This is a genomic window from Klebsiella sp. M041, assembly GCF_059759695.1.
Genome location: NZ_JCAXWU010000003.1, coordinates 56,040 through 169,006 on the forward strand (window position 1 = coordinate 56,040; position 112,967 = coordinate 169,006).

Here is a 112,967-nt window from a genome sequence, read left to right on the forward strand (position 1 = left end):
GATTTGTGCGGAATGAGCGGTGCTGAATGGTATTTCATAACACTTTCCTTTCAGGGTTTATAATCGGTGAGTTGCTGGGTATCATTTATAAATATTTGATAATAATGATTTTAATTAATAATTGTTGTTTATTTTGAATAAAAGTATCACAAAATGATGTGGTTTTTGCGTAGTTTTCCACTGTTTTTTGCACTTGTAAATGGTTAACTTGTCGGTATGTCGAAAGGGAGTAATTGCTATGAAAGTTGACTGGCTTTTCAAAAACGTCACGGTGATCGACGGGAGCGGTGGGCCGCAATACCGTGCCGATGTGGCGGTGAAGGGCGACCGAATAATGGCTATCGCTCCGGCGCTTGACGTCGCGGCGGAGCAGGAGATAGATGGTCAAGGGCGGGTACTGGCGCCTGGCTTTATCGATGTTCACACCCATGACGATATCAACGTCATCCGCATGCCGGAGTACCTGCCTAAGCTCAGCCAGGGGGTGACAACCGTGATCGTCGGCAACTGTGGGATCAGCGCGGCAACCGCCACCATGCGCGGCGAGGTGCCGGACCCGATGAATCTTCTCGGCGAACGACAGCACTTTATCTATCCCACCGTCGAAGCCTATGCCCATGCGGTAGAGGCCGCGCGACCCTCGCTTAACGTCGGGACGCTGATTGGGCACACCGCGCTGCGTAATAACCATATGGATGACCTGTTCCGCCCGGCGAGCGAGACGGAAATCGCCGGCATGCGCATACAGTTGCGCGATGCGCTGCGGCAGGGCGCTTTAGGACTGAGCACGGGACTTGCCTACGCCAGCGCCTTCCAGTCGACCACCGAAGAAGTGATGGCGCTCGCTGAGGAGTTGACGGCAGAGGGGGGAATTTACACCACCCACCTGCGTTCGGAGTTCGAGCCGATTCTGGAGGCGCTCGACGAGGCGTTCCGCATTGGTCGCCACGGCAACGTGCCGGTGGTGGTCTCGCACCATAAGTGCGCCGGCGCGAAAAACTGGGGTCGCACGAAGGAGACGCTGGCTTTCTTCGATGAGATGCGCCAGCGCCAGGAGATCGCCTGCGACTGTTACCCCTATTCCGCCAGCTCGTCGACGCTGGATATGAAGCAGGTCACCGATGAGTTCGATATCGTCATCACCTGGTCGGAAGCACAGCCCGAGCAGGCCGGAAAAACGCTGCAGCAGATCGCCGATGAATGGCAGGTGAGCCTGCACGACGCCGCGGCGCGGCTGATGCCGGCAGGCGCTATTTATTACAACATGGACGAGCAGGACGTACGGCGGGTGCTGGGTTATCCGGTGACCATGATTGGCTCCGACGGGCTGCCGAACGACCCGATGCCGCATCCGCGGCTGTGGGGGGCGTTTCCGCGGGTCCTGGGCCACTACTGCCGCGATGAACGCCTGTTTCCGCTGACTACCGCGATCCACAAAATGACCGGGCTGTCGTCGGCGCGCTTCCAGCTGGCGGATCGTGGGCTGGTAAAAGTGGGCTACTACGCCGACCTGGTGCTGTTTGACCCGCTGACGGTGCGCGATGTCGCCAGTTTCTCCGACCCGAAACGTCCGGCGGACGGTATTGAGGCGGTGATGGTTAACGGCGTGATGAGCTACGGCAGCGACAAAAAGATTATCGGGCGCGCGGGGCGTTTCCTGCGCCGCCGAATGAACTGAGGAGTGAAAAATGAGTATTAAACGTTATGGCGTAGAGGGCGGTACCGGTACCGGCGGGCAGCACCTGCCGTTCGCGCGGGCGGTGGAAGCGGGAGGCTGGCTGTACGTCTCCGGCCAGACGCCGATGAAGGACGGGGAAGTGGTGGAAGGCGGGATTGTCGACCAGTCGCGTCTGGCGATTCAGAACTGCGTAGATATCATGACCGAAGCGGGCTACACCCTGGCCGACGTGGTGCATGTTAAAGTGATCCTCACCGATGCGCGCTATTTTCAGTCTTTCAATAAAGTCTTCCGCGAGTTCTTTGGCGACAACCCGCCTGCCCGCATCTGCTGCGTAGCGGACCTGGTGGTGGATTGTAAAGTCGAAGTGGATGTGACCTGTTATAACGCTTCTCGCGCATAAAAAGTTAGTAACCAGAAATATAAACAGTCATTTTGAGCGCTGAAATAATTCAGCGCTTCGTAGCCTTTTACCTTTACAAAATTAACTGGCAGGATGTGAATTATGAATAGTCATGTCTTTTTAGTCGGCTTTATTATTTACGCATTGGCCATGATTTGGCTTGGCTGGTACGTGTCCCGTCATCAAAAAAGCGGTGAGGATTTTTTACTCGGCGGCCGTTCTTTGCCGCTGTTCCTGACGCTGGGGTCTACCGTGGCGACCATGGTGGGAACCGGTTCAAGCATGGGCGCTGTCGGCTTCGGCTACAGCAATGGATGGGCCGGGATGCTCTACGGCGTGGGCGGCGCCATCGGTATTTTACTGGTGGCCTGGCTGTTTGCGCCGGTGCGAAAGCTGCGCTTTATGACCATGAGCGAAGAGCTTTCTTATTACACTGGTGGCAGCCATTTAATTAAAAACCTCGTCGGGATAATGATATTTATTGCCTCAATTGGCTGGCTGGGGGCGCATATTCTTGGCGGGAGTATGTATTTAGCCTGGGCGACAGGAATTAATCTGACGGTGGCAAAAATTATTATTGCCATGGCGTTTGCGATTTACGTCATTATCGGCGGTTATTCTGCTGTGGTGTGGACAGACACCATTCAGGCATTAATTCTGTTTTTCGGTTTTATCCTGATGGCGATTCTGGCGGTGGTTCACGTCGGGGGATGGGATGCCATCGTTCAGGCGATGGATCCCAAGGCGATGAGCCTGTTTGCGGTCGATAAGTTGGGGACCATTCCGGCGCTATCGCTGGCGATGGTCATCGGCGTCGGCGTGCTGGCGACCCCTTCCTATCGCCAGCGTATTTACTCGGGAAAAGACGTCTCTTCGGTGCGGCGCTCGTTTGTCTATACCGGCGTGCTGTATCTGTTTTTCTCGGTGCTGCCGGCGATCATCGGCATGGCGGCCTGGACGATGAACCCCAATCTTGAGAACAGTAACTACGCCTTCCTGTTCGCCACCAGCTTCTTACCGGCGATCCTCGGGCTGGTGGTCCTGATTGCCGGACTTTCCGCCACCATGTCTTCGGCCAGCTCCGATGCGATAGCCGCCGTGGCCATCATGATGCGGGATGTCTATACCCTCGTGACCGGAAAAATGCCGCCGGCGCATAAGGCGATAACGCTCTCTCGCTGGATGCTGGCGTTCGTCATCGGCCTGGCGATGATCTTCGCCCTGACCTCGAACGATATCATCAGCTATATCACCAAAATGATCTCCATGCTGATGTCCGGGCTCTTCGTCTGTTCCATTCTCGGCCGCTTCTGGCTGCGCTTTAACTGGCAGGGGGCGCTCACCGCGCTGCTGAGCGGCATGCTGGTGTCTATTGTGGTTCTGGTTAAGGCCGACTGGCTGGCTTACTGGGGCAATCCGTGCATTCCGTCGGTCGTTGGCAGCTTTGTTTCCGCTATTTTTGTCACCGTCATGACGCCAGCCAGCAAAATCAGCCGTCAGCAGGCGCTGGAAATGATTACCCAGGAGCGGGAAGGGGAGGCGATCCCGGCGAAGACGGCGGTGCAGGTCTCAGGAGAAGCACAATGAAGGATTATATTGCCGTCGACTGGGGCTCTACCCAGCTGCGCGGCTGGCTGATTCGCAACGGCCAGTGCGTCGAAACGAAGCAGCTACCGCTGGGTATTACCCGCCTGAACGGACGATCGCCTGCCGATGTATTCGCGGAGCATTTGGCCCCCTGGCGCGGCGCACAGGCGCTGCCGGTGCTGATGGCCGGGATGATCGGCAGCGACGCGGGCTGGCAGGCGGTGCCGTATCTGGACTGTCCGGCGGCGATCGACGCGCCTGGGCGGCAGTTATGCGCCGTTGCTGAAGGCGTGTGGATTATTCCCGGCCTCAAGATTGAACAGGACGGGGATTTCAACGTGATGCGCGGCGAAGAGACGCAGCTGCTGGGGGCCTGCCAGCTGGCGCCGGCGGAGTGTTACGTGCTGCCCGGCACCCACTGCAAATGGGTCCAGGTGGCGGGCGGCGCGGTGCGTCATTTTGCCACGGCGATGACCGGCGAACTGCATCATCTGCTGATGACGCAATCGCTGATCGGCAAAGGGCTGCCTGCCCAGCAGCCGGACGAGGCGGCGTTTGAACGGGGGCTGGAAAAAGGGCTGGCGCAGCCGTCGCTGATTAGCGAACTGTTTGTCGCCAGGGCCGCCCGGGTGCTGGGCGGTCTGGCGGCGAGCTCGGTCAGCGATTACCTCTCCGGGCTGCTGATTGGCGCGGAGGTGGCGACCCTGGGGCAGCGTTTCCGTACTTCTGCCGTCACGCTGGTTGGCGACCCGGCGCTGAATGCCCGCTACGGTCGGGCGATGAAGGCGCGCGGAATGACGGTTAACAGCTGCAGTGGCGATGAGGCATTGCTGGCTGGCATGGCGAGGATAATGCATGAACAAGATTAAGCTGGTGGCGATTTTACGCGGTATTCAACCCGCTGAGGCGGCAGATCATATTGAGACGCTAATCAATGCAGGCTTTCGCTATATCGAAATCCCGCTCAATTCGCCAGACTGGCAGCAGAGTATTCCGCAGATGGTTGCGCGGTTTGGCGAGCAGGCGATGATAGGCGCGGGAACGGTACTGCGCGTGGAACAGGTCGATTTTCTCGCTGAGGCCGGGGCGAAGCTTATCGTGACGCCGAATACCCAGCCTGCGGTGATCCGTCAGGCAGTGGCGCACGGAATGCAGGTTTGTGCCGGATGCGCCACCGCGACTGAGGCGTTTAACGCGCTGGATGCCGGGGCGCAGTGGCTGAAGATATTTCCGTCTTCTGCTTTCGGTCCGGACTACATTCGGGCGTTGAAAGCGGTGCTGCCGTCGGAGGTGCCGGTGCTGGCGGTGGGCGGCGTGACGCCGGAGAATCTGGCAACCTGGATGCGGGCTGGGTGCGCCGGAGCCGGTCTGGGCAGCGATCTGTATCGCGCCGGACAGGCCGTGGAACGTACCCGCCTGCAGGCGGAGAGGTTTATCGCCGCTGCCGGTGGCTAGTCGCCAAGAGGCTGGCGATCGACGCCGCCGCGGTGGCTGTCGAGGGCCAGCTTAATACGACGTAATTTGCCTTTTGCCTGAGTTTTGTTGGCCATCGCCAGTTCGGTGGCCAGCACATCGACCATCGCCAGCATCGCATAACGCGAAGTGCTGGGCTTGAAGATATAGTCGTTTTCCCGCACCAGCAGCGGCAGCACCAGATCCGCCTGCTCAGCCAGCGGCGTCCCGGCGGGGGTAATCGCAATGACCTTCGCGCCGTACTGGCTGGCAATCGCCGCGCTCTCGATGATCTCCTGGGTATAGCCGCCCAGAGACAGCACAATCACCACATCCTGCGGCGTCACCGCCGAGCTCATCATGCGTACCAGCAGACCGTCGCTCTGACTGACGACCGGAAGACCAAGACGAAACAGGCGATATTGAATCTCCTGAGCGCAGATGGTTGACCCGCCGCCCATTCCAAGGGCGAGGATCTGCCGCGCTGCACTCAACCAGCTCACCGCACGCTTCAACGCCTCGATATCCAGCGCCCGGCGATTGGTCTCCAGCACGCTGATGATTGACTCATAGATCCCCTGTACGCCTTCGAGGTCCGGAACATCGAGGATAAACCGCTGGCCGACCGCAAGGGATTGCGCAAGCTTCATCTTCAGCTCACGGACGTCTTTACAGCCGAGCGCCCGGGCAAAACGGGTGACCGACGCCTGGCTGGTCTGAGTCAGACGCGCGATCTCGGCGATGGGTAGCTCCGCCGCCGCCGCGACATCATCGAGAATAAACTGCGCGATGCGCTTTTCGGTCGCCGTGAGCTCCACAAAGCGATCGGTAATACAGGAAATAATATCGATTGACCAGGACATACGGGTAGCAACAGGTAAGTTTTGATTGGTACTTTGTACCATATATCGCCGCTAAATTCAGCGCTGGCGTCTACAACGCCAGGCGCATGGCGCAGCGCGTCTCCGGCGGCAGGCCGTGCCGGGTCTCCTGTTCTCTTTTCGCCGCCAGCCCGGCGGGCAGGGTCAGCTCATCGAGGATGGCGAATCCCAGGCGGGTATAAAACGGCGCATTCCACGGCACTTCGCGGAAGGTGGTGAGGGTCACTGCCGGGTAAGCCATTTGCCGGGCGCGCTCGATAACCTGCTCCAGCAGCATCCGCCCGATGCCCTGATGCTGCCAGGCCTGGTGGACGGCGATTTCGGCGATAAATAAGGCATCGTCGAGCGGTTCGGTAAGAATAAAACCAACCGGCTGCCCGGCGGCCACCGCCAGCAGACTATGTTCCGTTTCCAGATAATCATGATGGCGCGCAACGCTAATCACCTCGCTGTCCGCCAGCCAGGCGAGAGCGGGGTTCTGACGAAATGCCTGAGCGGCGGAACGTTCAATGGCCGGCAGAAGGGCGATATCACTCTCCTCGGTCAGGCGTAATCCGGCGCCGGCAGTTATAGTGTTAGTTTTCATCACCTGAGCATAGCAGTCTTCGGGAGAAAAATATGGAGCTGACCGCCGTTCCCGCCACGCAGTTCAGCAGCGTGCAGTTAACGGATATTCTTAACGCCTGTTTTGAAGCCTATCTGGTACCGGTGACCCAGTCGGTGGAGGGATTTGTTCAGCGCTTTAGCGCCGAGGGGATGAGCCTGATCGATTCCCGCGTCTGGCTGGCCGGAGATGAACCGGCGGCGATCGCGATCGTCGCGCGTCGGGGGAATATGGCTCGCCTGGCGGCCTTTGCCCTGCGCCCGGCCTGGCGCGGCAAAGGTCTTGGGCGGAAATTGATGCAGGAGCTGCTGACGTTTCTGCAGCAGCAGGAGATCGAGACGGTTTCCCTGGAGGTGATCCGCGATAACCACGCGGCCGTCGCGCTGTATCAGTCGTTAGGCTTTACGCGGCGCTATGGGCTCTGCGGCTACCTGAGCGCAGAGCCTCTGGCTGCGGCGCCTGGCGTGTTACAGCCTTATCCGATCCTGGCACTGCTTCGACGCGCCGTTGAGGAGAGTAACAATCAGCTCCCCTGGCTGATGGATCCGCTTACCTTCGCCACCCTGCCATGCCGCGTCGTGACCCTGGAACAGCGCGCCTTCGCGGTACTGAGCACCTCGGGCTCACGGCCTGTACTGCAGTTTTTATGGGTGGAACCCGCCGCCCGTCGCCAGGGGCTGGCGCAAGCGCTGCTGATGGCGCTGGCGCAGCAGTTCCCGGGGATCGGCACGTCGGTGACGGTCCCGGAAACCTTTACGCCGCTGTTTGCCGCGGCGGGGTATGCGCCGCTATCGCTGCAGCAGTATGAAATGACGATGGAGTGTGCCGCAGCGAAGTCCGCTTAGGCGGGAGTGTGCGCTGGGCCGCAAAAAACAGCACGGGGCGTCGATAAGCCTCTCTTTTGCCGCATCATATCTCTTCGTAATGGCGACGAGGGGGATGTAATGCGTAAAACGGAACTGTTGGCTTTTTTGCAAAATCAGACCGATTTTTTCGATCCGGATCACCTGAGCGACGTTTTCACCGCCAGCTGGCTGGCTCAGCGTTTCGCGATGCAAAGAAATACCGCCAGCCACTATCTCAATCAGCTGGTCGCCCAGGACGTGCTGGTGAAGATCAACACCCGGCCGGTCTATTTTCTGCATAAAAAAGCCTTCTGCCAGCAGTTCTTCCCCCTTTCCCGCAGCGAGTACGCCAGCATGGCGGAGCTGCTCGCGGAGAGTGACCGCCAGCCGGAACAGGCGGACCATTTTTCGTTGCTGACCGGGCATGACGGCAGCCTGCGTAAACCGATTGAGCAGATGAAAACCGCGCTGTTTTATCCCAACGGCGGCCTGCCGCTACTGATCGTCGGCGACAGCGGAACCGGCAAAAGCTATATGGCGGAGCTGATGCACGAGTTCGCGATCGCCCAGGGCCTGCTGGCGCCCGATGCGCCCTTTGTCAGCTTCAACTGCGCGCAATATGCCAGTAACCCGGAGCTGCTGGCCGCCAACCTGTTTGGCTATGTCAAAGGCGCGTTTACCGGCGCGCAGAGCGATAAAGCCGGGGCGTTCGAGGCGGCAAACGGCGGGATGCTGTTTCTCGACGAGGTCCATCGACTGGATGCTCAGGGGCAGGAGAAGCTCTTCACCTGGCTGGACCGCAAGGAGATCTACCGGGTGGGAGAGACCGCCCATGGCCTGCCGATTTCCCTGCGGCTGGTGTTTGCCACCACCGAAGATATTCACAGCACGTTTCTGACCACCTTTCTTCGTCGTATTCCGATCCTGGTCAGCTTGCCCGATCTTCAACACCGCAGCCGCGAGGAGAAGGAGGCGCTAACGCTGCAGTTTTTCTGGCAGGAGGCGCGGACGCTTGCCGCCAGGCTGCAGCTCACGCCGCGGCTTTTGCAGGTTCTGACGCAGTACGTTTATCGAGGCAACGTCGGCGAGCTGAAGAATGTGGTGAAGTACGCCGTTGCATCGGCCTGGGCCAGGTCTCCGGGCAGCGAGATGCTGACCGTGACGCTGCACGATCTGCCGGAAAATATCATGGCGGCGACGCCGGCGCTCAGTGAAGCCATGGGCCAGAAGGAGCCGCTGCTTATCGAGCCGCAGACCAGCCTGGTCTGGCTGCTGCGGGCGCGCGATCCGGTTCAGGGGCTGATCCATGACGTTCAGTGTCGGATTCTGGCGCTGTATGAAGCAGTGCTAAATAAAAAAACGGTCTGGGAAGAGGCGCAAAGAAGCATGGGGGAGGAGATTGAAACCCTCTTCGATCGGCTGATCTTTGATAACCAGGATGCCAGTAGCTCGCAGATGTTGCTGCTGATCGCCCATCAGGTGCGGGAGGAGTATTATCGCCTGGAAAAACGCTTCAATATCCAGTTTAACGGCAACTGTCTCTACGCCCTGAGCCACTACCTGATCCATCGCTCCCGTCAGGCGCAGTCGACGATGAGCAATGAGAAAATCCGTCTGCTGGCGGATTTTCTGGCAAACAAATTCCCCCTGCTGTATCGCTTTTGCGAAGCGATCCTCGACGCGCTGGCGCTGAAGCTGGATATTGAGCCCCGGCGTATTGACCTGCTGTTGCTGGTGCTATGGTTCCAGAAAAACGGCGCAATCAGCCAGCAGCAGGTGACCCGCGCGATTATTCTTGCTCACGGTTACGCCACCGCCAGCAGCATCGCCAGCGTGGCGAACCGCTTGCTGAAAAGCCCGCTGTTTGAGTCATTCGACATGCCGCTCGACGTGACGCCGGAGGCTATCGCTAATCAGGTGATGGCGTATATTGAGCGCCACGCGCTGGCGTCAGGGCTGATCATTCTGGTCGACATGGGATCGCTGAACGCTATTCACAGCCATTTTAATCGTCGCCTGAATACGCCGGTGGCGATTATTAACAATGTCTCCACCGGCATGGCGATGTACGTCGGGGAGCGGATTTTGCACGGCGATATGCTGGAAGATATCGTCCGCGAGATCGGCGACGATCTGGCGGTTGAGCACCAGCTCTATTACCCGCAGACCGATAAACCGCGGGCGATTTTGACCACCTGCGCCACCGGCCTGGGCGCTGCGGCGAACCTGTCGGCGCTGTTAAAAGCCAGCATCCCTGAAGCGCTCGGCGTTGATATTGTAGCCTGCGATGTGGAGACCCTGGCCGACCCCGCGCGGCGGGAGCCGATGCTCAGCCGCTACGACGTGCTGGCGATCGTCGGCACCCTCGATCCGCATCTTGCCGATCTCCCGTGGATCTCGCTGGATTCGCTGATCTCGGGGGAGGGAAGTCGCCCGCTAATGCGTATCTTCGGCGAACTGGCGACAGCGGAGCAGGTCAGCGAGATCAACAACCTGATCCTGAAAAACTTCTCGCTGCGGCGGGTGATCGAGTCGGTGACGATCCTCGATACCGCGAAGGTGATCAACCAGGTTGAGCAGTTTTTGCTGCGCTATGAGCATTTGGCCGGGTACGAGGTGCCCAACGAACGTAAAGTGGCGCTGTATGTGCATATCAGCTGTCTGATAGAGCGGTTAATTCGCCACGCTTCCCCAACCCATTATGCGGGAAGGCAGTGTCCGGAGCGCGAGCTGGCGACGCTGCGCGAGGCCTTTAGTGTCATAGAGAGCGGGTATAGTGTCAAAATCCCCGCTGTAGAACTGTACTACATTCACGATATTCTGACGCGGGAAACGGAATTTATTCAGGAAGATCAAGAGTTTTAACGCTTCTCTCCCTTTTGTCCTTACGTTAGCCGACGCGCCACTGTTTCTGGCACGTCGGTTGCAATTAAGAAAGCAGTGGAATGCGCTTTCGAGGTAAGGATGAAACGACACTATATTTTTGCCAGCCACGGCACCTTTGCTAACGGTTTGTTGAACTCTGTGGAGCTGATCCTCGGTAAACAGCCGGATATTCATACTCTGTGCGCCTATGTGGAAGAGGAGGTCGATCTGACGCAGCAGGTGGAGGCGCTGCTGGCGCGTTTCCCGGCGCAGGATGAGCTGATAGTGATTACGGATATTTTCGCCGGTAGCGTGAATAATGAGTTTGTGCGTTTTTTATCGCGCCCGCACTTCCATTTATTGTCCGGGTTAAATCTACCATTAATTATTGATCTGCTTATTTCTGCAGCGGAAGAGAATACCGAAAAATTAATTTCTGAAGCATTAATCAACGCCAAAGAGAGCATTCAGTACTGCAATCAGACTATTGCCGGGGCGATGACTATGGATAAAGACTTCTGAAATGAGGATGCATGATGATTACGTTATTAAGGGTTGACCATCGATTACTTCACGGCCAGGTAGCCTTTTCCTGGACCCAATATGTCGGCGCCGATTGTATTTTAATCGCCAACGACAGTGTCCCTGAGGATGAACTGCGGAAAACCACCATTAAGCTTGCTAAACCACCCTCGGTGAAGCTGGTGATTAAAAATATAAATGATTCTATTGAGGCGATAAAAAGTGGGGTTACCGATAAATATAATTTATTTATTGTTGTGGAATCGGTCAATGACGCCTGGCGTATTGCCAGCGCCGTTGGGGACATAAAAAGTATTAATCTCGGCGGGATTAAAGCCAAAGAGGGCAGTAAAAATATCTCTAAGGCGATTAATTTATTGCCGGAGGAAATAGAGCAGTTGCAACAACTGGTGGGCAAAGGCGTCGAGGTGGAGATTCGCCAGGTCCCGAACGATCGCAAACAGCTTTTTACGGAATGCGTGTGATTCCGGAGGACAGATTATGGTAGAGGCTCTCTTACTGGGTCTGGTGGCGTTTATCGCGCAATCGGAATATGCCTTAGGGACGTCGCTGATTTCCCGGCCTATCGTCACCGGGCTACTGACCGGTCTGGTGCTGGGGGATGTGCAGACCGGCGTCATTATGGGCGCGACGCTGGAGCTGGCGTTTATCGGTTCGTTCTCCGTTGGCGCCTCGATCCCGCCCGACGTGGTGACCGGCGGTATTCTCGGCGTGGCGTTCGCCATCACCTCCGGCGCGGGCACGGAAACGGCGCTGTTGCTCGGCCTGCCTATCGCCACCCTGACCCTGATCCTGAAAAACGTTTATCTGGGGATGTTTATTCCGCTGCTCAGCCAGAAAGCGGACGGCTATGCGGAACGGGCGGATACGCGCGGCATTGAGCGGATGCATCTGATTGCCGGATTCGGCCTGTCGCTGATGCTTGCCACGGTGGTGACCGTCTCATTCCTGGTGGGCAGCAACGCGGTGAAATCCCTGCTCGATACGATCCCGGAATTTATTAAACACGGACTCAGCGTGGCCACCGGGATCATTCCGGCTCTCGGCTTCGCGATGCTCGCCAGGTTGCTGATTAACAAGAAGGTGGCGCCGTACTTTTTCCTCGGCTTTGTACTGATGGCCTATTTGAAAATCCCGGTGACCGGTATCGCCATTCTCGGCGCCATCGTGGCGGTGGTGATGGTTAATGTCACCGCATTGAGCGCACCTCGTACCACGACAGAACAAGGAGTCAGCGATGACGACGAAGATGATTTCTGACGAAACTCTGCAGCCGCAGGCGCAGGAAGAAGCCCGTATTACGCCGCGCGATCTACGCCGGGTGTTCTGGCGCTCCTTCCAGATGGAGTTCTCCTGGAACTATGAGCGGCAGATGAATCTTGCCTTTGTTTACGCGCTGATCCCGGTGCTGAAAAAGCTCTATCCGCGCAAAGAGGAGCTGGCCGGGGCGTTAAAGCGACATCTGGTATTTTTCAATACCACGCCGCATATCGTCACCCTGCTGCTGGGGATCACGACGGCGATGGAGGAGAAAAACAGCCAGCAGAAAAATATGGATGCCAACGCGATTGATAACGTCAAAGCCTCGCTGATGGGCCCGCTGGCCGGGCTGGGAGACTCCTTCTTCTGGGGAACGCTGCGCCTGATCGCCACCGGCATCGGCACCAGCCTGGCGCTAAAGGGCAATATTCTCGGGCCGATCCTGTTTCTGCTGGTGTTTAACGTGCCGCACATTCTGGTGCGCTGGTGCTTTACCCGCTGGGGCTACGTGCTGGGCACCGGGGTGCTGCAGCGGATCCAGAAGAGCGGAATGATGGAGAGCCTGACCTACGGGGCATCGATTATCGGCCTGATGGTGGTCGGGGCGATGACCGCCTCAATGATCGATATCACCATCCCTGTCTCCTTCGGGGCCGGGGAGGCCAAAACTCAGGTGCAGGACATCATCAACGACATTCTGCCCTGCATGCTGCCGCTGGTGAGTTTCGGTATCGTCTACTGGCTGCTGGGGCGGAAGGTTAAACCGCTCTCTATTATCGGCGGAATGGCGCTGGTGGGCATTCTGGGTTCGTGGATCGGATTGTTTTAACGGGAGTGAGCTATGCGACCAACAATGATGACCTATATCAGCGAAGAGCCGGCCTGTCTGGCGCAGATCCTGCGCGACTACCGGCGCAAGCTGGCGGCGATTGAGACCTTCGCCCGCCAGCAGCCGGTGCGGCGTATTTTGCTACTGGCGACCGGATCGTCGCTGAATGCCGCGCTTTGCGCGCGCTATTTCTTTGAACAACGCTTTGGCGTGCTGGTGGACATTAAAGAGCCGTACAACTTTACCCATTACGAAACTATCGACCCGCATACCGATCTGGTGGTGGCGATTTCACAGAGCGGAAAAAGCGCGTCGACGCTGGAGGCGATGCGTAAGGTACAGGCCTCAGGACTGCCGGTATTTGCCCTGACCTCCGACCCGCAAAGCCCGACCGGGCGGGCCTGCGATGGCGTTCTGGATATCAATACCGGGATCGAGAGCGTAGGGTTTGTCACCCGCGGCTTTAGCGCGACAGTGCTCAATCTGCTGCTGATAGCGCTGATGATTGCTCGCAGCCAGGGGAAGGCCAGTGAAGCCGAGGAGCAGCACTATCTTGCCGAATTCCAGCGACTGGCGGCGGCGATCCCGGAGGTCATCGCCCGCACTTCGCGCTTTATCGACCGGCATAGCGAAACGCTGCGGAGCGGCGAGCGCTTTGTCGCCACCGGCTATGGCGCGCTGGTTGGCGTGGCGAAAGAGTTCGAAACCAAATTTACCGAGACGGTGCGGGTACCTTCCAGCGGCTTTGAGCTGGAAGCCTATATGCACGGCCCCTATCTGGAAGCCAATGCCCGCCATGTGATGCTGTTTATGGAAGACTCGCCGGACGCGCGAACCCGGGCGCTGCGCGACTATATGGCGCCGTCCATTGCCCAGGCCTTTACGCTAACGCTGGGGGACGAAGAGGATGAACAAACGCTGGCGCTTAACTGCCCGTGCGAGCATCACCTGGCGCCGCTGCTGCTGATTGTCCCAGTGCAGATGCTCGCCTGGCATACCGCCGGGCTAAAAGGCATCGATCTGGCGATACGTATTTTCGACGATTTTGACCGCGTATTAAAAAGTAAAATCTGATTATTCAGGAGAAAACTATGTTGGGTTTTAATCAGGACGAGTACCTGACCAGTGCTCGCGAGATCATCGCTGCGCGTAAACAGGCTGAAACCGTGGCCGACGCTATTTATGACAGCGGCTGCAGCGCGTTATTTTTCGCCTCGGTAGGCGGTTCTTTAGCTCCGATGATGGCAATTAATGAGTTTGCCAAAGTATTAACCAGCGTGCCGGTTTATCTTGAGCAGGCGGCGGAATTAATTCATCGCGGGCATAAAAAATTAAATAAAGATGCAGTGGTGGTGACGTTATCCAAATCCGGCGATACCAAAGAGTCGGTGGCCATTGCCGAATGGTGCAAGGCGCAGGGGATACGCGTGGTAGCCATTACCCGTCATGCCGATTCGCCATTGGCTGCCGCCGCCAGCTGGCATATTCCGATGTGCCACAAAAATGGCGTGGAATATGAATATATGCTGCTGTACTGGTTATTCTTCCGTGTTATTTATCGCCACGGCGAGTTTGCCGATTATGAGCGTTTTGCCAGCCAGCTCGAGTTGCTGCCGGAAAATCTTCTGCAGGCCAAACGCCAGTTCGATCCCCAGGCGGACAGCATTGCCGCGCAATACCATGACAGCGACTATATGATGTGGATTGGCGGCGCGGAAATGTGGGGTGAGGTCTACCTGTTCTCGATGTGTATTCTCGAAGAGATGCAGTGGAAGCGGACCAAGTCGGTAAGCTCGGCTGAATTTTTCCACGGCACTCTGGAGCTGCTGGAAAAAGAGGTCCCGCTGTTTCTGGTGAAGGGCGAGGGGAAATGCCGGGCGCTGGACGAGCGCGTCGAACGCTTTGCCGAAAAGATAACTGACCATCTGGTGGTGATCGACCCGCGCGACTATCCGCTGAACGGCATTGATGATGCGTTCCGCTGGATTATGGCGCCGTGCGTGGTGTCTACTCTGCTGGTGGACCGGCTGGCGGCCCACTTTGAGCACCATACCGGCCACGACCTGAATATCCGCCGTTATTACCGGCAGTTTGATTACTAAATCTTGCCTATGGCGGCCAGTCAGACTGGCCGCTCCGCTATTCTCCGAGGCGCTTCCCAGAAAATCATCGTCAAAACCAACCGGTTAAAAACCGGTGGTAGAGTCCGGCTTTCCTTCTCTTTCAGGCAAGCGGATGGCCATGAAAAAACGAATAACCGCCACGCCGCATGATGCGGTGTTTAAACGATTTCTTCGCCACCCGGAGACGGCGAATGATTTTCTCATGCTCTATCTTCCCGAAGCGATCCGCCAGCGGTGCGATTTCGCTACTCTGAGGCTGCAATCGGCGAGCTTTATCGATGAGGATCTGCGCGCCTGGTATTCGGACGTGCTGTGGTCGGTGCAAACCACCAGCGGGGAGGGATATATTTACGTGGTGATAGAGCATCAGAGCTCGCCGGATAATCATATGGCTTTTCGTCTAATGCGCTATGCGATTGCCGCGATGCAGCGACACCTCGACGCCGGGCACAAAACGCTGCCGCTGGTGGTGCCGATGCTTTTTTATCATGGCGCAACCAGTCCGTATCCTTTTTCCCTCAACTGGCTGGATGAATTTGCCGACCCGCAGCTGGCGAAGAGGCTGTACGGCAGTCAGTTTCCATTGATCGACGTCACGGTCATGCCGGACGATGAAATCGCGCAGCATCGGCGGGTCGCCCTGCTGGAGCTGATGCAAAAGCATATTCGCCAGCGCGATCTCAGCGGCATAACGGAGTCGTTGGCGGCCGTGGTGATGCTGGGATACACTAACCCCCGGCAGTTGAGAATGCTGTTTCACTATATGCTGCAGTACGGTAACACGGCCGAGCCGGGCGTGTTTCTCCGCCGGCTGGCCCGCCGTCTGCCACAGTATGAGGAGACATTGATGTCTATCGCGCAAAAGCTTAAGCAGGAAGGTCGGCATGAGGGCCGACAGGAGGGGCGCCTGGAAGGGCGCCTTGAGGGCTTACAGGAAGGGAGCCGGCGTGAGGCGCTGCGCATTGCCGGCAGCATGTTACAGAATGGCCTCGACAAAGAGACGGTAGAGAAAATTACCGGACTGTCGGCTGACGACCTCAAGCCGCTGTTTTGTTAACACCCTGCCACGGAAACCGTTGCCCGGCGCCAATATCCGCCGGGCAAGGTGGCTTTAACCTTCGCTTTTCACCACTTTGATCTCCACCATACCGATCCCCAGCTGACGCGGGGAGTGGCCGAGGATATTGCCCTCGTTGGTGGACTGCGGGTCCGGCGGAGTGATGGTCAGCGTATTGCTGCGCGTTGGGTTGTCGAAATGCAGCGTCGTGGTGGTCACATCATTGACCAGTGTAAGCACTTGCTCACTTTGACCAACCCGCACCGGGATCGGCTTATTGGCATTGGGACCGTAGGCTTTGGCGGTGATTACCAGATCAAATTTCTCCGGCAGCGGCTCTTTATATTCAATCTTCACGTCGCTGCCCAGCTGGGCATTGGACCACCGACCCCAGGACTCGGGGCGCGAAATGCCGCTAAACTGTTTCACCTCTTCCGGCGCGCCGGCAACGTTAAACACAAAGCTGTCGGCCTTATAGCGAATATCGTTGTCGACAACTTTCAGCGTATCGACGTTGCCCTTATAGCGCTCCATATCGATAAGAGTGTCCCTGAAGGCGGTCTTACCTTGCCACTGTGGCTTATCAACGTGCTGGACCTTCTGCTCACCCCCCAGCTGTCCCTGCGAGACGCACCAGTCGGTGGAGAGCGCCAGCTCAGGAGACCACAGCTGGCCCATTTTATAGCAGCGATCGACCCACACGAAATTATCCCGCGGCGCGAAATCGGCCAGCTGGAAGCGCAGCGGCGCCGAGTATTCGCTCTCCGGCAGCGGTTCAACGCGCTGGTTCGACACCCGGAGCAGCAGCGGCAGACGGAAATGGCTGCCGGAGAAGGCGATCATGTTCTTCTGCGAGTCGATGGTGAAGTTTTTCATCTCTTTCGGGAAGTTCCACAGGCGGATCACGTCGGGTTTCCAGGCCAGGACCTTCTCTTTCATATTCATGAAAATACCGGAGAGCGACTGGCCAGAGAGACTGCTGCGCCCGAGGCCGATATAGTTATCGCCACCGAGAATATCCAGCACCGTCGCGCCGTTATCCATGGTGTTGCGTTTCACCGCCAGGGTCTCCTGCTGCGGCCGATCGCCGCGCAGGACAAAGAACAAATTGCTGCGATCGTGCTTGTTGAGGTAATCCCAGGCGCTGTTCTTCATGGCCAGGTGATCGGAAGAGACCACGATGACCGTGTTTTTGAAATAGGGAGAGGCTTTGATCTTCTCGATCAGCGCGGCGATATGTTCCTGGCTGCAGCTAACGGCGCTGAAGGAGAGGTTTTTCTTGCCGTCCACGTCATAACGTTTACGCTCGCAGGTACGCGAGATAAAACCGTCGGGATGGTGAGTGTCCACCGTCAGGGCGAACAGTGAAAAGCGTTTTCCGGACTGCGACAGTTCTTCGAATTTTTTCCACGTCTCGTCGAGTACCGTGTCGTCATAGAAGCCCCAGTCGTTGCGGTAGGTTGGATCGGCTACCGTGGTTTTGAGCTCTTCCGCCCCGAACAGGTGATCGAAGCCGTGGGATTTGAGAAACACGTCTTTGCCGGCAAAGCGCAGGTTAGCTCCCTGCACAAAATAGTTTTCGTAACCGGAGTTTTTCAGGATATCGCCAAGGCAGATATTCTGCGGAAAGAAGCTGGAGACCGAGGCCGAAGCGTTGCCTTCAAACGGGGCAAACAGCGGAATGCCACACTGTGATGCGACCATGCCGGCGATGGTGTAATCGGTCCCCGGCAGCTGCATAGTATTGCTGAAATCAATGCCCTCATCTTTTATTCTGCCAAGCTCAGGGGTGAGGTTGGGGAAAGCATCGTTATCAAAATAGGTGCGCTCAAGGCTTTCGCCATAGATATAGACCAGATTCAGCTGCGGATTGTCGATACGCTTCGACGGTTCTTTGTAGTACGCCGCAAAGTCCGGATCTCCTTCCCGCGACTGCGATTTCACCAGCTCGCTGATTTGATGGAAGGCCGGGCTGGCGTCGACCGAAGCCAGCGCCAGCAGCAGCGCCGCCAGGCTGTAGCCGACGTGATGAGGATGATGCCGACGGCGGCGCAGCACCCATCCCAGGGCGCCAAAGACGGCAACCAGCGCGACGGCCACGCCGACGCCCGGCAGAATGTATTTGCCGATCCCGGCACCGGTCAGGCTGTTGGTCAGAGTGTAGAGTACCGCGTCGTTGATGCCGTCGCCGGTAAAGTAGTCGCTGGCGTAGAGGGTGATATTCAGCACCACGAACAGACCTAACACCGTGAGCGTGGCGGCAAACCACCAGGTGTTACGACCCGCTTTCCAGGCATAAAGCACCACCGAAGCTAAAAATAAGGCGATGGATAACAACTCTGACACAGCTCATCCTCATTAACGCCAGTTATCGGCTGGCAGAACAGATTACTTTTCAAGCCACACTGTAATTGCAGCGCCATCTTGCTGCAATTCTAGCGTCATGAAAGTGTGCAGTTATTCAGAATTGGTTTAGAAGTTGCCTTTTTTGATCGGCGTCGCAACGGGCGGGGCGGGGAAGCGCAAGGAGAAAAAGGCGAAAAAAGCCGTTTCAGGCCGCGCTGCCGTCGCGAAGGCGACAAACGCGGCATTGGCCTTCTACGTCAGGAGAGAAAGTTAACGCCCTGTTTTAAGACCAGATCGCAGGCTTTGGTTTTCACCTGTTTCGCCAGCGAACTGTTGCCGAGGGTATTCAGGTCAAGCTGCTGGCCATTATTGCTGTTGAGCAGCCCCTGCAGGCCATCAAGATAGCTGGTGTCCTGTTTTTGTTTTTCCGGCGTGCTGAGCCCCAGCTTATCCAGCACCTGGTTTTTGACGTTATCAGCGCTGGTCGCCGAGGCGAGCTTCTGTTTGGCGCAATATGACATGATCCCGGCGGCGTTATTCATGCTGCTGGCGGTCAGCGACTGGCTGCTGCCGTTGAGCAGGCTGGTCAGAGAGGAGATGGACATTCCGCCGCCGCTGGCCTGGGTGCTGCTGCCGCTGAGCTGGCTGGCGGCGCTGTTGAGAGAATCCTGCCAGGAGGCGGCGTGGGCGCCGGAGAGGGTAAATGCGCTGAGGGTAAGCGCGGCAAGTAAGCCATTTTTTAGCGATTTCATAGACGGACTCATAAGCGTGACTGAAGAATCGCTTTAGTATAACGCCGTCGTCGTCCGGAAATCTCTTAATACTCCTTGCCGGTGACGCGGTGCCGGTAACTTTCCCAGTTGAAGATAACCCATAGGCTGTTGCCCAGGCGCATACGGTCCATCACCCGTTCGCCGAGCAGCTTATTCATCTCTTCCATATTACTGTTGGTCAGCATACCGGTGGGCCGTTTGGATGAAGATCGGCGGTCAACGATCTGATTGATAATGACCTTTTCATAGCGAGACTCTGTCTGCATACCAATTTCATCAATGACCAGAAGATCGACCTTGCTGAGGTCGCTCAGTAACTGCTCTTCGCTCGTCTCCCGATTGCTGAAGGTATCTTTCATCGCCGACATAATATCGGCCACGGTGATGATTAAGACCGACTTCCCGCGCAGCAGCAGTTCGTTGCAGATAGCCGCCGCGAGGTGGTTTTTGCCGGTGCCCGGTTTGCCGGAGAAGATAAAGCTGGCGATATTGCCATCGAACTCCTCCACGTACTGACGCGCGCGGGCGAGGGCGTTCATCTGCCCCTCGCACTCGACGCGATAGTTATCAAAGGAGCAGTTCTGATGAAGGGGGCGGATCCCCGAGCGGTTAAAGGTGCGCTGCATTTTCATCGCGCGGTTCTCCCGCTCCAGCGCTTCGGAACGCAGCTTGCCTTGCTCTTTTTGCCAGGCCAGCAGCTCTTCGCCGGTTTTAAACGCCGGTTCGATATGAGCCGGCATCATTTTCTGCAGGCGCTTCATCAGATCGCCAACGTTTTTCATGCTCATCCTCGGAAACCTCGCGGAATATGACTGTCGGGTTCGCTAACGCTGTTCACATCGCGCTTCGGCTGCCCGCCGTTGCTGGCGCGGCTGATTTGCACGCTGCGAGCCAGTTTCTGCTGCCACTGCACGTGGTGAAACACTTTACCTTCCGCCTGCCAGTAAGCGACGAAAGCGGCCAGCTCTTCCGGGGTGACCGGCTGGCTCAGCGCGATGCCCCACAGCGCGGCCAGACGCTGAAAGTCGGCGTCCGGCTGCCAGGCCGCATACATGGCAAATTTGCCCATCGGCACCGCAACCGGCGCCGCGGCGGGCTCGTCGAAAAACTGCGGGTCAAGCGCGATGTCGCTGCCGGGGCGCGCCAGCCTGGCTTCCAGCTCCAGCAGCTGCGCCAGCCGGGATGGGGTCAGCGCATAGAACGCCGGGGCGTTGTTGGCAAAAACGGCGACGGTGCCGTCAGTCGATTTCGCCAGCAGCGCCGCGTGCTGCTGGAGGAACTCTTCCAGGCCGCTAAAATGGGAGGTTAAAATTCGCGAAGACATAACTCTATCTCAACTCTGAACTGCAAAGAGTGGGGTGATCTGCACATAGTAGCACAGAGCCCGTCGCGGAAGGAGCGTCGCGGCTCTGCCGCGACGCCGGGGTTAGACGCGAGGGCGCTTACGATACAGCCACAGACCGGGTATCGACAGGCCAATGGAGAGGGCGCCCACGATCGAAGAGGCCTTTAAAAAATTGCTCAGCAGCAAAATCATCATCTCTTCAGAATAGCCAAAATGGCTGATTTTTACCGCGGAGATCATCGCGGTGTAAGCGGAAATACCGGGAAACATCGGGATCACGGCGGCGACGGTAAAAATCTTCGGATGCGCCAGATACCAGCGCGACCACTGGATGCCGATGCAGCCCACCAGCAGGGCGGCGAGAAACGTGGCCCATTCAATGTTAAAACCAGCGCTCATCATGACCATGCGCGAACCATGGCCGATGGCTCCCAGCAGCGCGCACCAGCGCAGGGCGCGCTGCGGGACATTAAAGACCATCGCAAACCCGACGGCAGGGATCGCCGCCAGCAGCATGTCTTCCGCCAGTGCGAAAATAAACGAAATTATGCCCATCCCCGCAGCCCCCATACGGTCATTGCCATCACTACGCCAATGCAGGTGGCAAGGGTTAACAGGCTGGCGATCGCCCAGCGGGCGAGGCCAGTATTTATATGCCCTTTAAACATATCGGCGACGGCATTGATCAGCGGAAAGCCCGGGACCAGCAGCAGGACGCTGGCGGCCATGGCAATGGTCGGGGTGCTGGCAAAGGTCGGGAGGCGCAGCAGCAGCCCGGAGATCGTGGTGGCCACAAAGGCGGTGATGCAGAAGTTGATCTGCGGATGCATGGAACGGTGGGTCAGCACCTGGCGAATGTACATGGCCACCGTGCTGGCGCAGAAGCTGACCAGCGCTCCATCCCAGCCGCCGTTATTCAGTTTACAGAAACAAGCGCAGGAGAGGCCCACCATGATCACCAGCAACCAGCGGGGATAGCGCAGGGGCCTAATCTGCGCGAAGCGCTTCTCGACGTCGCGATAGTCCAGCAGCTTATGCTCGGCGAGGATCACGATATGCTGCACTTCCGTCACCACATGCATATTAATGCCGCGGTCGACATTCTTACGCGTTGAGGTAAGACATTCGCCATCCTTAATGGTGGTCAGGACGATAGCGTTGGAGGAGATGGCGCTTTCGACGCTGTCCATCCCCAGCGCCAGCCCGAGACGCGTTGAAAGCTCTTCCACCAGCGCGCTTTCGGCGCCGTGCTGTAACAAAAAAAGACCACACTGGATGCATAATCGTGTGATTGCCCGCTGCTGTGCCCGATCAACCTGCATATTTCCTCTGCTGTCCGCGACGCCTGGTATCTGCCGATACTTTAACCTGAAGCGCCGGGGCGGCTGAGGGGGGTGGGATCAAATAATGTGCAAAAATCTTCCGTCCGCCGGGGTGGCGGAATTTGAAGCGTCCCACACTTTTGCCAGTTTGGTGAAAAGTGCAATTTTTGTCGCCATTCATCCCTTCTTTTTCCCGTCTGACTTATCAAAAATGCAGGAAAACACTTTTATTAAACAAAAATTACACAAATAATTAACCCTGCAAAAGTGAGACAATCCTATGAAAACACAGGTCGCGATTATTGGCGCTGGCCCTTCCGGGCTGCTGCTGGGGCAGCTGCTGCACAACGCCGGGATCCACACGGTCATTCTTGAGCGTCAAACGCCGCAGTATGTGCTGGGGCGCATCCGTGCGGGAATTCTGGAAAGCGGTACCGTCGATCTGCTCCGTGAAGCGGGCGTGGCGCAGCGGATGGATGTCGAAGGCCTGGTGCATCATGGGGTGGAGTTTCTCTTTGACGGCGAGCGGGTGCCCGTCTCACTGAGCGAGCTGACCGACGGCAAGAGCGTGATGGTTTACGGCCAGACTGAAGTGACCCGCGATCTGATGGCTGCCCGGGCCGCCAGCGACGCGCCGATCGTGTACGGCGTCAGCGAAGTGACTATCCATGACGCAAAAAGCGACCGGCCGACGATCACCTATCTTAGCGAAGGTGAATTCTGTCGCCTGGAGTGTGACTTTATCGCCGGTTGCGACGGGTTCCATGGCGTGTCGCGGCAAAGTATTCCCGCTGACATCCTCAAGACTTACGAGAGCGTCTGGCCGTTCGGTTGGTTAGGCCTGCTGGCGGATACGCCGCCGGTCAATCCGGAGCTGATCTATGCGCATCATCAGCGGGGATTCGTTTTATGTAGTCAGCGCTCACTTACTCGCAGCCGCTACTATCTGCAGGTTCCGCTGAGCGATAAGGTGGAGGACTGGTCGGACGAACGCTTCTGGCAGGAGTTGAAATGCCGATTGCCGGAGGATCTGTCATCAAAGTTAGTGACTGGTCACTCACTTGAGAAAAGCATCGCTCCCTTGCGCAGCTTCGTCGTGGAGCCAATGCAATATGGGCGATTGTTCCTGGTGGGGGATGCCGCGCATATCGTACCGCCGACCGGCGCTAAAGGGTTGAACCTGGCGGCATCGGACGTGAACTATCTGTGGCGGATCCTGCGTGAATACTACCATCACGGCCGGAGCGATCTGCTGGCGACCTATTCGCGACTGGCGCTGGATCGGGTCTGGAAAGGGGAACGCTTTAGCTGGTTCATGACCCGCCTGCTGCACGATTTTCCGCAGCAGAGCGAATTCGACGCCAAAATGCAGGCGGCCGATCGCCGCTACTATCTGGGCTCGCGCGCCGGGCTGACCACTATCGCGGAAAACTACGTGGGCCTGCCCATGGAGCGTGTCGTCTGACTGAACAGGAGTCACTATGCCCCCCGTCCAAACTGTTCCGGTATTTAAGCTGTATGGCGAGGAGCGCGGCTGGCCGACGCCGGACCTGCTGCACTGCGAGTCGATTTTGCAGCGCAGCAGCCTGTATCAGTGGCATATTCGCGTCCACCAGCACGCCGAAATGGTCCAGCTCCTCTATCTGCACAAAGGTCGGGCGGAGATCGAAATTGAAGGCACCACCTCGGTGATGACGGAGTCCTGCATCCAGGTGGTGCCCGCCCTCTGCATTCATGGCTTTCATTTCTCACCCGGAACGCACGGATTTGTGCTCTCCCTGGCGCTGCCGCTGCTGAGCCGTTTTGAAAATCAGTTCGGCCGACCGCTGGATGTGCTTAGCGTTGCGCAGTGTCTGCCGGTGGGGCGTTCCCGGGGGCGTATGCATACGCTGTTTTCAGCGCTTCGCGAGGAGTACAGTGCCGATCATGATGCCCGGGAAATGATGCTTTATTCGCTGCTGGGGACGCTGCTGGCCTGGCTGAACCGGCAGTGCCGCCCCGCACCGCCCGCGGAAGATAAAGCGGAGCGAAAGCGCAGTATGATGCGTCATTTTTCCCGGCTTATTGAGAGCCACTACCGGCAGCACCTTCCGCTGGCGGAGTATGCGAAGTTGATTGGGCTGTCGGTCACGCATTTAAACTATTTATGTCGCGAGTTCTATGGCTGTAGCGCCCTTGGGGTATTGCATCAGCGACTGATGCTTGAGGCGCGGCGTAATCTGCAATACACCCGCATGACGATAACGCAACTCTCTGATTATTTGGGCTTTAGCGACGCCGCCTATTTTTCTCGCTTTTTCCGCCGCTATAGCGGTATGTCGCCTAAAGCATTTAGAGAAGCAATTAAAGAGAATGCTTCATAATGTTCATGCCTGAAATTATTTTTGCTAAATAATGGTTTTATCTTTTCTAATTTATTAGCGCAGGGCGTCTGTGCTAATATTCATCGCAAGTATACACAGGAATAATATTTACTTGATATGACCACGGTTCGGTCATGCAGTATATCGTGTACGCGGGCCATGAATATGCTTTTAATATTCATCCAGTAAATGGTATGGCGATCGAGTCACTCGCCGATCGTTTGCGGGCAAGCGAAGAAACTTCGACAGGAAGCGGAGGTGTTATGTTACCAGGACAAGGTAAGTTTGGCGTCGTTATTAGTAAAATCCCCGTCATGCAGTCAGGGTTAAAGGTGATCTTCAATGAGAACCTCCCGGATTACGAACTCAGTTTTTGCCGCACTCATGATGAGCTCACCCTTTTACAACTGCGGCGAGCGGTGCTGGTCGTTGCGGATATCTCCGGCGAGATTGCGCAGCCCCGGGCCGTCTGCGAGCGTTATTACTCCCTCATGACCCAGTATCGAGATATTCACTGGGTTTTTATGGTCAGCGACAGCCTCTATCCATTAGCCGTTGAGCTTTTAATTCGTCCCGAAAGCTCGCTGATCTCAGAGAACGAGCCGGTTGACCGGCTGATTGAGGTGATTTGCGCCGGTAGCCGTGCGGCTGAGCAGATTAGCCGTACGTTGTTTACCGGGGATGTGGACAGCGATTTCGCTAGCTACCACTCAGCGGCGATGCTGACCCTGTCAGAGCGGAAAGTTCTGCGCCTTCTGGCGAAGGGATGGGGAATTAACCAGATCGCCGCGCTGTTGAAAAAGAGTAATAAGACGATTAGCGCGCAGAAAAATAGCGCAATGCGTCGTTTATCGCTACGCAGCAACGCTGAAATGTATGCCTGGATCAACAGTGCGCAGGGAATGCAAGAGCTGAATATCAATTCAGCTTACGGGGAACAAATGGAATGGAAAAAAATAGCACAACCCGTCATGTCGCCATCGTAGAAAAATGTGTGATGACGGAAATGGCCTGGCGCTATACCTTTAGCCGTGAAGAGAGCAGCCAATACCGCATTCATTTTTTTAAAAATATCAATTTGCTCAGGGCGGTGGAAACGTCGTTCCCATGGTCAGCAATCATCTTTTCACTTTCGGGGAGTCGTTCGTCCAGAGCCGAGAGCCTGCTTTTTCTTCACGAAATGGCGAGGATCCGACCGGAAGTTCAAACGATTATTCTGGCTAATAATGAAAGCGAAATGCGTCTGATCGGCCATTTAATGCCGGCCTGCCTGCAGGGTATATTAAATAAATCCGCGCCGCGACGCGGATTGCAGGAGCATTTGTTACAGCTGCTGGATAATCATTCCCTCGCCGGCAAAGAGCACTTTTGCGGCAGAGAGGCATGCAACGATCCGCTAAGCCCAACGGAGCACGCCATTCTTCGGTATATGTCGTGGGGATATTCGCTTGCGGAAATTGCGGTGCAGCTGAACCGGAACATTAAAACCATCCGCGCGCATAAATTCAACGCCATGACCAAGCTCGGGGTTCGCTCTGACATTGGTTTATTAAACGCGGCGGATATCTTGCTGCATTTACCGATAAGCGGCCCGACCAGCGCCGTTAAACAGGTGGCATAACGCGGCTATATGCATACGTCTACCCATGTTGCATCGGTGAGCTGCGCCATTCGTTCTGGTTCAATGCGAACGGCGCTGTGAATAGCTCCCGCTGCGGGTAGCACCTCCTGATAGTGCCTGAGCGAGACGTCACAGAAGACGGCCAGCGGATTTTCCAGACCAAACGGGCACACGCCGCCAACCGGATGGCCGGTCCAGGTTACCACCTCGTCGCTGCTCAACATACGCGCTTTAGCGCCAAAGGTCTCTTTCAGCTTTTTATTATCCAGCCGCGCATCGCCCCTGGCGACGATCAGTACAATCTTATCTTTGATCTTGAGCGACAGCGTTTTGGCTATTTGTCCCGGCTCAACGTTGTGCGCGGCAGCGGCAAGCGCCACAGTGGCGGTACTCTGGTTTAACTCAATAATTTCGATATCGGGGGCGTGTTCGGCAAAAAACTGCCGTACAGACTGCAGACTCATTGGATTCTCCTGATTTAAGGCTGGTTAAATCTGTCACAAGCCTGGCGGAGTGTAAATATCAGCGCGGACAATCCAGATTCTTTCTATTTTGTCGATCTCCTTCACATTCACCGTAACCGGTTACAGTAACCGGTTGCGGTTATCTGCATTGAGATGAATACTGGAACAGTCACTTCTCCTTTTATTTATAACAAAAGAGCCGTGTATGAATCGTTGTGTTATGGGCAGTATAGCCGGTAATCCACCCGCGGCCTGCTGCATCAATAAGCGGTCATCGTAACGGCAGGGTAATCGTTGTTGGGCCAGTATCAATAGCCTGTCAGGAGGGCTACTATGTCTGCTAACCATGCTGCGTTTAATTTGATATTTCGCTTTGTAGAAAATTACATAAGCCCCATAGCAGGGCGGATCTCATCGCAGCGTCACGTCATGGCTATCCGTGACGGTTTTATCTCCGCGATGCCGTTTATGATCGTCGGATCGTTCCTGCTGGTGTTTGCTTATCCTCCTTTCTCCCCGGACACCACCTGGGGTTTTGCCCGCGCCTGGCTGGATCTGGCAAAAGAGTTTGAGGGGCGCATTCTGACCCCCTTTGATATGACGATGGGGATCATGTCGATCTACATCTGCGCTGCAATCTCTTACAACCTCGGTAAGCACTACGAGAAATCCAATCAGCTCGATCCCTTTATGTGCGCGATGCTGTCGATCATGGCCTTTTTACTGATTGCCGCGCCGAAGACGAATGGCACGCTGCCGGTGGACAGCCTTGGCGGAACAGGGATCTTTACCGCCATTCTGGTGGCGATCTACTGTGTGGAGATGATGCGTTTTCTCAAGGCGCATAATATCGGTATCCGTCTACCGGATCAGGTCCCACCGATGATCAAAAATTCCTTTGATCTGTTGATCCCGGTGCTGGTGGTTGTGCTGACGCTCTATCCGCTGAGCCTATTTATTCAGCACCATTTTGACATGCTGATCCCGCAGGCCATTATGGCAATTTTCAAACCGCTGGTTTCGGCAGCCGATTCCCTGCCGGCGATCCTGCTGGCGGTCCTCATCGGCCACCTGCTGTGGTTTGCCGGGATCCACGGTGCGGCGATCGTTTCCGGGATGCTGCAGATGTTCTGGCTGACCAACCTCGGTATGAACCAGCAGGCGCTGGCCCAGGGCGCGCCTCTGCCGCATATTTTTATGGAGGCGTTCTGGACCTTCTTTATCGTGGTCGGAGGTTCCGGTGCCACCATGGGGCTGGTGTTCTGCTATCTGCGCAGCCGCTCAGCGCATTTGCGCTCCATTGGGCGTTTAAGCGTGGTGCCAAGCCTGTTTAACATTAACGAGCCGGTCATCTTTGGGACGCCTATCGTCATGAACCCGGTGTTCTTTATTCCGTTCCTGCTGGCGCCGATGGTGAATGCGGTGTTGGCCTGGGCGGCAATGAAGCTGGATCTGATTGGCCGCGTCATCTCCGTGGTACCGTGGACGGCGCCGGCGCCGATTGGCGGTGCCTGGGCGCTGGGCTGGGATTTCCGGGCGGCGATTCTGGTCATCGTTCTGGCCTGCGTGTCGGCGATTATCTACTTCCCGTTCTTTAAGGTGTATGAGAAGCAGCTGCTTGCTCAGGAAGCGGAAGAGGCTGAACGGGCGGAGCAGGAGAGTCAGCAGACCGCATAAATAGTGACCGGGCGGCCACAGGCCGCCCGTTGCTTATTGTAGACAGGGCGTTATTTTAACGTGCAGTCGCCGCACTGTTGGACGTCCGGCAGGCGATAGCGCTGGCAGCAGGTGCGTCGGACTAACTGTCCTTCACGCAGCACAACCGTTCGCCATAGTGGGTTATCCTGACCATCGGCGAGTTGTTTTTCGAAGAAACAGTGCTGGCGCAGGGCGGCAAGCTGCTCATCCCCCAACAGCGCGCGCATTTCTCCAAGATACCAGTTAATCAGATAGCCAGTATTGCTCCAGATAAGTTTGCTATTGATCTCGCCCGTGGCTTCCAGCGCGTCAATAACCGGCTGCAGGGTGCGCGTCACCAGGGCATCCATTCGCGACAGCGGTGACAGTCTCTCAATACCGGCATCGCTATGGACATCAATCCAGAAACAGGCCGCCCTGCCGCTTTCGTGAAATTCGACGTGGAAATGTTCCGGCGCCAGGCTGAGACCCTGTGGTTCATTGAGCAACGCCAGCATCAGCGGCGGCACCAGCAGACCGATATACCATTGCGCCCAGAGCGAGAGCAGAGGTTTTGCTTCCCGTGTCAGCGTTGGCTGATGACGATAGATATGATCGGAATAAGTGGCCAGCAGGGAGCGTAAGGCGGTGGGTCGCGACCACTCGGCAAGCGTCAAAGCGTGCCCTGGAGCGGATTCATCCAGGCGCAGGAAATCGAGCAGATGGGGGCGAAGGGTGGCGATTTTTTCCCGAATACTCTCCGCCAGGGCGCGCTCAGCCGTCGGCAAAGGGGCCCGCCAGATAAGTTCATCGCTGAGAGGAAGGGAACGCCAGGCCATTCGATTTCCAGATACAAATCTAAATGATAATGATTCCTGATATTAGTTGTTTGCAGGCGGCATGGCAAGAATTTTGTCGGCGCCACGATGCCGCGGCGCGCGCAGGTTAACTGGCCAGAATAATGTTGCGGCCTTTATTCTTAGCGTCATAGAGTGCGCCGTCGGCGCGCGCCAGCGCTTGCTCAATATTGTCATCAATGAGCGGCGTCAGGCCAATACTGATGGTCACGTTGGTGGCGACGCTTTCATTAAACATATGCGGGATTTTCAGGTCATAGACCCGCTGCCGAATACGTTCGGCAGCCTGCCAGGCCGTTTCTTCGCTGCTGTTGGTCAGCAGCACCATAAACTCCTCTCCGCCAAAGCGGGCGACAATATCGCGCGAGCGTACGGCGTTGCGAATAGCAGCAGAGACGCGAATGAGCGCCTGGTCGCCCATCATATGACCATAGTGATCGTTATAGGCTTTGAAATGATCGATATCGAGGAGCAGCACGAAGTGGTTGTCGCCGTCCAGCGCCAGCAGGGTATCGAGGCGATTCTGCAGTCCGCGGCGGTTATACAAACCGGTCAGAGGATCCAGCATACTGAGATCGTTGAGGGTGTTGCGTTCCTGCATGAGTTTATCCATTAATCCTTGTGTGAAGGCATCGCTGCGCTTCTGGATAATATTTTGCAGGGTAATACCGGCAATAGGCAGCATAAAACAGTAAGTCATGCGCAACCATTGTTCCCCCTCCGCCATTATCAGGCAGGCAAGGAAAGTCGGTAAAGAGTGGAGGGTAAAGGCAGTGATATTATTGGAAAAAGCGATGGTGCCGATAAACAGAATGCTTAATAGGGCGATCACCAGAAAGTTAAAATGCGGCGGTGTCAATAGCATCGCCTTTGTCGCTACGTGCCATGCCCATAGCATGCCAAATAACAACGAGATAGCGGGAATATTTATTTTCGATTGCGGCCATTTCCAGTGCCAGAGCAGCAGCAACCCGCTGCAGGCCACGATCAGGGCGCAAGGCAGCGTAAAACGAACTACCGTAAATAGGGGGGTGACCAGCGACAGAGAGGATGAAATGAAATTAAGCAGTAAAAAAAGCCGTAAGGAATATTGATATTTTTGTGCGTAGTGTGCTCGCCAGGTTTGTGCAGTCATATCGGAAGAATCATTATTAGTCGTTAAATTTCAAAATGATGAAAGCCAAAAATGAAGAGTCTGATAACAATGTGCAAAAAAAGGTTATTTGCAAAATAAGAAAAATATTTAATATATATCGATAATCCGCTTAATTTATCACCTTCATGAATGTATGTCATTACCGCGAACGTAAAGAATAAGGCGCAGAGCACATCGCAAATGACAAATGATAAAATTTATCATATGATATTGGTTATCATTATCGTTGTGAGAGGTGAAACCATGCTGCAGCGAGCATTAGGAAGCGGTTGGGGAGTCATCGTTCCCGGCGCGCTGATTGTCGCTCTCGGGTATGCCGGGGTGTCGGCTGACGTATGGCGGACGCTGGTCGCGGTGGGCATGCTGATGTCCGCGGCGATGATATGGCATCGTCAACTGCGCCATTTTATTCTGCTGCCATCGTGCGTTGCACTGATTGGTGGAATAATGCTGATGATTGTGGATATCAAACTGAGGGGATAACGCCGGGAGAGGGAAGAATATTGGTGCGAGGGGGGGGACTTGAACCCCCACGTCCGTAAGGACACTAACACCTGAAGCTAGCGCGTCTACCAATTCCGCCACCTTCGCACAGTATTCTTTCTTTAGATATTGCCTCGTTGGTGCGAGGGGGGGGACTTGAACCCCCACGTCCGTAAGGACACTAACACCTGAAGCTAGCGCGTCTACCAATTCCGCCACCTTCGCCCAGTGCGAGCAATATCTTCGTGGATTATGGTGCGAGGGGGGGGACTTGAACCCCCACGTCCGTAAGGACACTAACACCTGAAGCTAGCGCGTCTACCAATTCCGCCACCTTCGCATACCATCGACACTATGAAAGTATCGTTACCACGGAGGCGCATTCTAGTGGTTTTCGGCGACACGTCAATAGTTAATTATGCAGGTTGTATCGATTGCTGCAAAAATGGGCGGATTTGCCCGCAGGAAGCGCCAGCGGTACCAGAAACGGGCCGCCGGCGTGAGAAGGCGACTATTTTTTCGCCTGACGGGTCATGATGGTGCGATAGACCTTAAAACGTCCGGTCTGGGCGATCACCTCATGGAAGCCGAACGTCTCATCCAGCACCTGCGGATACGGCAGGAAGGCGTTGGCGACAATGCGCAGCTCGCCGCCGCTGTTCAGATGGCGAACCGCGCCGCGGATCAGCGCCTGGGCGGCTTCGAGGCTGGTCTGCAGCCCGTCATGGAATGGCGGGTTGGAGATGATCATGTCGAAGCGACCATTGACCTCGGAGAAGACGTTGCTGGCAAACACATCGCCAGCCAGGCCGTTGGCGGCAAGCGTCGCGCGGCTGGCTTCGACCGCAGGAGCGCTGACGTCGCACAGGGTCAGGCGCACTTTCGGCGAATGGCTGGCCAGCGCGGCGGCCAGCACGCCTGCGCCGCAGCCGACGTCCAGCACTTTCCCTTTGGTATGCGGCTCGAGGGTGGAGAGCAGCAGCTGGCTGCCGACGTCCAGCCCGTCGCGGCTAAAGACGCCAGGCAGGGTTTTAATCGTCAGATTATCCAGTGTGTATTCGCCCCAGAAGGCATCGGCGTCGAAGGCGGGCTGCTTTTCCAGTCGGCCATGATAGAGGCCACAGCGGCGGGCGCTATCCACTTTGTTTAATGGCGCGTATTCAGCCAGCATCTGCTCCGCGCTGCGGACGCCGCTGCGGTTTTCACCGACGACGAAAATGTCGCTTCCCACCGGCAGCAGAGAGAGCAGGTTCATCAGCTGGAACTGTGCCTCTGGTTTATTTTTTGGCCAGTAGTAGATCAGGGTGTCGCATTCGGCGACGTCAGCGGCCTCAGCCACTAAGCTAAAACGGACGGTGTCTCCCATCTGGCGGTTGAGGCCCTGCCAGTGGTGGAACTGTTGGGTGTGGGCGCGGCTGGCCGCGGTATCCAGACGCGCAGGCAGGTCATCCTGCAGGTCACCGGCAAACAGAACGCGGGCGGACTCGAAATCATCACTGTGGCGCAGCAAGACTTCACTTGCCGGGGTAAAAGCGGACATGAAACACTCCTTCATTAAGACTGGCGCCGATTATAGTAGTTTGTTGGCGCAGATACGACGGATTTGCTATATTGCGCGCTTGTTTAACAGGAGTGTTTCGCTATGACATCCCGACGAGACTGGCAACTACAGCAGCTGGGCATTACCCAGTGGTCGCTGCGCCGACCGGGGGCGTTGCAGGGCGAAATCGCTATCTCGCTTCCTGAACATATTCGTCTGGTGATGGTGGCGGAAACCCCGCCGTCGCTGACAGAGCCGCTGATTGGCGACGTATTGCGCGCGCTGGCCGTGACGCCAGATCAGGTCCTGCAGCTGACCCCGGAGCGGGTGGCGATGCTGCCGCAGGACAGCCGCTGCAACAGCTGGCGGTTGGGCACAGAGGCGTCGCTGCCGCTGGCGGGCGCCCAGGTGTCCACCCCCGCTTTTGATGAACTTCAGACCAGCGCGCCGGCTCGCAGGGCGCTCTGGCAACAAATCTGCGCACATGAACACGATTTCTACCCTCAGCACGGCTGATTTAACCCGAGCCTGGCAAATCGAAACCCGCGCCCACGCTTTCCCGTGGAGCGAACAGACCCTGGCCAGTAACCAGGGGGAACGCTATCGCAACTATCAGCTGTCAGTGGATGGCGTAATGGCGGCGTTCGCCATTACGCAAGTGGTGCTGGATGAGGCGACGTTGTTCAATATCGCGGTCGATCCCGCTTACCAGCGCCGTGGCCTGGGGCGAGCGCTGCTGGAACACGTCATTGACGAAGTCGAAAGGCTCGGCGTCGTCACGCTATGGCTGGAGGTGCGCGCCTCCAACGTTGCCGCTATCGCGCTGTATGAAAGCTTAGGCTTCAATGAGGCGACGATTCGCCGCAACTACTACCCGACGGCCGACGGGCGCGAAGACGCCATTATTATGGCTCTGCCAATCAGTATGTAAGACAAGGTGATACGATGAAATGGGACTGGATTTTCTTTGATGCCGATGAAACGCTGTTTACGTTTGATTCTTTCAGCGGCTTGCAGCGGATGTTTCTCGACTACAGCGTGACCTTTACCGCCGAAGATTTTCAGGACTATCAGGCCGTGAATAAGCCGCTATGGGTGGATTACCAGAACGGCGCCATCACCTCGCTGCAGCTGCAGCACCAGCGCTTTGACAGCTGGGCGGAACGTTTGAATGTGCCGCCGGGGGAACTCAACGACGCGTTTATGAATGCGATGGCGGAAATCTGTGCGCCGCTGCCGGGCGCGGTCTCTCTGCTCAACGCGCTGCAGGGCAAGGTCAAGATGGGCATCATCACCAACGGCTTTACCTCGCTGCAGCAGACTCGTCTGGAGCGGACCGGTTTACGCGAACACTTTGATTTGCTGATTATTTCTGAAGAAGTGGGCGTCGCCAAACCGGACGCGCGCATTTTCGATTACGCGCTGGCGCAGGCGGGTAACCCACCGCGCTCGCGGGTGCTGATGGTCGGCGATACCGCCGAGTCGGATATTCGCGGCGGCGTGAATGCCGGACTGGCGACCTGCTGGCTCAATGCGCATCAGCGCGAGCTGCCGGCGGACCTCGAGCCGGACTGGACGGTGACCTCGTTAAGCGAACTGGAGCAGCTCCTGTGTAAACACTGATTGCCTCCCCCCCGTTGATGGGTAAAATAGCCGCAATTTTTCGTATTCCACATGCGTGGCTCATGGCCGCGTTTACTTAGAAGATTAATTATGACGTTGTCTCCTTATCTGCAAGAGGTGGCCAAACGCCGCACTTTTGCCATTATTTCTCACCCGGATGCCGGTAAGACCACCATCACCGAAAAGGTGCTGCTGTTCGGACAGGCGATTCAGACCGCCGGTACCGTAAAAGGTCGTGGCTCCAGCCAGCACGCGAAATCCGACTGGATGGAAATGGAAAAGCAGCGTGGTATCTCGATCACCACCTCGGTGATGCAGTTCCCCTATCATGACTGTCTGGTGAACCTGCTGGATACCCCGGGGCACGAAGACTTCTCGGAAGATACCTACCGTACCCTGACGGCGGTGGACTGCTGCCTGATGGTGATTGACGCGGCAAAAGGCGTCGAAGATCGGACCCGTAAGCTGATGGAAGTCACCCGTCTGCGCGATACGCCGATCCTCACCTTTATGAACAAACTCGACCGTGATATCCGCGATCCGATGGAGCTGCTGGATGAAGTGGAGAACGAGCTGAAAATCGGCTGCGCGCCGATTACCTGGCCTATCGGCTGCGGTAAGCTGTTCAAGGGCGTCTATCATCTCTACAAAGATGAAACCTACCTGTATCAGACCGGTAAAGGCCATACCATCCAGGAAGTGCGCATCGTGAAGGGGCTCAACAACCCGGATCTCGACGCGGCGGTGGGGGAAGATCTGGCGCAGCAGCTGCGCGACGAGCTGGAGCTGGTGCAGGGCGCGTCGAACGAGTTCGATAAAGATCTGTTCCTGGCCGGGGAAATCACCCCGGTGTTCTTCGGAACCGCGTTAGGTAACTTCGGCGTTGACCATATGCTGGATGGCCTGGTGGAGTGGGCGCCGGCGCCGATGCCGCGTAACACCGACACCCGTGAAGTCACCGCCACGGAAGAGAAGTTCACCGGCTTCGTGTTTAAAATTCAGGCCAATATGGACCCGAAACACCGCGACCGCGTGGCTTTCATGCGCGTGGTGTCAGGTAAATATGAGAAAGGCATGAAGCTGCGTCAGGTGCGCATCGGTAAAGACGTGGTGATCTCCGACGCGCTGACCTTTATGGCCGGCGACCGTTCGCACGTTGAAGAAGCCTATCCTGGGGATATCATCGGCCTGCATAACCACGGCACCATTCAGATTGGCGATACCTTCACCCAGGGCGAGATGATGAAGTTCACCGGTATTCCGAACTTCGCACCGGAACTGTTCCGTCGTATTCGCCTGAAGGATCCGCTGAAGCAGAAACAGCTGCTGAAAGGGCTGGTTCAGCTCTCTGAAGAGGGCGCGGTGCAGGTCTTCCGTCCGATCGCCAATAACGATCTGATCGTCGGCGCCGTGGGTGTGCTGCAGTTTGACGTCGTCGTGGCGCGCCTGAAAAGCGAATACAACGTGGAAGCGATTTACGAATCGGTCAACGTGGCCACCGCGCGCTGGGTTGAATCCACTGACGTGAAGAAATTCGAAGAGTTCAAACGTAAAAACGAAGTTCAGCTGGCGCTGGATGGCGGCGATAACCTGACCTACATCGCCCCGACGATGGTCAACCTGAACCTGACGCAGGAGCGTTATCCTGACGTGGTGTTCCGCAAAACGCGCGAGCACTAATCCCTGACGAAGCGCGGCGCAGGCCGCGCTTTTTTCTTCTTCCGCCCGCGCTTCCCTCCTTCTGGAAAGTTCTTAAAACGCCGCTAATTCGTCTGTTTTTTATCCATATCCTCCGCAACCCCTTCGCCTGTCTACTATATTTAATTCGTGTTTTTAAAAATGCTGGCGTAATTCACTGCGATAAGACGCCAGCGCTGGTGAAAAAACGAGGACATCACGATGACCAGACTAAAGAATGCCAATATGTTGCTGGCGCTCTTCTTAGGCTTAGCCGCGTTGAACGCCTCGGCAGAGACGGAAAAAACAACGGTAGACAGTGCGAAGTCAGCTGCCAGCAATGCGGGAGAGGCGGTAGACAATTCGATTAATAAAGTCGGCGATTTTATGGACGACAGCACTATTACCGCACGGGTAAAGGCGGCGCTGATCGACCATAAAGATATTAACTCCGGCGATATTTCGGTGAAAACGGAAAACAAAGTGGTCACCCTCAGCGGCGACGTCACCAGTGCTGAACAGAAAAGTCAGGCGCTGAGCGTGGCAAAAGCGGTCGAAGGCGTCTCTCAGGTCAACGACAAGCTGACGGTGCAGCACAAATCGTCGAGTGAGACGGCGACGCTGAAAGGCTATGCCGGGGACACCGCTATTACCAGCGAAGTGAAGGCTAAGCTGCTGGCGGATGACATTGTCCCTTCGCGCAATGTGAAAGTCGAAACTAACGCCGGCGCAGTGCATCTGACCGGTACGGTGGCTTCCGCGGCGCAGGCTGAGCGCGCCGCAGAGATTGCGAAAGCGGTTTCCGGTGTGAAAAGCGTCCGCAACGATCTTAGCGTGAAGTAAATCGAGTTATTAACAAAAGTGTTGTCTGGCCAAGGTTGCCGAACGAATAGCAGCACCCACTGAGCGATGAGCTTTCCAGAAAGGGTGCGCAAACCGCTGTTCACCGTCCATTATGGTAAGGAGAAAGGTATGTTTCGATGGGGAATTATTTTTCTGGTCATTGCATTAATTGCTGCGGCCCTGGGCTTTGGTGGTCTGGCGGGTACTGCCGCTGGCGCCGCGAAAATCGTCTTTGTCGTCGGGATTATCCTGTTCCTGGTGAGCCTGTTTACAGGACGCAGACGTCCGTAGAGGGACAACAATCCGGGCGATGCTGAAGCCTGAGCGTTTTTACTGACACGTCGTCTTACACAAAGCCAGTCCTGCGGACTGGCTTTCGCGGTTTAAGCGATGGGCAAATTGCGTTACCTTGTCAGGAGAAGACTAATCGAACAGGAAAGCAGGGTGGGGCAACGCATTCCCGTTACGCTGGGCAATATCGCCCCGCTGGCGGTTAAACCCTTCCGACCAGGCAAGCTGGCGCTGGTGTGTGAAGGCGGGGGACAGCGAGGGATTTTCACCGCCGGGGTTCTGGACGAATTCATGCGCGCCGGATTTAACCCCTTTGACCTGATGCTGGGGACCTCAGCGGGGGCGCAAAACCTCTCCGCTTACATGTGTAATCAGCAAGGCTATGCCCGCAAAGTCATCACACGCTACACTACCTCACGCCAGTTTTTCGATCCGATGCGCTTTGTGCGCGGCGGCAACCTTATCGATCTCGACTGGCTGGTGGAGGCCACCTCGCAGCAGATGCCGCTGGCCATGAACTATGCCGAAACGCAGTTCGCGCTGGGCAAAGAGCTGTGGATGTGCGCCTGTCGCGGCGACGATTACTCCGCCAGCTATTTTTCACCGACGCCGCAAACCTGGCTGGATCTGATCCGCGCCTCCAGCGCTATCCCCGGGTTTTACCGCAGCGGCGTGTTACTTGACGGCGTTAGCTACCTTGACGGCGGCGTCAGCGATGCGATCCCGGTACAGGAGGCGGCCCGCCGCGGCGCTCAGACCATCGTGGTGATCCGCACTGTCCCTTCGCAGATGTTTTACACCCCGGAGTGGTTTAAGCGGATGGAGCGCTGGCTGGGGGAGAGCAGCCTGCAGCCGCTGGTTAATCTGGTGCATCATCACGAAACCACCTATCGCGCCATCCAGCAGTTCATCGAAAAACCGCCCGGCAAACTGCGGATTTTCGAAATCTATCCCCAGCGGCCGCTGCGCAGCATGGCGCTTGGCAGCCGACTGCCGGCGCTGCTGGAAGACTACAAAACCGGACGCCAGTGCGGCCGTTATTTCCTGGCCACCGTGGGTAAACTGCTGGCCGACCGGCCGCCGCTGTTGCGCCACGCGCCGCGTATCGCCCGGCCTGCGCCGGTGGTGGTGCCGCCGGTGCCGGTGGCCAATGAAGCGCCGCAGGCGACCATCATCGCTGCGCCGCAGGCCAATGACGCAAGCTTTAATCATGAGGATTTGGCGTGACGCACCGTTTTATCGATACCCACTGCCACTTCGATTTTCCCCCCTTCGCGGAAGATGAGGTCGCCAGCCTGGCGCGTGCGGCGCAGGCCGGCGTCGGGCGAATTATCGTTCCGGCCATCTCCGCTGAGCGTTTTAGCCGCGTGCTGGCGCTGGCGGCGCAGCACGAGGCGCTGTATGCCGCGCTGGGCCTGCATCCGATTGTCATCGAGCAGCACACCGATGAGGGGCTGGCGCAACTGGAGGCGTCGCTGGCGCAGCGCCCGCCAAAACTGGTGGCGGTGGGGGAGATTGGTCTCGATCTCTATCGCGACGAGCCGCAGTTCGATCGTCAGCAGGCGCTGCTGGAAGCGCAGCTGCGTCTGGCGAAGCGTTACGATCTGCCGGTGATCCTCCACTCCCGACGCACCCACGATAAGCTGGCGATGCTGCTGAAAAAACATGCCCTGCCGCGTACCGGGGTGGTACATGGCTTCGCCGGCAGCCTGCAGCAGGCCGAGCGTTTCGTACAGCTTGGCTATAAGATCGGCGTTGGCGGCACCATTACCTATCCCCGCGCCAGTAAAACCCGCGAGGTGATGGCGCGTCTGCCGCTTTCAGCCCTGCTGCTGGAGACCGATGCCCCGGATATGCCGCTCAATGGCTTCCAGGGACAGCCCAATCGCCCGGAGCAAGCTGCGCGGGTATTTGACGCCCTGTGCGAACTGCGGTCGGAGCCGCCGGCAGCCATAGCCGAAGGGATAATGCGCAACACGCTCGCCTTGTTTTCCCTGCCCTCCGCCACTGTATGGTGATCGAATTCTCATAATTGTTCATCCATATCATTGATTTGCGTAAAATGTGTGAAGCCTGGCAGGCAGGATAGTTTCATGCCGATATAATCACGCCGTTAGTGCTGGACTATCAAAACACAGGGAATCTGTATGCAAATCCTCATGGGACTTATCGGCATGGTGGCGCTGTTGGCCATTGCTGTGCTGCTCTCCAATAATCGAAAAGCCATTAACCTGCGTACTGTGCTCGGCGCCTGGATAATCCAGGTGGGTATCGGCGCGTTGATATTGTATGTACCGGCCGGGCGCTCGGCGCTGTTAGCGATGTCGAACGGCGTCGCCCGCGTAATTGCCTATGGCAATGAAGGGATCGGTTTCATCTTCGGCGGGCTGGTCTCCGATAAAATGTTCGAGGTGTTTGGCGGCGGCGGCTTTGTCTTTGCCCTGCGCGTGCTGCCGGTGATCGTCTTCTTCTCGTCGCTGATTGCCGTGCTTTATTACCTGGGCATTATGCAGCTGGTCATTCGCATTCTCGGCGGCGCGCTGCGGGCGGTACTGAAGACCTCGCGTACCGAATCGCTGTCGGCCACGGCGAACATCTTCGTTGGTCAGACCGAAGCGCCGCTGGTGGTGCGTCCTTATATCGCCACTATGACCCGCTCGGAGCTGTTTGCGGTCATGTGCGGCGGCCTGGCCTCGGTGGCAGGTTCCGTGCTGGCGGGCTATGCGCAGATGGGCGTTCCGCTGGAGTACCTGATTGCCGCGTCGTTTATGGCGGCGCCGGGTGGATTGCTGTTTGCCAAAATTATCGTACCGGAAACGGAAACGCCGGACGATAACCCGGCTCATGACCGCCAGAGCGCTGACGCGGATAAACCGGCCAACGTGCTGGACGCCGCCGCCTCCGGCGCCGCGTCTGGTATGCAGCTGGCGCTCAATGTCGGCGCGATGCTGCTGGCGTTTATCGCGCTGATCGCCCTGCTGAACGGCATTCTGTCCGGCGTCGGCGGCTGGTTTAACCATCCGGAGCTGTCGCTGCAGATGATCCTCGGCTGGGTCTTCTCACCGCTGGCGTGGGTGATCGGCGTGCCGTGGCACGAAGCGACGGTAGCGGGGTCGTTTATCGGCCAGAAGCTGATCATTAACGAGTTCGTGGCCTATATGAACTTTGGCGAGTATCTGAAGGCGGACGCCGAGGTGGCGGCGGCCGGGCTGCAGGTTATTTCAGATCACACTAAAGCCATTATCTCTTTCGCGCTGTGCGGATTCGCTAACCTGTCATCGATCGCCATCCTGATTGGCGGCCTCGGGGGGATGGCGCCCAACCGGCGTCAGGATATCGCCCAGCTTGGGCTGCGTGCGGTGGCGGCGGGGACGCTATCTAACCTGATGAGCGCCACCATCGCCGGGGTTTTCCTCGCCCTCTAAGCCAGTTCCCTCAACCAGCGGCTGCCGCGTCGCTGGTTTTATTGAATTTGTGAAAATCCCATCATTTCTGGCTTTTGGAAAAATAGCTTATATTTCAAGGCATAATAATTTCATCACCGGCTGGGTGGGCAAAATGTGCGCCACGGTGTCGAGAGTCTCTGTCATTGTGTGTTAGAATTATCACATCCTCATTGGGTGCGGAGTTTCGATTATGCTTAAGAGGGGCGTGAGGATAATTGCCGCGGTATGCGCTGATATTTTGTGATTAAAGTCACATTACAGTAATGCAAATTAGTAAGTAGTTTTCATTAACTGTGATGAATGTCGAAGTGTGGCGGCGAGTGAATGTTACAATAGTAACAGACTCGCAAGGTGAACAAACTATTGAACCGGCACTGCGCCGGCGGAGTATGAAATGACTGATTTAAAAGCAAGCAGCCTGCGCGCGTTAAAACTGATGGACCTGACCACCCTGAACGACGACGACACCAATGAGAAGGTGATCGCCCTGTGTCATCAGGCGAAAACCCCGGTGGGTAACACCGCGGCGGTCTGCATCTATCCGCGCTTCATCCCGATTGCCCGTAAAACGCTGAACGAGCAGGGAACGCCGGAGATCCGCATCGCTACGGTCACCAACTTCCCGCACGGTAATGACGATATCGACATTGCGCTGGTGGAAACCCGCGCGGCGATCGCTTACGGCGCCGATGAAGTGGACGTGGTGTTCCCGTACCGCGCGCTGATTGCCGGTAACGAGCAGGTCGGCTTCGAGCTGGTGAAAGCCTGTAAAGAGGCCTGCGCGGCTGCCAACGTGCTGCTGAAAGTGATCATCGAAACCGGTGAGCTGAAAGAAGAAGCGCTGATCCGTAAAGCGTCTGAAATCTCTATCAAAGCCGGGGCCGATTTCATCAAAACCTCGACCGGTAAAGTGCCGGTGAATGCTACGCCGGAAAGCGCGCGCATCATGATGGAAGTCATCCGCGATATGGGCGTTGAGAAAACCGTTGGTTTCAAACCGGCGGGCGGCGTGCGCAGCGCGGAAGATGCGCAGCAGTTCCTGGCGATCGCCGATGAGCTGTTTGGCGCCGACTGGGCCGATGCCCGTCACTACCGCTTTGGTGCCTCCAGCCTGCTGGCCAGCCTGTTGAAAGCCCTGGGTCACGGCGACGGCAAGAGCGCCAGCAGCTACTGATTGTCAGACATTGCCGGATGACGCTTCGCTTATCCGGCCTACAGGATCGTAGGGCGGGTAAGCGTAGCGCCACCCGCCACCATTCACCCGATTCCTCATGGGGGTTACCGTGTTTCTCGCACAAGAAATTATTCGTAAAAAACGTGATGGTCAGGCATTAAGCGATGAAGAGATCCGCTTTTTCATCAACGGCATCCGCGACAATACTATCTCAGAAGGGCAGATCGCCGCGCTGGCGATGACCATCTTCTTCCACGATATGTCTATGCCGGAGCGCGTTTCGCTGACCATGGCGATGCGGGATTCCGGTACCGTTCTGGACTGGAAAAGCCTCAACCTTAACGGCCCGATCGTCGATAAACACTCCACCGGCGGCGTCGGGGATGTCACTTCGCTGATGCTGGGGCCGATGGTGGCCGCCTGCGGCGGTTATGTGCCGATGATTTCCGGCCGCGGACTCGGCCATACCGGCGGTACCCTGGATAAACTGGAAGCGATCCCGGGCTTCGATATCTTCCCGGACGACAACCGCTTCCGCGAGATTATTAAAGATGTCGGCGTGGCGATTATCGGGCAGACCAGCTCCCTCGCTCCGGCGGACAAACGTTTCTATGCCACCCGCGATATTACCGCGACGGTGGACTCCATCCCGCTGATCACCGCCTCGATCCTTGCCAAGAAGCTGGCGGAAGGGCTGGATGCGCTGGTGATGGACGTCAAAGTCGGCAGCGGCGCGTTTATGCCGACTTATGAACTTTCCGCCGCGCTGGCGGAAGCGATCGTCGGGGTCGCCAACGGCGCCGGCGTGCGCACCACCGCGCTGCTGACCGATATGAACCAGGTGCTGGCTTCCAGCGCCGGGAACGCCGTTGAAGTTCGCGAAGCGGTCCAGTTCCTGACCGGCGAATACCGCAATCCGCGTCTGTTCGACGTGACGATGGCGCTGTGTGTGGAGATGCTGATTTCCGGCAAGCTGGCGGCGGACGATGCCGACGCGCGCGCGAAGCTGCAGGCGGTACTGGATAATGGTAAAGCGGCGGAAGTCTTTGGCCGTATGGTCGCGGCGCAGAAAGGACCGAGCGACTTTGTCGAGAATTATGATCATTATCTGCCGACGGCGATGCTGAGCAAAGCAGTCTATGCTGATACCGAAGGTTTTGTCAGCGCGATGGATACTCGCGCGCTGGGTATGGCAGTGGTTTCTATGGGCGGCGGCCGCCGTCAGGCATCAGACACCATTGACTATAGCGTTGGCTTTACCGAGATGGCGCGTCTGGGTGACCGCGTGGACGGACAGCGTCCGCTGGCGGTGATCCATGCCAAAGACGAGAACAGCTGGCAGGAGGCCGCGAAAGCGGTCAAAGCGGCCATTAAACTGGACGATAAAGCTCCGGAAATTACACCGACAGTCTATCGCCGTATCACCGAATAGCGATATACTGATCTGATCGCTTTTTTGCAGCGCAAGATGTATGGAGAACAAGATGAAACGTGCATTTATCATGGTGCTGGACTCCTTTGGGATTGGCGCAACGGAAGACGCAGACCGCTTTGGCGACGTCGGCGCCGATACCCTGGGACACATTGCGGAAGCCTGCGCCAAAGGCGAGGCTGACCACGGCCGCAAAGGCCCGCTGAATTTACCGAACCTGACCCGTCTGGGGCTGGTGAAAGCGCATGAAGGCTCTACCGGTAAAATTGCCGCCGGAATGGATGGCAATGCCGAAGTGATTGGCGCCTGGGCCTGGGCGCATGAACTCTCTTCTGGTAAAGATACGCCGTCCGGCCACTGGGAAATCGCCGGCGTGCCGGTGCTGTTTGACTGGGGCTACTTCAGCGATCATGAAAACAGCTTCCCGCAGGAGCTGCTGGATAAGCTGGTGAAACGCGCCAACCTGCCGGGCTACCTCGGCAACTGCCACTCTTCCGGGACGGTGATCCTCGATCAGCTCGGCGAAGAGCATATGAAAACCGGGAAACCGATTTTCTATACCTCCGCTGACTCCGTGTTCCAGATCGCCTGTCACGAAGAGACCTTTGGCCTCGACAAGCTGTATGAGCTGTGCGAAATCGCCCGTGAAGAGCTGACCGAAGGCGGCTACAACATTGGCCGCGTCATCGCTCGTCCGTTTATCGGCGATAAAGCCGGTAACTTCCAGCGTACCGGCAACCGTCACGATCTGGCGGTCGAACCGCCGGCGCCGACCGTGCTGCAGAAGCTGGTTGACGAGAAGAACGGCCACGTGGTGTCTGTCGGTAAGATAGCGGACATCTACGCAAACTGCGGCATCACCAAAAAAGTGAAAGCCACCGGGCTGGACGCGCTGTTCGACGCGACCATCAAAGAGATGAAGGAAGCCGGCGACGAGACTATCGTCTTCACCAACTTCGTCGACTTTGACTCCTCCTGGGGCCACCGTCGCGATGTCGCCGGCTACGCGGCGGGTCTGGAACTGTTCGACCGCCGTCTGCCGGAGCTGATGGAGCTGGTAGGGGAAGACGACATCCTGATCCTCACCGCCGACCACGGCTGCGACCCGACCTGGACCGGTACCGACCACACCCGCGAGCATATTCCGGTGCTGGTGTACGGCCCGAAAGTGAAACCAGGATCGTTAGGCCACCGCGAAACTTTCGCGGACATCGGCCAGACGTTGGCGACATACTTTGGTACCTCGCCAATGGCGTACGGTAAAAACATGCTGTGATGCAATTGCCCGGTGGCGCTCAGCGATCCGGGCCTACGGTTTTGTCGGCCGGGTCAGGCGTAGCCGCCGCCCGGCAAAAACAACAATGTAAAAGGAACTGAAGATGGCAACTCCTCACATTAACGCAGAAATGGGCGATTTCGCTGACGTAGTCTTGATGCCGGGCGACCCGCTGCGCGCCAAGCACATTGCAGAAACCTTTCTCGAAGACGTGCGTGAAGTGAACAACGTGCGCGGCATGCTGGGCTTCACCGGCACCTATAAAGGCCGCAAAATCTCCGTCATGGGCCACGGGATGGGTATTCCGTCCTGCTCTATCTACACCAAAGAGCTGATCACCGATTTCGGCGTCAAGAAAATCATCCGCGTCGGCTCCTGCGGCGCGGTGCGCGAAGACGTCAAACTGCGCGACGTGGTGATCGGTATGGGCGCCTGCACCGACTCCAAAGTGAACCGTCTGCGTTTTAAAGACCACGACTTCGCGGCGATTGCCGATTTCGGCATGGTGCGTAACGCGGTAGACGCGGCGAAAGCGCTGGGCGTTGACGCGCGCGTCGGCAACATCTTCTCTGCAGACCTGTTCTATACCCCGGACCCGTCCATGTTCGACGTGATGGAAAAATACGGCATCCTGGGCGTGGAAATGGAAGCGGCGGGTATCTACGGCGTGGCGGCGGAATTCGGGGCGAAAGCGCTGACCATCTGCACCGTGTCTGACCATATTCGTACCCACGAGCAGACCACTGCCGCGGAGCGTCAGACCACGTTCAACGACATGATTAAAATCGCGCTGGAATCCGTGCTGCTGGGCGATAAAGAGTAAAAGCTGTTGTGCCGGGCGGCGGCTTCGCCTGACCCGGCCTGCGGTTTTCCAGGCCCGCTAAGCGCTACGCCAGCGGGCTTTTTTTTAGCGTACCGCGCCGGCAATCCACACCGACAGCGCTTTGAGTTCCGCTTCCTGCTCCGGGAAGTCCTCCATTAGCGCCTCACACTGCTGCTGCAAAACCTCAGCCCGATACTGACAGCCGATTAAGCGTTCCGCCAGCGCCTCCAGCGGCGCCGGATTCAGGCTATCGGTAAAGGCCTGCGCGCGGGTGATATGGCCCTTCTCAACGTCAAAATGCAGCTCGACGCCGCCCCAGGGGAAGCGCTCGTCCAGCAGGTGGGAAAAGGCGGGCGCCTGGCCGAAGTTCCACTCCCAACTGCTCTGGCGAGCGAAAGTGTCGGCAAAGTTCGGCAGGTCCGGCGTGTTGTCCGGGGAGATCACCTCGGCGTCTACCCGTTCGCCGTAATGGCTGAAGAACGCCTCCTGGATCGCCTCGCAAACTTGCTGATGGGTAATGCCCGGCAGCAGCTCAACCAGGTTCGCCACCCGCCCGCGCACCGAGGTAATGCCTTTAGCCTGCAGCTTTTTCTGGTCCGGGTTGAGGTAGTTGGCGAGACGGCTTAGATCGGCGTTGAGCAGCAGGGTGCCGTGGTGAAAACCGCGGTCCATGGTTTCACGATAGGCTGAGCCGGAGACTTTGCGGTCGCCGCTGTCGGTTTTGACCACCAGATCGTTGCGCCCGGAGGCGTCGGCGGTTACGCCAAGTGAATTGAGCGCCGCCAGCACAATAGCGGTGGAGACGGTTTTGTCGTACTCCGGTTTGCCTGCCATAAAGGTAAAGCAGGTATTGCCGAGGTCGTGGAACACCGCGCCGCCGCCGCTGCTGCGACGGGCCAGCCGCACATGATCTTCCTCCATGCGGCGGGTATTACACTCCTTCCACGGGTTCTGCGCGCGGCCGATGACCACGGTATCGGCATTGCGCCACAGGAACAGCACCCGCTGGGTGGCGGGCATCTGGCGGAAAATGCACTCCTCGACCGCCAGGTTGAACCACGGGTCGTAAGAGTCAGAAAGCAGGAGGCGCAGTGTGGACATTATAGATTTCCTTTCTTTTCATCGTCTTCATCCTCAACCGGCTTGTTGGCGGTGAGCAGGAAGGGCGATTGCTGCCAGCGGGTGCGTTTGCCCTGCAGCAGCGTGCGGGTCAGTACCACGCCGATGGCCAGGGACAGCAACAGCATCAGGCGTAAGATATTGGTGGTATTATCCACCTGCTTCGCCTCGGTCGCCAGCGTATGGGTATCGAGGGTCAGACGCAGGTAGCCCAGCGGGCCGTTTTTTCCCGGCACCGGCTCGACAATCTGCTGGTTGAAGTAGCCGCCGGCTTTCTTACCATCCAGCGCCAGCCGGTCGCGAACCTCGACGCTTTCGCCAGAGCGCGCCACCAGGTCGCCCTGGTCGTCATATACCCCGGCGTCCAGTACGCGGCTGTTGTGGGTGAGCTGCGTCAACAGCTGATTGATGCGCTTTTCGTCCGGCGTCTCGCTGCGCATCAGCGGCGCGAGATTCAGCACCACCTGCTGCGCCAGCGTGCGGGCCAGCTCTTCCAGCTGCGGATTGCGTTGTTTCTGACTGTTCTGACTGAACCACGAGGCGCCCTGCATCAGCGCGACGAGCAGGGCGAGACAGATAAGGACAATGACCGCACGATGCAGCCGGAATTTCAGTTTTGCGCGAACCATATTCCACCTTTGAAAATTTGCAGCTTAATGTTGCCAGAAGCGCTGGTTACAAGGTAGCCTCATGCGTTATTTTCCTCGCCTGAATGAAGAGATGTGGAGCCGTAATGCCTAACAGTTTGACCTGGTGCGACCTGCCTGAAGACGTTTCCCTGTGGCCTGGGTTGCCGCTTTCCCTGAGCGGTGACGAGGTCATGCCGCTGGATTATCACGCCGGGCGCAGCGGCTGGCTGCTGTACGGGCGTGGGCTGGATAAACGCCGTCTGACGGACTGGCAGCGTGAGCTGGGCGCCGCGTTAGTGATCGTCGCCTCCTGGGTGGTCGAGGATTACCAGGTGATCCGCCTGGCCGGTTCGCTGACCCCCCGTGCGACGCGACTGGCGCATGAGGCGGGGCTGGACGTCGCGCCATTGGGTAAAATCCCTCATCTGCGCACCCCGGGACTGCTGGTGATGGATATGGACTCCACGGCGATCCAGATCGAATGCATCGATGAGATCGCGAAACTGGCCGGCACCGGCGAGCTGGTGTCGGAAGTGACCGAGCGGGCGATGCGCGGGGAGCTGGACTTCACCGCCAGCCTGCGCCAGCGCGTGGCGACGCTGAAAGACGCTGATGCCAGCATTCTGCTGCAGGTTCGCGACGCGCTGCCGCTGATGCCGGGCCTGGCGCAGCTGGTGCTCAAGCTGGAAACGCTGGGCTGGAAGGTGGCGATCGCCTCCGGCGGCTTCACCTTCTTCGCCGAGTATCTGCGCGATAAGCTGCATCTTGACGCGGTGTTCGCCAACGAACTGGAGATCCGCGACGGCAAGCTCACCGGCAACGTGCTCGGCGATATCGTCGATGCCAAATACAAAGCCAATACGCTGCGCAAGCTGGCGGAAAAGTATGCGATCCCAACGGCGCAGACCGTGGCCATCGGCGATGGCGCCAACGACCTGCCGATGATTAAGGCTGCCGGGCTTGGCATCGCGTATCATGCGAAGCCTAAAGTGAATGAACAGGCGGAAGTGACTATCCGCCACGCTGACCTGATGGGGGTATTCTGTATTCTCTCGGGCAGCATGAACCAAAAGTAAGAGGTAAACGTGGCGAAAGCTCCAAAACGCGCATTTGTCTGTAATGAATGTGGTGCGGATTACCCGCGCTGGCAGGGGCAGTGCAGCGCCTGCCATGCCTGGAATACCATCACCGAGATGCGCATCGCCGCGTCGCCGCAGGTGGCGAGAAACGAGCGTTTGTCAGGCTACGCCGGTCACGCCGGCGTCTCGAAGGTGCAGAAGCTGTCAGACATCAGCCTGGAAGCGCTGCCGCGTTTCTCCACCGGTTTTAAAGAGTTCGACCGCGTACTCGGCGGCGGCGTGGTGCCGGGCAGCGCGATCCTGATTGGCGGTAACCCCGGCGCGGGGAAATCGACGCTGCTGCTGCAGACGTTGTGCAAGCTGGCGGAAGGGATGAAAACCCTGTACGTCACCGGGGAGGAGTCCCTTCAGCAGGTGGCGATGCGCGCCCATCGCCTTGGGCTGCCGACGGCGAACCTGAACATGCTCTCGGAAACCAGCATTGAGCAGATCTGTCAGATTGCCGAGGAAGAAAAACCGCAGCTGATGGTGATCGACTCTATCCAGGTGATGCATATGGCCGACGTTCAGTCGTCGCCGGGCAGCGTCGCCCAGGTACGTGAAACGGCGGCCTACCTGACGCGCTTTGCCAAAACACGCGGCGTGGCGATCGTCATGGTCGGCCACGTCACCAAAGACGGTTCGCTGGCTGGCCCGAAGGTGCTGGAGCACTGTATTGACTGCTCGGTGCTGCTGGACGGCGATGCCGACTCCCGCTTCCGCACTCTGCGCAGCCACAAAAACCGCTTTGGCGCGGTGAACGAGCTGGGCGTCTTCGCCATGACCGAGCAGGGGCTGCGCGAAGTGAGCAACCCATCCGCTATCTTCCTCAGCCGGGGAGATGAAATCACCTCCGGCAGCTCGGTGATGGTGGTCTGGGAAGGGACCCGCCCGCTGCTGGTGGAGATCCAGGCGCTGGTGGATCACTCGATGATGTCCAACCCGCGCCGCGTGGCGGTGGGGCTGGAACAGAACCGTCTGGCGATCCTGCTGGCGGTGCTGCATCGCCACGGCGGCCTGCAGATGGCCGATCAGGACGTTTTCGTCAACGTGGTCGGTGGGGTGAAGGTCACGGAAACCAGCGCCGATCTGGCGCTGCTGCTGGCGATGGTCTCCAGCTTGCGCGATCGCCCGCTGCCGCAGGACCTGGTGGTCTTTGGCGAAGTGGGGTTGGCTGGCGAAATTCGCCCGGTGCCGAGCGGTCAGGAGCGTATCTCCGAAGCGGCGAAGCATGGCTTCCGCCGCGCCATCGTCCCGGCGGCCAATGTGCCGAAAAAAGTGCCGGAAGGCATGCAAATCTTTGGTGTGAAAAAGCTTTCAGACGCGCTAAGCGTTTTTGACGACTTATAATAAGTTAAAAGGAGATTAGCGATGTCGTCATTTGACTATTTAAAAAGCGCCATAAAGCAGAAAGGCTGTACCCTGCAGCAGGTGGCGGAAGCCAGCGGGATGACCAAAGGGTATCTCAGCCAACTGTTGAATGCCAAAATCAAAAGCCCGAGCGCGCAGAAGCTAGAAGCGCTGCATCGTTTCCTCGGGCTGGAGTTTCCCCGCCGACAGAAAAGCGTCGGCGTGGTGTTTGGTAAATTTTACCCGCTGCATACCGGGCACATCTATTTGATTCAACGCGCCTGTAGCCAGGTCGATGAGCTGCATATCATCATGGGCTATGACGACACTCGCGACCGCGAGCTGTTTGAAGAGAGCGCCATGTCGCAGCAGCCGACGGTGCCTGACCGCCTGCGCTGGCTGCTGCAAACCTTTAAATATCAGAAGAATATTCGCATCCACGCCTTCAATGAAGAAGGAATGGAGCCCTATCCGCACGGCTGGGACGTCTGGAGCCATGGGATCCGCGCTTTTATGAGCGAAAAAGGGATCGAGCCGAACCGGATCTATACCTCGGAAGAGGCCGATGCGCCGCAGTACCTTGAGCATCTGGGGATCGAGACGGTGCTTATCGATCCTAAGCGGACCTTTATGAATATTAGCGGCGGCCAGATCCGCGAGAACCCGTTCCGTTACTGGGAATATATTCCGACGGAAGTGAAACCGTTCTTTGTGCGGACGGTGGCGATCCTCGGCGGCGAGTCGAGCGGGAAATCAACGCTGGTCAATAAGCTCGCCAATATCTTCAATACCACCAGCGCCTGGGAATATGGCCGGGATTATGTCTTTTCGCATCTCGGCGGCGATGAGATGGCGCTCCAGTATTCGGATTACGATAAAATAGCCCTCGGGCATGCTCAGTATATTGATTTCGCAGTGAAATATGCCAACAAGGTGGCGTTTATCGATACCGACTTCGTCAGCACTCAGGCGTTCTGCCTGAAGTACGAGGGGCGAGAGCACCCGTTCGTGCAGGCGCTGATTGATGAATACCGCTTCGATCTGGTGATCCTGCTGGAGAACAATACCCCGTGGGTGGCCGATGGGTTACGCAGCCTTGGGAGTTCGGTGGATCGTAAAGAGTTTCAGTCGCTGCTGGTGTCGCTGCTGAAAGAGAATGAGATCGAGTTCGTCCATGTTAAGGAGTCGGACTACGATACGCGCTTCCTGCGCTGCGTCGAGCTGGTGAAGCAGCTGATGGGGGAGCAGGGCTAGATCCTCTGCGGGCTGATGCCCTCACCCCGGCCCTCTCCCGGTGGGAGAGGGAGCAAACATTAAAAAAGGCAACTTGCGTTGCCTTTTTGCATTTTATTTTGAGATCCGTTTGTACTTGATTCGCTTCGGCTCCAGCGCGTCGGCGCCGAGGGTGCGTTTCTTGTACTCTTCGTACTCGGTAAAGTTACCTTCAAAGAACTCCACCTTACCTTCATCCTGGTAATCCAGAATGTGGGTGGCGATACGGTCAAGGAACCAACGGTCGTGCGAGATAACCATCGCGCAGCCCGGGAACTCCAGCAGGGCGTTTTCCAGCGCGCGCAGGGTTTCGATATCCAGGTCGTTGGTCGGTTCATCGAGCAGCAGTACGTTACCGCCAACCTGCAGCAGCTTCGCCAGGTGCAGACGACCGCGTTCACCGCCGGACAACTCGCCAACGCGTTTGCCCTGGTCTACGCCTTTGAAGTTAAAGCGGCCCACGTAGGCGCGGCTCGGCATCTCGGTGTTGCCGATCTTCATGATATCCAGGCCGCCGGAGACCTCTTCCCACACGGTCTTGCTGTTGTCCATCGCGTCGCGGAACTGATCGACGGAGGCCAGCTTAACGGTTTCGCCCAGGGTGATGGTGCCGGAATCTGGCTGTTCCTGGCCGGACATCATGCGGAACAGCGTTGATTTACCCGCGCCGTTAGGGCCGATGATGCCGACGATAGCGCCCTTCGGTACCGAGAAGCTCAGATCGTCGATCAGCACGCGGTCGCCGTAGGATTTACGCAAGTTGCTGACTTCCAGAACTTTATCGCCCAGACGCGCGCCTGGCGGAATGAACAGTTCGTTGGTCTCGTTACGTTTTTGGTATTCAACGTTGTTGAGCTCTTCAAAGCGCGCCAGACGGGCTTTGCCCTTGGACTGACGCCCTTTCGCGCCCTGGCGAACCCACTCGAGCTCTTTCTCGATGGATTTGCGACGCGCGGCTTCCTGAGAGGCTTCCTGCGCCAGACGCTGATCTTTCTGCTCCAGCCAGGAGGAGTAGTTGCCTTCCCACGGAATACCTTCGCCGCGGTCAAGTTCGAGGATCCAACCGGCGACGTTATCGAGGAAGTAACGGTCGTGGGTAATTGCCACCACGGTGCCTTCGAAGTCGTGCAGGAAGCGTTCCAGCCAGGCGACGGACTCGGCGTCCAGGTGGTTGGTCGGTTCGTCGAGCAGCAGCATGTCTGGTTTTTCCAGCAGCAGGCGGCACAGCGCGACGCGGCGGCGTTCACCACCGGAAAGATTGGCGATTTTCGCATCCCAGTCCGGCAGGCGCAGGGCGTCGGCCGCGCGCTCCAGCTGCACGTTCAGATTGTGGCCGTCGTGCGCCTGGATAATCTCTTCGAACTTACCTTGCTGTGCGGCAAGCTTATCGAAGTCTGCATCCGGCTCGGCGTATTTGGCATAGACTTCGTCTAGGCCCTTCAGCGCGTTAACCACTTCGGCGACCGCTTCTTCAACGGACTCGCGCACGGTGTGCTCCGGGTTGAGCTGCGGCTCCTGCGGCAGGTAGCCGATTTTAATGCCAGGCTGCGGACGCGCTTCACCTTCGATCTCGGTGTCGATACCGGCCATGATGCGCAGCAGGGTAGATTTACCGGCGCCGTTCAGACCGAGCACACCGATTTTTGCGCCAGGGAAAAAGCTGAGGGAGATATTTTTCAAAATATGACGTTTCGGCGGAACCACTTTGCCGACACGATGCATGGTATAAACGAATTGAGCCACGTTGGACTTCGCCTCTTTCTATTTTGATAGATAGTTCAAAGCCGAAGTGTAGCCTTTTTCGCGCGCTAATCCCAGCGAGGCGACAGGATTCACAGAAGCGTAAAAAAATGTTCAGGACATGGCGCGTTTAGCGTTGTCTGATTAGCATAAGTAAAGCCGCCTGCCGAACCGGCAGTGGCTTTTAAGCGGCACGATGCTGCGAAAATGCACCTGAAAGAGGAAGAGCTTGTGGAAAAAGCCAAAAAAATGGCGTGGCATCTTTTGGCTGCCAGCGTTGGTCTGTTGGCGTTGAGTCAGCTGGCGCATGCGGATTCACTGGATGAACAGCGCAGCCGCTACGCACAAATTAAGCAGGCGTGGGATAACCGGCAGATGGATGTGGTTGACCAGCTGATGCCCACGTTAAGCACCTATCCCCTGTATCCCTATTTGCAGTACCGGCAGATTACCGACGATCTGATGAACCAGCCGGCGCTGGTGGTGAAAAACTTTATTGACGCCAACCCGACGCTGCCCCCCGCGCGTTCATTACGTTCGCGCTTCGTGAATGAACTGGCCCGGCGCAGCGACTGGCGCGGCTTGCTGGCGTTTAGTCCCGATAAGCCGACCAGCACCGAGGCGCAGTGCAACTACTACTACGCCAAACTGAGCGTGGGGCAGTCGCAGGAGGCCTGGAGCGGAGCGAAAGACCTCTGGCTGACGGGCAAGAACCAGCCCGGCGCCTGTGAACCGCTGTTCAGCGCCTGGCGCGACTCCGGCCAGCAGGATCCGCTGGCTTATCTTGAACGGATCCGCCTGGCGATGAAGGCCGGCAATATCGGGCTGGTGAAATCGCTGGCCCAGCAGATGCCCGCCAACTACCAGAGCATCGCCAGCGCCGTGGTCGCCCTGGCTAACGATCCTAACAGCGTCCTGACCTTTGCCCGCACCACCGGGGCGACGGACTTTACCCGCCAGATGGCCGCCGTCGCTTTCGCCAGCGTCGCCCGTCAGGATGTGGAAAATGCCCGTTTGATGATCCCTTCGCTGGTGCAGGCCCAGCAGCTCAATGAGGATCAGACCCAGGAGCTACGCGATATTGTCGCCTGGCGCCTGATGGGGAACGATGTGACCGAAGAGCAGGCCATCTGGCGCGACGATGCGATTATGCGATCGCAGTCCACGCCTCTGGTGGAGCGGCGGGTGCGGATGGCGCTGGGGACGGGCGATCGCCATGGCCTGAATACCTGGCTGGCGCGCCTGCCGATGGAGGCGAAAGAGAAAGACGAATGGCGCTACTGGCAGGCGGATCTGTTGCTGGAGCGCGGCAGGGAAGAGGAGGCGCAGGCGATCCTCCGGTCGTTGATGCAGCAGCGCGGTTTCTACCCGATGGTCGCCGCACAGCGTCTCGGCGAGGAGTATACCTTCCGCATCGATAAAGCGACTGGCACGCTCGATCCGGCGCTGGCTTCCGGTCCGGAGATGGCCCGGGTACGCGAGCTGATGTACTGGAATATGGATAACACCGCGCGCACCGAATGGGCGAATCTGGTCACCAGCCGCACGAAATCTCAGCAGGCGCAGCTGGCGCGCTATGCCTTCGATCAGCACTGGTGGGATCTGAGCGTCCAGGCGACGATCGCCGGCAAGCTGTGGGATCAGCTGGAGGAGCGCTTCCCGCTGGCCTATAACGATCTGTTTGCCCGCTATATCAGCGGTAAAGATATTCCGCAGAGCTACGCGATGGCCATTGCCCGCCAGGAGAGCGCCTGGAACCCGAAAGTGCGCTCGCCGGTCGGCGCCAGCGGGCTGATGCAGATTATGCCGGGCACCGCGACGCATACCGTCAGCATGTTCCGCATTCCCGGCTACAGCGGCCCGTCGCAGCTATTGGATCCGGAAACCAACATCAACATCGGCACCAGCTATCTGCAGTACGTTTACCAGCAGTTCGGCAATAACCGCATCTACGCCTCGGCGGCCTATAACGCCGGGCCGGGTCGGGTACGCACCTGGCAGGGGAACAGCGCCGGACGGATCGACGCCGTGGCGTTTGTCGAGAGTATTCCGTTCTCGGAAACCCGCGGCTACGTGAAGAATGTCCTCTCCTATGACGCCTACTACCGCTACTTTATGGGACAGCAGGATAAGCTCTTCAGCGATGCGGAGTGGCGGCAGCGTTACTGATCGCCGGGAAGTATGTTATGCTTTGTACTCGTTGAAGAGTACATTCGACGGGCAGCGTAAGCTGCCCGTCTCAATATGGTGGCGCGATATGACCCAACAATCTCCCTATTCCGCGGCCGTTGCCGAACAACGTCATCAGGAGTGGCTGCGCTTTGTGACGCTGCTACAGCAGGCCTATGCGCAGGATCTGCATCTGCCGCTGCTGCAGCTAATGCTAACCCCTGATGAGCGCGAAGCGCTGGGAACCCGGGTGCGCATTATCGAAGAGCTGCTGCGCGGCGAGATGAGCCAGCGCGAGCTGAAAAATGAGCTCGGCGCCGGCATTGCGACCATTACCCGCGGGTCGAACAGCCTGAAGTCGGCGCCGGTTGAGCTGCGCCAGTGGCTGGAGCAGACGCTGCTGGCTAGCGATAAATAGCGTTGTGGAACGGGCTTAACGCCAGCACGACCGCCTGATGGTAAACGCTGCTGCGGGTTAATTTGCCGCCGGTGAAAACCCCAATCGCCCCCTCTTTACGACCGATCTGATCGATGCCGGTATACTGCGTCATGACCGGCCCGAGGGCTTCGCCAGCGCGAACCTGCTCAAGAATAACGTCAGGCAACGGCAGCGTGGCTGAGCGCGCTTCTCCGCGCTGGCTGGCGCTTTCGATGACCACCCAGCTAAAGGTACTGCCATCGTCAATTCCGGCTTCGATGGCGACCCAGAAATCGGCATGGGGCTGGGCGAGGCGCGCATTAGCGACGCGATTTCGTGCGCCAGCGCGCGTTTCCTCGCTGCCGAAGGGCTGTTCCGGCACGCCGCTCTCGACGGATACGGACTCAATGTGGCAGGATCCTTCGCCGAAAATCTCGTCAAAAGCCTGCAGAATTGCCTGAATTTTGGCGGGATTAGTGGTCGCTGAGACAACATGGTGCATAATCAAAACAACTCAGAATAAACTAACGTCATCGCAGTATACTCTAAATCACCCCCAGGGCAGGCGGTAATGCCCGAAAGCGGTCGATAACGAGTTCAGAACGGAAAAAAAGCATGTTACAGGTATACCTTGTTCGCCACGGTGAAACGCAGTGGAACGCCGAGCGACGTATTCAGGGTCAGTCCGACAGCCCGCTGACCGCACACGGTGAGCGCCAGGCCTGGCAGGTTGGCGAGCGCGCCAGAACGCTGGGGATCACCCATATCATTACCAGCGATCTGGGACGAACCCGCCGCACAGCAGAGATTATCGCCGAAGCCTGCGGCTGCAGCGTGATCGCCGATGCGCGCCTGCGCGAGCTGGATATGGGGGTGCTGGAGAAGCGCCATATCGACTCGCTCAGCGAAGAAGAAGAGGGCTGGCGCCGCCAGCTGGTCAACGGCACGCCGGATGGTCGTATTCCTCAGGGCGAATCGATGCAGGAGCTTAGCGAACGCATGCATGCGGCGCTGGCAGCCTGTCTGGAATTACCGGCTGGTAGTCGACCACTGCTGGTGAGTCATGGTATCGCGCTGGGCTGCCTGGTGAGCACGATTTTAGGGCTGCCGGCGTACGCAGAGCGTCGTCTGCGTCTGCGCAACTGCTCTATCTCGCGCGTCGATTATCAGCAGAGCCCGTGGCTGGCTTCCGGCTGGGTGGTGGAAACGGCGGGCGACGTCTCGCATCTTGACGCCCCCGCGATGGACGAGCTGCAGCGTTAACGGCGGATCGGGATCAGATATTCGCAGCGCAACTGAATCGGCGTGTCCTGATCCCGGCTTTCATCTTCAGGATAGAAGCGTTCAATATCCAGCCCCTTGCGACGCGTCAGGTTCAGCATCGGCATGCAGGTGCCGTAGACCGTCAGGATGAATTCCTGCAGGCCGGTACCCAGCCCTTCATACGTAAACATGACATACTCGCCGCCCTCCAGCGTCACCGGATGGGCGTTCTGCAGGTGGCCGTTAGCCATCTCCGGCGTCAGCGCGGTGGTATAGAACACTTCCTGTTCATCGTCTTTCTCCTGGCTCGGACGCGGTTCATGCAGCCCATAGAGCACCGGGGGGATCGACGGCGAGTTGCCGAGGAAATCGCGCCAGAACTGGACCCGCATCTGGTTGCGGAAGTCGGAGATTTCCTCCAGCTTACAGGTATAGCTCTGGGTTACCCCCAGCAGTTGAGTCGTGGGCAGGGCGACAAATTCATGTTTCGGCAGGGTAAACTCGCCAAGACGCAGCGGCGGACGCATACCGAACGAGCTCCAGTCCGGCGAGCGGCGGTAGAGCGCCGGCGTCAGCGAGAACTGCTTCTTAAACGCCCGGGTGAAGGTCTGCTGGGAGTCGAAACGGTACTGCAGCGCAATATCAAGGATTGGACGGGCGGTAAGGCGTAATGCGACAGCTGATTTCGACAACCGGCGCGCGCGAATATAGGCACCGATGGCATGGCCGGTGACATCCTTAAACATTCGCTGCAAATGCCACTTGGAATAACCCGCCTTCGCCGCCACATTGTCCAGAGAAAGCGGCTGATCCAGGTGACCTTCCAGCCAGCTAAGGAGATCGCGAATAATCCCTGCTTGATCCATAAAATGTCCCCATCCTTAAACACAGGTGCCTGATATTAAAGTAGCGGATAATAGCATTTTTTGATGTTTTAGCATTCAGTGTTTTTTTTGCTTTTAAATGCGGTAGGTCCGTGGATCTGAACGAGAATTTTGTAAAGCTGTGATCTATAAACCTTTTCCGCAAAGTGCGTGATAATCACTCAGCTATATTTTTTAAGAATGGTAACAATATGAAATACAAGAAGTTTGCGATGGGCCTGCTGCTGCTGGCCGGCTGCCAGGTCGCTCAGGCGGAGCAGATTGGTTCCGTGGATACGGTCTTCAAATGGTTAGGGCCGGATCACAAAATTGTCGTCGAAGCCTTTGACGATCCGGATGTGCAGAACGTGACCTGCTATATCAGCCGGGCGAAGACCGGCGGGATCAAAGGCGGGCTGGGTCTGGCGGAAGATACCTCCGACGCGGCCATCTCCTGCCAGCAGGTCGGGCCGATTGAGCTGACGGACAAAATCAAAAATGGCAAAAGCCAGGGCGACGTGGTGTTCCAGAAGCGCACCTCGCTGGTGTTTAAAAAGCTACAGGTCGTTCGCTTCTATGATGCGAAACGCAATGCGCTGGTCTACCTGACCTATTCGGATAAAGTGGTTGATGGCTCGCCGAAGAACGCCATCAGCGCCGTGCCGATTATGCCCTGGAATAAATAAACGGGAGCGCGCATGCAGCAGCCACGGATTTGGTTAGTTGAGGATGAACAGAGTATCGCCGATACCCTGGTTTATATGCTCCAGCAGGAGGGCTTCCAGGTCACCGTCTTTGACCGCGGGTTGCCCGCGCTGGAGGCGGCGGCGCATCAGGCGCCCGATGTGGCCATCCTCGACGTCGGCTTGCCGGATATCAGCGGCTTCGAGCTCTGTCGGCGCCTGCTGACGCGCTTTCCGGCGCTGCCGGTGCTGTTTCTGACGGCGCGGAGCGACGAGGTCGATAAGCTGCTGGGGCTGGAAATCGGCGCTGACGATTACATCGCCAAGCCGTTTTCGCCACGCGAAGTCTGCGCGCGGGTGCGCAGCGTGCTGCGGCGGCTGCAAAAATTCGCCGCGCCTTCGTCGGTAGTTCGCGTCGGCGAGTTTGTGCTTGACGAGCAGGCGGCGTCGATAAGCTGGTTCGGCCAGCCGCTGAACCTGACGCGCTATGAATTTCTGCTGTTGAAAACGCTGCTTCACGCGCCCGGTCGCGTCTTCTCCCGCCAGCAGCTGATGGAGCTGGTGTGGAGCGATGCCTGGGAAAGCCTCGACCGCACCGTCGACACCCACATCAAAACCCTGCGCGCTAAACTGCGGGTCGTTAATCCTGAGGTGGCGCCAATCATTACCCATCGCGGGATGGGCTACAGCCTGGGGCGCGGCTGATGCGCATCGGCATGCGCCTGCTGCTGGGCTATTTTCTTATCGTCGCGATCGCCGCGTGGTTTGTACTGTCGATCTTTGTCCAGGAAGTCAAGCCGGGCGTGCGCCGGGCCACGGAGGGGACCCTCAACGATACCGCCACCCTGCTGGCGGCGCTGGCGCGTGAGGACCTGCTGGCGGCAAACCCGCAGCAGGGCAGGCTGGCGCAGGCCTTTCACCAGCTCAACCAGCAGCGGCTCAACGCCAATATTGGCGGAATTAAAAAGGTGCGGAATGAGTACCGCGTCTATCTGACCGATGCCCGGGGCAAGGTGGTGTTTGACTCGAGCGGAGAGGCGACAGGGCAGGACTATTCACGCTGGAACGATGTCTGGCTCACCCTGCGCGGCCAGTACGGCGCGCGCAGTACGCGCAGCGATCCGCATGATGAAGCCAGCTCGGTGATGTATATCGCCGCGCCGGTGATGGATAAGGGGCGGATTATCGGCGTGCTGAGCGTCGGTAAACCCAACCTGGCGATGACGCCGGTCATTCAGCGCAGCGAGCGGCGGATCCTTTGGGCCGGCGGCGCTCTGCTGGGCATTGCCCTGTTGATTGGCTGCGGCGTCGTCTGGTGGATCAATTTCTCTATCGGCAAGCTGGTGCGCTATGCGGACTCGGTGACCGCTGACCGCCCGCTGCCGCTGCCGGAGGTCGGCAGCAGCGAACTACGTAAGCTGGCCCAGGCGCTGGAGAGCATGCGGGTGAAGCTCGAAGGCAAAAACGCCATCGAAAACTATGTCTATGACCTGACTCACGAGCTGAAAAGTCCGCTGGCGGCCATCCGCGGTGCGGCGGAGATCCTGCGCGAAGAGCCGCCGCCTGCGGTGGCGGCGCGGTTTACTGAGAATATCCTCGCGCAAAATACTCGCATGCAGCTGTTGGTGGAGCGGTTGCTCCAGCAGGCGCGACTGGAAAACCGGCTGGAGATAAAGCCGCAGCCGGTGTCGATAGATGCGCTATACCAACGCCTGGCGGAAGAGCGCGACATCGCCCTGGCGGCGAAAGCCATCACCCTGCGCTGGCAGGAGAGTGGGATGCTGGTCAATGGCGATGGCGAACTGCTGTCCCAGGCGCTGGGCAATCTGCTCGACAACGCGATTGATTTTACCCCCCAGGGGGGCGAGATCGCCCTGGCAGTAGAGAAACGAAATGCAGAGGTGCGACTGAGCGTAACGGATAACGGATGCGGTATTCCGGAGTATGCCCTGACGCGGATCTTTGAGCGGTTCTACTCGCTGCCGCGTGAAGACGGCCACAAGAGCAGCGGCCTTGGGCTGGCCTTCGTTCGTGAAGTCGCGCGCCTGCATCACGGCGATATCCGTCTACACAATCGGCCCGAAGGCGGCGTGGTCGCCACGCTGAGACTTCACCGTCCCTTCACATAGCTTCAAATTCCCCCCACACAACCGCCCTATTGTGAGGCCATTACGATAGGGAGAAAGCTATGTTGAAATCACCGTTATTCTGGAAAATTACCACGTTAATAGGCTGTATTGTGCTGTTATCTCTGCCTTTGATGATAGTCAGGGAGCTCATCAATGAGCGGGCTGATTATCGCAGCGAGGTTGTGGATGCCATTGAACAGAGCACCAGCGGCTCGCAAAAACTCGCCGGGCCGCTGATCGCTATTCCGGTAACCGAGACGCTGACCCGCAGGGAGAACCAAAAAGAGGTCGAATATCAGCGGAGCTGGGAGTACTACTGGCTGCCGGAGTCGCTGGCGGTCACCGGCAAACAGACCGTGGAGTCGAGAAGGGTGGGCATCTACAGCGGACAGGTCTGGCATAACGCCCTGCAGATCAAGGCCTCCTTCGATCCGCTGCGTCTGGCGTCATTGCGAAAAACGAATATCTCCCTGGGCCAGCCGCGGCTGGTGGTGAGCGTCGGCGATGCCCGCGGCATTGGCGCCATTCATGCCCCGGAGGTTAACGGCAGCCTATTAAGCGTGGAGCCTGGGCTGGGGATCAGCGGCGATGGGGCGGGCATCCATATGCCGATGCCTGCGCTGGCGGAGGACAACAAGCCGCTTGAGATCGCTTTTTCGCTCGATCTGAACGGGACGGGCGCATTTTCACTGGCGCCGCTCGGGCGCAACAGCGAGCTGCAGCTGACCAGTAACTGGCCGCATCCCGGCTTTCTCGGCAGCTTCCTGCCAACGAAACGCGAAGTGAATACTGCCGGCTATCGCGCCCACTGGCAAAGCAGCTGGTTCGCCAACGATATGGGCAGCTATTTCAAGGATGATATGGAGATCCCGTGGTCGCGCCTGCCGGCGTTCAGTGCCGATGTCATGTCGCTTGCCGACCAGTACCAGCTAACCGACCGGGCGACAAAATATGCCATCCTGTTAATCGGGCTGACGTTTATGGCCTTTTTCGCTTTCGAAAGCCTGACCCATCGCTCCCTGCATCCGATGCAATATTTGCTGGTGGGCTTATCGCTGGTGCTGTTTTACCTGGTGCTGCTGGCGCTTTCGGAGCACATTGGCTTTACCGCCGCCTGGCTGGCCGCCAGCCTGTCCGGCGCGGTGATGAACGGGATCTACCTCCAGGCGGTGCTCAGGGGATGGCGTAACAGCTTGCTGTTTGTCGCGGCGCTGCTGCTGCTGGACGGGGTGATGTGGTTTCTGCTGCATTCCGAGGACAGTGCGCTGCTCTTGGGTACCGGGGTGCTGGTGCTGGCGCTAAGCACTCTGATGTTTTTGACCCGGCGAGTGGACTGGTATGCGTTATCGTTACCGAAAGGCAGTGTGCCTCCGCCTCCGTCTGCCGATGACGACAAACTGCGCCTCTGGAAAGAGTGACGGCATAAAAAAACGGCGCCCTCGGGGCGCCGTTTTCACATCATGGCTGCGGAATAAATCGCATTATTCCTGCAGATCGCCACAGAAACGGTAACCTTCACCGTGAATGGTAGCGATGATCTCCGGGGTATCCGGAGTGGATTCGAAGTGTTTACGAATCCGACGAATGGTCACGTCAACGGTACGGTCATGCGGCTTCAGCTCGCGACCGGTCATTTTCTTCAGCAGCTCGGCACGAGACTGAATTTTGCCCGGGTTTTCGCAGAAGTGCAGCATCGCGCGGAATTCACTGCGCGGCAGCTTGTACTGTTCGCCGTTCGGGCTGACCAGGGAACGGCTGTTGATATCGAGTTCCCAGCCGTTGAACTTGTAGCTTTCCACGCTGCGACGCTCTTCGCTCACGGTACCGAGGTTCATGGTACGGGAGAGCAGGTTGCGCGCGCGGATAGTCAGTTCACGCGGGTTAAACGGTTTAGTGATATAGTCGTCAGCGCCGATTTCGAGGCCAAGGATCTTATCCACTTCGTTGTCGCGACCGGTTAAGAACATCAGCGCGACGTCAGCCTGCTCGCGCAGCTCGCGCGCCAGCAGAAGACCATTTTTACCCGGCAGGTTGATATCCATGATCACCAGGTTGATATCATTTTCAGACAGGATCTGATGCATTTCCGCGCCATCGGTCGCTTCGAATACATCGTAACCTTCTGCTTCGAAAATACTTTTTAACGTGTTGCGTGTTACCAACTCGTCTTCAACGATAAGAATGTGCGGGGTCTGCATGTTTGCTACCTAAATTGCCAACTAAATCGAAACAGGAAGTACCAAAGTCCCTGACCTGCCTGCTGCATGTCGCAAATTAACATGCGCGGCGTAACATGACTAAAGTACGTAATTGCGTTCTTGATGCACTTTCCATCAACGTCAACAACATCATTAGCTTGGTCGTGGGTACTTTCCCTCTGGACCCGACGGTGTCAAAAACGGCTGACATCCTAACCATTTTAACAGCAACATAACAGGCTAAGAGAGGCCGAACACCCAATAAAACTACGCTTCGTTGACATATATCAAGTTCAATTGTAGCACGTTAACAGTCTTGTGAAATCATTGCATCGCCATGCTCTTTATAGTCACAATCTTTACCCGGCTCAACTAGTTGCGTGGATAAATTAATAAATACAGTGAATCCAATGCCTGGAACGATGCATCAGGTGAAATTTCATTGCCCATCATATGGATAAATGGGTTCTGTTAACATACTCCTTGTCATGGCCTCCTGAGAACAGTTTAGATTTTTTTATGGGTAAGAAAACGCAATTTTAGTGATTTTTGTTGCAAATTTGTAAATTTTCACCGCGTAAAATGCGGGGCTCCGCGCCTCGACAACGCCTGAGAGAGAGAAAAAAACCGCAATGCGTTTAACGATTATTTTAGTCGGTCCTGCCCGGGCCGAGAACGTCGGCGCCGCCGCCAGGGCGATGAAAACCATGGGATTTCGCGATCTGCGGATCGTGGACAGTGAAGCCCATCTGGCGCCGGCGGCACGCTGGGTGGCGCACGGCTCAGGCGACATCCTCGATGGTATCACCACCTATTCCACCCTTGCCGAGGCGCTGCACGACGTCGATTTTACCGTCGCCACCACCGCCCGCAGTCGCGCGCGGTTTCACTATTACGCCACGCCGCAGCAGCTGTTGCCGCTGCTGGAGGAGAAGGCGAACTGGATGACCCATACCGCGCTGGTATTTGGCCGTGAAGACGCCGGATTAACCAATGAGGAGCTGTCCCTGGCCGATGTGCTGACCGGCGTGCCGATGGCCGCGGATTATCCTTCGCTAAACCTCGGTCAGTCGGTGATGGTCTACTGCTATCAATTAGCATCGCTTATGCAACAACCGGCGCCCGCCGCCGCCGCGGCAGACCATCATCAGCTGCAGGCGTTGCGCCTGCGCGCCCTGGCCTTGCTTTCGCGTCTGGGCGTGGAGGATGATGCCAAACTGGCCGACTGGCTGTCGCAACGAATGGGGCTGCTGCAGCAGCGCGACACGGCAATGTTGCATCGTTTGCTGCATGATATTGAAAAAAACCTGTCAGAATAAAGCTCTGTCATATATTTTAATTATGGTTGTATGTGCTGTTTTTGCGGGGGATGTTCCGCCGATCTGGATGTTTTTCCTTGTCGGGGTGGCGCAATACGTAAGCTTGCTGAAATGAGGTTAATTGAGAAATTCATTGACTTAAGAGGGCAGATACTTTAACCAATATAGGCAGGACACACAGACAGATAAAAATACAGAGTACACAACATCCATGAATCGCATCGGCATGATTACCACCATTATCACCACCACCATTACCACAGGTAACGGTGCGGGCTGACGCGTACAGGAAACACAGAAAAAAGCCCGCACCTGAACAGTGCGGGCTTTTTTTTTGACAAGAGATCAAGGGGTAAGAACCATGCGAGTGTTGAAGTTCGGCGGTACATCAGTGGCAAATGCGGAACGGTTTCTGCGGGTTGCCGATATTCTGGAGAGTAATGCCAGGCAGGGGCAGGTAGCGACCGTCCTGTCTGCCCCGGCGAAGATCACCAACCATCTGGTAGCGATGATTGAAAAGACCATTGGCGGCCAGGATGCCCTCCCCAATATTGCCGACGCTGAACGCATTTTTACCGAACTTCTTCAGGGCCTTGCCGACGCCCAGCCCGCTTTCCCGCTCGCCCAGCTGAAAGCCTTTGTTGAGCAGGAGTTTGCTCAGATTAAGCATGTCCTGCACGGTATCAGCCTGCTGGGTCAGTGCCCGGACAGCGTCAATGCCGCGCTGATCTGCCGAGGCGAAAAGCTCTCCATCGCCATCATGGCGGGTCTGCTGGAAGCCCGTGGTCATAAAGTCAGTGTGATTAACCCGGTGGAAAAACTGCTCGCGGTGGGCCACTATCTGGAATCCACGGTCGATATCGCCGAATCCACCCGCCGCATCGCCGCCAGCCAGATCCCGGCAGACCATATGATCCTGATGGCCGGGTTTACCGCCGGCAATGAGAAGGGCGAGCTGGTGGTGCTGGGGCGCAACGGCTCCGACTATTCGGCTGCGGTACTGGCCGCCTGCCTGCGCGCCGACTGCTGCGAAATCTGGACCGATGTCGACGGCGTGTACACTTGCGACCCGCGCCAGGTGCCGGATGCGCGTCTGCTGAAATCGATGTCTTATCAGGAGGCGATGGAGCTCTCCTACTTTGGCGCGAAAGTGCTGCACCCGCGCACCATCGCTCCTATCGCCCAGTTCCAAATCCCATGTCTGATTAAAAATACCGGCAACCCGCAGGCGCCGGGAACGCTCATCGGCGCCAGCCGCGACGAGGACGATCTGCCGGTCAAAGGCATCTCTAACCTCAACAACATGGCGATGTTCAATGTCTCCGGGCCGGGGATGAAAGGCATGGTCGGCATGGCGGCCCGCGTCTTCGCCACCATGTCCCGCGCCGGCATCTCGGTCGTGCTGATCACCCAATCCTCTTCCGAGTACAGCATCAGTTTCTGCGTGCCGCAGAGCGACTGTGCGCGTGCTAAACGGGCGATGGAAGATGAGTTTTATCTCGAGCTGAAAGAGGGGCTGCTGGAGCCGCTGGCCATTATGGAGCGTCTGGCTATTATCTCGGTGGTGGGCGACGGAATGCGCACCCTGCGCGGTATCTCGGCAAAGTTTTTTGCCGCGCTGGCCCGCGCCAATATCAATATCGTGGCGATTGCCCAGGGTTCATCCGAGCGCTCCATTTCGGTGGTGGTCAGCAATGACGACGCCACCACAGGCGTGCGCGTGACCCATCAGATGCTGTTCAACACCGACCAGGTGATCGAAGTGTTCGTCATCGGCGTCGGCGGCGTCGGCGGCGCGCTGCTGGAGCAAATCAAACGCCAGCAGAGTTGGCTGAAGAGCAAACATATCGATCTGCGCGTTTGCGGCGTGGCCAACTCTCAGGCGCTGCTGACCAGCGTGCATGGTCTGAATCTGGAAAACTGGAGTGAGGCGCTGGCGGAGGCGAAAGAACCCTTTAATCTCGGCCGCCTGATTCGCCTGGTAAAAGAGTACCACCTGCTGAATCCGGTGATCGTCGACTGTACCTCCAGCCAGGCGGTCGCCGATCAGTACGCCGACTTCCTGCGCGAAGGTTTCCATGTGGTCACGCCGAATAAAAAGGCCAATACCTCTTCGCTGGATTATTATCATCAGCTGCGCCACGCCGCGAGCAGCTCGCGCCGCAAGTTCCTCTATGATACTAACGTTGGCGCTGGCCTGCCGGTGATTGAGAACCTGCAGAACCTGCTCAACGCCGGCGATGAACTGCGCCATTTCTCCGGGATCCTCTCCGGCTCTCTGTCGTTTATCTTCGGCAAGCTGGATGAAGGCGTGAGTTTCTCGGCGGCGACGGCGATGGCCCGTGAGATGGGGTATACCGAGCCGGATCCGCGCGACGATTTATCCGGGGTGGATGTCGCGCGTAAGCTGCTGATTCTGGCCCGTGAGACTGGACGTGAACTGGAGCTGTCGGACATTATCGTCGAGTCGGCGCTGCCGGCGGACTTCGACGCCAGCGGTGATGTTGAGACCTTTATGGCCCGCCTGCCGTCGCTGGATGATGCGTTCGCCTCGCGGATCGCTAAGGCGCGCGATGAAGGTAAAGTCTTGCGCTATGTCGGTAACATCGAAGAGGATGGTACCTGCCGGGTGAAAATTGCCGCCGTTGACGGCAACGATCCGCTGTTCAAAGTCAAAAATGGCGAGAACGCGCTGGCCTTTTACAGCCACTATTATCAGCCATTGCCGCTGGTGCTGCGCGGCTATGGTGCCGGGAACGACGTCACGGCGGCCGGTGTATTCGCCGACCTGCTGCGCACCCTTTCCTGGAAGTTAGGAGTTTAAGATGGTCAAAGTATATGCCCCGGCTTCCAGTGCCAATATGAGCGTCGGGTTTGATGTGTTGGGCGCGGCGGTCACGCCGGTCGATGGCACGCTGCTTGGCGACAACGTCACTGTCGAAGCGGCGGAGCAATTCAGCCTGCAGAATCTGGGACGCTTCGCCAGTAAACTGCCGACGGCGCCGCAGGAGAACATTGTTTACCAGTGCTGGGAAAGCTTTTGCCGGGAGATCGGTAAAACGGTGCCGGTGGCGATGACCCTGGAAAAAAACATGCCGATTGGCTCCGGGCTGGGCTCCAGCGCCTGCTCGGTGGTCGCCGCGCTGGTGGCGATGAACGAGTTTTGCGGTAAGCCGCTGAACGAGACGCGCATGCTGGCGCTGATGGGGGAGATGGAAGGGCGTATCTCCGGCAGCATTCACTACGACAACGTGGCGCCGTGCTATCTTGGCGGCATGCAATTGATGATCGAAGAGAACGGGATTATCAGCCAGCAGGTGCCCGGGTTTGATGAGTGGCTGTGGGTGCTGGCCTATCCGGGGATTAAAGTATCTACCGCCGAAGCGCGGGCGATTCTGCCGGCGCAGTACCGCCGTCAGGATTGTATCGCTCATGGTCGCCACCTCGCGGGCTTTATTCACGCCTGCTACACCCGCCAGCCGCAGCTGGCGGCAAAATTGATGAAAGATGTGATTGCCGAACCGTACCGAACCAAACTGCTGCCGGGCTTTAGCGAAGCGCGTCAGGCGGCCATGGAGATGGGCGCCCAGGCTTGCGGCATCTCCGGCTCTGGCCCAACGCTGTTCGCGTTGTGCGATAAGCCGGACACCGCACAGCGCGTCGCCGACTGGCTTGGCGCGCACTATCTGCAGAATCAGGAAGGCTTTGTTCATATTTGCCGGCTGGACACGGCGGGCGCACGCGTAGTGGGATAACCAATGAAACTGTATAACTTAAAAGATCACAATGAGCAGGTCAGCTTTGCGCAGGCCGTTACCCAGGGACTTGGCAAGCATCAGGGCCTGTTCTTTCCGCACGATCTGCCGGAATTCAGCCTGACTGAAATCGACGACATGCTGGCGCAGGATTTTGTCACCCGCAGCGCCAAAATTTTATCCGCCTTTATCGGCGATGAGATCCCGCAGGATGTCCTGCAGCAGCGGGTCCGCGCGGCGTTTGCGTTTCCGGCGCCAGTGAGCAAGGTTCAGGAGGATGTCGGCTGTCTGGAGCTGTTCCATGGCCCCACGCTGGCGTTCAAGGATTTCGGCGGCCGCTTTATGGCGCAGATGCTGACCCACATCGCGGGCGATAAGCCGGTCACCATCCTCACGGCGACCTCTGGCGATACCGGGGCGGCGGTGGCGCATGCTTTCTACGGACTGCCGAACGTTAAGGTAGTGATCCTCTACCCGCGCGGCAAGATCAGCCCGCTGCAGGAGAAGCTGTTCTGTACTCTCGGCGGCAACATTGAAACCGTGGCGATTGACGGCGACTTCGACGCCTGCCAGGCGCTGGTGAAGCAGGCGTTTGACGATGAAGAACTGAAGGCGACGCTGGGGCTCAACTCGGCGAACTCCATTAACATCAGCCGCCTGCTGGCGCAGATCTGCTACTACTTCGAAGCGGCGGCGCAGCTGCCGCAGGAAGCCCGCAATCAGCTGGTGATTTCCGTGCCGAGCGGCAACTTCGGCGATCTGACCGCCGGTCTGCTGGCGAAGTCGCTGGGTCTGCCGATCAAACGCTTTATCGCCGCCACCAATGCCAACGACACCGTTCCGCGCTATCTGCAGGGCGGCGAGTGGGCGCCAAAAGCCACCCAGGCGACGCTGTCCAACGCCATGGACGTCAGCCAGCCGAACAACTGGCCGCGTGTCGAAGAGCTGTTCCGCCGTAAAATCTGGCGTCTCAGCGAGCTGGGCTATGCCGCGGTCGATGATGAGACCACCAAAGCGGCAATGCGCGAGCTGAAGGCCATCGGCTACATCTCTGAGCCGCACGCGGCGATTGCCTGGCGCACGCTGCGCGATCAGCTACAGCCGGGAGAGTACGGTCTGTTCCTCGGCACCGCCCATCCGGCGAAGTTCAAAGAGAGCGTGGAGGAGATCCTGCAGGAGACCCTGCCGCTGCCGAAAGAGCTGGCCGAGCGCGCCGACCTGCCGCTGCTGTCTCACAACCTGCCGGCGGATTTCGCCGCGCTGCGTAAGCTGATGATGGGCTAAATCCTTACCGTCCCCCTGTTGCGTCGATCGCCGTAGGGGGACCGTTTACTTACTGCTCGTGGCGTTTAAACACCAGTTCGCCTTTCTCCGACGCCTCCGCATCAAAGAAATAGCCTTCGCTATTAAAGGATTTCAGCTGTTCCGGCTGGGTTAAGCGGTTTTCAATAATGTAGCGACTCATCAGGCCACGGGCCTTCTTGGCATAGAAGCTTATCACTTTGAATTTGCCGTTCTTCTCATCGAGGAATACCGGCTTGATCAGCTGGCCCTGCAATTTTTGCGTTTTCACCGATTTAAAATATTCATCGGAAGCCAGGTTGATGACGATATCGTCGCCCTGAGCCTGCAGCGCCTGATTCAGCTTCTCGGTAATGGTCTCGCCCCAGAACTGGTACAGATCTTTGCCGCGGGGGTTTTCCAGACGGATCCCCATCTCAAGGCGGTAGGGCTGCATCAGGTCCAGCGGACGCAGCACGCCATACAGGCCGGAGAGCATGCGCAGGTGTCGCTGGGCGAAGTCAAAGTCGTCCTCCGTGAGCGTCTCTGCCTGCAGGCCGGTGTAGACATCGCCCTTAAAGGCGAGGATCGCCTGGCGGGCATTTTGCGGCGTAAAGTCAGGGTGCCAGTCGTGGAAACGGGTGGCGTTCAGATCCGCCAGCTTGTCGCTGATGCTCATCAGCTTGCCGATTTGCGGCGCGGTCAGCTGACGGGCGATGCTGATAAGCTGTTGAGAATACTCGAGGAGTTCGGGCTGGGTATAGCGAGTCGTTGCCAGCGGGCTTTGATAATCGAGCGTTTTAGCAGGTGAAATCAGAATCAGCATATCCAGTCCTTGCAGGTAATTTCGACGAATTTTAACAAAAAAAGTGCATGGTGGGATCGATAGCTGCGATTGCCGCGCTATTCGCGCGGCAGTTCATTCCACGCGCCCGGGGCCAGCTGTTGGTGAATCTCAGGATAGCGCGACGCATCGAAAGTAGGCTGAATGCCCAGTTGGCGCTGACGCAGATAATCACTGGCGATAATCCGCACCGTCGGGGAGAGCAGCAGGATGGCCGTCAGGTTGGTCATCGCCATCAGCGCCATAATGATATCCGCGCTCTGCCAGACGACCGGCAGGCTAACCAGGGTTCCCAGCAGCACCATCAGGACGGTAAGTATCCGCAGCGCCCAGATATAGCGCGGCTTATCCAGACGCAGAAAGACCAGATTATTTTCCGCGTACAGGTAGTTGGCGACGATAGAGCTAAAGGCGAACAACAGCACGATGAAAGCGATAAAACCCGCCCCCCAGCCCCCGACCAGCATGCTCATCGCGTGCTGCAGGGCCTGGATGCCGTTGAGCGTATACTCATTGTCGGGGTGGGGCGCCAGCATGACGATAATCGCGCTGGCGGTACAGATGACGATGGTATCGATAAACACGCCAATCATCTGCACGATACCCTGCGCCGCCGGGTGCGGCGGCCAGGAGGCGGCGGCTGCGGCGGCGTTAGGCGAAGAGCCCATTCCGGCTTCATTGGAGAACATGCCGCGCTGAAAGCCGCTGGTCAGCGCCTGGCTGATGGTGTAGCCCACCGCGCCGGCGGCGGCTTCCTGCCAGCCGAAGGCGCAGCGAAAGATGGTGGAGAAAATCGTCGGCAGGGCGGTGATATGCCACAGGCCGATAAGCAGGCTGGTGGCGATCCACAGCAGCGCCATGATGGGGACGATCCACTGCATCAGGCGCGCCACACCGCGTAAACCACGGAGGATGGCCAGCAGAACGACAACGGCCAGCACGCCGCCGCTGACTGCCGCCGGCAGATCGAACGCATAGCGCAGGGCATGGGCCACGGAGTTGGCCTGTACGGTATTGAAGATAAAGCCATAGGCCAGCAGCAGGAGGATCGAAAACAGAACGCCCATCCAGCGCATGCCGAGCCCGCGCGCCATATACCAGGCCGGACCGCCGCGAAACTGCCCGCGGCTATCGCGCTCTTTATACAGCTGGGCAAGGGAACATTCGGCGAAGCTGCTGGCCATGCCGAGCAGGGCGGAGACCCACATCCAGAATACGGCGCCGGGCCCGCCGGCGGCGATAGCCAGCGTGACGCCGGCAAGATTGCCGCTGCCGACTCGCGCAGCAAGGCTGGTACAGAGCGCCTGAAAGGAGGTTAAACCGCCCGGCTGCGGGTGCAGGCTTTTTTTCAGGCTGCGGCCAAATTTGCGCACGTAACGGAACTGAATACCCCGGGTTTGCCAGCTAAACCAGATACCGGCGCCCAGTAGCAGATAAATCATCACTGAGCCCCAGAGTATTTCATTGATAAATGAGAGAAAATCAGGCATTAAACATCCTCTTGTCCATGCCGGCACGCCAGTGTAAGCGTTACCAATTAAGTGACAATCCTTGCGCTTTCAGCAAATTAATCTGCATAGTTTATCACACTCTGCGCTCTTCTCTCGTCGGCGGTTGCGCTGACCCGGCAGCGTGTTATCATCTGGGCAGACCGGTTACATCCCCTTAACTGCTGTTTAAGAGAAATATATCATGACGGATAAATTAACTTCTCTGCGTCAGTACACCACTGTCGTCGCTGACACCGGAGATATTGCGGCAATGAAGCTGTATCAGCCTCAGGATGCCACCACCAACCCTTCCCTGATCCTCGGCGCGGCTCAGATCCCTGAGTACCGTAAGCTGATTGACGACGCTGTGGCCTGGGCTCGTAGCCAGAGCAGCGATCGCGCGCAGCAGATCCTCGATGCTTCCGACAAGCTGGCGGTGAACATCGGTCTCGAAATCCTGAAACTGATCCCGGGCCGTATCTCCACCGAAGTGGATGCGCGTCTCTCCTACGACACCGAAGCGTCTATCGCTAAAGCCAAGCGCATCATCAAGCTGTATAACGACGCGGGCATCAGCAACGATCGTATTCTGATCAAGCTGGCTTCCACCTGGCAGGGCATTCGCGCCGCTGAACAGCTGGAAAAAGAGGGCATCAACTGCAACCTGACGCTGCTGTTCTCCTTCGCTCAGGCTCGCGCTTGCGCCGAAGCGGGCGTCTTCCTGATTTCGCCGTTCGTTGGCCGTATCCTCGACTGGTACAAAGCCAATACCGATAAGAAAGAGTACGCGCCGGCAGAAGATCCGGGCGTGGTTTCCGTCAGCGAAATCTACGAGTACTACAAGCAGCACGGTTATGAAACCGTGGTGATGGGCGCCAGCTTCCGTAACGTTGGCGAAATTCTGGAACTGGCTGGCTGTGACCGCCTGACCATCGCCCCGGCGCTGCTGAAAGAGCTGTCCGAAAGCGAAGGCGCCGTTGAGCGTAAACTGGTGTATACCGGTGAAGTGAAAGCGCGTCCGGAGCGTATTACCGAATCTGAGTTCCTGTGGCAGCATAACCAGGATCCGATGGCGGTAGACAAACTGGCGGAAGGTATCCGTAAGTTTGCGATCGACCAGGAAAAACTGGAAAAAATGATCGGCGAACTGCTGTAATCCCGCAGGTGGCCGACGCCCGTCGGCCACATTACACTGTCTGTCCCGCCAGCAGCAGTGTATCATTTCGTTTAACGCCACAGTTTGAACGGAATAACCATGAATACCTTACGAATCGGCTTAGTTTCCATTTCCGATCGCGCCTCCAGCGGCGTCTATCAGGACAAAGGCATCCCGGCACTGGAAGAGTGGCTGGCGCGTGCCCTTACCACCCCTTTTGAACTGCAGACTCGCCTGATCCCGGATGAGCAGGTCATTATTGAGCAAACGCTGTGCGAACTGGTTGACGAGATGGGGTGCCATCTGGTGCTGACCACCGGCGGCACCGGCCCGGCGCGTCGCGATGTGACGCCCGACGCCACGCTGGCGATTGCCGATCGCGAGATGCCGGGCTTCGGCGAGCAAATGCGCCAGGTTAGCCTACACTTTGTGCCGACGGCGATCCTTTCCCGGCAGGTCGGGGTGATCCGCAAGCAGGCGCTGATCCTCAATCTTCCCGGACAACCGAAAGCGATTCAGGAGACCCTGGAAGGGGTGAAAGATGCTGACGGCAACGTGCTGGTGCACGGTATTTTCGCAAGTGTACCTTATTGTGTACAGTTGCTGGAGGGGCCTTATGTGGAAACCGATGGCCGTGTGGTAGAAGCATTTCGTCCCAAAAGTGCCCGACGCGAAACTTTATCCTGAATTTGATGCATTTGTGACATAACATGCATCGCTGATGGTGTGCCGTTTTATTTACGATATAGTGCTGTTTACTTTACACACTATAAAATACGCTGCACGCCTCAGGATGAAATCGCGTTATGTCATATGCAAACCGACCGCTCAACCGCCAGGATTATAAAACGCTGACGCTGGCCGCCCTTGGCGGCGCGCTGGAGTTTTATGACTTTATCATCTTCGTTTTCTTCGCCGCCGTCGTCGGCGAGCTCTTCTTCCCCGCGGATATTCCGGAATGGCTTCGCCAGGTACAGACCTTTGGCATTTTCGCCGCCGGTTACCTGGCGCGTCCGCTGGGGGGGATCATCATGGCTCATTTTGGCGATCTGGTTGGCCGCAAGAAAATGTTTACCCTCAGCATCCTGCTGATGGCGCTGCCGACCCTGGCGATTGGTCTGTTGCCGACCTACAGCTCGGTGGGCATCGTCGCGCCGCTGCTGTTGCTGCTGATGCGTATTCTGCAGGGGGCGGCGATCGGCGGCGAGGTGCCTGGCGCTTGGGTGTTTGTCGCCGAGCATGTTCCGGAAAAACGCATTGGTATCGCCTGCGGCACGCTGACGGCCGGCCTGACCGTAGGCATCCTGCTGGGATCCGTGGTAGCGACGCTTATCAACACCAGCCTGACGCCGCAGGGGATCCACGACGGCGGCTGGCGGATCCCCTTCCTGCTGGGAGGCGTATTTGGTCTGGTGGCGATGTATCTGCGCCGCTGGCTGCAGGAGACGCCGATTTTTCTTGAGATGCAGCAGCGCAAAGCGCTGGCGCAGGAGCTGCCGGTAAAAGCGGTCGTCCTCAAGCACCAGAAGGCGGTGGCGGTCTCTATGCTGCTGACCTGGCTGCTGTCGGCAGGCGTGGTGGTGGTGATCCTGATGTCGCCGGTCTGGCTGCAGAAACACTATGGCTTCGCCCCGGCGATAACCCTGCAGGCCAACAGCATTGCCACGATTATGTTGTGCATCGGCTGTCTGCTCGCCGGGCTGGCGGCGGACCGCTTCGGCGCCAGCCGCACCTTTATCGTCGGCAGCCTGCTGCTGGCGGTTGCCAGCTGGGCGTTTTACCACCTGTCTGGCGCCAGCCCGCAGCGGCTGTTTCTGCTCTACGGCACGGTGGGACTCTGTGTGGGCGTGGTGGGGGCGGTGCCTTATGTTATGGTGCGGGCCTTCCCGGCGGAAGTGCGCTTCACCGGCATCTCCTTTTCCTACAATCTGTCGTACGCGATTTTTGGCGGCCTGACGCCAATTGCCGTCACGATGCTGATGGGGGTGTCGCCGATGGCCCCGGCCTGGTATGTGCTGGCCTTGTCGCTGATGGGGCTGGGATTAGGTATCTGGCTGCGTCAGGGGCTGACGGCGGCGAGGTTGCCGGAAGGGGAGCTGCAGCGCTAAGCAGGTTTGCCGATGATGACCAGCCGCCGCCCTGTCACAGGGCGGCGGCGGAAGATTAACGCGGTTCGCCGATCGGCAGCACGGTGCGGCCGAACTGCTCGTTCAGCACTTCGCCCATCGCCAGGTAAATGGCGCTGGCGCCGCAAACCAGGCCGACCCAGCCGGCAACTTTCACGATGCCTTCGTTATCCACCAGATGACCAATCGCCAGCAGCGCAAACAGCACCGTCAGGCTCAGGAACACGAACTGCAGCATGCGTGCGGCTTTCAGCGTACCGAAGAACATGAACAACGTAAAAATACCCCACAGGCCGAGATACATGCCGAGGAAGTGCGCGTTCGGCGCATCAGCCAGGCCCATTTTCGGCATCAGGAGAATAGCAACCAGCGTCAGCCAGAAGCTGCCGTAGGAGGTAAAAGCGGTCAAGCCAAAGGTGTTGCCTTTTTTGTATTCCAGCAGGCCGGCAAAAATTTGCGCAATGCCGCCGTAAAAAATGCCCATCGCCAGGATAGCTACATCGAATGCGAACAGGCCGCTATTCGCCAGGTTAAGCAGAATAGTGGTCATGCCGAAGCCCATAAGGCCCAGCGGTGCCGGATTAGCCAACTTAGTGTTGCCCATAATTCCTCAAAATTATCATTAAAAGGGAAGCATTACCCCGCGACTTGGCGGCGGGGCGCGGCATAATAATGAGGCGCGGAAAGGCTGTCTATGATCTGGCGGGGTATTTTTCACCAATTTCAGTTGCGCCCGACGACGAGTGGAGCATTTGTCGTAAACAGGCAATATGCAGAACCGCGGGGATGGTGACCCGATAAGCGCTGCCGCTTACCGCTTTCACGCTGTTCAGCGCGGCGCCAAGCGGTCCCCCCAGCCCGGCGCCGCGTACCAGGCCATGGCCGATGACGCTCACGGCGGCGTGCGTGCGCAGGATGGCGGTTAACCGCTCATCCAGTAGCAGGGCAACGCCTTCACTCAGCTTGCGGCGCCTCAACAGATGGGGCGGCAGGCTTTCCAGCTCATGACTCCGGCACTCCACCGCGGCGAGAAACTGCGTTTTTTGTTCCTCATCCAGCTTATTCCAGCTGTGCTGCAGAAAATGCGTCAACAACTGTTGCTCGATCTGCGGCGTCGTCATCTGTTTATCGACCTTCGCCTTTAGCCTTTTACACACATCCAGCAGGATGACGCGATAAAATTTGCCATGGCGGCGCAGCGTATTGGCGATGCTGTCGCCGCCGAAATGCTGTAGCTCGCCGGCGATCAACTGCCAGTTGCGGCGATAGCGCTCCGGGTGGCCCTCCATAGACAGAAAGGTCTCGTTGCGCAGCAGCGTACTGGAGAGACGGGGTTTGCCATTTTCCCCGTGGGTCAGAATACGGGTAAACGCTTCCAGATGCGCCTCGCTGCACTCAGGCAGAAAGGCGAGATCGTCATCATCCAGATAGTTAATATGCATAACGTTTTCTCTCGGGCAGGGGACGACGTTAGTCGTCGCCGATAATTTTCAGTGAGGCCATATCTGAGGAGTTGACCGTGTGGCCGGAGAAGGCGATTTTTTTCACACAGCGCTTGTTGTCGTTATCGCTGTTGAGGGAGATCCAGCCGGTGGTGTGGCCCTCTTTGATCCCGGCGGGCACGTTCAGGGTGTGGCTGGCGCCGTGGCTGGCCTTAAAGTAGACCGTTGCTCCGGAGAGCTGAATATCGCCGCGTTCGGCGCTGAGCTGAATACGTTTGACCACCCGGCAGACGGGAAGATTCAGCGTCAAATCGTTGGTCTCATTGCGCGGCATGGCTATCACGCCGAGGATCTTATGGTCGTTGGCGGCCGCAGAGGTGATAACTGACACGCTAAGGATAAGCCCCGCTGAAAGCCGGAATAGTGATTTCATTAATCTGTCCCCTGAATAAGTAAAGTGCGAGGGCGGGGATCTTATCACTGCGAAAACGGGGCTTTTAGCGCACAAGTATTGCGTTTTATGTCAATGATATTATGAATATATTCGGTTTTTTTATTCGTTACTTGTATGGGTGTTTCGCCATCTTTTTTGCCGCCCGGCAACATCGTTTGCTAAGCCATCGACGGCAGCGTGCGAGGGCGTCGGCTGGCCTCCGACAAAAAATTTTTCTGCTTGCCCCTTGATGCCGGGGTGGGCGACCCCATCTTGTAGTCAACCGCAGTGAAGAACCTGAAAAAAAATGATGTCTGGGCAGTTGAAACCGCACGTTTCGCCCTTATTACAGGTTCACAACCACATGTTGATCGAATTTTTAGTGGAGACGTTTAGATGGGTAAAATTATTGGTATCGACCTGGGTACTACCAACTCTTGTGTAGCGATTATGGATGGCACTACTGCACGCGTGCTGGAGAACGCCGAAGGCGATCGCACCACGCCTTCTATCATTGCCTATACCCAGGATGGTGAAACTCTGGTTGGTCAGCCGGCTAAACGTCAGGCAGTGACAAACCCGCAAAACACCCTGTTTGCGATTAAACGCCTGATTGGCCGCCGCTTCCAGGACGAAGAAGTTCAGCGTGACGTTTCTATCATGCCATACAAAATTGTTGCCGCAGACAATGGCGACGCATGGCTGGATGTGAAGGGCACCAAAACTGCACCGCCGCAGATCTCTGCTGAAGTGCTGAAAAAAATGAAGAAAACGGCTGAAGATTACCTGGGTGAACCGGTAACTGAAGCGGTTATCACCGTACCGGCTTACTTCAACGATGCGCAGCGTCAGGCAACCAAAGATGCTGGCCGTATCGCCGGTCTGGAAGTCAAACGTATCATCAACGAACCGACCGCGGCCGCGCTGGCGTACGGTCTGGATAAAGAAGTGGGCAACCGCACGATCGCGGTTTACGACCTCGGTGGTGGTACTTTCGATATCTCTATTATCGAAATCGACGAAGTTGATGGCGAAAAAACCTTCGAAGTACTGGCGACCAACGGTGATACCCACCTGGGCGGCGAAGACTTCGATACCCGTCTGATCAACTACCTCGTTGATGAATTTAAGAAAGATCAGGGCATTGACCTGCGCAACGACCCGCTGGCGATGCAGCGCCTGAAAGAAGCCGCTGAGAAAGCGAAGATTGAACTGTCTTCTGCTCAGCAGACCGACGTTAACCTGCCGTACATCACGGCAGACGCGACCGGTCCGAAACACATGAACATCAAAGTGACGCGTGCGAAACTGGAAAGCCTGGTAGAAGACCTGGTTAACCGTTCCATCGAGCCGCTGAAAGTAGCCCTGCAGGATGCCGGTCTGTCCGTTTCCGATATCAACGACGTCATCCTCGTTGGTGGTCAGACTCGTATGCCGATGGTGCAGAAGAAAGTGGCCGAGTTCTTTGGTAAAGAACCGCGTAAAGACGTTAACCCGGACGAAGCCGTGGCGATCGGCGCAGCCGTTCAGGGCGGTGTACTGACCGGTGATGTGAAAGACGTTCTGCTGCTCGACGTGACCCCGCTGTCGCTGGGTATCGAAACCATGGGCGGCGTGATGACTGCGCTGATCAGCAAAAACACCACTATCCCGACCAAGCACAGCCAGGTGTTCTCTACCGCTGAAGACAACCAGTCCGCGGTTACCATCCATGTGCTGCAGGGTGAGCGTAAACGCGCGTCTGATAACAAATCTCTGGGTCAGTTCAACCTGGATGGCATTAACCCGGCGCCGCGCGGCATGCCGCAGATCGAAGTGACCTTTGACATCGATGCTGACGGTATCCTGCACGTCTCCGCGAAAGACAAAAACAGCGGTAAAGAGCAGAAGATCACCATCAAAGCGTCTTCCGGTCTGAATGAAGAAGAAATTCAGAAAATGGTTCGCGAAGCGGAAGCTAACGCCGAATCTGACCGTAAGTTCGAAGAGCTGGTACAGACCCGTAACCAGGGCGACCATCTGCTGCACAGCACTCGCAAGCAGGTTGAAGAAGCAGGCGATAAACTGCCGGCTGACGACAAAACTGCCATCGAGTCTGCGCTGACCGCGCTGGAAACTTCGCTGAAAGGTGAAGACAAAGCGGACATCGAAGCGAAAATGCAGGCGCTGGCGCAGGTTTCCCAGAAGCTGATGGAAATCGCCCAGCAGCAGCATGCTCAGCAGCAGGCGGGTTCCGCTGACGCTCAGGCGAGCAACGCGAAAGACGACGATGTTGTCGACGCTGAGTTCGAAGAAGTGAAAGATAAAAAATAATCGCCCTTTGAACGGGTAAAACACTGGCACGGGCGAAGAGGTTTCCTCTCCGCCCGTGCACGCATGTTAAGGGGCTGAAAAACACCGATGGCAAAGCAAGATTACTACGAGATTTTAGGCGTCTCCAAAACAGCGGAAGAGCGTGAAATCAAAAAGGCTTATAAGCGCCTGGCCATGAAGTATCACCCGGACCGCAACCAGGGTGATAAAGAGGCCGAAGCCAAATTTAAAGAAATCAAAGAAGCGTATGAAATCCTGACTGATGCCCAGAAGCGTGCGGCCTACGATCAGTACGGCCATGCGGCCTTTGAGCAGGGCGGCATGGGCGGCGGCGGCGGTTTTGGCGGCGGTGCGGACTTCAGCGATATCTTTGGCGATGTTTTCGGCGATATCTTTGGCGGCGGACGTGGCCGGCAGCGCGCGGCGCGTGGCGCCGATCTCCGTTACAACATGGAGCTGACGCTGGAAGAAGCGGTTCGTGGCGTCACCAAAGAGATCCGTATTCCGACGCTGGAAGAGTGCGACGTCTGCCACGGCAGCGGCGCCAAAGCAGGCAGCAAACCGCAGACCTGTCCAACCTGTCATGGCGCGGGCCAGGTACAGATGCGTCAGGGCTTCTTTGCGGTACAGCAGACCTGTCCGCACTGTCAGGGACGCGGTACGCTGATTAAAGATCCGTGCAATAAATGTCATGGTCACGGCCGCGTTGAGAAGACCAAAACCCTGTCGGTTAAAATCCCGGCGGGCGTGGATACCGGCGACCGGATCCGTCTGGCGGGCGAAGGCGAAGCCGGCGAGCATGGCGCACCGGCAGGGGATCTGTACGTTCAGGTTCAGGTGAAGCAGCACGCTATCTTTGAGCGTGAAGGTAATAATCTGTACTGCGAAGTGCCGATCAACTTCACCATGGCTGCGCTGGGCGGTGAGATTGAGGTCCCGACGCTCGACGGTCGCGTCAACCTGAAAATTCCGGGTGAAACCCAGACCGGCAAGCTGTTCCGCATGCGTGGGAAAGGCGTGAAATCCGTTCGCGGCGGCGCGCAGGGCGATCTGCTGTGCCGGGTGGTGGTGGAGACGCCGGTGGGGCTGAACGAGAAGCAGAAGCAGCTGCTGAAAGAGCTGCAGGAAAGCTTCGGCGGCCCGACCGGGGAAAACAATAGCCCGCGTTCGAAAAGCTTCTTTGACGGTGTGAAGAAGTTTTTTGATGATTTGACTCGTTAATCATTTCCGTCATTGCTGATAAAAAGCCTGAGATTGAGAAATCCCAGGCTTTTTTATTTCTTCTTGATGCATCCATTAATTTAACTCTTTGATTCAGAATCTTTATTTTATTGAATCAGGAGTATTAACAGCGTTCTTCCCATTGATTTATTTTTCCCTCATGGCATAACCTACATGCATTTAATATATGTGCAGTTAATCTCAATAGGGCTTTATTATTTATAATATGAATAATTGATGGTCTGGTCATTTCGATGTTGCTGGGGCATTATGTCTTAATCATCCAGGATAAGGCCCGAACGTTTCATCTGTGGTTGCCCAAATGGGTATTGTCGGACGTCGCTTAAATCAATAACGTCCTTACGCGCCAGTTATGACAAAAATAGGTAACAGACAAGTGCGTTATGATCGTGCCGGATATTTATAAATAATAACTTACCCTCACTAAAACAACATATTTTGACACATGCCTGATAATACCCATCGTCCCTTTTGATATGAGATTTTCATCACTATTTTGACGGTGTGTTTCGCTAACAATAAGCGCCGCAGAAAAGTAGTGTATGGCTATGGACGAATTATAACTTTGGGAAATACTTTCAATGCCTCGGATAAAAAATACGCTATTGGCTTGTACGATACTTGCAGCATCCTCGGGCTTTAGTCACTCCGTACAAGCATCTTTGGACTACCAATATTCTTTTGGATCGATTAATGCAGGTTATGCTGACTGGAACAGCGGCTTTGTCGATGTAGGTCGTGGTGAAGTCTGGAAAGCCACAGCTGATTTTGGCGTCAATTTTAAAGAAGCTGAATTCTATTCTTTTTTTGAAAGTAATGTACTCAACCATTCTGTCGCGGGGCGTAACCATACGGTTTCAGCGATGACGCATGTTCGCCTTTTTGGCTCTGACTATACGCTCTTTGGCAAGATTTATGGCCAGTGGGAAAATACGTGGGGGGATGATCTGGACATGTTTTATGGTCTTGGTTATCTGGGATGGTCCGGGAAATGGGGATTCTTTAAACCTTACCTCGGACTCCACAATGAGTCGGGTGATTATGTTTCGCCAAAATATGGACAAACAAGCGGCTGGAACGGGTATGTGCTGGGCTGGACGGCAGCTTATAACTTCACACTGTTTGACGAGAAATTTGTTCTGTCAGACTGGAATGAAATTGAATTTGAGCGAAATGACGCCTACGCGGAACAGCAACACGGTGATTATGGCATTAATGGCGGTTTAACGCTGGCCTGGAAGTTTTATCCTCGCTGGAAGGCAACGGTAACCTGGCGTTATTTTAAAAACAAATTAGGTTATGACGGCTTTGGCGATCAAATGATTTATATGGTTGGGTATGAATTTTAAAAAATGTCAAAGGAGTTAAAATGAAAAGAACAGTTGTTGCCAGTATGATTGGGCTGGCGCTATGTGCCGGGAGCGCGCTGTCAACAGCACATGCCGCAACAGAAAAGCGTCCTAATTTGGTTATTATTCTGGCTGATGATTTAGGGTATGGCGATCTTGCAACTTATGGACATCCCATTGTCAAAACCCCGAATATCGACAAACTGGCGCAGGAAGGGGTGAAATTCACCGATTATTATGCGCCTGCGCCGCTGTGCTCTCCCTCCCGTGCGGGTCTGTTAACCGGTCGTATGCCATTTCGTACCGGTATTCGCTCATGGATCCCGGAAGGCAAAGATGTTGCATTAGGGCGTAATGAACTGACCATCGCCAATCTGTTGAAACAGCAGGGCTATGACACGGCGATGATGGGCAAACTGCACCTGAATGCAGGTGGAGATCGTACCGATCAACCCCAGGCAAAAGATATGGGGTTTGATTACAGTCTGGTGAATCCGGCGGGATTTGTCACGGATTCCACGCTGGATAATGCCAAAGAGCGTCCTCGCTACGGGGTGGTGCATCCGACAGGATGGCTACGCAATGGGCAACGAATTGGTCGCGCAGATAAAATGAGCGGTGAATTTGTCAGCTCTGAAGTGGTGAACTGGCTGGATAATAAGAAAGATGATAAGCCGTTCTTCTTATATGTCGCGTTTACTGAGGTGCACAGCCCGCTGGCTTCGCCGAAGAAATATCTCGATATGTACTCGCAATATATGAGCGCGTACCAAAAACAGCACCCGGATCTGTTTTATGGCGACTGGGCTGATAAACCGTGGCGTGGCACGGGGGAGTACTACGCGAACATCAGTTACATGGATGCTCAGGTCGGTAAAGTGCTGGATAAAATTAAGGCAATGGGCGAAGAAGACAACACCATCGTGATTTTCACCAGTGACAATGGCCCGGTAACGCGTGAGGCGCGTAAGGTGTATGAGCTGAACCTGGCGGGTGAGACCGATGGTTTGCGTGGCCGTAAAGATAATCTGTGGGAAGGCGGCATCCGCGTTCCGGCGATTATTAAATATGGCAAACATCTGCCGCAGGGGATGGTGACGGATACGCCGGTTTCCGGTCTTGACTGGATGCCGACGCTGGCGAAGATGATGGATTTTACACTCCCGAACGATCGCACGTACGATGGCCAGTCTTTGGTTCCGCTGCTGGAACAGAAGCCGCTGGAGCGTAATAAGCCGTTGATCTTCGGCGTTGATATGCCATTCCAGGACGATCCAACCGATGAGTGGGCGATCAGGGATGGCGACTGGAAAATGATCATCGATCGTGAAAATAAACCGAAGTATCTCTACAACCTGAAGACCGACCGTTACGAAACGCTCAATCAGATTGGCAAACGGCCGGATATTGAGAAACAACTGTACGATAAGTTCCTGAAGTATAAAGCAGACATCGATAACGATTCGTTAATGAAAGCCCGTGGCGATAAGCCGACGCCGGTCACCTGGGGCTAACCGAATAACCATAAAACCGTAGTATGCCACTTAGGGCGATGCCCGCCTGATTCGGTGTTTAAACTGAATCAGGTTCTTTTTATTGGGATGGATATAGCGATCATGCGAAGAAAGAGCTGTCAGGTCATGATTAAACCGACAGGTTCAGTATGCAATCTTGATTGTAAGTACTGCTTCTATCTGGAAAAGGAAAAGCTCTACCCGGAGCGAAAGCGCAACTACAGAATGTCAGACGAGATGCTGGAACGCTTCATTAAACAACATATTGCCGCGCAAGAGGTTGATGAGGTGATTTTTGCCTGGCAGGGCGGAGAACCGACGTTGATGGGGCTGCCTTTTTATCGCCGGGCGATCGAACTCCAGCAGCGTTATGCTGCGGGAAAAACGATTGTGAATACCTTCCAGACGAACGGCATTTTGATCGACGACCAATGGGCTGAGTTTTTTCGGGCCAATCAATTCCTGGTCGGTATTTCCATTGACGGCGATGCAGCCTTGCATGACGAATGGCGCGTTACGCGCTCGGGAAAAGCGACGCATGCGAAAGTTGAACAGGCCATACAATGTCTGCACCGCCACGGCGTTGAATTTAATACGCTGACGGTTGTTAATCAGAGCAATATGCGCCATCCGCTTCAGGTATATCGCTATCTGAAGAGCATCGGCAGCCGTTATATGCAATTTATCCCTTTGGTGGAAAGAAGCAGCGAAAAGAGCGGCCTTGGGCTGGCGCACCCTGAGGACAGGCAAACAAAAATGATGCCGTGGTCGGTTGATCCGCTACAGTTTGGCCATTTTCTTAACGCTATTTTTGATGTATGGGTCCGCGAAGACATTGGCGACATAGGCATACAGATGTTTGAACAGACGCTTGCCGCCTGGTGTGGGTTGCCTCCCCAGGTATGCGTATTCGCGCCAACCTGCGGCAGCGCGTTTGCGATGGAGATGAACGGCGACGTTTATAACTGCGATCATTTTGTTTATCCGCAGTACAGGCTGGGAAATATTCAGGATACAACGCTACATGCGATGAATAATAGCGCGCAAAACCAGCAGTTTGGTGATGATAAAAGCCACTCAATAGCGCAGGAGTGTCGCTCTTGTCAGTGGCAATTTGCCTGCTACGGCGGCTGCCCCAAGCACCGCTTCTTGCAATCCGCGACGGGCGAGAGAAACCACAACTATTTGTGCGCAGGCTATAAAGCGTTTTTCTCTCATAGCGCGGTGACTATGAGCGCGATGAAGACACTCCATCAGAATGGTTTTTCACCGGCAGAGATAAAATCAATATTTGTTTGAAAATCATACCGTCACAGGGAGTTAATCATGTTTTCTCAGGTTAATGTCGATAGCTGCAAAACGCCAGGCTGCAAAAATCTGGGCGTGTTGAACAGCCCGGATTACCAGAACCAGGGGAAAAATGTGTTATGCAGGGCATGTGGTTTTCATTTTCCTGTGATTTCGGCAAGATCGCTGAATCTTTTTCGCCAGTCGGTAAATCGGGTATGGAAAGGGTTGATAAAATCCTGCCCCGGATGCGGCGGCGTCTCACTAAAAAAGTATGGCTTTTCCGCGCAGGGAGAGCCACGCGTCTGCTGCCAGCAGTGCCATAAAACATTTCTTTATCCCGTCAGATATAAAACCGATCCGCGCCAGGATTATCTTGCCGCACTCATCCAGGATGGGGCTTCGCTGGCGGATATCCGATCCGCCCTTGCGTTAGACAGTACCGGACTAAGCCGTGAATTACAGAAGTTATCCCGCAGGGCAAATCAGGCGGAACGCGAGTTTGCCTTTCCCGCTTTCGACATTACCCTCAGCACCCGCGCTTTTCGGGTTAAATTTAACGGCGGTGACAATTTTCTGTATGTGCTGGTCACCGCCGAGGAGACTACCGGTCGGATTATATCCATAACAACCAATTATTCACTCCAGCCCGTTGAAACGGAGTATCAATACCACTCTTATTACGAAGAGCGCCTGCCGCCCGGTACGCTGGTACATCTTGTGCAACGGAAAGAAGCGATAACGATGCGGCGCGCAACGCTTTTTGATGTGGATTACGGACCGGCTGCGTTATACAAAAACGATCCGGGAATGCTGGTCAAACCCGTATTGCCGGCTTATCGCCATTTTGAATTAGTCAAAACACTGACAGATGCACGTTCCCTCAATATTCAACACTACATCGATCAGGAATGTTTTATATTAGGTGGCTGCCTGATGGCGAATTTGCAGCAGGTTCAACAGGGGCGATGCCATATCTCATTTGTCAGAGAGCGAGGCATGACGCCGCCGCTGCATGATATCCCGCCGCGCCTGTTTATGGGCGGAGGGAACCGCAACAATGTCTGGCGGACCTTCTCTACACGGGACTATGCGATGGCGGTTTGTAACCTAACCGGCAATAAAAAAACGGCGAATCTGCGGCACGCCACGTTAAATGGCGCGACGAAATTTATTCAATACCTGCACGCGCATCCTTTTTTGCCGCAGCTAAATCGCCTGTCTCCGGCGAACGTGACCGTGACGCTGGATTGTCTGAAATATGAATATAATAAAAGACAGAAAATATGGGACGATCTGCGCGGTTAATTCTGCTTTCGTCAACGCCTGGCCTTTTGCTGCCCAGTCTATCCTTGTCTTATCCCTCCTCTTTAACTCGTAAAAATCGAGCATTAGCGCAACTTAAATCTGATTTTTTCGAGTTATCAGTCTGTGTATTATACTTTTATCGAGTTATTCACCAACAGGATGAAAGTAAAAGTGAAACATCTGCAACGATTCTTCAGTAGCGATGCTTCCGGCGGCATTGTCTTAATCATCGCCGCGGCGCTGGCGATGGTCATGGCCAATACCAGCGTGACCAGCGGTCTGTATCACTCCTTCCTTGATACGCCTGTACAGCTGCGGGTGGGGGCGCTGGAGATCAACAAGAATATGCTGCTATGGATCAATGATGCCCTGATGGCGGTGTTCTTCTTGCTGATTGGCCTGGAGGTCAAACGCGAGCTGATTCAGGGCTCGCTGGCGAGTCGCCGTCAGGCGGTCTTTCCGGTGATTGCCGCGCTCGGCGGGATGATCGTCCCGGCGCTGGTCTATCTGGCCTTTAACGCTCAGGATCCTGTCGCCAGAGAGGGATGGGCGATCCCGGCGGCGACGGATATTGCCTTTGCCCTCGGCGTGCTGGCGCTGTTAGGCAGCCGCGTCCCGACGGCGCTGAAGATTTTCCTGATGGCGCTGGCGATTATTGATGACCTTGGGGCTATCGTGATTATCGCGCTGTTTTATACCCACGACCTGTCAATGCTCTCGCTGGGCGTGGCGGCGGCGGCGATTGCGGTGCTGGTGGTTCTGAATCTGAGCGGCGTGCGACGCACCGGGATCTATATTCTGGTCGGTGCGGTGCTGTGGACCGCGGTGCTGAAGTCCGGCGTTCACGCGACGCTTGCCGGGGTCATCGTCGGCTTTATGATCCCGCTCCAGGAGAAGCAGGGTCAGTCACCGGCTAAAGTGCTTGAGCATGTCCTGCATCCGTGGGTGGCGTTTATGATCCTGCCGCTGTTTGCCTTCGCCAACGCGGGCGTCTCGCTGCGGGGGGTTACGCTTGATGGACTGACGTCGCTGCTGCCCCTGGGTATCATGGCCGGCCTGTTTATCGGTAAGCCGCTGGGGATCAGCCTGTTCTGCTGGCTGGCCCTGAAGCTGAAGTGGGCCTCGCTACCGGAGGGGACCACCTGCCGGCAGATTATGGCGGTGGGCATTCTGTGCGGGATTGGCTTTACGATGTCGATTTTTATCGCCACGCTGGCCTTCGGCAATGTCGATCCCGCGTTAATCAACTGGGCCAAGCTTGGCATCTTAATTGGATCGGTGGTATCAGCTGTTACCGGCTACCTCATACTGCGTCAGCGCGTAACGGATACTCGCCTCGCGGTATAACCTTTCTGCAGGAGGGCCTGCCAGGCTCTCCTGGACATTATCAGGGAGAGAAGCATGTCACATATCAACTACAACCATCTGTACTACTTCTGGCACGTCTATAAAGAAGGGTCTGTCGTGGGCGCGGCGGAGGCGCTGTTTCTGACGCCGCAAACCATTACCGGGCAGATCAAAGCGCTGGAGGAGCGTCTGCAGGGTAAGTTATTTAAGCGCAAGGGAAGAGGGCTGGAGCCGAGCGAGCTCGGGGAGCTGGTCTTTCGCTATGCCGACCGGATGTTTACCCTGAGCCAGGAGATGCTCGACATCGTCAACTACCGCAAAGAGTCGAATCTGCTGTTTGACGTCGGCGTGGCCGATGCGCTATCGAAACGGCTGGTCAGCGGCGTACTGGATGCCGCCGTTGTCGAAAGCGAGCAGATCCATCTGCGCTGTTTTGAATCCACCCATGAGCTGCTGCTGGAGCAGCTGAGCCAGCATAAGCTCGATATGATTATCTCTGACTGCCCGATCGACTCGACGCAGCAGGAAGGGCTGTTTTCGGTGAAGATTGGCGAGTGCAGCGTCAGCTTCTGGTGCATGAACCCGGCGCCAATGAAGCCGTTCCCGGCCTGTCTTGAAGAGCGACGGTTGCTGATCCCTGGTCGACGCTCAATGCTGGGACGTAAGCTGCTGAACTGGATTAACGTGCAGGGGCTGAAGGTGGAGATCCTCGGCGAGTTTGACGACGCGGCGCTCATGAAAGCCTTCGGCGCCGCGCATAATGCGATTTTTGTCGCGCCGACGCTCTACGCGCATGATTTCTACCATGATGAATCGATTGTCGAAATTGGCCGCATGGATAGCGTGATGGAGGAGTATCACGCCATTTTCGCCGAACGGATGATTCAGCATCCGGCGGTACAGCGCATCTGCAATCGCGATTATTCGTCGCTGTTTACTGAACCCCGATAGCCGGAAAGCGTGGGCTGGCGTGGCTCAGGTCGCGCCAGGACGGGAAAGATGACAGGCATAAAAAAACCCGCTTTCGCGGGTTTTTTCACAAAGCGACAACAAGCAGCGATTAAGCCAGTTTGTTGATCTGAGCGGTCAGGTTAGCCTTATGACGCGCAGCTTTGTTTTTGTGGATCAGACCTTTAGCAGCCTGACGGTCCACGATCGGTTGCATTTCGTTAAATGCTTTTTGTGCAGCAGCTTTGTCGCCAGCTTCGATAGCTGCGTATACTTTCTTGATGAAAGTACGCATCATAGAGCGACGGCTAGCGTTGTGCTTGCGAGCCTTTTCAGACTGAACGGCGCGCTTCTTAGCTGATTTGATATTAGCCAAGGTCCAACTCCCAAATGTGTTCTATATGGACAATTCAAAGGCCGAGGAATATGCCCGTTTAGCCTTCTTTTGTCAATGGATTTGTGCAAATAAGCGCCGTTTAACACCACAGCGCTTCATTACGTAGTGATGGCGCAAGATTCTACCAGCTTGTCGCAGGCGAATACAGCTTTTCCACCATAAAAATCGCCGGGGGCGGGCGGTTTTCCCGCTGACTCGCGCTGAGTGAATGAATTCCTGAGAACTTTCGTTGCCGAGGAGCAATCGCTGGTTAACGTTGACAGTTGTACAAGGTATACTCGGACGATTTTCACTGTTTTGAGCCAGACATGAAGCTGATACGCGGCATACATAATCTCAGTCAGGCCCCGCACGGGTGCGTGCTGACCATTGGCAATTTTGACGGCGTGCATCGTGGGCATCAGGCGCTGCTGCAGCGCTTGCGCGAAGAGGGCCGCCAGCGCGGTTTACCGGTGGTGGTGATGATTTTCGAACCCCAGCCGCTCGAGCTCTTTGCCGCCGATAAAGCCCCGGCGCGGTTGACCCGCCTGCGTGAAAAGCTGAGCTATCTGGCTGAAAGCGGGGTCGACTATGTGCTGTGCGTTCGCTTCGACCGCCGGTTCGCCGCGCTGACGGCGCAGGATTTTATCAGTGAACTGCTGGTGCGCCGCCTGGGCGTGCAGTTCCTTGCCGTCGGTGACGATTTCCGCTTTGGCGCTGGTCGCCAGGGGGATTTCTTGTTATTACAAAAGGCGGGGGCGGAATACGGCTTCGACGTCACCAGCACCCAAACCTTCTGCGAAGGCGGGGTGCGGATCAGCAGCACGGCGGTGCGTCAGGCGCTGGCCGATGACGATCTCCTGCTGGCGGAGACGCTGCTCGGCCATCCGTTTAGCATTTCCGGGCGCGTCGTGCATGGCGACGAACTGGGCCGTACCATAGGTTTTCCGACGGCGAACTTACCGCTGCGTCGTCAGGTTTCCCCGGTTAAAGGGGTCTATGCGGTAGAAGTGACAGGGCTGGGCGACAAGCCGATCGCCGGCGTCGCCAATATTGGCACCCGTCCAACGGTAGCGGGCGTGCGTCAGCAGCTCGAAGTGCATCTGTTGGACGTTGTAATGGACCTCTACGGTCGCCATATCAATGTAGTACTGCGTAAAAAGATACGTAATGAGCAGCGGTTTGCGTCGCTCGACGAGCTGAAGGCGCAAATCGCACGTGATGAGTTAACGGCCCGCGAATTATTTGGGCTGACCAGCCAGGCCTGAGCCACTGGTGTTTATCAAACCGAAATACGGAACCGAGAATCTGATGAGTGACTATAAATCGACCCTGAATTTGCCGGAAACAGGGTTCCCTATGCGTGGCGACCTCGCCAAACGCGAACCGGGAATGCTGGCGCGTTGGACCGATGATGACCTGTACGGCATCATTCGTGCAGCCAAAAAAGGCAAAAAAACCTTCATTCTGCATGATGGCCCTCCTTATGCGAATGGCAGTATTCATATTGGTCACTCGGTTAACAAGATTCTGAAAGACATTATCGTTAAGTCCAAAGGACTGACGGGCTATGACTCGCCTTACGTTCCGGGCTGGGACTGCCACGGTCTGCCGATCGAGCTGAAAGTAGAGCAGGAATACGGCAAGCCGGGCGAGAAGTTCACCGCCGCAGAATTCCGCGCCAAGTGCCGCGAATATGCCGCTCTGCAGATCGAGGGTCAGCGTAAAGATTTCATCCGTCTCGGCGTGCTGGGCGACTGGTCGCATCCGTATCTGACCATGGACTTCAAAACCGAAGCCAACATCATTCGCGCGCTGGGTAAAATCATCGGCAACGGTCACCTGCATAAAGGCGCCAAGCCGGTGCACTGGTGCGTAGACTGCCGTTCCGCGCTGGCGGAAGCGGAAGTGGAGTATTACGACAAGACTTCTCCATCCATCGACGTGGCATTCCACGCGGTAGATAAAGCCGCGGTGCTGGCGAAATTCGGCGTCGCCGACGTCAACGGCCCGGTGTCGCTGGTTATCTGGACCACCACCCCGTGGACCCTGCCGGCTAACCGCGCCATCTCCCTGTCGCCAGAGTTCGACTATGCGCTGGTGCAGGTGGACGGCCAGGCGCTGATCCTGGCGAAAGACCTCGTTGAGAGCGTGATGAAGCGCGTTGGCGCGGCCGATTACACCATCCTGGCGGCGGTGAACGGCGCCGAGCTTGAACTGATGCGTTTCCAGCACCCGTTCCTCGATTTCGACGTGCCGGCGATCCTTGGCGACCACGTGACGCTGGATGCCGGTACCGGTGCGGTGCATACCGCCGGCGGCCACGGTCCGGACGATTACACGATCAGCCAGAAATACGGTCTGGAAATCGCTAACCCGGTTGGCCCGGACGGGGCTTATCTGCCAGGCACCTATCCGTCTCTGGACGGTATCAACGTCTTCAAAGCCAACGATATCATCGTTGAGATGCTGCGAGAGCGCGGCGCGCTGCTGCATGTGGAAAAAATGCAGCACAGCTATCCGTGCTGCTGGCGCCACAAGTCGCCAATCATCTTCCGCGCCACCCCGCAGTGGTTCGTGAGCATGGATCAGAAAGGTCTGCGTGCGCAGTCGCTGAAAGAGATCAAAGGCGTGCAGTGGATCCCGGACTGGGGCCAGGCGCGTATCGAATCGATGGTCGCCAACCGTCCTGACTGGTGCATCTCCCGTCAGCGTACCTGGGGCGTGCCGATGTCGCTGTTCGTGCATAAAGAAACTCACGAACTGCACCCGCGTACCCTTGAGCTGATGGAAGAAGTCGCGAAGCGTGTTGAAGTCGACGGCATCCAGGCATGGTGGGATCTCGATTCCCGCGACATCCTTGGCGATGACGCTGACAGCTACGAGAAAGTGCCGGATACCCTCGACGTCTGGTTTGACTCCGGGTCGACCCACTCTTCCGTGGTTGACGTGCGTCCGGAATTCGCCGGTCACGCCGCCGATATGTATCTGGAAGGCTCCGACCAGCATCGCGGCTGGTTCATGTCCTCTCTGATGATTTCCACGGCGATGAAAGGCAAAGCGCCATATCGTCAGGTACTGACCCACGGCTTCACCGTCGATGGTCAGGGCCGCAAAATGTCCAAGTCTATCGGCAACACCGTTAGCCCGCAGGACGTGATGAACAAGCTGGGCGCCGATATCCTGCGCCTGTGGGTGGCTTCCACCGACTACACTGGCGAAATGGCGGTCTCTGACGAGATCCTCAAACGCGCCGCGGACAGCTATCGTCGTATCCGTAACACCGCGCGCTTCCTGCTGGCCAACCTGAACGGTTTCGATCCGGCAAAAGACATGGTCAAACCGGAAGAGATGGTGGTGCTGGATCGCTGGGCGGTCGGCTGCGCGCAGGCGGCACAGGAAGATATCCTGAAAGCCTACGAATCCTACGACTTCCACGAAGTGGTGCAGCGCCTGATGCGCTTCTGCTCCATTGAGATGGGCTCGTTCTACCTCGACATCATCAAAGACCGTCAGTACACCGCCAGGGCGGACAGCGTGGCACGTCGCAGTTGCCAGACCGCGCTGTTCCACATCGTGGAAGCGCTGGTGCGCTGGATGGCGCCGATCATGTCCTTCACCGCGGACGAAATCTGGGGTTACCTGCCGGGCGAGCGTGAGAAATACGTCTTTACCGGCGAATGGTATCAAGGTCTCTTCGGTCTGGCCGACAACGAAGCGATGAATGACGGCTTCTGGGATGAGCTGCTGAAAGTCCGTGGCGAAGTCAACAAAGTGATTGAACAGGCGCGTGCGGATAAGAAAGTCGGCGGCTCGCTGGAAGCCTCGGTGACGCTGTATGCTGATGCCGATCTGGCCGCTAAGCTCAACGCGCTGGGCGATGAATTGCGATTTGTCCTGTTGACCTCCGGGGCGAACGTCGCAGACTATGCGAGCGCGCCTGCTGATGCCCAGCAGAGCGAACTGCTCAAAGGACTGAAAGTCGCATTGAGCAAAGCTGAAGGTGAGAAATGCCCGCGCTGCTGGCATTACACCACCGATATCGGCAAGGTGGCGGAACACGCGGAAATCTGCGGACGCTGTGTGAGCAACGTCGCCGGTGACGGCGAGCAACGTAAATTCGCCTGATGAGTAAATCGATTTGTTCAACGGGGCTACGCTGGCTGTGGGTGGTCGTAGCCGTGCTGATTATCGATCTGGGCAGCAAATTCCTGATCCTCCAGAACTTCGCTCTGGGGGAGACGGTTCCGCTGTTCCCGTCGCTTAATCTGCATTATGCCCGCAACTATGGCGCGGCCTTTAGCTTCCTCGCCGACAGCGGCGGCTGGCAGCGCTGGTTCTTTTCCGGGATCGCCATCGGCATTTGCGTGGTGCTGACGGTGCTGATGTACCGTTCGAAGGCGACGCAAAAGCTGAACAATATAGCCTACGCCCTGATTATCGGCGGCGCGCTGGGCAACTTGTTCGATCGCCTGTGGCACGGCTTTGTGGTCGATATGATCGACTTCTACGTCGGCGACTGGCACTTCGCCACTTTCAACCTCGCCGATAGCGCTATCTGCATCGGCGCGGCGATGATTGTGCTGGAAGGCTTCCTGCCGAAACCGACCGCAAAAGAGCAGGCGTAAATGTTAATGCCGGGTGGCGCCACGCCTGCCCGGCCTACAGAATGTGTGGTCTCCCGTCGCCCGGTAAGCGTAGCGCCTCCAGGCAACAGGTGACCGAAAACAAGCGAGCAATTTGCATGTCTAAATCCGTACAGAGCAACAGCGCGGTTCTCGTTCACTTCACGCTGAAGCTGGACGATGGATCCACCGCCGAGTCCACCCGTAACAATGGCAAACCGGCGCTGTTTCGCCTCGGCGACACCTCCCTGTCTGAGGGGCTGGAGCAACAGCTTCTTGGTCTGAAAGAGGGCGAGAAAAAGGCCTTTTCGCTGGAGCCTGACGCCGCATTTGGCGTCCCGAGCCCGGACCTGATTCAGTATTTCTCTCGCCGCGAGTTTATCGACGCCGGCGAGCCGGAGATCGGCGCGATTATGCTCTTTACCGCAATGGATGGCAGCGAAATGCCTGGCGTGATCCGTGAAGTGAACGGCGATTCCATCACCGTCGACTTCAACCATCCGCTGGCCGGGCGCACCGTTCATTTTGATATTGAAGTGCTGGAGATCGATCCGGCGCTGGAGGATTAACATGCAGATCCTGTTGGCTAACCCGCGCGGCTTTTGCGCTGGCGTTGACCGCGCTATCAGCATTGTAGAAAACGCGCTGACGCTGTACGGCGCGCCGATCTATGTTCGTCATGAAGTGGTGCATAACCGCTATGTGGTGGATAGCCTGCGCAAGCGCGGCGCCATTTTTATCGAACAGATCAGCGAAGTACCGGATGGCGCGATCCTGATCTTCTCCGCTCACGGCGTATCGCAGGCGGTACGGAATGAAGCGAAGAGCCGCGATCTGACGGTGTTCGACGCCACCTGTCCGCTGGTGACGAAAGTGCATATGGAAGTCGCCCGCGCCAGCCGCCGTGGCGAAGAGTCGATTTTGATCGGCCATGCCGGGCACCCGGAAGTCGAAGGCACGATGGGGCAGTACAATAACCCGCAAGGGGGCATGTACCTGGTCGAGTCGCCGGAAGACGTTCTCAAGCTGGAAGTCAAAAACGACGCCCGGCTGTCGTTTATGACCCAGACCACCCTCTCGGTGGATGATACCTCGGATGTGATTGACGCGCTGCGCGCGCGTTTCCCGAAAATCGTCGGCCCGCGCAAAGACGACATTTGCTATGCCACCACTAACCGTCAGGAAGCGGTGCGCGCGCTGGCGGAGCAGGCTGACGTGGTGCTGGTGGTTGGTTCGAAAAACTCCTCCAATTCAAACCGCCTCGCCGAACTGGCGCAGCGGATGGGTAAGGCGGCTTACCTGATTGACGATGCCTCCGATATTCAGGAAGCGTGGGTCAAGGATGCGGGCTGCGTCGGCGTGACGGCGGGCGCGTCGGCGCCGGATATTCTGGTGCAGAACGTCATTACCCGCCTGCAGGAGCTGGGCGGCGGCGAAGCCGTACCGCTGGAAGGCCGGGAAGAGAATATCGTCTTTGAAGTGCCGAAAGAGCTGCGTGTGGATGTCCGTGAAGTAGAGTAAGTTCTTTCCGTCAGCAGTATGAGAAGATGCCAGACTTAACGTCTGGCATTTTTTTTAGGGAGAAACCATGCGCTTACCGATCATTCTTGATACAGACCCGGGCATCGACGATGCTGCTGCTATTGCCGCGGCGCTGTTCGCCCCTGAGCTGGATCTGCAGCTGATGACCACCGTGGCGGGCAATGTCTCGGTAGAGAAGACGACCCGTAACGCGCTGCAGCTGCTGCACTTCTGGCATGCCGATGTGCCGCTGGCGCAGGGCGCCTCGATGCCGCTGGTGCGTCCCCTGCGCGATGCCGCCTCGGTGCATGGCGAATCCGGTATGGAAGGGTATGACTTTGTTGAGCATCACCGGCAGCCGCTGGCGAAGCCGGCCTTCCAGGCGATCCGCGATGCGCTGATGCATGCTGCCGAGCCGATCACTCTGGTGGCGATTGGCCCATTGACCAATATTGCGCTGCTGCTGACCCAGTATCCCGAATGCGTGTTCAACATTCGCCGGCTGGTGATCATGGGCGGCTCGGCGGGCCGGGGCAACTTTACGCCGAATGCCGAATTCAATATTGCCATCGACCCGGAAGCCGCCGCGAAAGTCTTCCACAGCGGGCTGGAGATTGTCATGTGCGGACTGGACGTCACCAATCGGGCGCTGCTGACGGCGGATTATCTGGCGACCCTGCCGACGCTGAATCAGACCGGTAAAATGCTCCATGCGCTGTTTAGCCACTATCGCAGCGGCAGTATGAGCAGTGGTCTGAGAATGCACGATCTCTGCGCTATCGCCTGGCTGGTCCGCCCGGAACTGTTCACCCTACAGCCGTGTTTTGTGGCGGTGGAGACGCAGGGAACCTGGACCGCCGGCGCCACGGTGGTGGATATCGAAGGGCGACTGGGCCAGCCGGCCAATGCCCAGGTGGCGCTGGATATCGATGTCGAAGGGTTTCAGCGCTGGGCGGCGGAGGTGATCGCCCTGGCGCCGTAATACTCACCCAATCTTCAAGGAAAGAAGTGATGACCTATGGACAGGCGTATTTAAGCGGCTGGAAAGAGACCTTTAATTTTAGCGGCCGGGCCAGCCGACAGCAGTTCTGGACGTTTTTTCTTATCAATCTACTGATCGCCAGCGCGCCGCTGGCCGTCTGGTGGCTGGCAACCAGCATTAACCCTCAATACGGCATCCTCAGTTTTGTTGTTATTCCCTTTGCTGCGCTGTGGTTGCTGCTGATGACTCTCCCTCTGCTGGCGATCGGCTGCCGGCGGATGCATGATATCGGCCGCTCCGGGCTCTGGTTCGTGCTGGGGATTATCATTCCGTGGTTTGCGGTTATTTCGCTGGCGCTATGCTGCCTGCGTTCAGCGTCGGCACCGTCTCGCTGAGATAATCAATCATCGCCCGCATTCTGGCGGGCATATGCTTATCTCCCGTCCAGAGCAGCCACAGATCGCCAGAGTAGCTGCTGATAAATTCCCATTCGGGCAGCACCTGCACGATGTCGCCATTCGCCAGCGCCTCGCGGGCGGTGAACAGCGGCAGGCTGCCGATCCCTAAATGCTGTCTGACCGCGTCGAGGCGCACGGCGGTATGGTTGGCGGCGTACCGCCCGTATGTTTGCACCGTTTCGGTTCTCCCTTCCCGACGGAACTTCCAGCGCGCGTCGGCGGGCGTTTCGCCAAGGCTGATGCAGCTGTGCGCGCGCAGTTCCTGCGGCGTGCGCGGCATACCGTGGCGCTGTAAATAGGCCTCAGTGGCGCAGATAACGTGCGTGACTGGCATCAACGGTTTGCCATGCAGACCGGGCGAGGGGGTATCGGTGATGCGTAACGCCAGATCGATACCGTCATCGATAAAATCCAGAGGGCGATCTTCCAGCCGCAGGCAGACGTCAACCTGCGGGTAACGCTGAAAAAACGCCATCATCAGCGGATGGATCACGAAGCGGCCGACGGCTTTCGGCACGCTGAGCGTCAGCTTTCCCTGGGCGACCGTTTGGCGACTGCCGGCGGAATCCATCGCCTGTCGCGCCGCTTCCAGCATCTGCTGGGCATGCTGATACACCGTTTCCCCGGCATCGCTCAGACGCAGCTTGCGGGTGGTACGCTGCAGCAGTTTGCAGCCCATCTCTCGCTCCAGCCGCGACACGCTGCGGCTAACGGCGGAAGGGGTAATGCCGCTCTGGCGGGCGACGGCGGAGAAGCTGCCCTGGTCGACGATCTGGACGAAAAGGGCAAGGTCGGGCAGGAGGCTGAGATTCATTTGTGCTCCCGGGGCAAGAGTGCATTGGCTGGTGATAGGATTATCGCTGTCGGTATTAATAATATACTGGGCGGACAGAGAGGAGAATCACTATGACTGAACGGGTTTATTACACCAGCGACGCTACCGATGGGCGCGCCCAGATCATCGCCTGCACTGCGGAAGCGGATGGCCGCTACGCCATCGAACTGGATCGGACGCTGTTTCACCCGCAAGGGGGCGGTCAACCGGCGGATCGCGGCTGGATAGCTGGTCAGGCCGTTGAGACGGTTATTGTGCGTGGCGACAGCGTGCTGCATATTCTGTCGCAACCGCTTCCCCTCGGTGAAGTGGAGATGAGAATAGATGCCTCCGCGAGACAACTGCATGCCCGCCTGCATTCCGCCGGCCACCTGCTTGGCCTGGCGGGCGAACAGCTTGGCTGGCAACCGGTGAAAGCGCACCACTGGCCTGGCGAGGGGCGGATCGCTTTCACCGGCGGGAACCACGCCGTGATACCCGACGCCAGCGCGCTGCTGAGCCAGGTGAAGGCATGGCAGGCGCAGGACCTCCCGCGTCAGGTGATCTTCGCTGAGGGTTCGCGCATGGTGGGGTTTGGCGAACTGCCCGCCTATCCCTGCGGTGGCACACATGTCGCCCGCCTGGCGGAGCTGGGCGACATTCTTATCAGTCAGATTAAGATGAAGAAGGGGCAGCTGGTGGTCAGCTATTCCCTGGCGTAAACGTTTCAGACCTGCTCAGGGGAGGTCTGTTTGCCGCGATAAATACGCTCCGGTCGACCAACCTTGCCGTAGCTGATTTCCGCTTCCAGAAAGTCGTTCTTCACCCCTTGTTCCAGATAACGGCGGGCGGTGGTTTTGCTGCTGCCAAGGATACGCGCCAGCGAGTCGGCGGTATGCACCACCCCCGTGTCGGCAAACAGCTGGAGTACGCGCTGAAAGGTGCTTTCATCAATCCCGCGTAGCGGTGCGCTGGCCGGTTCCGTCTGTTCCCGAGCCTGAATATTAAACAGCGCATCGACGTGGATCTGGCTGGCTTGTTCGCTGGAACGCAGCGAGCTGCGATAGCGAGCGAAGCGCTCCAGGGTGTGCTGCAGGCGCTGATAGTGCACCGGCTTAATCAGATAGTCGAACACCCCCAGGCGCAGTGCTTCGCTGATGGTATCCATATGATTATCAGCGGTAATAAAGATAATCCGCCCCTTGTAATGGGTACTGACCGCATGGCGGATCAGGTCGATACCTTTGCCGTCAGGTAAGAAATTATCCAGCAGGATCAACTGCGGTTGATACAGTCTGAGTTGTTTCCTGGCGCTCTCGAGTTTATCCGCAATGCCAATGACGTCGAACTGGGGAAACTGTTTGATGTTATCCACCAGGATCTCCGCCAGCATAGGTTCGTCTTCAACGATAAGAGTGGTGATGCTATCCATGATGTTCATCTCGGGTCAGGGGAATATAAAGAGTAAAGATGGTGCCAAAAGGAATGTTATTTTCGACGACGATGCTGCCGCCTGCCTGTTCCACGTAGCTGCGAACCAGCCAGAGTCCGATGCCATGATCTTTGCTGACGCTGCTGGTGACGCCGCGCTCGAAGATCCGATCGCGCAGCGTCTCGTCAATGCCGCATCCCTGATCGGCGACCTCGATAATCACCTCGTGGCCGTCACTGTTGATCAGGCACTCTATCTGCCTTGAGCCCTGCGGCTGTTGCAGGCTGGCATTGTAGGCGTTATCAAGCAGATTCCCCACGATCGAGATCCATTCGTTGTGAGAAAGGGCGGTGGGTAATCTGTCGACGAAGCAGGCTGGATCGAAAATCAGCTCAAGTCCAAGCTCTTTGGCCCGGTAATATTTGCCGATCAACAGCCCGGCCAGGTGGTTGTCCTGGAAATTACGCGCGATAAAATCGATGACCTTCTGGTGACTTTCCGACTGCTGTTGGATCAGATCCAGCGCATGATCGTAGCGTTTAAGAAACAGCAGGCCGGCGATGGTGGAGATCAGATTGCGATGCTCATGCTGCACGGCGCGCAGGTTATCGGCATATTGTTGTACCTGGCTAAGCTGCAGGCTGAGGGTGTTGATATCGTCTTTACTACGAAAGCTGATCACCCAGCCCTGTGGCTCATTATTTAAGATCACCGCCATCCGGCTGGCGATCACTTTGATCTGATTGAAGGTGACGATCTCGTCTTTTTTATTGGTCTGCGGCGCATCGTAGAAGAAAGCCTCCTGCGAAATCACGCTGCTGATCCCTTTACCGATAAGCGTCGTTTCCGGTTGGCTCAGGTTGAGCAACCGGCGGGCAGTCTGATTAATCGCGGTGATCTTGTAACGGGAGTCGATGGCGATAAGCCCTTCGAACACGGATTCAAACAATACGCTTTGCTGGATCAACAGCTGCGACAGCTGTTGGGGTTCCATATTCAGCATCTGCTTTTTGATATGCAACGAGAAGCGGCGGGCGCAGTAGAGCAGGAGCAGTAACATGATCGCCATCGGGATCAGCAGCGAGCTTATCTGCAGGCTGAGCCAGTTTTCTAACTGTTCAATGGTATAGCCTACCGACACAATGCCGATCACCTTGCCGGTCTCGTCCTGAATCGGTGATTTACCGCGCAGCGACGAACCCAGCGAGCCTTTGCGCACTGACACGTAGCTTTTCGCGTTTAATAGTGCTTCATCGCTGTCGCCGCCCTCCATCGATTTGCCGATTTCATCAGGGTTGACGTGATAGAGGCGCTGGCCGCTAGCATCACCGACGGTGATATAGGTGGCGTCGGAGAACGAACGCATGGGGTCGATAAGCGCTTTGATTCTGGCGAGGTCGCGTTTCTGAACCGCCTCGACCAGCTCCGGCATCGCCGAAATCTGCATTGCCTGAATCAGCGCCCGCTGCCCGACCTGGTAATGCAGACGCTCTTCGGTAATGTCGGTCAGATACCATGACATCGCCAGCATAACGATCGTCGAGGTGAATAAGATCAGCAGGAAGATGCGATTCTGAAACGATCGCCTGGCAAACCAGTGGGTGATTTTTCGGGTATACATAGCGCCAATAGACATTAAATGATTAGTTTCCCCGTTTCGCGGCCCGAGAACCCGCAGATGGCGCACAGAACCGCTAATTTCAGAAAAGTGATCGATGGCAAAGGGGCGTTGTTAATCCTGACCCGGAGGCGGGGCAACGGCCACGCCTCCGGGGAGGACGCCGGCCTACATCGCCAGCACGTACTTGAGCATCACCCCGGCGGCGATCGCCGAGCCGATCACCCCCGCCACGTTCGGGCCCATCGCGTGCATCAGCAGGAAGTTCTGCCCGTCCGCTTCCAGACCCACCTTGTTCGACACCCTGGCCGCCATCGGCACCGCCGACACCCCGGCTGAACCGATCAGCGGGTTGATCGGGTTCTTACTGAACCTGTTCAGCAGCTTCGCCATCAGCACCCCGGCGGCGGTCCCCACGCAGAAGGCGATCACCCCCAGCAGCAGGATCCCCAGGGTCTGCGGCTGCAGGAACTTGTCCGCCACCAGCTTGGCCCCCACCGACAGCCCGAGGAAGATGGTCACGATGTTGATCAGCGCGTTCTGCACCGTATCGCTCAGCCGCTCCACCACCCCGCTCTCGCGCATCAGGTTGCCGAAGCAGAACATTCCCAGCAGCGGCGCGGCGTCCGGCAGCAGGAGCGCCACCAGCAGCAACAGCACCGCCGGGAAGAGGATCTTCTCCCGCTTACTCACCGTACGCAGCTGCACCATGCGGATCTTCCGCTCCTTATCCGTGGTCAGCGCCTTCATGATCGGCGGCTGGATCAGCGGCACCAGCGCCATGTAGGAGTAGGCGGCCACCGCGATGGCCCCCAGCAGCTCCGGCGCCAGCTTGCCCGACAGGTAAATCGCCGTCGGGCCGTCGGCGCCGCCGATGATGCCGATGGCCGCCGCCTGCGGCAGGGTGAACGAAATCAGGCCGAAGTAGTTCAGCGTCAGCGCCCCGAGGACGGTGGCGAAGATACCGAACTGCGCCGCCGCCCCCAGCAGCAGGGTGCGCGGGTTGGCCAGCAGCGGGCCGAAGTCGGTCATCGCCCCGACGCCCATAAAAATCACCAGCGGCGCGATGCCCGAGCCAATCGCCACCTTATAGAAGATGGCCAGCACCCCGGCGGAGTAGCCCATGTCTACCGCCAGGCTCTCCATCTGCCCCTGCACCGACGGCAGGGCCAGGGCCAGCGCCTCCTTAATGGCGTGGACGTCCGGCGCGCAGTGGAGCTTCGCGGCAATCACCGCCAGCTGCGCCGGGTCGTGGTGGGCCAGCAGGCTCTCCAGGGCGCTCAGCGCCAGGCCGGCCTCCGGGATGTTCGACAGCAGGCCGCCGAAGCCAATCGGCAGCAGCAGCAGCGGCTCGAACTTCTTCGCAATCGCCAGCCAGAGCAGCAGCAGGCTGACCAGCAGCATCACCGCCTGGCCGAACCCCAGGTGCATCAGCCCCATCCCCTGAATCAGGGCGTTCAGACTTTCCATTTCCGCTCCTCGTCGTTACGCCAGCTGCAGCAGGGTGTCGCCGACCGCCACCGCATCGCCGGCTTTCACCGCGATACCGCGGACGGTCCCGGCCCGGGCGGCGCGGATTTCGGTTTCCATCTTCATGGCTTCCAGAATCAGCAGCACGTCGCCTTCGGCCACGCTCTGACCCTCGCCGGCAATCACTTTCCAGATAGTGCCCGCCAGCGGCGCGGTGACCGGGGTGCCGGCGCCGGCCGGGGCGGCGGCAGGCGCAGCGGCCTGCACGGGAGCCGCTGCCGTCAGCTGGCTGACGTCGCCGCCGTCGCTGACCTTCACCACAAAGGCTTTGCCTTCCACTTCCACGGTGTAGACGCCGGAGGCCGCCGGTTTATCGGCTTTTGCCGCCGGTTTGACCTCTTCAGCCTGCGGCACCGGCTCGAACGCCGCCGGGTTATTGCGATTCTCCAGGAACTTCAGGCCGATTTGCGGGAACAGGGCCACGGTCAGCACGTCGTCGATGGCGTTCTCCGCCAGCTGAATATGCTTCTCCTGCGCCTGGCGCTTCACGTCGGCTTCCAGCTGCGCCAGCTCCGGCTTCAGCAGGTCCGCCGGGCGGCAGGTGATGGCTTCAGCGCCGTCCAGTACGCGGGCCTGCAGGGCGGCGTTCACCGGCGCCGGCGTGTGGCCGTACTCACCTTTCAGAATGCCCGCCGTTTCTTTAGCGATGGTTTTATAGCGCTCGCCGGTCAGCACGTTGAGCACCGCCTGGGTGCCGACAATCTGCGAGGTCGGGGTGACCAGCGGGATGAAGCCGAGGTCCTCGCGCACGCGGGGGATTTCCGCCAGTACCTGGTCGAGTTTGTCCGCGGCGTTCTGCTGCTTCAGCTGGCTTTCGAGGTTGGTGAGCATCCCGCCCGGCACCTGGGCGACCAGAATGCGGCTGTCGGTGCCTTTCAGCTGGCCCTCGAAGGCGTGGTACTTCTTACGCACCTCGCGGAAGTACGCCGCGATGCTCTCCAGCTTGTGGATATCCAGCCCGGTGTCGTGCTCAGTACCCGCGAGGGTGGCCACCAGCGCTTCGGTGGCCGGGTGGCCGTAGGTGGCGCTCATCGAGGAGATGGCGGTATCGACGCCGTCGACGCCGGCTTCAATGGCCTTCAGCAGGGCCATCTCCGCCATGCCGGTGGTGGCGTGGCAGTGCAGGTGCAGGGTGACTGCAAAGCGTTTTTTGATTTCGCTGACCAGCTCAAAGGCGGCGCCGGGGGTAAGAATGCCGGACATGTCTTTAATCGCGATGGAGTCGACGCCGGTCTCCAGCAGCTGTTCGGTGAGGTCGAGCCAGGTCTGCAGGGTGTGGGCCGGGCTGGTGGTGTAGCTCAGGGTGCCCTGGGCGTGGGCGCCGTGGCTGCGGACCGCCTGCAGGGCGGCCTGCATGTTGCGCGGGTCGTTCATGGCGTCGAAGACGCGGAAGACGTCCATGCCGTTTTTGACGGCGCGCTCCACGAAGCGTTCGACCACGTCGTCGGCGTAGTGACGGTAGCCGAGCAGGTTCTGGCCGCGGAGCAGCATCTGCAGCGGGGTTTTCGGCATCGCCTTTTTCAGCTCGCGCAGGCGGACCCACGGGTCCTCGCCGAGGAAGCGGATGCAGGCGTCGAAGGTGGCGCCGCCCCAGCACTCCAGCGAGCGGTAGCCGACGTCGTCAAGCTGAGCGGCGACGGGGAGCATATCGTCGAGACGCAGACGGGTGGCGAACAGGGACTGGTGGGCGTCGCGCAGGACGACATCGGTAATGGCAACGGTCATGAATTCCTCCGTGAATTAAGGGTGAAGACGGCGGTGGTGGTGAATGGCGGCGACAATCGCCGGCGTTAAGCGGGCGAAGTCGCCGGCGGGCGCAACGGCGGGCAGTGGCGTCGCTTTTGGCGCCGCAGCCGGTTCGGGGAAGAAGCGGTTGACGGCGGCGGACATCCCCTGGATGGCGAAAATCAGCAGAAACAGAAACGCCAGCACGAACCCCATGCCGAGGCACATCAGGGTGAAGCCTTCACCCAGCAGTACAGCTTCAGTCATTGAAAGACCCTAAAGTAAGGGCACGACGGCGTGTTTGAAGGTTAACCAAACGATACTTCCGGCTAAGGAGTAGGGGGGATTTCCCGAAGCCGCCCCCGGCTCTGGCCCCTGACTGGCATCGCTGTGGTTGACGCTCAAACATCGCCATCGTGCGTGTTGGTTACATCATCATGCCGAACACAATGCTGGCGATGACCAGCACAATACCGCCGCCCAGACGGGAGGAGATTTGCGCATAAGAGATAAGATTCATACGGTTACAGGCAGAGAGCACTTCCAGGTCGCCTGAGCCGCCGCGGTTAGCCATGCACAGGCCTGCGGTGATGGCGGATTCGATCGGGAAGAAGCCAATCATCCAGCCGCCGATGGCCGCCCCGACGACAGCACCTACGACGATTACCGCAGCGATGATGACGTTCGCGAAGGTAATCGCGTCGATAATTTCCTGCAGGTCGGTGTAGCACACGCCGACGCCGACCATCAGTACCCACAGCAGCTGCTTAGAGAAGAAGTCAGACAGGCGTTTGGCCCCGGCTTTGATCTCCGGCGAGCAGAGGCCGGAAGCATTCAGCGCCGCGACGATCAGCACCATCCAGGCGAAATAGTGGATTGAGACACCGCCAATGCTTGGCAAAATTTTCTTGGCAATGACGTAGGCCAGCAGGAAACAGGTGGTGGCGAGCACCAGGCCGACTGCCGTTTCGCGATGGGTAATCTGGCCTGCTTTTTCATCATCATCGACTTTAAAGGAGGCTTTACGTACCAGTTCGCCTTCCCCGCTCAGCCAGGTGTGTTTTTTACCGATAATATCGAGCAGTGCGGCAAAAACGATGGCGAAGATATTGGCGATGGTCAGAATGGCAATCGCGGTGGAGTAGTACTCTTCACGGGAGCGGCCGGTGACGGAGTGATAAATTTCAGACAGCGGAACCGCGCCTGCGCCGTTGCCGCCGCCCATAATCGGCAGGACGTACAGCATCATGATGCGGTCTACGGAAATACCGAAGCACAGGCCGATGATAATCCCGAAGATAGATGCGCCGAGGATCCCCATAAGGATCGTCGGAATATAACCCAGCAGCGATTTCAACAGCAGTTTACGGTTAACCGAGAGAATGGCGCCAGTTATCAAAACTGCGATGAATAAGTTCAGGAAGTTGCTTTTATCCATCACATTAGTGATTGCATCAATTTCTTTTTGGGTAAAAATGCCTGCGTAAACGAAATAAGCGGCGACGAGGAAGATCATCACCGGCGCGCCGCCAATATATTTATTAAATATCGGCAGCCGTTTGCCAATCTCGCCAAAGATGGCGCCGATAATAAACATAATGGCAAAGCCGCCAACCAGGTCGGTGGGTAACGCATTAAAGAAGTGGGAAAGTAATAGCGTAATTAACGCAAACGCATAAAGGGGTAACGGCATGCCGAAGATTTTAAATCCCAGCAGGTCGCTTACGCCCTTTTTCTCCGTCGTCGGAGCCTGGCTCATGTTAGTCATAAACGTTATCCTGTTTATCAATGAAGTAATAAGACCGGCGCATAGTAATAAATAGACTCAGTGTTAAGGTGTGATAACCTTCACTGAATACTCGTGTTTTTAATTAATTTAATTATTTTTATTATGCTGAATGAATTAACAACATAAAAACCATAAAGCCAATTAAGCGACGGGGAAAATTGTGATTTAAATACAAGAATCGATAGCCGAACGCTGGCGAAATACAGGTCGTTTTGGAATAACGAAGTGCTAAAAAATGACTCTGATATTAAAACGCGTTCTGCTACGGAAGGATAAATCGCGGCGAGAGGCGATTGACCTCTTTCTCCGTCAGCATCAGCTCTCATTAGAGGCTGATTGCGAAATGGCCATTGTCGCCGAGTATCAGCAGCGGCTGGTCGGCTGCGGCGCCATCGCCGGCAACGTCCTGAAGTGCATCGCTATCGACCCCTCGCTGCAGGGGGAGGGGCTGAGCCTTAAGCTACTGACAGAATTACTCACCCTGGCCTACGAGCTGGGGCGCAGTGAACTGTTTTTATTCACTAAGCCCTGTAACGTCGCGCTCTTTGCCGGCGCCGGATTCTGGCCAATCGCGCAGGCCGGCGATCTCGCCGTGTTACTGGAAAATAGCCGCGAACGGCTGACCCGCTACTGCCGCCAGCTGGCGATGTACCGTCAGCCGGGACGCAAAATAGGCGCTATCGTGATGAACGCCAACCCGTTCACGCTCGGCCACCGCTGGCTGGTGGAGCAGGCGGCCCGTCAGTGCGACTGGCTACACCTGTTTGTGGTGAAAGAGGATGCCTCCCGTTTCACGTATCAGGATCGCTACACGCTCATCGAAAAAGGGATTGCCGGCATCGACAAGGTAACGCTGCATCCCGGTTCGGCATACCTCATCTCGCGGGCCACCTTCCCTGGCTACTTCCTCAAAGAACAGGGGGGGGTGGATGACTGCCACAACCAGATCGATCTCCAGCTGTTCCGCGAACATTTAGCCCCGGCGCTGAAGATAACCCATCGTTTTGTCGGCACTGAGCCGCTGTGTTCGCTGACCCGCCATTACAACCAGCGTATGAAAGCGTTGCTGGCAGCGCCAGGCGACGCGCCGCCTGTTGAGGTGGTTGAGCTGGCGCGAATCGAAAAAAACGGCGGGCCGATATCGGCTTCCAGGGTGCGCGAACTGTACCGGCAGCGCAACTGGCAGGCGGTGGCGGCGCTGGTGCCGCCGGGAACCCTCTCTTTTCTGATGCAACTGGCGGAAAGCGAACATCAAACCGCCTGATTTTTACGCCATAACAAAGGATTTGCCTCTATGGAAATGAAGATTGACGCCCTGGCCGGCACGCTGGAGTCCAGCGATGTGATGGTCAGGATTGGGCCGGCGACGCAGCCGGGCATTCAACTGGAGATCGACAGCATTGTGAAGCAGCAGTTTGGCGATGCGATTGAGCAGGTGGTCAGAGAAACCCTGACGCAGCTCGGCGTTAGCCAGGCCAACGTGGTGGTGGATGATAAAGGGGCGCTGGAGTGCGTTCTGCGCGCCCGGGTTCAGGCTGCGGCCCTGCGCGCGGCGCAACAGTCTCAATTGCAATGGAGCCAGCTATGAAACCACGTCGCAGTATGCTGTTTATCCCCGGCGCCAATGCCGCCATGTTAAGTACTTCATTCGTTTACGGCGCCGATGCGGTGATGTTCGACCTTGAAGATGCCGTTTCGCTGCGCGAGAAAGATACCGCTCGCCTGCTGGTGTATCAGGCGTTGCAGCATCCGCTGTATCAGGATATCGAAACCGTGGTGCGCATTAACCCGCTAAATACGCCGTTTGGTCTGGCCGACCTGGAAGCGGTGGTACGCGCGGGTGTGGACATGGTACGTCTGCCGAAAACCGACAGCAAAGAAGATATTCATGAACTGGAAGCCCACGTTGAGCGGATTGAACGCGAGTGCGGCCGGGAAGTGGGTAGCACCAGGCTTATGGCGGCCATCGAGTCGGCGCTGGGGGTGGTAAACGCGGTCGAGATCGCCCGCGCCAGCCCGCGTCTGTCGGCCATCGCGCTGGCGGCCTTCGACTACGTTATGGATATGGGCACCTCCCGCGGCGACGGCACTGAGCTGTTCTATGCCCGCTGCGCCGTGCTACATGCTGCGCGGGTCGCCGGCATCGCCGCCTATGACGTCGTGTGGTCGGATATTAATAATGAAGAGGGCTTCCTCGCGGAAGCGAATCTGGCGAAGAACCTCGGCTTCAACGGGAAATCACTGGTCAACCCGCGCCAGATCGAACTGTTGCACCAGGTCTATGCCCCGACGCGAAAAGAGGTCGACCATGCGCTGGAGGTGATTGCCGCGGCGGAAGAGGCAGAGTCGCGCGGTCTGGGCGTGGTGTCGCTGAACGGCAAGATGATCGATGGACCGATTATCGACCACGCGCGCAAAGTGGTGGCGCTTTCAGCTTCCGGTATTCGTGATTAAGGGGAATAAGATGAAAGAGACAGTAGCAATGCTTAATCAGCAGTATGTGATGCCGGAAGGATTGACCCCTTACAGCGGCGTGACGGCGAAAAGCCCATGGCTGGCCAGTGAGACGGAAAAGCGGCGGCGTAAAATCTGCGACTCGCTGGAAACGGCAATCCGTCGTTCCGGCCTGCGAAACGGCATGACCATCTCGTTCCACCACGCGTTTCGCGGCGGTGACAAAGTGGTCAATATGGTGGTGGCGAAGCTGGCGGAGATGGGCTTTCGCGATCTGACCCTGGCGTCCAGTTCGCTTATCGACGCTCACTGGCCGCTGATCGAGCATATTAAAAACGGCGTGATCCGCCAGATCTACACCTCCGGCCTGCGCGGGAAGCTCGGCGAGGAGATCTCCGCCGGGCTGATGGAAAATCCGGTGCAGATCCACTCTCATGGTGGTCGCGTACAGCTGATCCAAAGCGGTGAGTTGTCCATTGACGTGGCGTTCCTCGGCGTTCCCTGCTGCGATGAGTTTGGCAATGCCAACGGCTTTAGCGGTAAGTCGCGCTGCGGCTCGCTGGGCTACGCGCGCGTTGATGCGGAACATGCCAAATGCGTCGTGCTGTTGACCGAAGAGTGGGTGGACTACCCTAACTACCCGGCCAGTATCGCCCAGGATCAGGTGGATCTGATCGTTCAGGTGGACGAAGTAGGCGATCCGGAAAAAATCACCGCTGGCGCCATTCGTCTGACCAGCAACCCGCGCGAGCTGCTGATCGCCCGCCAGGCGGCGAAGGTGGTTGAACACTCCGGTTACTTTAAAGAGGGTTTCTCACTGCAGACCGGTACCGGCGGCGCCTCGCTGGCGGTGAGCCGCTTCCTGGAAGACAAAATGCGCCGCAACGGTATCACCGCCAGCTTCGGCCTTGGCGGCATCACCGGGACGATGGTCGATCTGCATGAGAAAGGGCTGATTAAAACGCTGCTCGACACCCAGTCGTTCGATGGCGATGCGGCGCGCTCGCTGGCGCAGAACCCGAACCACGTCGAAATCTCTACCAATCAGTATGCCAGCCCGGGTTCCAAAGGGGCCTCCTGCGAGCGCTTAAACGTGGTAATGCTCAGCGCGCTGGAAATTGACACCGACTTTAACGTCAACGTGATGACCGGCTCCAATGGCGTGCTGCGCGGCGCGTCAGGCGGCCATAGCGATACCGCCGCCGGCGCGGATTTGACCATCATTACCGCGCCGTTAGTTCGCGGCCGCATTCCCTGCGTCGTGGAAAAGGTGCTTACCCGCGTGACGCCGGGAGCCAGTGTGGATGTGCTGGTCACCGACCATGGCATTGCGGTAAACCCGGCGCGCCAGGACCTGATCGACAATTTACGCAACGCCGGTATTGCGCTGATGACCATTGAGGAACTGCAGCAGTGCGCGGAGTTGCTGACGGGCAAACCGAAAGCGATCGAATTTACCGATCGGGTGGTGGCGGTAGTCCGCTATCGCGACGGTTCGGTCATCGATGTGATCCATCAGGTGAAAAACAGCGACTAAGCGCAGAGGGGAAAGGCTATGAGCGACGTGTTAATTCAACCTCCGCGTGTGCTACGCGGAAAACCACTGAGCGCCGAAGAGGTGGTCAGCGCGGTAGAGCGCGCGCTGTTGACCGAAGTTCGCCTGACCCCTAAGCCCGGGCTGGTGGATATTCGTAACGCTGGCGCGCACCGGGATATGGATCTGGCCTCGTTTGAGGCCAGTACCGCGGTGGTGGCGCCGTGGATGGAGAAGTTTTTTATCATGGGCCACGATACCGCGGCGGTCGCGCCGGAGCAGGTGTTGATGATGCTGCGTCCGGTGGGAATGGCCTGCGAGAACGATATGCTGGAGGTCACCGGCGGGGTGAATACCCATCGTGGGGCGATCTTCGCTTTTGGCCTGCTCAGCGCGGCAGCGGGCAGGCTGGTCTCGAAAGGCGAGCCGATAGAGCAGCACCGGCTTTGCGACCAGGTGGCGCGCTTCTGTCGCGGCATGGTTATGCAGGAATTGTCCTCCGCCAGTGGGGAACGGCTGAGCAAAGGCGAGATGCATTTTCTGCGTTACGGCTTCTCCGGCGCCCGCGGCGAGGCGGAGAGCGGATTCCTGACTGTGCGCACCCAGGCATTACCGGTCTTTAACCGCATGATGGAGGAGACCGGCGACAGCAATCTGGCGCTACTGCAAACCCTGCTGCATCTGATGGCATGGAATGATGACACCAACCTGGTGTCACGCGGCGGGCTGGCCGGATTGAACTATGTCCAGCAGGAGGCGCAGCGGCTGCTGTGGCAGGGCGGCGTGCTGGCTGACGGTGGGCTGGAGGCGTTGCGCCAGTTTGATGACGATCTGATTGCCCGCCATCTTAGCCCCGGCGGTAGCGCCGATCTGCTGGCGGTGACCTGGTTTTTATCCGCGTTTCCCGCCGGCGCGCTTTTCCCGCTGTAACCCTCTGCAACATGGTCCTCGCCCGCACCGTGCGGGCGGGGCATCATCATTCGCATCCTGGTTCTCACTGCGTAAACGAGGAATTGCGGCACAATCATATAGTTTTTACTGATATCGTCCGCCGTTTGTCATAAATTTCTAATTATCGGCGTTTTTGAGTAGCGGCCCGCTGACGGGCTGGTTACTCTGAAAACAATTTACGTAATGTTAACAAAAGAGAATAGCTATGCATGATGCACAAATCCGCGTGGCCATCGCCGGCGCGGGCGGCCGGATGGGACGCCAGTTAATTCAGGCTGCGCTGCAGATGGATGGAGTGGCGCTGGGCGCGGCGCTGGAGCGTGAAGGATCCAGCCTGGTGGGCAGCGACGCCGGCGAGCTGGCGGGCGCCGGCAAAGCGGGCGTCACGGTGCAGAGTAGCCTGACGGCGGTAAAAGATGATTTCGACGTGTTGATCGATTTTACCCGCCCGGAAGGCACGCTGAACCATCTGGCGTTTTGCCGCGACCACGGCAAAGGGATGGTCATCGGCACCACCGGTTTTGACGACGCTGGCAAGCAGGCGATTAGCGATGCCGCGCAGGAGATTGCCATTGTCTTTGCCGCTAACTTTAGCGTCGGCGTCAATGTTCTGTTAAAGCTGCTGGAGAAGGCGGCGAAGGTGATGGGCGACTACACCGACATCGAAATTATCGAAGCGCACCATCGGCATAAAGTGGATGCGCCGTCAGGCACCGCGCTGGCGATGGGCGAAGCGATCGCCGGGGCATTGAACAAAGATCTCAAGGACTGCGCGGTCTACAGTCGTGAAGGCCACACTGGCGAACGCGTCCCGGGCACTATTGGCTTCGCGACCGTCCGCGCGGGGGATATCGTCGGTGAACATACAGCGATGTTTGCTGATATTGGCGAACGTATTGAGATCACCCATAAAGCCTCCAGTCGGATGACATTTGCTAATGGTGCGGTTCGCTCTGCATTGTGGCTGAAAGGCAAGAAAAATGGCCTCTTTGATATGCGTGACGTGCTGGAACTGAATGGTTTATAACGATTATTACCCATCGTGATGTGGTTATTGCTATCAATAAGTTATTGATGCAAGGGGCAATATTTTGTTGCCCTTTTTTATTTTTGGCTGTTTTTGGTTGTTGTTCATCTGAGAAGGCTATAAGTTTGGATGTTGTTCGGTTTTTTAGTGAACGAAATGTAAATTTTGACCATTTGGTCCACTTTTTTGCCGCTCAGCGCCAGGTTTTACACTCTTCGCCGTCCGCAAGCGTTTTCTCAGCCAGGTTTGTTGATCTTTTTGGCGTAAAAATCACGTGTTATGCGCCAGTGGCGTAAAATGACATTAAAAATCTCCGCTTTAAGTTGACTTTTATCCGACATCTCTCCAGAATGCCGCCGTTTGCCAAAAATCTGCGGGCAACAGATTTGCATTGATTCAGATCGTGTTTATGAATTAATATGCAAATAAAGTGAGTGGATATTCTCTGGAGGATGTTTTGATTAAGTCAGCGCTATTGGTTCTGGAAGACGGAACCCAGTTTCACGGTCGGGCCATCGGGGCAACCGGCACGGCGGTTGGGGAAGTCGTTTTCAATACTTCAATGACCGGTTATCAAGAAATCCTCACTGATCCTTCCTATTCCCGCCAAATCGTCACTCTTACTTATCCTCATATTGGTAATGTCGGCACCAACGCCGCCGATGAAGAATCTTCTCAGGTACATGCTCAGGGTCTGGTTATTCGCGACCTGCCGCTGATTGCCAGCAACTTCCGCAGTACCGAAGACCTCTCTTCCTATCTGAAGCGCCATAACATCGTGGCGATTGCCGATATCGATACCCGCAAGCTGACGCGTCTGCTGCGTGAGAAAGGGGCGCAGAACGGCTGCATCATCGCGGGCGACAGTCCGGATGCCCAGCTGGCGCTGGAAAAAGCGAAAGCGTTCCCTGGCCTGAACGGCATGGACCTGGCGAAGGAAGTGACCACCGCAGAAACCTACAGCTGGACGCAAGGCAGCTGGACCCTGGCGGGCGACCTGCCGGAAGCGAAAGCGGAAAGCGAGCTGCCGTTCCACGTCGTCGCGTATGACTTCGGCGCGAAACGCAACATCCTGCGCATGCTGGTTGATCGCGGCTGCCGCCTGACGGTGGTGCCGGCGAAAACTTCGGCGGCGGATGTGCTGGCGCTCAATCCGGACGGCATTTTCCTCTCCAACGGTCCTGGCGACCCGGCGCCGTGTGATTACGCTATCGACGCGATTGAAAAATTCCTGGAGACCGATATTCCGGTGTTCGGCATCTGCCTCGGCCATCAGCTGCTGGCGCTGGCGAGCGGCGCCAAGACCATTAAGATGAAGTTCGGCCACCACGGCGGCAACCACCCGGTGAAAGATATTGATAATAACGTGGTGATGATCACCGCCCAGAACCACGGTTTCGCCGTGGATGAGGCGACGCTGCCGGCCAACCTGCGCGTGACCCACAAGTCGCTGTTCGACGGCACCCTGCAGGGGATCCATCGCACCGACAAGCCGGCGTTCAGCTTCCAGGGCCACCCTGAGGCGAGCCCGGGGCCGCACGATGCCGCGCCGCTGTTCGACCACTTTATCGAGTTAATTGAGCAATACCGTCAGTCCGCGAAATAATCAGGAGTAAAAGAGCCATGCCAAAACGTACAGACATAAAAAGTATCCTGATTCTGGGCGCGGGCCCGATTGTTATCGGTCAGGCGTGCGAGTTTGACTACTCCGGCGCCCAGGCCTGTAAAGCCCTGCGCGAAGAGGGCTACCGCGTTATCCTGGTGAACTCTAACCCGGCGACCATCATGACCGACCCGGAAATGGCCGATGCCACCTACATCGAGCCGATTCACTGGGAAGTGGTGCGCAAAATCATCGAAAAAGAGCGCCCGGACGCGGTGCTGCCGACCATGGGCGGCCAGACGGCGCTGAACTGCGCGCTGGAGCTGGAGCGTCAGGGGGTGCTGGCTGAATTCGGCGTGACCATGATTGGCGCCACCGCCGATGCGATTGACAAGGCCGAAGACCGTCGCCGTTTCGATATCGCGATGAAAAAAATCGGTCTCGACACCGCGCGTTCCGGTATCGCCCACACGATGGAAGAGGCGCTGGCGGTAGCGGCTGACGTCGGCTATCCGTGCATCATCCGTCCGTCGTTCACCATGGGCGGCACCGGCGGCGGCATCGCCTATAACCGCGAAGAGTTCGAAGAGATTTGTACCCGCGGCCTGGATCTCTCTCCCACCAACGAGCTGCTGATTGATGAATCGCTGATCGGCTGGAAAGAGTATGAGATGGAAGTGGTGCGCGATAAGAACGACAACTGCATCATCGTCTGCTCTATCGAAAACTTCGACGCCATGGGGATCCATACCGGTGACTCCATCACCGTTGCGCCGGCGCAGACCCTGACCGACAAAGAGTACCAAATCATGCGTAACGCCTCGATGGCGGTGCTGCGTGAAATCGGCGTCGAAACCGGCGGCTCTAACGTTCAGTTCGCGGTCAACCCGAAAAACGGTCGCCTGATCGTTATCGAAATGAACCCGCGCGTTTCCCGCTCCTCGGCGCTGGCCTCCAAAGCCACCGGCTTCCCGATTGCTAAAGTGGCCGCCAAGCTGGCGGTAGGTTACACCCTCGACGAGCTGATGAACGACATCACCGGCGGCCGTACCCCGGCTTCCTTCGAGCCGTCCATCGACTACGTGGTCACGAAAATCCCACGCTTTAACTTCGAAAAATTCGCCGGCGCCAACGACCGTCTGACCACCCAGATGAAGTCCGTCGGCGAAGTGATGGCGATTGGCCGTACCCAGCAGGAGTCCTTGCAGAAAGCGCTGCGCGGTCTGGAAGTGGGCGCCACTGGCTTCGACCCGAAAGTGAGCCTCGACGATCCGGAAGCGCTGACTAAAATCCGCCGCGAACTGAAAGACGCCGGCGCTGAGCGTATCTGGTACATCGCCGACGCGTTCCGCGCGGGCCTCTCGGTTGACGGCGTTTTCAACCTGACCAACATCGACCGCTGGTTCCTGGTGCAGATTGAAGAGCTGGTCCGTCTGGAAGAGAAAGTGGCGGAAGTGGGCATCAACGGCCTCGACGCTGACTTCCTGTGCACCCTGAAGCGTAAAGGCTTTGCCGATGCGCGTCTGGCGAAGCTGGCGGGCGTGCGGGAAGCGGAAATCCGCAAACTGCGCGACCAGTATGATCTGCACCCGGTCTACAAGCGTGTGGACACTTGCGCCGCGGAATTCGCCACCGATACCGCCTATATGTACTCCACTTATGAAGAAGAGTGCGAGTCCAACCCGTCCGTTGACCGCGATAAAATCATGGTCCTCGGCGGCGGCCCGAACCGTATCGGTCAGGGTATCGAATTCGACTACTGCT

Annotated in this window: 110 protein-coding genes, 3 tRNA genes, 1 pseudogene and 1 other annotated feature (2 of these 115 cut by a window edge); of the genes and pseudogenes, 77 read left to right on the top strand and 37 right to left on the bottom strand. The window is 57.2% G+C overall.

Features of this window, described 5'->3' with window-relative positions:
- A protein-coding gene (locus AC6CWS_RS04135) for an amino acid deaminase (protein ID WP_065883256.1) crosses the window boundary here: on the bottom strand, positions 1–38 show its 5' portion. Its footprint begins 1,183 nt before the window's first position; only the first 38 of its 1,221 coding nucleotides appear in the window; the start codon lies at positions 36–38; its stop codon lies beyond the left edge, outside the window.
- Positions 39–114: 76 nt separating this feature from the next.
- A complete protein-coding gene (locus AC6CWS_RS04140) occupies positions 115–261 on the bottom strand; it encodes a hypothetical protein (protein ID WP_065883258.1) in 147 nt (48 codons plus the stop codon).
- Here AC6CWS_RS04140 and AC6CWS_RS04145 point away from each other — a divergent pair.
- The 5 genes from AC6CWS_RS04145 to AC6CWS_RS04165 all read left to right on the top strand — a co-directional run bounded on the left by AC6CWS_RS04145 (position 239) and on the right by AC6CWS_RS04165 (position 5,123).
- Positions 239–1,678, top strand: a complete 1,440-nt coding sequence (locus tag AC6CWS_RS04145) for an N-acyl-D-amino-acid deacylase family protein (protein ID WP_023291858.1) — start codon at positions 239–241, stop codon at positions 1,676–1,678. The two genes, AC6CWS_RS04140 and AC6CWS_RS04145, sit on opposite strands and share 23 nt — an antisense overlap.
- A 10-nt stretch (positions 1,679–1,688) precedes the next feature.
- Positions 1,689–2,081 (top strand): RidA family protein, encoded by a 393-nt coding sequence (locus AC6CWS_RS04150; protein WP_004204205.1) that lies wholly within the window; start codon positions 1,689–1,691, stop codon positions 2,079–2,081.
- A gap of 102 nt (positions 2,082–2,183) precedes the next feature.
- Positions 2,184–3,668 (top strand): sodium:solute symporter family protein, encoded by a 1,485-nt coding sequence (locus AC6CWS_RS04155; protein WP_004886423.1) that lies wholly within the window; start codon positions 2,184–2,186, stop codon positions 3,666–3,668.
- Complete coding sequence (locus AC6CWS_RS04160; RefSeq protein ID WP_065883260.1) at positions 3,665–4,537, top strand: 2-dehydro-3-deoxygalactonokinase; 873 nt, start codon at positions 3,665–3,667, stop codon at positions 4,535–4,537. Before AC6CWS_RS04155 ends, AC6CWS_RS04160 begins: the two co-directional genes overlap by 4 nt.
- Positions 4,524–5,123 carry a 2-dehydro-3-deoxy-6-phosphogalactonate aldolase gene (locus AC6CWS_RS04165; protein WP_023291861.1) on the top strand — a complete coding sequence of 200 codons (600 nt, stop codon included), beginning with the start codon at positions 4,524–4,526 and terminating at the stop codon, positions 5,121–5,123. The genes AC6CWS_RS04160 and AC6CWS_RS04165 overlap by 14 nt, the downstream gene beginning before the upstream one ends.
- Here the strand turns inward: AC6CWS_RS04165 and AC6CWS_RS04170 are convergent.
- Together AC6CWS_RS04170 and AC6CWS_RS04175 are read right to left on the bottom strand one after the other, a co-directional pair.
- Positions 5,120–5,983, bottom strand: a complete 864-nt coding sequence (locus AC6CWS_RS04170; protein ID WP_004886431.1) for a MurR/RpiR family transcriptional regulator — start codon at positions 5,981–5,983, stop codon at positions 5,120–5,122. The genes AC6CWS_RS04165 and AC6CWS_RS04170 overlap by 4 nt on opposite strands.
- A 70-nt stretch (positions 5,984–6,053) precedes the next feature.
- Entirely contained in the window at positions 6,054–6,587 is a 534-nt protein-coding gene (locus tag AC6CWS_RS04175; protein ID WP_065883265.1) for a GNAT family N-acetyltransferase, read from the bottom strand.
- A 32-nt stretch (positions 6,588–6,619) separates the two neighbouring features.
- Here AC6CWS_RS04175 and AC6CWS_RS04180 point away from each other — a divergent pair, with 32 nt between their 5' ends.
- The 9 genes from AC6CWS_RS04180 (at position 6,620) to AC6CWS_RS04220 (ending at position 16,127) form a co-directional block, all read left to right on the top strand.
- Positions 6,620–7,450: a GNAT family N-acetyltransferase gene (locus tag AC6CWS_RS04180; RefSeq protein WP_065883267.1), complete on the top strand. Its 831-nt coding sequence runs from the start codon at positions 6,620–6,622 to the stop codon at positions 7,448–7,450.
- Positions 7,451–7,549: 99 nt separating this feature from the next.
- Positions 7,550–10,315 (top strand): sigma-54-dependent transcriptional regulator, encoded by a 2,766-nt coding sequence (locus AC6CWS_RS04185; RefSeq protein ID WP_065883269.1) that lies wholly within the window; start codon positions 7,550–7,552, stop codon positions 10,313–10,315.
- A gap of 99 nt (positions 10,316–10,414) precedes the next feature.
- Complete coding sequence (locus AC6CWS_RS04190; RefSeq protein ID WP_044525295.1) at positions 10,415–10,837, top strand: PTS sugar transporter subunit IIA; 423 nt, start codon at positions 10,415–10,417, stop codon at positions 10,835–10,837.
- Positions 10,838–10,851: 14 nt separating this feature from the next.
- Positions 10,852–11,322 carry a PTS sugar transporter subunit IIB gene (locus AC6CWS_RS04195; protein ID WP_065883323.1) on the top strand — a complete coding sequence of 157 codons (471 nt, stop codon included), beginning with the start codon at positions 10,852–10,854 and terminating at the stop codon, positions 11,320–11,322.
- A gap of 16 nt (positions 11,323–11,338) precedes the next feature.
- Positions 11,339–12,118 (top strand): PTS mannose/fructose/sorbose/N-acetylgalactosamine transporter subunit IIC, encoded by a 780-nt coding sequence (locus tag AC6CWS_RS04200; RefSeq protein ID WP_023291868.1) that lies wholly within the window; start codon positions 11,339–11,341, stop codon positions 12,116–12,118.
- Positions 12,096–12,947 (top strand): PTS system mannose/fructose/sorbose family transporter subunit IID, encoded by an 852-nt coding sequence (locus AC6CWS_RS04205; protein WP_065883271.1) that lies wholly within the window; start codon positions 12,096–12,098, stop codon positions 12,945–12,947. Before AC6CWS_RS04200 ends, AC6CWS_RS04205 begins: the two co-directional genes overlap by 23 nt.
- A 12-nt stretch (positions 12,948–12,959) precedes the next feature.
- Entirely contained in the window at positions 12,960–14,021 is a 1,062-nt protein-coding gene (locus tag AC6CWS_RS04210) for an SIS domain-containing protein (protein WP_065883273.1), read from the top strand.
- 17 nt (positions 14,022–14,038) lie between these two features.
- A complete protein-coding gene (locus AC6CWS_RS04215; RefSeq protein WP_065883275.1) occupies positions 14,039–15,049 on the top strand; it encodes an SIS domain-containing protein in 1,011 nt (336 codons plus the stop codon).
- Between the two features lie 133 nt (positions 15,050–15,182).
- Positions 15,183–16,127: an Rpn family recombination-promoting nuclease/putative transposase gene (locus tag AC6CWS_RS04220; protein ID WP_167878907.1), complete on the top strand. Its 945-nt coding sequence runs from the start codon at positions 15,183–15,185 to the stop codon at positions 16,125–16,127.
- Positions 16,128–16,181: 54 nt separating this feature from the next.
- Here AC6CWS_RS04220 and opgB read toward each other — a convergent pair whose 3' ends face one another.
- The 6 genes from opgB to AC6CWS_RS04250 all read right to left on the bottom strand — a co-directional run bounded on the left by opgB (position 16,182) and on the right by AC6CWS_RS04250 (position 21,913).
- The gene (opgB, locus tag AC6CWS_RS04225; RefSeq protein ID WP_023291873.1) at positions 16,182–18,473 is read right to left on the bottom strand and encodes a phosphatidylglycerol--membrane-oligosaccharide glycerophosphotransferase; all 2,292 of its coding nucleotides are present in this window, start codon (positions 18,471–18,473) and stop codon (positions 16,182–16,184) included.
- Between the two features lie 257 nt (positions 18,474–18,730).
- Complete coding sequence (locus AC6CWS_RS04230; protein WP_023291874.1) at positions 18,731–19,225, bottom strand: YjjA family protein; 495 nt, start codon at positions 19,223–19,225, stop codon at positions 18,731–18,733.
- 65 nt (positions 19,226–19,290) lie between these two features.
- The gene (dnaC, locus tag AC6CWS_RS04235) at positions 19,291–20,028 is read right to left on the bottom strand and encodes a replicative helicase loader DnaC (protein WP_065883277.1); all 738 of its coding nucleotides are present in this window, start codon (positions 20,026–20,028) and stop codon (positions 19,291–19,293) included.
- A 2-nt stretch (positions 20,029–20,030) separates the two neighbouring features.
- Entirely contained in the window at positions 20,031–20,570 is a 540-nt protein-coding gene (dnaT, locus tag AC6CWS_RS04240; protein ID WP_498256388.1) for a primosomal protein DnaT, read from the bottom strand.
- Positions 20,571–20,672: 102 nt separating this feature from the next.
- Positions 20,673–21,146, bottom strand: coding sequence for a threonine/serine exporter (locus AC6CWS_RS04245; protein ID WP_004886472.1), 474 nt, complete (start codon positions 21,144–21,146; stop codon positions 20,673–20,675).
- Complete coding sequence (locus AC6CWS_RS04250) at positions 21,137–21,913, bottom strand: threonine/serine exporter family protein (protein ID WP_004886474.1); 777 nt, start codon at positions 21,911–21,913, stop codon at positions 21,137–21,139. Before AC6CWS_RS04250 ends, AC6CWS_RS04245 begins: the two co-directional genes overlap by 10 nt.
- 280 nt (positions 21,914–22,193) lie before the next feature.
- Between AC6CWS_RS04250 and pobA the strand changes: the two genes are divergently transcribed.
- From pobA to bglJ, 4 genes are all read left to right on the top strand, one after another.
- Positions 22,194–23,378: a 4-hydroxybenzoate 3-monooxygenase gene (gene pobA, locus AC6CWS_RS04255; RefSeq protein ID WP_065883283.1), complete on the top strand. Its 1,185-nt coding sequence runs from the start codon at positions 22,194–22,196 to the stop codon at positions 23,376–23,378.
- A gap of 16 nt (positions 23,379–23,394) precedes the next feature.
- Positions 23,395–24,276 carry a helix-turn-helix domain-containing protein gene (locus AC6CWS_RS04260; RefSeq protein ID WP_023291878.1) on the top strand — a complete coding sequence of 294 codons (882 nt, stop codon included), beginning with the start codon at positions 23,395–23,397 and terminating at the stop codon, positions 24,274–24,276.
- A 263-nt stretch (positions 24,277–24,539) separates the two neighbouring features.
- Positions 24,540–25,262 (top strand): helix-turn-helix transcriptional regulator, encoded by a 723-nt coding sequence (locus AC6CWS_RS04265; protein ID WP_044525327.1) that lies wholly within the window; start codon positions 24,540–24,542, stop codon positions 25,260–25,262.
- The gene (gene bglJ / locus AC6CWS_RS04270; protein ID WP_032454790.1) at positions 25,223–25,897 is read left to right on the top strand and encodes a DNA-binding transcriptional activator BglJ; all 675 of its coding nucleotides are present in this window, start codon (positions 25,223–25,225) and stop codon (positions 25,895–25,897) included. Before AC6CWS_RS04265 ends, bglJ begins: the two co-directional genes overlap by 40 nt.
- Before the next feature lie 5 nt (positions 25,898–25,902).
- Here bglJ and AC6CWS_RS04275 read toward each other — a convergent pair whose 3' ends face one another.
- Positions 25,903–26,361, bottom strand: a complete 459-nt coding sequence (locus AC6CWS_RS04275) for a YbaK/EbsC family protein (protein WP_023291881.1) — start codon at positions 26,359–26,361, stop codon at positions 25,903–25,905.
- Positions 26,362–26,694: 333 nt separating this feature from the next.
- Here AC6CWS_RS04275 and AC6CWS_RS04280 point away from each other — a divergent pair, with 333 nt between their 5' ends.
- Complete coding sequence (locus AC6CWS_RS04280; RefSeq protein WP_002887650.1) at positions 26,695–28,038, top strand: PTS cellobiose transporter subunit IIC; 1,344 nt, start codon at positions 26,695–26,697, stop codon at positions 28,036–28,038.
- Between the two features lie 50 nt (positions 28,039–28,088).
- On the opposite strand, the gene fhuF is transcribed toward AC6CWS_RS04280, so the two are convergent.
- The 3 genes from fhuF to AC6CWS_RS04295 all read right to left on the bottom strand — a co-directional run bounded on the left by fhuF (position 28,089) and on the right by AC6CWS_RS04295 (position 30,224).
- Complete coding sequence (fhuF, locus tag AC6CWS_RS04285) at positions 28,089–28,877, bottom strand: siderophore-iron reductase FhuF (RefSeq protein ID WP_065883285.1); 789 nt, start codon at positions 28,875–28,877, stop codon at positions 28,089–28,091.
- 106 nt (positions 28,878–28,983) lie between these two features.
- Positions 28,984–30,030, bottom strand: coding sequence for a GGDEF domain-containing protein (locus AC6CWS_RS04290; protein WP_065883287.1), 1,047 nt, complete (start codon positions 30,028–30,030; stop codon positions 28,984–28,986).
- Between the two features lie 23 nt (positions 30,031–30,053).
- Positions 30,054–30,224: a hypothetical protein gene (locus tag AC6CWS_RS04295; protein WP_072096669.1), complete on the bottom strand. Its 171-nt coding sequence runs from the start codon at positions 30,222–30,224 to the stop codon at positions 30,054–30,056.
- A 70-nt stretch (positions 30,225–30,294) separates the two neighbouring features.
- On the opposite strand from AC6CWS_RS04295, the gene AC6CWS_RS04300 reads away from it, so the two are divergent.
- Positions 30,295–30,534, top strand: coding sequence for a DUF1435 domain-containing protein (locus tag AC6CWS_RS04300; RefSeq protein ID WP_065883327.1), 240 nt, complete (start codon positions 30,295–30,297; stop codon positions 30,532–30,534).
- A 21-nt stretch (positions 30,535–30,555) separates the two neighbouring features.
- Here AC6CWS_RS04300 and AC6CWS_RS04305 read toward each other — a convergent pair.
- The 4 genes from AC6CWS_RS04305 to rsmC all read right to left on the bottom strand — a co-directional run bounded on the left by AC6CWS_RS04305 (position 30,556) and on the right by rsmC (position 32,074).
- A tRNA-Leu gene (locus tag AC6CWS_RS04305) sits at positions 30,556–30,642 on the bottom strand.
- A 30-nt stretch (positions 30,643–30,672) separates the two neighbouring features.
- Positions 30,673–30,759: transfer RNA gene (locus AC6CWS_RS04310), tRNA-Leu, on the bottom strand.
- A 28-nt stretch (positions 30,760–30,787) separates the two neighbouring features.
- Positions 30,788–30,874, bottom strand: a tRNA-Leu gene (locus AC6CWS_RS04315).
- A gap of 171 nt (positions 30,875–31,045) precedes the next feature.
- Positions 31,046–32,074 (bottom strand): 16S rRNA (guanine(1207)-N(2))-methyltransferase RsmC, encoded by a 1,029-nt coding sequence (gene rsmC / locus AC6CWS_RS04320; RefSeq protein WP_065883290.1) that lies wholly within the window; start codon positions 32,072–32,074, stop codon positions 31,046–31,048.
- A gap of 102 nt (positions 32,075–32,176) precedes the next feature.
- On the opposite strand from rsmC, the gene AC6CWS_RS04325 reads away from it, so the two are divergent.
- The 13 genes from AC6CWS_RS04325 to deoD all read left to right on the top strand — a co-directional run bounded on the left by AC6CWS_RS04325 (position 32,177) and on the right by deoD (position 44,659).
- Positions 32,177–32,590 (top strand): DNA polymerase III subunit psi, encoded by a 414-nt coding sequence (locus AC6CWS_RS04325; protein ID WP_004886506.1) that lies wholly within the window; start codon positions 32,177–32,179, stop codon positions 32,588–32,590.
- On the top strand, positions 32,559–33,005 hold the full coding sequence (gene rimI / locus AC6CWS_RS04330; protein ID WP_065883292.1) for a ribosomal protein S18-alanine N-acetyltransferase: 447 nt from the start codon (positions 32,559–32,561) through the stop codon (positions 33,003–33,005). Before AC6CWS_RS04325 ends, rimI begins: the two co-directional genes overlap by 32 nt.
- A gap of 14 nt (positions 33,006–33,019) precedes the next feature.
- Positions 33,020–33,697 (top strand): pyrimidine 5'-nucleotidase, encoded by a 678-nt coding sequence (gene yjjG, locus AC6CWS_RS04335; RefSeq protein WP_065883294.1) that lies wholly within the window; start codon positions 33,020–33,022, stop codon positions 33,695–33,697.
- Positions 33,698–33,787: 90 nt separating this feature from the next.
- A complete protein-coding gene (gene prfC, locus AC6CWS_RS04340; protein ID WP_002887711.1) occupies positions 33,788–35,377 on the top strand; it encodes a peptide chain release factor 3 in 1,590 nt (529 codons plus the stop codon).
- A 219-nt stretch (positions 35,378–35,596) separates the two neighbouring features.
- A complete protein-coding gene (gene osmY / locus AC6CWS_RS04345; RefSeq protein WP_017901234.1) occupies positions 35,597–36,217 on the top strand; it encodes a molecular chaperone OsmY in 621 nt (206 codons plus the stop codon).
- Between the two features lie 129 nt (positions 36,218–36,346).
- Complete coding sequence (locus tag AC6CWS_RS04350; RefSeq protein WP_002887716.1) at positions 36,347–36,508, top strand: DUF1328 domain-containing protein; 162 nt, start codon at positions 36,347–36,349, stop codon at positions 36,506–36,508.
- Between the two features lie 153 nt (positions 36,509–36,661).
- Positions 36,662–37,735: a patatin-like phospholipase family protein gene (locus AC6CWS_RS04355; RefSeq protein WP_023291890.1), complete on the top strand. Its 1,074-nt coding sequence runs from the start codon at positions 36,662–36,664 to the stop codon at positions 37,733–37,735.
- The gene (locus AC6CWS_RS04360; RefSeq protein ID WP_032452382.1) at positions 37,732–38,526 is read left to right on the top strand and encodes a metal-dependent hydrolase; all 795 of its coding nucleotides are present in this window, start codon (positions 37,732–37,734) and stop codon (positions 38,524–38,526) included. The genes AC6CWS_RS04355 and AC6CWS_RS04360 overlap by 4 nt, the downstream gene beginning before the upstream one ends.
- 129 nt (positions 38,527–38,655) lie before the next feature.
- Entirely contained in the window at positions 38,656–39,933 is a 1,278-nt protein-coding gene (locus tag AC6CWS_RS04365; RefSeq protein ID WP_023291892.1) for a NupC/NupG family nucleoside CNT transporter, read from the top strand.
- Between the two features lie 415 nt (positions 39,934–40,348).
- Complete coding sequence (gene deoC / locus AC6CWS_RS04370; RefSeq protein WP_065883299.1) at positions 40,349–41,128, top strand: deoxyribose-phosphate aldolase; 780 nt, start codon at positions 40,349–40,351, stop codon at positions 41,126–41,128.
- 109 nt (positions 41,129–41,237) lie between these two features.
- Complete coding sequence (deoA, locus tag AC6CWS_RS04375) at positions 41,238–42,560, top strand: thymidine phosphorylase (protein ID WP_032429093.1); 1,323 nt, start codon at positions 41,238–41,240, stop codon at positions 42,558–42,560.
- Between the two features lie 52 nt (positions 42,561–42,612).
- Positions 42,613–43,836, top strand: a complete 1,224-nt coding sequence (deoB, locus tag AC6CWS_RS04380; RefSeq protein WP_023291895.1) for a phosphopentomutase — start codon at positions 42,613–42,615, stop codon at positions 43,834–43,836.
- Positions 43,837–43,939: 103 nt separating this feature from the next.
- Complete coding sequence (gene deoD, locus AC6CWS_RS04385; RefSeq protein WP_002887789.1) at positions 43,940–44,659, top strand: purine-nucleoside phosphorylase; 720 nt, start codon at positions 43,940–43,942, stop codon at positions 44,657–44,659.
- 84 nt (positions 44,660–44,743) lie between these two features.
- On the opposite strand, the gene lplA is transcribed toward deoD, so the two are convergent.
- A complete protein-coding gene (gene lplA / locus AC6CWS_RS04390; RefSeq protein WP_032452385.1) occupies positions 44,744–45,760 on the bottom strand; it encodes a lipoate--protein ligase in 1,017 nt (338 codons plus the stop codon).
- Complete coding sequence (locus tag AC6CWS_RS04395) at positions 45,760–46,407, bottom strand: YtjB family periplasmic protein (protein WP_023291897.1); 648 nt, start codon at positions 46,405–46,407, stop codon at positions 45,760–45,762. The genes lplA and AC6CWS_RS04395 overlap by 1 nt, the downstream gene beginning before the upstream one ends.
- Positions 46,408–46,511: 104 nt before the next feature.
- Between AC6CWS_RS04395 and serB the strand changes: the two genes are divergently transcribed.
- Genes serB through nadR form a run of 3 tightly spaced genes read left to right on the top strand, consistent with a single transcriptional unit; the run spans position 46,512 to position 50,129 of the window.
- On the top strand, positions 46,512–47,483 hold the full coding sequence (serB, locus tag AC6CWS_RS04400) for a phosphoserine phosphatase (protein ID WP_023291898.1): 972 nt from the start codon (positions 46,512–46,514) through the stop codon (positions 47,481–47,483).
- A gap of 9 nt (positions 47,484–47,492) precedes the next feature.
- Positions 47,493–48,875, top strand: coding sequence for a DNA repair protein RadA (gene radA, locus AC6CWS_RS04405; protein ID WP_023291899.1), 1,383 nt, complete (start codon positions 47,493–47,495; stop codon positions 48,873–48,875).
- Positions 48,876–48,896: 21 nt separating this feature from the next.
- Entirely contained in the window at positions 48,897–50,129 is a 1,233-nt protein-coding gene (nadR, locus tag AC6CWS_RS04410; protein ID WP_004886547.1) for a multifunctional transcriptional regulator/nicotinamide-nucleotide adenylyltransferase/ribosylnicotinamide kinase NadR, read from the top strand.
- 93 nt (positions 50,130–50,222) lie between these two features.
- Here nadR and ettA read toward each other — a convergent pair whose 3' ends face one another.
- A complete protein-coding gene (ettA, locus tag AC6CWS_RS04415) occupies positions 50,223–51,890 on the bottom strand; it encodes an energy-dependent translational throttle protein EttA (RefSeq protein ID WP_023291900.1) in 1,668 nt (555 codons plus the stop codon).
- Between the two features lie 228 nt (positions 51,891–52,118).
- Here ettA and sltY point away from each other — a divergent pair, with 228 nt between their 5' ends.
- Positions 52,119–54,056 (top strand): murein transglycosylase, encoded by a 1,938-nt coding sequence (sltY, locus tag AC6CWS_RS04420; protein ID WP_065883330.1) that lies wholly within the window; start codon positions 52,119–52,121, stop codon positions 54,054–54,056.
- Positions 54,057–54,144: 88 nt separating this feature from the next.
- Positions 54,145–54,474, top strand: a complete 330-nt coding sequence (trpR, locus tag AC6CWS_RS04425) for a trp operon repressor (RefSeq protein ID WP_065883303.1) — start codon at positions 54,145–54,147, stop codon at positions 54,472–54,474.
- On the opposite strand, the gene yjjX is transcribed toward trpR, so the two are convergent.
- Complete coding sequence (gene yjjX / locus AC6CWS_RS04430) at positions 54,461–54,976, bottom strand: inosine/xanthosine triphosphatase (protein ID WP_065883305.1); 516 nt, start codon at positions 54,974–54,976, stop codon at positions 54,461–54,463. The genes trpR and yjjX overlap by 14 nt on opposite strands.
- A 113-nt stretch (positions 54,977–55,089) precedes the next feature.
- On the opposite strand from yjjX, the gene gpmB reads away from it, so the two are divergent.
- Positions 55,090–55,737: a 2,3-diphosphoglycerate-dependent phosphoglycerate mutase GpmB gene (gpmB, locus tag AC6CWS_RS04435; RefSeq protein WP_004204216.1), complete on the top strand. Its 648-nt coding sequence runs from the start codon at positions 55,090–55,092 to the stop codon at positions 55,735–55,737.
- On the opposite strand, the gene robA is transcribed toward gpmB, so the two are convergent.
- Positions 55,734–56,603, bottom strand: coding sequence for an MDR efflux pump AcrAB transcriptional activator RobA (gene robA, locus AC6CWS_RS04440; RefSeq protein WP_065883307.1), 870 nt, complete (start codon positions 56,601–56,603; stop codon positions 55,734–55,736). The genes gpmB and robA overlap by 4 nt on opposite strands.
- Positions 56,604–56,812: 209 nt before the next feature.
- On the opposite strand from robA, the gene creA reads away from it, so the two are divergent.
- Genes creA through creD form a run of 4 tightly spaced genes read left to right on the top strand, consistent with a single transcriptional unit; the run spans position 56,813 to position 60,830 of the window.
- The gene (gene creA, locus AC6CWS_RS04445; protein ID WP_009309170.1) at positions 56,813–57,286 is read left to right on the top strand and encodes a protein CreA; all 474 of its coding nucleotides are present in this window, start codon (positions 56,813–56,815) and stop codon (positions 57,284–57,286) included.
- Between the two features lie 12 nt (positions 57,287–57,298).
- Positions 57,299–57,988: a two-component system response regulator CreB gene (gene creB / locus AC6CWS_RS04450; protein WP_065883308.1), complete on the top strand. Its 690-nt coding sequence runs from the start codon at positions 57,299–57,301 to the stop codon at positions 57,986–57,988.
- On the top strand, positions 57,988–59,412 hold the full coding sequence (gene creC / locus AC6CWS_RS04455) for a two-component system sensor histidine kinase CreC (RefSeq protein WP_065883310.1): 1,425 nt from the start codon (positions 57,988–57,990) through the stop codon (positions 59,410–59,412). The genes creB and creC overlap by 1 nt, the downstream gene beginning before the upstream one ends.
- Before the next feature lie 59 nt (positions 59,413–59,471).
- Positions 59,472–60,830, top strand: coding sequence for a cell envelope integrity protein CreD (creD, locus tag AC6CWS_RS04460; protein WP_065883312.1), 1,359 nt, complete (start codon positions 59,472–59,474; stop codon positions 60,828–60,830).
- A 63-nt stretch (positions 60,831–60,893) separates the two neighbouring features.
- Here the strand turns inward: creD and arcA are convergent, their stop codons facing one another.
- On the bottom strand, positions 60,894–61,610 hold the full coding sequence (gene arcA, locus AC6CWS_RS04465) for a two-component system response regulator ArcA (RefSeq protein WP_002887843.1): 717 nt from the start codon (positions 61,608–61,610) through the stop codon (positions 60,894–60,896).
- A gap of 95 nt (positions 61,611–61,705) precedes the next feature.
- Between arcA and yjjY the strand changes: the two genes are divergently transcribed.
- The 6 genes from yjjY to thrC all read left to right on the top strand — a co-directional run bounded on the left by yjjY (position 61,706) and on the right by thrC (position 67,968).
- Positions 61,706–61,846 carry a YjjY family protein gene (gene yjjY, locus AC6CWS_RS04470; protein WP_004146984.1) on the top strand — a complete coding sequence of 47 codons (141 nt, stop codon included), beginning with the start codon at positions 61,706–61,708 and terminating at the stop codon, positions 61,844–61,846.
- Positions 61,847–62,242: 396 nt separating this feature from the next.
- Positions 62,243–62,929, top strand: coding sequence for a tRNA/rRNA methyltransferase (locus AC6CWS_RS04475; RefSeq protein ID WP_065883314.1), 687 nt, complete (start codon positions 62,243–62,245; stop codon positions 62,927–62,929).
- Positions 62,930–63,140: 211 nt separating this feature from the next.
- The gene (thrL, locus tag AC6CWS_RS04480) at positions 63,141–63,209 is read left to right on the top strand and encodes a thr operon leader peptide (RefSeq protein ID WP_004222578.1); all 69 of its coding nucleotides are present in this window, start codon (positions 63,141–63,143) and stop codon (positions 63,207–63,209) included.
- Positions 63,148–63,265: a sequence feature (Thr leader region), on the top strand. Its footprint overlaps the gene before it by 62 nt.
- 25 nt (positions 63,266–63,290) lie before the next feature.
- The gene (gene thrA, locus AC6CWS_RS04485) at positions 63,291–65,753 is read left to right on the top strand and encodes a bifunctional aspartate kinase/homoserine dehydrogenase I (RefSeq protein WP_044525310.1); all 2,463 of its coding nucleotides are present in this window, start codon (positions 63,291–63,293) and stop codon (positions 65,751–65,753) included.
- Position 65,754: 1 nt separating this feature from the next.
- Complete coding sequence (gene thrB, locus AC6CWS_RS04490) at positions 65,755–66,684, top strand: homoserine kinase (RefSeq protein ID WP_002887853.1); 930 nt, start codon at positions 65,755–65,757, stop codon at positions 66,682–66,684.
- A gap of 3 nt (positions 66,685–66,687) precedes the next feature.
- Complete coding sequence (thrC, locus tag AC6CWS_RS04495) at positions 66,688–67,968, top strand: threonine synthase (RefSeq protein ID WP_065883315.1); 1,281 nt, start codon at positions 66,688–66,690, stop codon at positions 67,966–67,968.
- Between the two features lie 49 nt (positions 67,969–68,017).
- Here thrC and yaaA read toward each other — a convergent pair whose 3' ends face one another.
- Together yaaA and AC6CWS_RS04505 are read right to left on the bottom strand one after the other, a co-directional pair.
- Positions 68,018–68,791 carry a peroxide stress protein YaaA gene (gene yaaA, locus AC6CWS_RS04500; RefSeq protein WP_032452393.1) on the bottom strand — a complete coding sequence of 258 codons (774 nt, stop codon included), beginning with the start codon at positions 68,789–68,791 and terminating at the stop codon, positions 68,018–68,020.
- 77 nt (positions 68,792–68,868) lie between these two features.
- The gene (locus AC6CWS_RS04505; protein ID WP_080901652.1) at positions 68,869–70,299 is read right to left on the bottom strand and encodes an alanine/glycine:cation symporter family protein; all 1,431 of its coding nucleotides are present in this window, start codon (positions 70,297–70,299) and stop codon (positions 68,869–68,871) included.
- A 202-nt stretch (positions 70,300–70,501) separates the two neighbouring features.
- Here AC6CWS_RS04505 and tal point away from each other — a divergent pair, with 202 nt between their 5' ends.
- From tal to AC6CWS_RS04520, 3 genes are all read left to right on the top strand, one after another.
- Positions 70,502–71,455 carry a transaldolase gene (gene tal / locus AC6CWS_RS04510; RefSeq protein ID WP_004204228.1) on the top strand — a complete coding sequence of 318 codons (954 nt, stop codon included), beginning with the start codon at positions 70,502–70,504 and terminating at the stop codon, positions 71,453–71,455.
- 99 nt (positions 71,456–71,554) lie between these two features.
- Positions 71,555–72,142: a molybdopterin adenylyltransferase gene (gene mog / locus AC6CWS_RS04515; RefSeq protein WP_004204229.1), complete on the top strand. Its 588-nt coding sequence runs from the start codon at positions 71,555–71,557 to the stop codon at positions 72,140–72,142.
- A gap of 119 nt (positions 72,143–72,261) precedes the next feature.
- Entirely contained in the window at positions 72,262–73,563 is a 1,302-nt protein-coding gene (locus AC6CWS_RS04520; RefSeq protein WP_023291913.1) for an MFS transporter, read from the top strand.
- Between the two features lie 55 nt (positions 73,564–73,618).
- Here AC6CWS_RS04520 and satP read toward each other — a convergent pair whose 3' ends face one another.
- From satP to AC6CWS_RS04535, 3 genes are all read right to left on the bottom strand, one after another.
- Positions 73,619–74,185, bottom strand: a complete 567-nt coding sequence (gene satP, locus AC6CWS_RS04525) for an acetate uptake transporter (protein WP_032452395.1) — start codon at positions 74,183–74,185, stop codon at positions 73,619–73,621.
- Between the two features lie 88 nt (positions 74,186–74,273).
- A complete protein-coding gene (gene msyB, locus AC6CWS_RS04530; RefSeq protein WP_065883317.1) occupies positions 74,274–75,023 on the bottom strand; it encodes an acidic protein MsyB in 750 nt (249 codons plus the stop codon).
- Positions 75,024–75,051: 28 nt separating this feature from the next.
- Positions 75,052–75,456 carry a DUF2541 family protein gene (locus AC6CWS_RS04535; RefSeq protein ID WP_065883319.1) on the bottom strand — a complete coding sequence of 135 codons (405 nt, stop codon included), beginning with the start codon at positions 75,454–75,456 and terminating at the stop codon, positions 75,052–75,054.
- A 396-nt stretch (positions 75,457–75,852) separates the two neighbouring features.
- Between AC6CWS_RS04535 and dnaK the strand changes: the two genes are divergently transcribed.
- The 8 genes from dnaK (at position 75,853) to nhaR (ending at position 86,767) form a co-directional block, all read left to right on the top strand.
- Positions 75,853–77,769 carry a molecular chaperone DnaK gene (gene dnaK, locus AC6CWS_RS04540; protein WP_023291917.1) on the top strand — a complete coding sequence of 639 codons (1,917 nt, stop codon included), beginning with the start codon at positions 75,853–75,855 and terminating at the stop codon, positions 77,767–77,769.
- Positions 77,770–77,856: 87 nt separating this feature from the next.
- Positions 77,857–78,990: a molecular chaperone DnaJ gene (gene dnaJ, locus AC6CWS_RS04545; RefSeq protein WP_002887955.1), complete on the top strand. Its 1,134-nt coding sequence runs from the start codon at positions 77,857–77,859 to the stop codon at positions 78,988–78,990.
- 602 nt (positions 78,991–79,592) lie between these two features.
- On the top strand, positions 79,593–80,360 hold the full coding sequence (locus AC6CWS_RS04550; protein WP_065883321.1) for an outer membrane protein OmpK: 768 nt from the start codon (positions 79,593–79,595) through the stop codon (positions 80,358–80,360).
- Between the two features lie 20 nt (positions 80,361–80,380).
- Entirely contained in the window at positions 80,381–81,874 is a 1,494-nt protein-coding gene (locus AC6CWS_RS04555; RefSeq protein ID WP_049014573.1) for a sulfatase family protein, read from the top strand.
- 99 nt (positions 81,875–81,973) lie between these two features.
- A complete protein-coding gene (locus AC6CWS_RS04560; RefSeq protein ID WP_323109541.1) occupies positions 81,974–83,173 on the top strand; it encodes an anaerobic sulfatase maturase in 1,200 nt (399 codons plus the stop codon).
- Between the two features lie 27 nt (positions 83,174–83,200).
- A complete protein-coding gene (locus AC6CWS_RS04565; RefSeq protein ID WP_065882787.1) occupies positions 83,201–84,469 on the top strand; it encodes a cytoplasmic protein in 1,269 nt (422 codons plus the stop codon).
- A 171-nt stretch (positions 84,470–84,640) separates the two neighbouring features.
- Positions 84,641–85,816, top strand: a complete 1,176-nt coding sequence (gene nhaA / locus AC6CWS_RS04570; protein ID WP_032429094.1) for a Na+/H+ antiporter NhaA — start codon at positions 84,641–84,643, stop codon at positions 85,814–85,816.
- Positions 85,817–85,870: 54 nt separating this feature from the next.
- Positions 85,871–86,767, top strand: coding sequence for a transcriptional activator NhaR (gene nhaR / locus AC6CWS_RS04575; protein WP_023291923.1), 897 nt, complete (start codon positions 85,871–85,873; stop codon positions 86,765–86,767).
- Between the two features lie 109 nt (positions 86,768–86,876).
- On the opposite strand, the gene rpsT is transcribed toward nhaR, so the two are convergent.
- A complete protein-coding gene (gene rpsT / locus AC6CWS_RS04580; protein WP_002887965.1) occupies positions 86,877–87,140 on the bottom strand; it encodes a 30S ribosomal protein S20 in 264 nt (87 codons plus the stop codon).
- A 116-nt stretch (positions 87,141–87,256) separates the two neighbouring features.
- On the opposite strand from rpsT, the pseudogene AC6CWS_RS04585 reads away from it, so the two are divergent.
- From AC6CWS_RS04585 to AC6CWS_RS04620, 8 genes and pseudogenes are all read left to right on the top strand, one after another.
- A pseudogene (locus AC6CWS_RS04585) lies at positions 87,257–87,462 on the top strand (DUF2575 domain-containing protein); the annotation flags it as partial.
- Positions 87,463–87,469: 7 nt separating this feature from the next.
- Positions 87,470–88,408: a bifunctional riboflavin kinase/FAD synthetase gene (ribF, locus tag AC6CWS_RS04590; protein ID WP_004204236.1), complete on the top strand. Its 939-nt coding sequence runs from the start codon at positions 87,470–87,472 to the stop codon at positions 88,406–88,408.
- 43 nt (positions 88,409–88,451) lie between these two features.
- Complete coding sequence (gene ileS, locus AC6CWS_RS04595; RefSeq protein ID WP_032429278.1) at positions 88,452–91,268, top strand: isoleucine--tRNA ligase; 2,817 nt, start codon at positions 88,452–88,454, stop codon at positions 91,266–91,268.
- On the top strand, positions 91,268–91,768 hold the full coding sequence (gene lspA / locus AC6CWS_RS04600) for a signal peptidase II (RefSeq protein ID WP_023291926.1): 501 nt from the start codon (positions 91,268–91,270) through the stop codon (positions 91,766–91,768). The genes ileS and lspA overlap by 1 nt, the downstream gene beginning before the upstream one ends.
- Positions 91,769–91,884: 116 nt before the next feature.
- Positions 91,885–92,334, top strand: coding sequence for an FKBP-type peptidyl-prolyl cis-trans isomerase (gene fkpB / locus AC6CWS_RS04605; protein WP_023291927.1), 450 nt, complete (start codon positions 91,885–91,887; stop codon positions 92,332–92,334).
- A 1-nt stretch (position 92,335) separates the two neighbouring features.
- Complete coding sequence (gene ispH, locus AC6CWS_RS04610; protein WP_065882785.1) at positions 92,336–93,286, top strand: 4-hydroxy-3-methylbut-2-enyl diphosphate reductase; 951 nt, start codon at positions 92,336–92,338, stop codon at positions 93,284–93,286.
- A gap of 67 nt (positions 93,287–93,353) precedes the next feature.
- Positions 93,354–94,268, top strand: a complete 915-nt coding sequence (gene rihC, locus AC6CWS_RS04615; RefSeq protein ID WP_065882784.1) for a ribonucleoside hydrolase RihC — start codon at positions 93,354–93,356, stop codon at positions 94,266–94,268.
- A 29-nt stretch (positions 94,269–94,297) separates the two neighbouring features.
- Complete coding sequence (locus AC6CWS_RS04620) at positions 94,298–94,663, top strand: DUF805 domain-containing protein (RefSeq protein ID WP_065882783.1); 366 nt, start codon at positions 94,298–94,300, stop codon at positions 94,661–94,663.
- Here the strand turns inward: AC6CWS_RS04620 and AC6CWS_RS04625 are convergent.
- The gene (locus tag AC6CWS_RS04625) at positions 94,611–95,540 is read right to left on the bottom strand and encodes a LysR family transcriptional regulator (RefSeq protein WP_065882782.1); all 930 of its coding nucleotides are present in this window, start codon (positions 95,538–95,540) and stop codon (positions 94,611–94,613) included. The two genes, AC6CWS_RS04620 and AC6CWS_RS04625, sit on opposite strands and share 53 nt — an antisense overlap.
- Positions 95,541–95,632: 92 nt before the next feature.
- Here AC6CWS_RS04625 and AC6CWS_RS04630 point away from each other — a divergent pair, with 92 nt between their 5' ends.
- Positions 95,633–96,262: an alanyl-tRNA editing protein gene (locus AC6CWS_RS04630; RefSeq protein ID WP_065882781.1), complete on the top strand. Its 630-nt coding sequence runs from the start codon at positions 95,633–95,635 to the stop codon at positions 96,260–96,262.
- Between the two features lie 5 nt (positions 96,263–96,267).
- Here AC6CWS_RS04630 and citB read toward each other — a convergent pair whose 3' ends face one another.
- The 6 genes from citB to citS form a co-directional block, all read right to left on the bottom strand.
- Entirely contained in the window at positions 96,268–96,972 is a 705-nt protein-coding gene (citB, locus tag AC6CWS_RS04635; RefSeq protein ID WP_044525323.1) for a citrate response regulator transcription factor CitB, read from the bottom strand.
- Positions 96,965–98,593: a citrate sensor histidine kinase CitA gene (gene citA, locus AC6CWS_RS04640; RefSeq protein ID WP_048296653.1), complete on the bottom strand. Its 1,629-nt coding sequence runs from the start codon at positions 98,591–98,593 to the stop codon at positions 96,965–96,967. The genes citB and citA overlap by 8 nt, the downstream gene beginning before the upstream one ends.
- Before the next feature lie 165 nt (positions 98,594–98,758).
- Entirely contained in the window at positions 98,759–100,060 is a 1,302-nt protein-coding gene (locus AC6CWS_RS04645; protein WP_023291143.1) for an oxaloacetate decarboxylase subunit beta, read from the bottom strand.
- 15 nt (positions 100,061–100,075) lie between these two features.
- Positions 100,076–101,845, bottom strand: a complete 1,770-nt coding sequence (oadA, locus tag AC6CWS_RS04650; protein WP_065882780.1) for a sodium-extruding oxaloacetate decarboxylase subunit alpha — start codon at positions 101,843–101,845, stop codon at positions 100,076–100,078.
- Positions 101,846–101,860: 15 nt separating this feature from the next.
- Positions 101,861–102,112, bottom strand: coding sequence for an oxaloacetate decarboxylase subunit gamma (locus AC6CWS_RS04655; protein ID WP_044520980.1), 252 nt, complete (start codon positions 102,110–102,112; stop codon positions 101,861–101,863).
- Positions 102,113–102,272: 160 nt separating this feature from the next.
- Positions 102,273–103,613 (bottom strand): citrate/sodium symporter CitS, encoded by a 1,341-nt coding sequence (citS, locus tag AC6CWS_RS04660; protein ID WP_065882779.1) that lies wholly within the window; start codon positions 103,611–103,613, stop codon positions 102,273–102,275.
- 256 nt (positions 103,614–103,869) lie between these two features.
- Between citS and citC the strand changes: the two genes are divergently transcribed.
- The 8 genes from citC to carB form a co-directional block, all read left to right on the top strand.
- Positions 103,870–104,898: a [citrate (pro-3S)-lyase] ligase gene (gene citC / locus AC6CWS_RS04665; RefSeq protein ID WP_065882778.1), complete on the top strand. Its 1,029-nt coding sequence runs from the start codon at positions 103,870–103,872 to the stop codon at positions 104,896–104,898.
- A 30-nt stretch (positions 104,899–104,928) separates the two neighbouring features.
- The gene (citD, locus tag AC6CWS_RS04670; protein ID WP_023291940.1) at positions 104,929–105,222 is read left to right on the top strand and encodes a citrate lyase acyl carrier protein; all 294 of its coding nucleotides are present in this window, start codon (positions 104,929–104,931) and stop codon (positions 105,220–105,222) included.
- Positions 105,219–106,088 carry a citrate (pro-3S)-lyase subunit beta gene (gene citE, locus AC6CWS_RS04675; RefSeq protein ID WP_023291941.1) on the top strand — a complete coding sequence of 290 codons (870 nt, stop codon included), beginning with the start codon at positions 105,219–105,221 and terminating at the stop codon, positions 106,086–106,088. Before citD ends, citE begins: the two co-directional genes overlap by 4 nt.
- 10 nt (positions 106,089–106,098) lie before the next feature.
- On the top strand, positions 106,099–107,625 hold the full coding sequence (gene citF, locus AC6CWS_RS04680) for a citrate lyase subunit alpha (protein ID WP_065882777.1): 1,527 nt from the start codon (positions 106,099–106,101) through the stop codon (positions 107,623–107,625).
- An 18-nt stretch (positions 107,626–107,643) separates the two neighbouring features.
- Positions 107,644–108,552, top strand: a complete 909-nt coding sequence (gene citG / locus AC6CWS_RS04685; protein WP_032453157.1) for a triphosphoribosyl-dephospho-CoA synthase CitG — start codon at positions 107,644–107,646, stop codon at positions 108,550–108,552.
- Positions 108,553–108,778: 226 nt separating this feature from the next.
- Entirely contained in the window at positions 108,779–109,600 is an 822-nt protein-coding gene (dapB, locus tag AC6CWS_RS04690; protein ID WP_065882776.1) for a 4-hydroxy-tetrahydrodipicolinate reductase, read from the top strand.
- Between the two features lie 457 nt (positions 109,601–110,057).
- Positions 110,058–111,206 carry a glutamine-hydrolyzing carbamoyl-phosphate synthase small subunit gene (gene carA / locus AC6CWS_RS04695; RefSeq protein ID WP_023291945.1) on the top strand — a complete coding sequence of 383 codons (1,149 nt, stop codon included), beginning with the start codon at positions 110,058–110,060 and terminating at the stop codon, positions 111,204–111,206.
- Positions 111,207–111,223: 17 nt separating this feature from the next.
- On the top strand, positions 111,224–112,967 hold the 5' portion of the coding sequence (carB, locus tag AC6CWS_RS04700; protein WP_065882775.1) for a carbamoyl-phosphate synthase large subunit. 1,481 nt of this gene lie beyond the right edge of the window; 1,744 of the gene's 3,225 nt are visible here — the first part of the coding sequence; it begins with the start codon at positions 111,224–111,226; the stop codon falls past the right edge of the window.

Excerpts from the sequence above, each read along its gene's own strand:
- nhaR (WP_023291923.1), top strand. The coding sequence starts at position 85,871 with ATGTCACATATCAACTACAACCATCTGTACTACTTCTGGCACGTCTAT.
- satP (WP_032452395.1), bottom strand. The coding sequence starts at position 74,185 with ATGGGCAACACTAAGTTGGCTAATCCGGCACCGCTGGGCCTTATGGGC.
- creB (WP_065883308.1), top strand. The coding sequence starts at position 57,299 with ATGCAGCAGCCACGGATTTGGTTAGTTGAGGATGAACAGAGTATCGCC.
- AC6CWS_RS04155 (WP_004886423.1), top strand. The coding sequence starts at position 2,184 with ATGAATAGTCATGTCTTTTTAGTCGGCTTTATTATTTACGCATTGGCC.
- gpmB (WP_004204216.1), top strand. The coding sequence starts at position 55,090 with ATGTTACAGGTATACCTTGTTCGCCACGGTGAAACGCAGTGGAACGCC.
- citA (WP_048296653.1), bottom strand. The coding sequence starts at position 98,593 with ATGTATACCCGAAAAATCACCCACTGGTTTGCCAGGCGATCGTTTCAG.
- dnaC (WP_065883277.1), bottom strand. The coding sequence starts at position 20,028 with ATGAAAAACGTTGGCGATCTGATGAAGCGCCTGCAGAAAATGATGCCG.
- yjjY (WP_004146984.1), top strand. The coding sequence starts at position 61,706 with ATGACTAAAGTACGTAATTGCGTTCTTGATGCACTTTCCATCAACGTC.
- AC6CWS_RS04230 (WP_023291874.1), bottom strand. The coding sequence starts at position 19,225 with ATGAAATCGCTAAAAAATGGCTTACTTGCCGCGCTTACCCTCAGCGCA.
- AC6CWS_RS04220 (WP_167878907.1), top strand. The coding sequence starts at position 15,183 with ATGGCCATGAAAAAACGAATAACCGCCACGCCGCATGATGCGGTGTTT.
- AC6CWS_RS04265 (WP_044525327.1), top strand. The coding sequence starts at position 24,540 with ATGTTACCAGGACAAGGTAAGTTTGGCGTCGTTATTAGTAAAATCCCC.
- AC6CWS_RS04565 (WP_065882787.1), top strand. The coding sequence starts at position 83,201 with ATGTTTTCTCAGGTTAATGTCGATAGCTGCAAAACGCCAGGCTGCAAA.
- osmY (WP_017901234.1), top strand. The coding sequence starts at position 35,597 with ATGACCAGACTAAAGAATGCCAATATGTTGCTGGCGCTCTTCTTAGGC.
- AC6CWS_RS04150 (WP_004204205.1), top strand. The coding sequence starts at position 1,689 with ATGAGTATTAAACGTTATGGCGTAGAGGGCGGTACCGGTACCGGCGGG.
- AC6CWS_RS04325 (WP_004886506.1), top strand. The coding sequence starts at position 32,177 with ATGACATCCCGACGAGACTGGCAACTACAGCAGCTGGGCATTACCCAG.
- AC6CWS_RS04645 (WP_023291143.1), bottom strand. The coding sequence starts at position 100,060 with ATGGAAAGTCTGAACGCCCTGATTCAGGGGATGGGGCTGATGCACCTG.
- dnaK (WP_023291917.1), top strand. The coding sequence starts at position 75,853 with ATGGGTAAAATTATTGGTATCGACCTGGGTACTACCAACTCTTGTGTA.
- AC6CWS_RS04290 (WP_065883287.1), bottom strand. The coding sequence starts at position 30,030 with ATGACTGCACAAACCTGGCGAGCACACTACGCACAAAAATATCAATAT.
- AC6CWS_RS04205 (WP_065883271.1), top strand. The coding sequence starts at position 12,096 with ATGACGACGAAGATGATTTCTGACGAAACTCTGCAGCCGCAGGCGCAG.
- oadA (WP_065882780.1), bottom strand. The coding sequence starts at position 101,845 with ATGACCGTTGCCATTACCGATGTCGTCCTGCGCGACGCCCACCAGTCC.
- tal (WP_004204228.1), top strand. The coding sequence starts at position 70,502 with ATGACGGATAAATTAACTTCTCTGCGTCAGTACACCACTGTCGTCGCT.
- AC6CWS_RS04505 (WP_080901652.1), bottom strand. The coding sequence starts at position 70,299 with ATGCCTGATTTTCTCTCATTTATCAATGAAATACTCTGGGGCTCAGTG.
- AC6CWS_RS04300 (WP_065883327.1), top strand. The coding sequence starts at position 30,295 with ATGCTGCAGCGAGCATTAGGAAGCGGTTGGGGAGTCATCGTTCCCGGC.
- citD (WP_023291940.1), top strand. The coding sequence starts at position 104,929 with ATGGAAATGAAGATTGACGCCCTGGCCGGCACGCTGGAGTCCAGCGAT.
- creA (WP_009309170.1), top strand. The coding sequence starts at position 56,813 with ATGAAATACAAGAAGTTTGCGATGGGCCTGCTGCTGCTGGCCGGCTGC.
- AC6CWS_RS04250 (WP_004886474.1), bottom strand. The coding sequence starts at position 21,913 with ATGCAGGTTGATCGGGCACAGCAGCGGGCAATCACACGATTATGCATC.
- AC6CWS_RS04210 (WP_065883273.1), top strand. The coding sequence starts at position 12,960 with ATGCGACCAACAATGATGACCTATATCAGCGAAGAGCCGGCCTGTCTG.
- AC6CWS_RS04535 (WP_065883319.1), bottom strand. The coding sequence starts at position 75,456 with ATGAAATCACTATTCCGGCTTTCAGCGGGGCTTATCCTTAGCGTGTCA.
- creD (WP_065883312.1), top strand. The coding sequence starts at position 59,472 with ATGTTGAAATCACCGTTATTCTGGAAAATTACCACGTTAATAGGCTGT.
- rihC (WP_065882784.1), top strand. The coding sequence starts at position 93,354 with ATGCGCTTACCGATCATTCTTGATACAGACCCGGGCATCGACGATGCT.
- AC6CWS_RS04550 (WP_065883321.1), top strand. The coding sequence starts at position 79,593 with ATGCCTCGGATAAAAAATACGCTATTGGCTTGTACGATACTTGCAGCA.
- rsmC (WP_065883290.1), bottom strand. The coding sequence starts at position 32,074 with ATGTCCGCTTTTACCCCGGCAAGTGAAGTCTTGCTGCGCCACAGTGAT.
- AC6CWS_RS04350 (WP_002887716.1), top strand. The coding sequence starts at position 36,347 with ATGTTTCGATGGGGAATTATTTTTCTGGTCATTGCATTAATTGCTGCG.
- AC6CWS_RS04200 (WP_023291868.1), top strand. The coding sequence starts at position 11,339 with ATGGTAGAGGCTCTCTTACTGGGTCTGGTGGCGTTTATCGCGCAATCG.
- AC6CWS_RS04185 (WP_065883269.1), top strand. The coding sequence starts at position 7,550 with ATGCGTAAAACGGAACTGTTGGCTTTTTTGCAAAATCAGACCGATTTT.
- lspA (WP_023291926.1), top strand. The coding sequence starts at position 91,268 with ATGAGTAAATCGATTTGTTCAACGGGGCTACGCTGGCTGTGGGTGGTC.
- trpR (WP_065883303.1), top strand. The coding sequence starts at position 54,145 with ATGACCCAACAATCTCCCTATTCCGCGGCCGTTGCCGAACAACGTCAT.
- deoC (WP_065883299.1), top strand. The coding sequence starts at position 40,349 with ATGACTGATTTAAAAGCAAGCAGCCTGCGCGCGTTAAAACTGATGGAC.
- AC6CWS_RS04630 (WP_065882781.1), top strand. The coding sequence starts at position 95,633 with ATGACTGAACGGGTTTATTACACCAGCGACGCTACCGATGGGCGCGCC.
- yjjG (WP_065883294.1), top strand. The coding sequence starts at position 33,020 with ATGAAATGGGACTGGATTTTCTTTGATGCCGATGAAACGCTGTTTACG.
- serB (WP_023291898.1), top strand. The coding sequence starts at position 46,512 with ATGCCTAACAGTTTGACCTGGTGCGACCTGCCTGAAGACGTTTCCCTG.
- thrC (WP_065883315.1), top strand. The coding sequence starts at position 66,688 with ATGAAACTGTATAACTTAAAAGATCACAATGAGCAGGTCAGCTTTGCG.
- fhuF (WP_065883285.1), bottom strand. The coding sequence starts at position 28,877 with ATGGCCTGGCGTTCCCTTCCTCTCAGCGATGAACTTATCTGGCGGGCC.
- AC6CWS_RS04620 (WP_065882783.1), top strand. The coding sequence starts at position 94,298 with ATGACCTATGGACAGGCGTATTTAAGCGGCTGGAAAGAGACCTTTAAT.
- AC6CWS_RS04165 (WP_023291861.1), top strand. The coding sequence starts at position 4,524 with ATGAACAAGATTAAGCTGGTGGCGATTTTACGCGGTATTCAACCCGCT.
- rimI (WP_065883292.1), top strand. The coding sequence starts at position 32,559 with ATGAACACGATTTCTACCCTCAGCACGGCTGATTTAACCCGAGCCTGG.
- AC6CWS_RS04655 (WP_044520980.1), bottom strand. The coding sequence starts at position 102,112 with ATGACTGAAGCTGTACTGCTGGGTGAAGGCTTCACCCTGATGTGCCTC.
- AC6CWS_RS04275 (WP_023291881.1), bottom strand. The coding sequence starts at position 26,361 with ATGAGTCTGCAGTCTGTACGGCAGTTTTTTGCCGAACACGCCCCCGAT.
- AC6CWS_RS04215 (WP_065883275.1), top strand. The coding sequence starts at position 14,039 with ATGTTGGGTTTTAATCAGGACGAGTACCTGACCAGTGCTCGCGAGATC.
- AC6CWS_RS04280 (WP_002887650.1), top strand. The coding sequence starts at position 26,695 with ATGTCTGCTAACCATGCTGCGTTTAATTTGATATTTCGCTTTGTAGAA.
- citC (WP_065882778.1), top strand. The coding sequence starts at position 103,870 with ATGACTCTGATATTAAAACGCGTTCTGCTACGGAAGGATAAATCGCGG.
- AC6CWS_RS04180 (WP_065883267.1), top strand. The coding sequence starts at position 6,620 with ATGGAGCTGACCGCCGTTCCCGCCACGCAGTTCAGCAGCGTGCAGTTA.
- prfC (WP_002887711.1), top strand. The coding sequence starts at position 33,788 with ATGACGTTGTCTCCTTATCTGCAAGAGGTGGCCAAACGCCGCACTTTT.
- dnaJ (WP_002887955.1), top strand. The coding sequence starts at position 77,857 with ATGGCAAAGCAAGATTACTACGAGATTTTAGGCGTCTCCAAAACAGCG.
- msyB (WP_065883317.1), bottom strand. The coding sequence starts at position 75,023 with ATGCATATTAACTATCTGGATGATGACGATCTCGCCTTTCTGCCTGAG.
- AC6CWS_RS04195 (WP_065883323.1), top strand. The coding sequence starts at position 10,852 with ATGATTACGTTATTAAGGGTTGACCATCGATTACTTCACGGCCAGGTA.
- citE (WP_023291941.1), top strand. The coding sequence starts at position 105,219 with ATGAAACCACGTCGCAGTATGCTGTTTATCCCCGGCGCCAATGCCGCC.
- pobA (WP_065883283.1), top strand. The coding sequence starts at position 22,194 with ATGAAAACACAGGTCGCGATTATTGGCGCTGGCCCTTCCGGGCTGCTG.
- thrB (WP_002887853.1), top strand. The coding sequence starts at position 65,755 with ATGGTCAAAGTATATGCCCCGGCTTCCAGTGCCAATATGAGCGTCGGG.
- creC (WP_065883310.1), top strand. The coding sequence starts at position 57,988 with ATGCGCATCGGCATGCGCCTGCTGCTGGGCTATTTTCTTATCGTCGCG.
- AC6CWS_RS04245 (WP_004886472.1), bottom strand. The coding sequence starts at position 21,146 with ATGGGCATAATTTCGTTTATTTTCGCACTGGCGGAAGACATGCTGCTG.
- AC6CWS_RS04395 (WP_023291897.1), bottom strand. The coding sequence starts at position 46,407 with ATGGTTCGCGCAAAACTGAAATTCCGGCTGCATCGTGCGGTCATTGTC.
- AC6CWS_RS04625 (WP_065882782.1), bottom strand. The coding sequence starts at position 95,540 with ATGAATCTCAGCCTCCTGCCCGACCTTGCCCTTTTCGTCCAGATCGTC.
- AC6CWS_RS04170 (WP_004886431.1), bottom strand. The coding sequence starts at position 5,983 with ATGTCCTGGTCAATCGATATTATTTCCTGTATTACCGATCGCTTTGTG.
- citG (WP_032453157.1), top strand. The coding sequence starts at position 107,644 with ATGAGCGACGTGTTAATTCAACCTCCGCGTGTGCTACGCGGAAAACCA.
- arcA (WP_002887843.1), bottom strand. The coding sequence starts at position 61,610 with ATGCAGACCCCGCACATTCTTATCGTTGAAGACGAGTTGGTAACACGC.
- citF (WP_065882777.1), top strand. The coding sequence starts at position 106,099 with ATGAAAGAGACAGTAGCAATGCTTAATCAGCAGTATGTGATGCCGGAA.
- fkpB (WP_023291927.1), top strand. The coding sequence starts at position 91,885 with ATGTCTAAATCCGTACAGAGCAACAGCGCGGTTCTCGTTCACTTCACG.
- nadR (WP_004886547.1), top strand. The coding sequence starts at position 48,897 with ATGTCGTCATTTGACTATTTAAAAAGCGCCATAAAGCAGAAAGGCTGT.
- bglJ (WP_032454790.1), top strand. The coding sequence starts at position 25,223 with ATGGAAAAAAATAGCACAACCCGTCATGTCGCCATCGTAGAAAAATGT.
- dnaT (WP_498256388.1), bottom strand. The coding sequence starts at position 20,570 with ATGTCTTCGCGAATTTTAACCTCCCATTTTAGCGGCCTGGAAGAGTTC.
- deoB (WP_023291895.1), top strand. The coding sequence starts at position 42,613 with ATGAAACGTGCATTTATCATGGTGCTGGACTCCTTTGGGATTGGCGCA.
- AC6CWS_RS04555 (WP_049014573.1), top strand. The coding sequence starts at position 80,381 with ATGAAAAGAACAGTTGTTGCCAGTATGATTGGGCTGGCGCTATGTGCC.
- AC6CWS_RS04160 (WP_065883260.1), top strand. The coding sequence starts at position 3,665 with ATGAAGGATTATATTGCCGTCGACTGGGGCTCTACCCAGCTGCGCGGC.
- citS (WP_065882779.1), bottom strand. The coding sequence starts at position 103,613 with ATGACTAACATGAGCCAGGCTCCGACGACGGAGAAAAAGGGCGTAAGC.
- citB (WP_044525323.1), bottom strand. The coding sequence starts at position 96,972 with ATGGATAGCATCACCACTCTTATCGTTGAAGACGAACCTATGCTGGCG.
- ribF (WP_004204236.1), top strand. The coding sequence starts at position 87,470 with ATGAAGCTGATACGCGGCATACATAATCTCAGTCAGGCCCCGCACGGG.
- yaaA (WP_032452393.1), bottom strand. The coding sequence starts at position 68,791 with ATGCTGATTCTGATTTCACCTGCTAAAACGCTCGATTATCAAAGCCCG.
- AC6CWS_RS04175 (WP_065883265.1), bottom strand. The coding sequence starts at position 6,587 with ATGAAAACTAACACTATAACTGCCGGCGCCGGATTACGCCTGACCGAG.
- robA (WP_065883307.1), bottom strand. The coding sequence starts at position 56,603 with ATGGATCAAGCAGGGATTATTCGCGATCTCCTTAGCTGGCTGGAAGGT.
- AC6CWS_RS04190 (WP_044525295.1), top strand. The coding sequence starts at position 10,415 with ATGAAACGACACTATATTTTTGCCAGCCACGGCACCTTTGCTAACGGT.
- thrA (WP_044525310.1), top strand. The coding sequence starts at position 63,291 with ATGCGAGTGTTGAAGTTCGGCGGTACATCAGTGGCAAATGCGGAACGG.
- deoD (WP_002887789.1), top strand. The coding sequence starts at position 43,940 with ATGGCAACTCCTCACATTAACGCAGAAATGGGCGATTTCGCTGACGTA.
- yjjX (WP_065883305.1), bottom strand. The coding sequence starts at position 54,976 with ATGCACCATGTTGTCTCAGCGACCACTAATCCCGCCAAAATTCAGGCA.
- ileS (WP_032429278.1), top strand. The coding sequence starts at position 88,452 with ATGAGTGACTATAAATCGACCCTGAATTTGCCGGAAACAGGGTTCCCT.
- AC6CWS_RS04475 (WP_065883314.1), top strand. The coding sequence starts at position 62,243 with ATGCGTTTAACGATTATTTTAGTCGGTCCTGCCCGGGCCGAGAACGTC.
- AC6CWS_RS04145 (WP_023291858.1), top strand. The coding sequence starts at position 239 with ATGAAAGTTGACTGGCTTTTCAAAAACGTCACGGTGATCGACGGGAGC.
- ispH (WP_065882785.1), top strand. The coding sequence starts at position 92,336 with ATGCAGATCCTGTTGGCTAACCCGCGCGGCTTTTGCGCTGGCGTTGAC.
- AC6CWS_RS04520 (WP_023291913.1), top strand. The coding sequence starts at position 72,262 with ATGTCATATGCAAACCGACCGCTCAACCGCCAGGATTATAAAACGCTG.
- lplA (WP_032452385.1), bottom strand. The coding sequence starts at position 45,760 with ATGTCCACACTGCGCCTCCTGCTTTCTGACTCTTACGACCCGTGGTTC.
- AC6CWS_RS04260 (WP_023291878.1), top strand. The coding sequence starts at position 23,395 with ATGCCCCCCGTCCAAACTGTTCCGGTATTTAAGCTGTATGGCGAGGAG.
- dapB (WP_065882776.1), top strand. The coding sequence starts at position 108,779 with ATGCATGATGCACAAATCCGCGTGGCCATCGCCGGCGCGGGCGGCCGG.
- mog (WP_004204229.1), top strand. The coding sequence starts at position 71,555 with ATGAATACCTTACGAATCGGCTTAGTTTCCATTTCCGATCGCGCCTCC.
- AC6CWS_RS04365 (WP_023291892.1), top strand. The coding sequence starts at position 38,656 with ATGCAAATCCTCATGGGACTTATCGGCATGGTGGCGCTGTTGGCCATT.